The sequence below is a fragment of the Bartonella sp. AA83SXKL genome, from assembly GCF_042196965.1.
Classification (GTDB): domain Bacteria; phylum Pseudomonadota; class Alphaproteobacteria; order Rhizobiales; family Rhizobiaceae; genus Bartonella.
In genome coordinates, this window is record NZ_JBHIRG010000002.1 from 115,344 (window position 1) to 221,451 (window position 106,108).

Annotated in this window: 80 protein-coding genes, 1 tRNA gene and 3 pseudogenes (1 of these 84 running past the window's edge); 49 read left to right on the forward strand and 35 right to left on the reverse strand. The window is 37.4% G+C overall.

Annotated features, from left to right (window positions below):
* Nucleotides 1–473 carry the 3' portion of a uracil-DNA glycosylase gene (locus tag ACFINO_RS01735; RefSeq protein ID WP_375654983.1) on the forward strand. 196 nt of this gene lie to the left of the window's left edge, so only the last 473 of its 669 coding nucleotides appear in the window; the start codon falls outside the window, past its left edge; the stop codon is at nucleotides 471–473.
* A gap of 48 nt (nucleotides 474–521) precedes the next feature.
* On the opposite strand, the gene smpB is transcribed toward ACFINO_RS01735, so the two are convergent.
* Both smpB and dapA read right to left on the reverse strand, forming a co-directional pair.
* Complete coding sequence (gene smpB, locus ACFINO_RS01740) at nucleotides 522–998, reverse strand: SsrA-binding protein SmpB (protein ID WP_012231306.1); 477 nt, start codon at nucleotides 996–998, stop codon at nucleotides 522–524.
* 18 nt (nucleotides 999–1,016) lie between these two features.
* Nucleotides 1,017–1,901 (reverse strand): 4-hydroxy-tetrahydrodipicolinate synthase, encoded by an 885-nt coding sequence (gene dapA / locus ACFINO_RS01745; protein ID WP_375612952.1) that lies wholly within the window; start codon nucleotides 1,899–1,901, stop codon nucleotides 1,017–1,019.
* A gap of 251 nt (nucleotides 1,902–2,152) precedes the next feature.
* Here dapA and ACFINO_RS01750 point away from each other — a divergent pair, with 251 nt between their 5' ends.
* Nucleotides 2,153–4,243: a lytic transglycosylase domain-containing protein gene (locus tag ACFINO_RS01750; RefSeq protein WP_375654948.1), complete on the forward strand. Its 2,091-nt coding sequence runs from the start codon at nucleotides 2,153–2,155 to the stop codon at nucleotides 4,241–4,243.
* 976 nt (nucleotides 4,244–5,219) lie between these two features.
* Here the strand turns inward: ACFINO_RS01750 and ACFINO_RS01755 are convergent.
* Complete coding sequence (locus ACFINO_RS01755) at nucleotides 5,220–5,990, reverse strand: energy transducer TonB (RefSeq protein WP_375654949.1); 771 nt, start codon at nucleotides 5,988–5,990, stop codon at nucleotides 5,220–5,222.
* A 243-nt stretch (nucleotides 5,991–6,233) separates the two neighbouring features.
* Here ACFINO_RS01755 and ACFINO_RS01760 point away from each other — a divergent pair, with 243 nt between their 5' ends.
* The 5 genes from ACFINO_RS01760 to ACFINO_RS01780 all read left to right on the forward strand — a co-directional run bounded on the left by ACFINO_RS01760 (nucleotide 6,234) and on the right by ACFINO_RS01780 (nucleotide 12,572).
* Nucleotides 6,234–8,411, forward strand: a complete 2,178-nt coding sequence (locus ACFINO_RS01760; protein ID WP_375654950.1) for a TonB-dependent hemoglobin/transferrin/lactoferrin family receptor — start codon at nucleotides 6,234–6,236, stop codon at nucleotides 8,409–8,411.
* Between the two features lie 263 nt (nucleotides 8,412–8,674).
* A complete protein-coding gene (locus ACFINO_RS01765) occupies nucleotides 8,675–9,718 on the forward strand; it encodes a hemin-degrading factor (RefSeq protein WP_375654951.1) in 1,044 nt (347 codons plus the stop codon).
* An 18-nt stretch (nucleotides 9,719–9,736) separates the two neighbouring features.
* Entirely contained in the window at nucleotides 9,737–10,639 is a 903-nt protein-coding gene (locus tag ACFINO_RS01770) for a hemin ABC transporter substrate-binding protein (protein ID WP_375654952.1), read from the forward strand.
* Nucleotides 10,640–10,644: 5 nt separating this feature from the next.
* On the forward strand, nucleotides 10,645–11,742 hold the full coding sequence (locus ACFINO_RS01775) for a FecCD family ABC transporter permease (RefSeq protein WP_375617630.1): 1,098 nt from the start codon (nucleotides 10,645–10,647) through the stop codon (nucleotides 11,740–11,742).
* Nucleotides 11,739–12,572 carry a heme ABC transporter ATP-binding protein gene (locus ACFINO_RS01780; RefSeq protein ID WP_375634176.1) on the forward strand — a complete coding sequence of 278 codons (834 nt, stop codon included), beginning with the start codon at nucleotides 11,739–11,741 and terminating at the stop codon, nucleotides 12,570–12,572. The genes ACFINO_RS01775 and ACFINO_RS01780 overlap by 4 nt, the downstream gene beginning before the upstream one ends.
* A 1,153-nt stretch (nucleotides 12,573–13,725) precedes the next feature.
* On the opposite strand, the gene ACFINO_RS01785 is transcribed toward ACFINO_RS01780, so the two are convergent.
* Nucleotides 13,726–14,700: a tail fiber protein gene (locus ACFINO_RS01785; RefSeq protein WP_375611203.1), complete on the reverse strand. Its 975-nt coding sequence runs from the start codon at nucleotides 14,698–14,700 to the stop codon at nucleotides 13,726–13,728.
* A gap of 1,847 nt (nucleotides 14,701–16,547) precedes the next feature.
* Between ACFINO_RS01785 and thiC the strand changes: the two genes are divergently transcribed.
* The 9 genes from thiC to ACFINO_RS01830 all read left to right on the forward strand — a co-directional run bounded on the left by thiC (nucleotide 16,548) and on the right by ACFINO_RS01830 (nucleotide 28,256).
* Nucleotides 16,548–18,383: a phosphomethylpyrimidine synthase ThiC gene (thiC, locus tag ACFINO_RS01790; protein ID WP_375654953.1), complete on the forward strand. Its 1,836-nt coding sequence runs from the start codon at nucleotides 16,548–16,550 to the stop codon at nucleotides 18,381–18,383.
* Nucleotides 18,380–19,330 (forward strand): FAD-dependent oxidoreductase, encoded by a 951-nt coding sequence (locus tag ACFINO_RS01795; protein ID WP_375642831.1) that lies wholly within the window; start codon nucleotides 18,380–18,382, stop codon nucleotides 19,328–19,330. Before thiC ends, ACFINO_RS01795 begins: the two co-directional genes overlap by 4 nt.
* 3 nt (nucleotides 19,331–19,333) lie before the next feature.
* Nucleotides 19,334–19,531 carry a sulfur carrier protein ThiS gene (gene thiS, locus ACFINO_RS01800; protein ID WP_273791115.1) on the forward strand — a complete coding sequence of 66 codons (198 nt, stop codon included), beginning with the start codon at nucleotides 19,334–19,336 and terminating at the stop codon, nucleotides 19,529–19,531.
* A gap of 4 nt (nucleotides 19,532–19,535) precedes the next feature.
* Complete coding sequence (locus ACFINO_RS01805) at nucleotides 19,536–20,309, forward strand: thiazole synthase (protein ID WP_375654954.1); 774 nt, start codon at nucleotides 19,536–19,538, stop codon at nucleotides 20,307–20,309.
* Nucleotides 20,306–20,911: a thiamine phosphate synthase gene (locus tag ACFINO_RS01810; protein WP_375634178.1), complete on the forward strand. Its 606-nt coding sequence runs from the start codon at nucleotides 20,306–20,308 to the stop codon at nucleotides 20,909–20,911. The genes ACFINO_RS01805 and ACFINO_RS01810 overlap by 4 nt, the downstream gene beginning before the upstream one ends.
* A complete protein-coding gene (locus ACFINO_RS01815) occupies nucleotides 20,902–21,660 on the forward strand; it encodes a hydroxymethylpyrimidine/phosphomethylpyrimidine kinase (protein WP_375636251.1) in 759 nt (252 codons plus the stop codon). Before ACFINO_RS01810 ends, ACFINO_RS01815 begins: the two co-directional genes overlap by 10 nt.
* Before the next feature lie 448 nt (nucleotides 21,661–22,108).
* On the forward strand, nucleotides 22,109–22,948 hold the full coding sequence (locus tag ACFINO_RS01820) for a uracil-DNA glycosylase family protein (RefSeq protein WP_375654955.1): 840 nt from the start codon (nucleotides 22,109–22,111) through the stop codon (nucleotides 22,946–22,948).
* Between the two features lie 73 nt (nucleotides 22,949–23,021).
* Nucleotides 23,022–25,649 carry an aminopeptidase N gene (gene pepN / locus ACFINO_RS01825; RefSeq protein ID WP_375634185.1) on the forward strand — a complete coding sequence of 876 codons (2,628 nt, stop codon included), beginning with the start codon at nucleotides 23,022–23,024 and terminating at the stop codon, nucleotides 25,647–25,649.
* 285 nt (nucleotides 25,650–25,934) lie between these two features.
* Nucleotides 25,935–28,256, forward strand: coding sequence for an ATP-binding protein (locus ACFINO_RS01830; protein ID WP_375654956.1), 2,322 nt, complete (start codon nucleotides 25,935–25,937; stop codon nucleotides 28,254–28,256).
* Here the strand turns inward: ACFINO_RS01830 and ACFINO_RS01835 are convergent.
* Nucleotides 28,253–28,774 (reverse strand): methylated-DNA--[protein]-cysteine S-methyltransferase, encoded by a 522-nt coding sequence (locus ACFINO_RS01835; protein ID WP_375654957.1) that lies wholly within the window; start codon nucleotides 28,772–28,774, stop codon nucleotides 28,253–28,255. The two genes, ACFINO_RS01830 and ACFINO_RS01835, sit on opposite strands and share 4 nt — an antisense overlap.
* Before the next feature lie 454 nt (nucleotides 28,775–29,228).
* Here ACFINO_RS01835 and ACFINO_RS01840 point away from each other — a divergent pair, with 454 nt between their 5' ends.
* The 4 genes from ACFINO_RS01840 (at nucleotide 29,229) to ACFINO_RS01855 (ending at nucleotide 35,063) form a co-directional block, all read left to right on the forward strand.
* Nucleotides 29,229–29,429 carry a hypothetical protein gene (locus ACFINO_RS01840; protein WP_375654985.1) on the forward strand — a complete coding sequence of 67 codons (201 nt, stop codon included), beginning with the start codon at nucleotides 29,229–29,231 and terminating at the stop codon, nucleotides 29,427–29,429.
* Between the two features lie 167 nt (nucleotides 29,430–29,596).
* A complete protein-coding gene (gene carB, locus ACFINO_RS01845; protein WP_375636246.1) occupies nucleotides 29,597–33,082 on the forward strand; it encodes a carbamoyl-phosphate synthase large subunit in 3,486 nt (1,161 codons plus the stop codon).
* A gap of 247 nt (nucleotides 33,083–33,329) precedes the next feature.
* Nucleotides 33,330–33,539, forward strand: a complete 210-nt coding sequence (locus ACFINO_RS01850; RefSeq protein ID WP_012754908.1) for a cold-shock protein — start codon at nucleotides 33,330–33,332, stop codon at nucleotides 33,537–33,539.
* A 321-nt stretch (nucleotides 33,540–33,860) separates the two neighbouring features.
* On the forward strand, nucleotides 33,861–35,063 hold the full coding sequence (locus ACFINO_RS01855) for a pyridoxal phosphate-dependent aminotransferase (protein WP_375634192.1): 1,203 nt from the start codon (nucleotides 33,861–33,863) through the stop codon (nucleotides 35,061–35,063).
* A 1,061-nt stretch (nucleotides 35,064–36,124) separates the two neighbouring features.
* Here the strand turns inward: ACFINO_RS01855 and ACFINO_RS01860 are convergent.
* Together ACFINO_RS01860 and trxB are read right to left on the reverse strand one after the other, a co-directional pair.
* On the reverse strand, nucleotides 36,125–37,030 hold the full coding sequence (locus tag ACFINO_RS01860; RefSeq protein WP_273791217.1) for a LysR family transcriptional regulator: 906 nt from the start codon (nucleotides 37,028–37,030) through the stop codon (nucleotides 36,125–36,127).
* A 42-nt stretch (nucleotides 37,031–37,072) separates the two neighbouring features.
* A complete protein-coding gene (gene trxB / locus ACFINO_RS01865) occupies nucleotides 37,073–38,029 on the reverse strand; it encodes a thioredoxin-disulfide reductase (protein ID WP_375636244.1) in 957 nt (318 codons plus the stop codon).
* A gap of 310 nt (nucleotides 38,030–38,339) precedes the next feature.
* On the opposite strand from trxB, the gene ACFINO_RS01870 reads away from it, so the two are divergent.
* Entirely contained in the window at nucleotides 38,340–39,734 is a 1,395-nt protein-coding gene (locus ACFINO_RS01870; RefSeq protein WP_375634194.1) for a TrkH family potassium uptake protein, read from the forward strand.
* Between the two features lie 1,202 nt (nucleotides 39,735–40,936).
* Here ACFINO_RS01870 and ACFINO_RS01875 read toward each other — a convergent pair.
* The gene (locus ACFINO_RS01875; RefSeq protein WP_375642832.1) at nucleotides 40,937–41,995 is read right to left on the reverse strand and encodes a glycosyltransferase family 4 protein; all 1,059 of its coding nucleotides are present in this window, start codon (nucleotides 41,993–41,995) and stop codon (nucleotides 40,937–40,939) included.
* 17 nt (nucleotides 41,996–42,012) lie between these two features.
* The gene (gene greA, locus ACFINO_RS01880) at nucleotides 42,013–42,486 is read right to left on the reverse strand and encodes a transcription elongation factor GreA (protein ID WP_007347010.1); all 474 of its coding nucleotides are present in this window, start codon (nucleotides 42,484–42,486) and stop codon (nucleotides 42,013–42,015) included.
* A 338-nt stretch (nucleotides 42,487–42,824) separates the two neighbouring features.
* On the opposite strand from greA, the gene ACFINO_RS01885 reads away from it, so the two are divergent.
* The 3 genes from ACFINO_RS01885 to ACFINO_RS01895 all read left to right on the forward strand — a co-directional run bounded on the left by ACFINO_RS01885 (nucleotide 42,825) and on the right by ACFINO_RS01895 (nucleotide 47,129).
* Entirely contained in the window at nucleotides 42,825–43,139 is a 315-nt protein-coding gene (locus ACFINO_RS01885) for an SH3 domain-containing protein (protein ID WP_375612971.1), read from the forward strand.
* Nucleotides 43,140–43,399: 260 nt separating this feature from the next.
* Entirely contained in the window at nucleotides 43,400–45,709 is a 2,310-nt protein-coding gene (gene uvrB / locus ACFINO_RS01890) for an excinuclease ABC subunit UvrB (RefSeq protein ID WP_375654958.1), read from the forward strand.
* A 628-nt stretch (nucleotides 45,710–46,337) separates the two neighbouring features.
* Complete coding sequence (locus tag ACFINO_RS01895; RefSeq protein WP_375610127.1) at nucleotides 46,338–47,129, forward strand: BA14K family protein; 792 nt, start codon at nucleotides 46,338–46,340, stop codon at nucleotides 47,127–47,129.
* 67 nt (nucleotides 47,130–47,196) lie between these two features.
* Here ACFINO_RS01895 and ACFINO_RS01900 read toward each other — a convergent pair.
* Nucleotides 47,197–47,508, reverse strand: a pseudogene (locus ACFINO_RS01900) (MBL fold metallo-hydrolase); the annotation flags it as partial.
* A 4-nt stretch (nucleotides 47,509–47,512) separates the two neighbouring features.
* On the opposite strand from ACFINO_RS01900, the pseudogene ACFINO_RS01905 reads away from it, so the two are divergent.
* Both ACFINO_RS01905 and ACFINO_RS01910 read left to right on the forward strand, forming a co-directional pair.
* Nucleotides 47,513–47,911, forward strand: a pseudogene (locus ACFINO_RS01905) (sensor histidine kinase); the annotation flags it as partial.
* A 482-nt stretch (nucleotides 47,912–48,393) separates the two neighbouring features.
* Complete coding sequence (locus ACFINO_RS01910; RefSeq protein ID WP_375654959.1) at nucleotides 48,394–49,017, forward strand: BA14K family protein; 624 nt, start codon at nucleotides 48,394–48,396, stop codon at nucleotides 49,015–49,017.
* 67 nt (nucleotides 49,018–49,084) lie between these two features.
* Here the strand turns inward: ACFINO_RS01910 and ACFINO_RS01915 are convergent, their stop codons facing one another.
* Nucleotides 49,085–49,735 carry an MBL fold metallo-hydrolase gene (locus ACFINO_RS01915; protein WP_375617610.1) on the reverse strand — a complete coding sequence of 217 codons (651 nt, stop codon included), beginning with the start codon at nucleotides 49,733–49,735 and terminating at the stop codon, nucleotides 49,085–49,087.
* A 144-nt stretch (nucleotides 49,736–49,879) separates the two neighbouring features.
* Between ACFINO_RS01915 and ACFINO_RS01920 the strand changes: the two genes are divergently transcribed.
* Nucleotides 49,880–50,584 carry a response regulator gene (locus tag ACFINO_RS01920; RefSeq protein WP_375612976.1) on the forward strand — a complete coding sequence of 235 codons (705 nt, stop codon included), beginning with the start codon at nucleotides 49,880–49,882 and terminating at the stop codon, nucleotides 50,582–50,584.
* A gap of 8 nt (nucleotides 50,585–50,592) precedes the next feature.
* Complete coding sequence (locus ACFINO_RS01925) at nucleotides 50,593–51,933, forward strand: ATP-binding protein (protein ID WP_375654960.1); 1,341 nt, start codon at nucleotides 50,593–50,595, stop codon at nucleotides 51,931–51,933.
* 45 nt (nucleotides 51,934–51,978) lie between these two features.
* Here the strand turns inward: ACFINO_RS01925 and ACFINO_RS01930 are convergent, their stop codons facing one another.
* The gene (locus ACFINO_RS01930; RefSeq protein WP_375642836.1) at nucleotides 51,979–52,479 is read right to left on the reverse strand and encodes a YbjN domain-containing protein; all 501 of its coding nucleotides are present in this window, start codon (nucleotides 52,477–52,479) and stop codon (nucleotides 51,979–51,981) included.
* A 403-nt stretch (nucleotides 52,480–52,882) separates the two neighbouring features.
* Nucleotides 52,883–53,128, reverse strand: a complete 246-nt coding sequence (locus ACFINO_RS01935) for an accessory factor UbiK family protein (RefSeq protein ID WP_273791228.1) — start codon at nucleotides 53,126–53,128, stop codon at nucleotides 52,883–52,885.
* 305 nt (nucleotides 53,129–53,433) lie between these two features.
* Here ACFINO_RS01935 and lgt point away from each other — a divergent pair, with 305 nt between their 5' ends.
* From lgt to ACFINO_RS01955, 4 genes are all read left to right on the forward strand, one after another.
* A complete protein-coding gene (lgt, locus tag ACFINO_RS01940; protein WP_375654961.1) occupies nucleotides 53,434–54,312 on the forward strand; it encodes a prolipoprotein diacylglyceryl transferase in 879 nt (292 codons plus the stop codon).
* Complete coding sequence (locus ACFINO_RS01945) at nucleotides 54,287–55,366, forward strand: class I SAM-dependent methyltransferase (RefSeq protein WP_375654962.1); 1,080 nt, start codon at nucleotides 54,287–54,289, stop codon at nucleotides 55,364–55,366. The genes lgt and ACFINO_RS01945 overlap by 26 nt, the downstream gene beginning before the upstream one ends.
* Nucleotides 55,367–55,468: 102 nt before the next feature.
* A complete protein-coding gene (pgeF, locus tag ACFINO_RS01950) occupies nucleotides 55,469–56,260 on the forward strand; it encodes a peptidoglycan editing factor PgeF (protein WP_375634212.1) in 792 nt (263 codons plus the stop codon).
* A gap of 474 nt (nucleotides 56,261–56,734) precedes the next feature.
* Nucleotides 56,735–57,667: a ribose-phosphate pyrophosphokinase gene (locus ACFINO_RS01955; RefSeq protein WP_375654963.1), complete on the forward strand. Its 933-nt coding sequence runs from the start codon at nucleotides 56,735–56,737 to the stop codon at nucleotides 57,665–57,667.
* On the opposite strand, the gene ACFINO_RS01960 is transcribed toward ACFINO_RS01955, so the two are convergent.
* Complete coding sequence (locus ACFINO_RS01960; RefSeq protein WP_375617602.1) at nucleotides 57,664–59,163, reverse strand: helicase HerA domain-containing protein; 1,500 nt, start codon at nucleotides 59,161–59,163, stop codon at nucleotides 57,664–57,666. The genes ACFINO_RS01955 and ACFINO_RS01960 overlap by 4 nt on opposite strands.
* Nucleotides 59,164–59,455: 292 nt before the next feature.
* Between ACFINO_RS01960 and ACFINO_RS01965 the strand changes: the two genes are divergently transcribed.
* Nucleotides 59,456–60,085, forward strand: coding sequence for a 50S ribosomal protein L25/general stress protein Ctc (locus tag ACFINO_RS01965; protein ID WP_375617601.1), 630 nt, complete (start codon nucleotides 59,456–59,458; stop codon nucleotides 60,083–60,085).
* 76 nt (nucleotides 60,086–60,161) lie between these two features.
* Entirely contained in the window at nucleotides 60,162–60,734 is a 573-nt protein-coding gene (pth, locus tag ACFINO_RS01970; protein ID WP_375654964.1) for an aminoacyl-tRNA hydrolase, read from the forward strand.
* A 237-nt stretch (nucleotides 60,735–60,971) separates the two neighbouring features.
* Here pth and ACFINO_RS01975 read toward each other — a convergent pair whose 3' ends face one another.
* Entirely contained in the window at nucleotides 60,972–61,715 is a 744-nt protein-coding gene (locus ACFINO_RS01975; RefSeq protein WP_375617599.1) for a L,D-transpeptidase, read from the reverse strand.
* Between the two features lie 265 nt (nucleotides 61,716–61,980).
* Between ACFINO_RS01975 and ychF the strand changes: the two genes are divergently transcribed.
* Nucleotides 61,981–63,084 (forward strand): redox-regulated ATPase YchF, encoded by a 1,104-nt coding sequence (gene ychF, locus ACFINO_RS01980; RefSeq protein ID WP_375654965.1) that lies wholly within the window; start codon nucleotides 61,981–61,983, stop codon nucleotides 63,082–63,084.
* A 159-nt stretch (nucleotides 63,085–63,243) separates the two neighbouring features.
* Here ychF and ACFINO_RS01985 read toward each other — a convergent pair whose 3' ends face one another.
* The 4 genes from ACFINO_RS01985 to petA form a co-directional block, all read right to left on the reverse strand.
* On the reverse strand, nucleotides 63,244–63,684 hold the full coding sequence (locus ACFINO_RS01985) for a PRC-barrel domain-containing protein (protein ID WP_375611176.1): 441 nt from the start codon (nucleotides 63,682–63,684) through the stop codon (nucleotides 63,244–63,246).
* A 110-nt stretch (nucleotides 63,685–63,794) separates the two neighbouring features.
* Nucleotides 63,795–64,691 (reverse strand): cytochrome c1, encoded by an 897-nt coding sequence (locus tag ACFINO_RS01990; RefSeq protein ID WP_375654966.1) that lies wholly within the window; start codon nucleotides 64,689–64,691, stop codon nucleotides 63,795–63,797.
* Nucleotides 64,685–65,941, reverse strand: coding sequence for a cytochrome bc complex cytochrome b subunit (locus ACFINO_RS01995; RefSeq protein WP_375654967.1), 1,257 nt, complete (start codon nucleotides 65,939–65,941; stop codon nucleotides 64,685–64,687). Before ACFINO_RS01995 ends, ACFINO_RS01990 begins: the two co-directional genes overlap by 7 nt.
* Before the next feature lie 4 nt (nucleotides 65,942–65,945).
* A complete protein-coding gene (petA, locus tag ACFINO_RS02000) occupies nucleotides 65,946–66,494 on the reverse strand; it encodes a ubiquinol-cytochrome c reductase iron-sulfur subunit (protein ID WP_375654968.1) in 549 nt (182 codons plus the stop codon).
* 726 nt (nucleotides 66,495–67,220) lie between these two features.
* Here petA and ACFINO_RS02005 point away from each other — a divergent pair.
* Nucleotides 67,221–67,697, forward strand: coding sequence for a tRNA (cytidine(34)-2'-O)-methyltransferase (locus tag ACFINO_RS02005; RefSeq protein ID WP_375634307.1), 477 nt, complete (start codon nucleotides 67,221–67,223; stop codon nucleotides 67,695–67,697).
* Nucleotides 67,698–68,180: 483 nt separating this feature from the next.
* Here ACFINO_RS02005 and ACFINO_RS02010 read toward each other — a convergent pair whose 3' ends face one another.
* Nucleotides 68,181–69,434 (reverse strand): CCA tRNA nucleotidyltransferase, encoded by a 1,254-nt coding sequence (locus ACFINO_RS02010; RefSeq protein WP_375654969.1) that lies wholly within the window; start codon nucleotides 69,432–69,434, stop codon nucleotides 68,181–68,183.
* Nucleotides 69,435–69,679: 245 nt separating this feature from the next.
* Here ACFINO_RS02010 and ACFINO_RS02015 point away from each other — a divergent pair, with 245 nt between their 5' ends.
* From ACFINO_RS02015 to ACFINO_RS02035, 5 genes are all read left to right on the forward strand, one after another.
* Complete coding sequence (locus tag ACFINO_RS02015; protein WP_375606357.1) at nucleotides 69,680–70,711, forward strand: AAA family ATPase; 1,032 nt, start codon at nucleotides 69,680–69,682, stop codon at nucleotides 70,709–70,711.
* A complete protein-coding gene (locus ACFINO_RS02020; RefSeq protein WP_375617591.1) occupies nucleotides 70,712–71,623 on the forward strand; it encodes a DUF58 domain-containing protein in 912 nt (303 codons plus the stop codon).
* On the forward strand, nucleotides 71,620–74,418 hold the full coding sequence (locus tag ACFINO_RS02025) for a DUF4159 domain-containing protein (RefSeq protein ID WP_375654970.1): 2,799 nt from the start codon (nucleotides 71,620–71,622) through the stop codon (nucleotides 74,416–74,418). Before ACFINO_RS02020 ends, ACFINO_RS02025 begins: the two co-directional genes overlap by 4 nt.
* Complete coding sequence (locus tag ACFINO_RS02030; protein WP_375654971.1) at nucleotides 74,415–76,511, forward strand: glutamine amidotransferase; 2,097 nt, start codon at nucleotides 74,415–74,417, stop codon at nucleotides 76,509–76,511. Before ACFINO_RS02025 ends, ACFINO_RS02030 begins: the two co-directional genes overlap by 4 nt.
* A 596-nt stretch (nucleotides 76,512–77,107) precedes the next feature.
* Nucleotides 77,108–77,992 carry a metallophosphoesterase family protein gene (locus ACFINO_RS02035; RefSeq protein ID WP_375617588.1) on the forward strand — a complete coding sequence of 295 codons (885 nt, stop codon included), beginning with the start codon at nucleotides 77,108–77,110 and terminating at the stop codon, nucleotides 77,990–77,992.
* A 905-nt stretch (nucleotides 77,993–78,897) separates the two neighbouring features.
* On the opposite strand, the gene ACFINO_RS02040 is transcribed toward ACFINO_RS02035, so the two are convergent.
* The 13 genes from ACFINO_RS02040 to ACFINO_RS02100 all read right to left on the reverse strand — a co-directional run bounded on the left by ACFINO_RS02040 (nucleotide 78,898) and on the right by ACFINO_RS02100 (nucleotide 93,838).
* The gene (locus tag ACFINO_RS02040) at nucleotides 78,898–79,023 is read right to left on the reverse strand and encodes a hypothetical protein (protein ID WP_375617587.1); all 126 of its coding nucleotides are present in this window, start codon (nucleotides 79,021–79,023) and stop codon (nucleotides 78,898–78,900) included.
* Nucleotides 79,024–79,369: 346 nt separating this feature from the next.
* Entirely contained in the window at nucleotides 79,370–80,194 is an 825-nt protein-coding gene (locus ACFINO_RS02045) for an outer membrane protein (protein ID WP_375640587.1), read from the reverse strand.
* 452 nt (nucleotides 80,195–80,646) lie between these two features.
* Nucleotides 80,647–83,592, reverse strand: coding sequence for a bifunctional [glutamine synthetase] adenylyltransferase/[glutamine synthetase]-adenylyl-L-tyrosine phosphorylase (locus ACFINO_RS02050; RefSeq protein WP_375654972.1), 2,946 nt, complete (start codon nucleotides 83,590–83,592; stop codon nucleotides 80,647–80,649).
* 77 nt (nucleotides 83,593–83,669) lie between these two features.
* The gene (locus tag ACFINO_RS02055) at nucleotides 83,670–85,052 is read right to left on the reverse strand and encodes an ATP-binding protein (RefSeq protein WP_375634245.1); all 1,383 of its coding nucleotides are present in this window, start codon (nucleotides 85,050–85,052) and stop codon (nucleotides 83,670–83,672) included.
* Nucleotides 85,049–85,735, reverse strand: coding sequence for a response regulator transcription factor (locus ACFINO_RS02060; RefSeq protein ID WP_273791552.1), 687 nt, complete (start codon nucleotides 85,733–85,735; stop codon nucleotides 85,049–85,051). The genes ACFINO_RS02055 and ACFINO_RS02060 overlap by 4 nt, the downstream gene beginning before the upstream one ends.
* A gap of 72 nt (nucleotides 85,736–85,807) precedes the next feature.
* Complete coding sequence (locus ACFINO_RS02065) at nucleotides 85,808–87,319, reverse strand: Do family serine endopeptidase (protein WP_375654973.1); 1,512 nt, start codon at nucleotides 87,317–87,319, stop codon at nucleotides 85,808–85,810.
* 216 nt (nucleotides 87,320–87,535) lie between these two features.
* On the reverse strand, nucleotides 87,536–87,946 hold the full coding sequence (locus ACFINO_RS02070; protein WP_375640592.1) for a cytochrome c-type biogenesis protein CcmH: 411 nt from the start codon (nucleotides 87,944–87,946) through the stop codon (nucleotides 87,536–87,538).
* A 1-nt stretch (nucleotide 87,947) separates the two neighbouring features.
* Nucleotides 87,948–89,927 (reverse strand): heme lyase CcmF/NrfE family subunit, encoded by a 1,980-nt coding sequence (locus tag ACFINO_RS02075; protein WP_375654974.1) that lies wholly within the window; start codon nucleotides 89,925–89,927, stop codon nucleotides 87,948–87,950.
* 7 nt (nucleotides 89,928–89,934) lie between these two features.
* Entirely contained in the window at nucleotides 89,935–90,414 is a 480-nt protein-coding gene (ccmE, locus tag ACFINO_RS02080) for a cytochrome c maturation protein CcmE (RefSeq protein ID WP_375634251.1), read from the reverse strand.
* A gap of 77 nt (nucleotides 90,415–90,491) precedes the next feature.
* A complete protein-coding gene (locus ACFINO_RS02085; RefSeq protein WP_375654984.1) occupies nucleotides 90,492–91,262 on the reverse strand; it encodes a tetratricopeptide repeat protein in 771 nt (256 codons plus the stop codon).
* A 234-nt stretch (nucleotides 91,263–91,496) separates the two neighbouring features.
* Entirely contained in the window at nucleotides 91,497–92,915 is a 1,419-nt protein-coding gene (locus ACFINO_RS02090) for an ATP-binding protein (RefSeq protein WP_375654975.1), read from the reverse strand.
* Nucleotides 92,915–93,580, reverse strand: coding sequence for a response regulator transcription factor (locus tag ACFINO_RS02095; RefSeq protein WP_375634257.1), 666 nt, complete (start codon nucleotides 93,578–93,580; stop codon nucleotides 92,915–92,917). The genes ACFINO_RS02090 and ACFINO_RS02095 overlap by 1 nt, the downstream gene beginning before the upstream one ends.
* Before the next feature lie 21 nt (nucleotides 93,581–93,601).
* Nucleotides 93,602–93,838, reverse strand: coding sequence for a hypothetical protein (locus ACFINO_RS02100; protein ID WP_375622279.1), 237 nt, complete (start codon nucleotides 93,836–93,838; stop codon nucleotides 93,602–93,604).
* Between the two features lie 346 nt (nucleotides 93,839–94,184).
* Here ACFINO_RS02100 and ACFINO_RS02105 point away from each other — a divergent pair, with 346 nt between their 5' ends.
* The 4 genes from ACFINO_RS02105 to ACFINO_RS02120 all read left to right on the forward strand — a co-directional run bounded on the left by ACFINO_RS02105 (nucleotide 94,185) and on the right by ACFINO_RS02120 (nucleotide 98,801).
* Nucleotides 94,185–96,338 carry a transglycosylase domain-containing protein gene (locus tag ACFINO_RS02105; protein ID WP_375654976.1) on the forward strand — a complete coding sequence of 718 codons (2,154 nt, stop codon included), beginning with the start codon at nucleotides 94,185–94,187 and terminating at the stop codon, nucleotides 96,336–96,338.
* 17 nt (nucleotides 96,339–96,355) lie between these two features.
* The gene (locus tag ACFINO_RS02110; protein WP_375654977.1) at nucleotides 96,356–96,952 is read left to right on the forward strand and encodes a DUF1214 domain-containing protein; all 597 of its coding nucleotides are present in this window, start codon (nucleotides 96,356–96,358) and stop codon (nucleotides 96,950–96,952) included.
* The gene (locus tag ACFINO_RS02115; protein WP_375654978.1) at nucleotides 96,945–97,484 is read left to right on the forward strand and encodes a hypothetical protein; all 540 of its coding nucleotides are present in this window, start codon (nucleotides 96,945–96,947) and stop codon (nucleotides 97,482–97,484) included. The genes ACFINO_RS02110 and ACFINO_RS02115 overlap by 8 nt, the downstream gene beginning before the upstream one ends.
* 531 nt (nucleotides 97,485–98,015) lie before the next feature.
* A complete protein-coding gene (locus tag ACFINO_RS02120) occupies nucleotides 98,016–98,801 on the forward strand; it encodes a DUF1499 domain-containing protein (RefSeq protein WP_375634266.1) in 786 nt (261 codons plus the stop codon).
* A 1,934-nt stretch (nucleotides 98,802–100,735) separates the two neighbouring features.
* Here the strand turns inward: ACFINO_RS02120 and ACFINO_RS02125 are convergent.
* Entirely contained in the window at nucleotides 100,736–101,377 is a 642-nt protein-coding gene (locus ACFINO_RS02125) for a hypothetical protein (protein WP_375654979.1), read from the reverse strand.
* A gap of 254 nt (nucleotides 101,378–101,631) precedes the next feature.
* Here ACFINO_RS02125 and ACFINO_RS02130 point away from each other — a divergent pair, with 254 nt between their 5' ends.
* Genes ACFINO_RS02130 through ACFINO_RS02140 form a run of 3 tightly spaced genes read left to right on the forward strand, consistent with a single transcriptional unit; the run spans nucleotide 101,632 to nucleotide 105,085 of the window.
* Nucleotides 101,632–103,299: a peptidase domain-containing ABC transporter gene (locus ACFINO_RS02130; RefSeq protein ID WP_375634270.1), complete on the forward strand. Its 1,668-nt coding sequence runs from the start codon at nucleotides 101,632–101,634 to the stop codon at nucleotides 103,297–103,299.
* Nucleotides 103,289–104,614 (forward strand): HlyD family type I secretion periplasmic adaptor subunit, encoded by a 1,326-nt coding sequence (locus tag ACFINO_RS02135; RefSeq protein ID WP_375654980.1) that lies wholly within the window; start codon nucleotides 103,289–103,291, stop codon nucleotides 104,612–104,614. The genes ACFINO_RS02130 and ACFINO_RS02135 overlap by 11 nt, the downstream gene beginning before the upstream one ends.
* A 6-nt stretch (nucleotides 104,615–104,620) precedes the next feature.
* Nucleotides 104,621–105,085, forward strand: coding sequence for a toxin-activating lysine-acyltransferase (locus ACFINO_RS02140; RefSeq protein WP_375634273.1), 465 nt, complete (start codon nucleotides 104,621–104,623; stop codon nucleotides 105,083–105,085).
* A 233-nt stretch (nucleotides 105,086–105,318) separates the two neighbouring features.
* Here ACFINO_RS02140 and ACFINO_RS02145 read toward each other — a convergent pair.
* Nucleotides 105,319–105,393, reverse strand: a tRNA-Gln gene (locus ACFINO_RS02145).
* Nucleotides 105,394–105,950: 557 nt separating this feature from the next.
* Here ACFINO_RS02145 and ACFINO_RS02150 point away from each other — a divergent pair.
* Nucleotides 105,951–106,108 (forward strand): annotated as a pseudogene (locus ACFINO_RS02150) (integrase); the annotation flags it as partial.

A 106,108-nucleotide genomic window follows, 5' to 3' on the forward strand; every position in this document is an offset into this window, starting at 1 on the left:
GAGCAAATCGAACTGGACGTCCATTTACTGGTGATTATGCTGGGCACTTACTTTATTCAACTCTAAAAAAGTTTGGTTTTGCCCAAGGAACCTTTGAAGAAAGAGCAGACGATACTCTTGAACTTATTGATGCAGCAATTGTTAACTCTGTTCGTTGTGTTCCACCAGAAAATAAACCCACCGGTGCAGAAATTAACACGTGCCGCTATTTCTTCTCACCTCTTTTAACAAATCTTCCCAAACTTAAAGCCGTTATTACCTTAGGCACCATTGCGCACCATTCAACGATACGTGCCCTTAATGCAAAAGTTTTAGCTCACCCTTTTGGACACGGCGAAATCAATAACATCGGCAGATTACGCATCTTTTCGAGCTATCACTGTTCTCGTTATAATACAAATACTGGACGTTTGACAGACGCCATGTTTCATCAAATCTTTCAAGCAGCAAAAACATACTTAGATCAATGCTAAAACTGTTTTAAACAGCGCTATGAATAAAGAATATCTAGATCGCATCCATTAGCCATACCTTTTTAAAAGTCTTGCTTTTTCACGTCCCCAATCGCGTTTTTTTTCCGTTTCGCGCTTATCATGAAGCTTTTTCCCTCGCGCTAGAGCGATCTCCAACTTAACGCGCCCTCGTTCATTAAAATAAAGTTTGAGAGGAACAAGTGTCATTCCTTCACGAGACGTTGCATTAAAAAAACGTGCCATCTCACGTTTTGAAAGTAATAATTTGCGCAAACGTCGTGGTTCATGATTAAAACGATTAGCCTGCGTATATTCAGGAATATAGCTGTTTACTAACCATAATTCCCCATTCTCAAAACTCGCATAGCTTTCAGCAATATTGGCATGATTAGAACGTAAGGACTTCACTTCCGCTCCCTGAAGGACAAGACCAGCCTCGAGATTATTAAGGATTTCAAAATTAAAACGTGCTTTACGATTGTCAGCAATTATTTTCCGTACGGGCGCGTTCTTTTTTTTATTCATGGCTTTGTCAATATCATTTTATGCTTTTAAAAGACCAGCATGACTGAGGGCTGCATCAATAATCTTCTTTGTTCTTTCTGTTAATGGAACAATAGGAGAACGCACAGTATCACCACAAAATCCTAATTTTGCAGCAGCATATTTAATACCTGCTGGACTAGGTTCAATAAATACAGCACGATTAAGAGGCATCAAGCGATCATTTAATTCTCGTGCTGTTTTATAATCACCACGAAAACAAGCGGCTTGAAGCTCTGCACAAAGCTTTGGAGCAACATTAGAGGAAACTGAAATACACCCCATACCTCCATGTGCATTAAAACCTAACGCCGTACAATCATCACCGGAAAGCTGCACAAAATCTTTTCCACACTTTTCACCTTGTTCACTAACGCGCTCAATTCTGCTCGTTGCATCCTTAACACCAATGATATTGTTAAAATCTTGATAAAGGTCTTTCATCGTTTCTACAGCCATATCGATAATAGAACGACCAGGAATATTATAAATTATAATTGGAATAGAAACAGCTTTGGCAATGGAAGAAAAGTGCTTGTATAAACCAGATTGATTTGGTCTATTATAATAGGGAGTGACAACCAAAACTGCATCTGCACCAGCTTTTTGCGCGTATTGTGCAAGCTCTACGGCCTCACTTGTGCTATTTGATCCCGCTCCAGCAACAACAGGAACACGCTTTGCAACCTGCTCAACACACAATTCTATAATCCGCTTATGTTCTTCATGACTTAACGTTGCTGATTCACCTGTTGTCCCAACAGGGCTTACACCGTTAATCCCTTGTGTGATCTGCCATTCAACAAAATCACAAAACGCCTTCTCATCAATCGCGCCCTTGTTATCAAACGGTGTGATAAGCGCAGTTATAGCTCCCTTGAGCATGATAAACTCCCTATAATGTTTGCTTTTATTTTTTTTATAATCGCCTTTTATAAATTTTAAATAGAGCATAATCTTGCTCTATCATTGAAGCAAGATGAATTTCAAAAAAAGCCCCCATAAGATGAAAATGTCCCTCCTTAAATGTTGAACATTTCTTTAAAATAAGCCGTCTATATTAACGCGTTTTTCATGCTTGTGTTCTATAAATCCTTAAGTTTTTACAAAAAGCAAGGTCTCAAGGTCTTTTCTCTATGCGTGTATTTTCCACCTCTCTTTTCGTATCAACCTTTACTGCACTTATACTGGCAATAAGAATTTTATTTTCAAGTGCATACGCGCAAACACCCCTTTTGCAAGGAAACGTACCAATCCCTTTGGTTCGCCCTACTCCCTTTACCGCAAAAGAAGCTCAAGAATCTCTTCAACAGATACACACGACATCACACAATACTGCTACACTTCAGCAACTAAAAGCTGGATTAGATGCACTAGCAAACAACAATATTGCAAAAACAATAAATCTTCGTAATTCAATGGAAAAACATAGCCTTGATCGTTATATTTTGACATGGGCGCTAGGACTATCAAAGCAAAATAATATACCAAGCTCTGAAATATCTAATGCAATTAACATGCTAAAAGGATGGCCTGGTATAGAAACGATGCAACGCAATGCTGAACGTGCTTTTCTTAACGAAACCAATATCACACACGCCATTATCCAAAAATTTTCTCATCATCCCCCCCTTACAGCACAAGGCATGGCTCTCTTTGCTAAAGCACTCATTGCAACGGGACAAATCACCCGTGCTCAACACATTATTGCACCATGGTGGCATAAAACACGGCTTAATGCACAAGAAGAAGTATTTGTTCTTAAAAATGCAAGTGCTGCCTTAAAACCTATTGATCATTTAAAACGCATGCAGTTTATGTTGTATGCACATCGTTTTGATTCAGCGGCACGCGTTGCAAAATTAGCCCATGCTCAATCTCTTTTTGATGCTTTTGTAGCCGTTGAAAAAAATGACCCTAGAGCTACACAAAAATTAAAAGCTGTAGAGAGATCATGGAAAAAAGATCCTCTCTTCCAGTTTGCTCGAATGCGCCATCTGCGGCGAACAGAACAATATGATGCAGCCGCAACACTCATGATGAAAACATCACAAGATGCATTCCATCTTATGAACCCTCAATCATTGTGGAAAGAGCAACGCGCCCTTTCTCGTGAAATGCTTGATTTAAACAAACCCCAAATAGCTTATCAACTCGTTGCAAGGCACACTGGTATGACATCTGCATTAGCCGTCGATGCTGAATTTCACGCAGGATGGTATGCACTACGGTTTCTTCATAACCCTAAGTTGGCAATGCAGCATTTTTCACGTATTCCTCAACTCTCTTCTTTACCTTTTTATGCATCACGTGGATATTACTGGATGGGACGAACAGCAGAAGCGCTAAAAGAACATCAAAATGCCCAGCAATACTTTCATCGCGCCGCTCATTTTGGCGCAACGTATTATGGTCAATTAGCCGCTGCGCGACTCAACCAAAAAAAAATTAATATCTCTTTTCCTAAACCAACAATCGCTGAGCGACAACATTTTAGTGCACGAAAAGCGATCAAAGCAATTCAACGTCTTGAAGAAGCTGGATATGCTGAGTTTGCTAAAGTTTTTTATAGAGAACTCGGAAAAAAAATAGAAAGCCCCGGTGAATTAGCTCTTCTGGCTGTTATGGCAGAAAAAAATGGTGACTATTATACCAGCCTCAGAATCGGAAAAATGGCTGCTTTCCTAGGAAAAAATGTCGGAGCACTCTCTCATCCTCTGGGAGCTATACCAGACTCTGCTCATATTTCTGTAGAAGAAAAATCGCTTATCTATGCCATTGCACACAAAGAAAGCGAATTTAATCCAACAGCCATATCACAAGCAGGTGCACAAGGGATACTCCAATTGCTTCCTACAACTGCAGAAGCACTAGCAAAAAAATACTCAATCGCATGGTCTCCTAAAAGATTTAGCAGTGATGCGCGTTATAATGTGACATTAGGCACCCATTTTCTCAATGAACAATTGGAACGTTTTAATGGATCCTATATACTAACTCTTATTGGCTATAATGCGGGTCCCCGTCGAGTCAATGAATGGATAAAACGTTATGGCGATCCTCGAGGTCAATCTCTCGATAACGTCATTGATTGGATTGAACGTATTCCTTATACAGAAACACGTAATTACGTGATGCGTGTCATGGAAAATTATGGTGTCTACAAAGCAAGACTCACTGGGAAAATAGATATAAAAACCGACTTGCTTTCTGGTCGACGGAAATAATATGCCTTAACTTCCCAAATAGCATTTGAAAGCGTTGATAAGAAGTGTTTTTATTCCTTTTTAAATAGTACCATACCCACTTTCTTAGGACGTATAAGAAAGTAATTTTAATTGATTCAGTATTAATAAATTCGAAATGATGAATTATCATTATAAATCAACAGGTAGTACAAATAATTCATTTCTTCTCAACATAGATGACAATATCATAGAGATTACAAATATAAGAGAAGAGTGAAACAAATAGCTCATCCTTTTACTGTTGCTTATTAGTCAATATTCAAATCTTGTGAAACAGCTTATTTTAAGACTATTTTTTCTGCTTACAATATTTCTATACCCAATAGGGGCGCATTATTGTGTATATCGTTTAGATTATCTCTGATAACAGAAAGAGAGACACATTGAGTTAGAAAGCCTTAAAGACAAACAATTCTCTTCTGCCCCTTCCCTTTTCATTCGGTTTTACGACTTTTAAATATGTCAATATCTTTTAATAATAAAGATGAATCTTTGCTTTTTTCTCATTTTTACATATAAGCTCACATCCTTTACACAAAACAGAGCATCCCCAAATAGTATGTTTTTCTTATTTATATTATTGTTTTATTTTAATGTTTCTAAGTCCATTTCACAACGGTGTATCTGAAAAGTACTTACGAAAATCCTCTCACGAATGGTATAAAAATCGATTAGACACGATTAACCTTTAATTAATAAAACCTATAGCTCTATCATCCCTTAACTCCCAATGTTGCAAAAGCCCTTTCATTTAGAGCACTCATAAGAAGTATATTCACTGCTTTTTAGAAGTTTTTTATTCATGCTCCTCCTCAACTTGTATCATAAGTAAGCAGATGGTTTTGATTGATTCAACATCAAAAAAATTCGAATAAATTATATTTGAACTTTCATTAAAATTATAAACAATCATTATAAATCAATATATTATAAGAAAAGCGCCCCGCATAAAAAATCAGCTAAATATTAGGGATACTCTAATTGTTTTATTCACTTTTGATGGTGGTGGTGGTGGAAAAGAACCAACGCGTTGAAGGGCTGCCATCGCTAATCGATCAAGTTCCGGATCACCAGCAGAGACTGCTACACGACTAGAAAAAATACTCCCCTGCTCATGCACCATAAATTCTAACTTCACCGTTCCTTTTGTACGATTGGTGCGCTGTCCCACAATATAATTTTTTTGCCTTTCTAATTGTGACTGTACCTTTGCTAACCACTCCATTAACAACATATCTTCAAGCCCTGCTGTACCACCGCCCTTGTTGATGGAAGAAGAACGTACCGCCTTTGCATTGGAGCGCTTTACTACAGCCTTTGGCATCGGTATTGTTTTTTTGATAAACGCTTTATGATCCACTTTTTGAGGTAGGGGTTCTTCCAAAGGCTTTAAGTCATCTTGTTCTACTATATGCTGAGGTTCTTCCGATTGAACTTCATCCACGGATTCCAATCCTTCTGACTCCTGCTCTAGGAGATCAGACTGTAATACTTCTTGCTCTGTATTAATATCCGACTCTCTATGAATATCTGGCAAATCTGTATCAACATCCGGATATACAGTTTCTTGCACAAAATTCAGCATAATCTCCGACGAGAGCAAACCATTACTTATACCAGTACTTTGAAAATAAAACTGTGCTGCTAATAATACATGCAAAAAGAAAGCCCCAATAAATGCACCAATCCAAAGAGTTAATAATTGTTTCGTATTTGCAAAATTCATCGTTTCTTCTGCCACTATTTTAAGCTTAATATTGGTGTTCAATCTCATTAAAACAGGCTATTTTGAAATTGCAACTTTTTTCTTGACTGATTTTGTCATGTTTAATATGGTCTTCTAATGATTTTGTGCCGTTGTCAAAATCATTCCTACTTGGCTGGCAAGTTTTAATCAGTGAGTCCAGCCTTTTTGTATTAAAAAAATTTCAAAACAGAGAGGGGATGGTTAAAAGGGTTATGATGTGTTATGCAAATAAGACGAAAAAATATCTATAAAAGCTGTGTAATTTTAAGTGCATTATCGGTCTGTATACCTTCATTTGTTTTTGCACAAAATAAAGATGGAAGTGCTGTCACTGAACTTAAACCAATCCTTATTAAAGGAAAAAAAATAGAAGATGCTTCAAATTCAATAACCATTCTGACTGATCGTAAGACCAACAAGAATATTGATGAAAGACAAATAACTGATGTTTATGATGTGAGTCGTCTTAATCCTTCCGTATCCTATAACTCAGAAAATAACAGTTTCGTTATTCGGGGTTTAGATGCAAACCGTGTTCTTACGACAATGGATGGTATTTCTCTTCCATGGTTTAATGATATATTCCGTGGTGGAGGTGGAAACACAACTTTTGATTTCAATGCTCTTTCTACGTTTGATACTATTCAAGGATCAGATTCTAGTCTTTATGGTTCTGGCGCCTTAGGGGGAATCATTGCGTTGCGTACTCTTGATCCTGAAGACCTGATCGTGGAAGAAAAGAATTGGGGAAGCCTTATAAAAGGTGGTTATAATTCTGTTGATAACAGCTGGCGCATCGATCAAACTTTTGCTGTGCGTAATTACCGGACATTTTTACTTTTTCAAGGATCTTATGTAGAAGGTCATGAGCGCAAAAATATGGGAACAGTAGAAGGGTATGAAGAACGCACGCGCAAAAACCCTTCTCACTTTGATAAAAATAACTTGCTTTTTAAAATTCATCAATATTTGAGTGATAATCACCGCCTTGGTTTTACCGCAGAGCGTTTTGGTCATAATAGTAACACACATGAATTAAATTCGTCTAAAAGATACGCTCCAGGTTCGGTTTATGAGCAGGATAATAAACTTCGTGAGCGCTTTTCTCTTTCTTATAATTATAATGGTAATGGTGATGCAGTTCTTGATGCGTTTAATGGGCAGCTTTATTGGCAAAGGCAATCAAGTCGTTACGTTATGACAGGCGTTCGTGTTTCAGCCCCCAAAGGAGATTATTTGAGAGATAATTTCTTGCGTAATATCAATTATGGTTTCAATGCTGATGCCCTTAAAAAAGTGGATTTTGGCACTATAAACCATACGTTAAAGTTTGTAATAAATGTTTCGTCATCTAAATTTCATCACTATTTGTTAGGTAAAGACAATTGTCATATAAAAGAATACGCTCGGGGATGTCTTTTTGTTCCTGCTAATCGATCAGATTCACCAGACACAAATGGTTACAATTTAGGTTTTGTTTTTGAAGATGAAATTGGGTTGGTTGATGATCGTTTTCGTGTAACACCGGGAATCCGGTATGATTGGTACAAATATGTTCCTCAGAAAACACCTTCTTATGAGAAAGCACTGATTTCTGATAAATTCCCTCCAGAAAGAAGTGGCTCACGCTTTTCTCCTAAATTACGCGTGGAGTGGGATGTTCGTAATCAAGTAACGCTCTATGCTCAGTGGGCACAGGCTTTTCGTGCACCACGTATTTCAGAACTTTACGTCTCTTATATCAAACCTTCTGCTTATTATGTGAAAGGGAATCCTGATCTTCAACCAGAAACAAGCAATGGGTATGATGTTGGTCTACGGTATGGAAATGTAAATTTCGGTGGTTCCTTCAATGCCTTTTTCAATCAATATAAGAATTTCATAGATACTGAGGATAGAGGTCCATCAGAGGAATTTAGATTTGCGCGTCGGCATTACATGAATCGTTTTCACGTGCAAATTTTTGGTGTTGAGACAAAAGCCCATTTAGTTCTTAAAAATGGTTTTCATAGCAATGTTGCTCTTGCTTATTCACAAGGAAAAGATCTTGATAAAAAGGAGTATCTTAACTCAATTCCTCCTTTGAAAGCAGTTATCGGATTAGGATATGCAAAAGAGGTTTGGGGAAGCGATATTATCCTTACTTTGGCAGCTAAACGTGACAAAGTAGCCGGAGAATCTGATTACCAAAAAATTCCAGGATATCATATCGTTGATATGACAGGGTGGTGGAAACCATTCGGTGAAACGGGACCTATTCTAAGAGCCGGTGTTTATAATCTTTTCAATACAAAATATTGGAATGTATCTGAACTTCCTTCAGGTAAAAGTTCAACACCAAAAGATTATTATAGCCAGCCTGGTCGTAACTTTAAGGTGTCGTTTGTACAAAAGTTTTAGTCACTTCTGTTAATTATTCGGTCAATAAAATCGTATTGATAAAAGGATTAATTATTGTGTTTCTATTTTCAACATCTTTTAAATTACAAAGATTTGGTAGAAAAGTTTTAATTCTTTCTGTTTTATCGTTTTTTGATTGCTCAGCTGTTGGCGATAGAGTGTTATTTTGTGATAGATTGAACTCTTAAAAGAATTTAATTTATTGCCTTGGAATTGTAAAATTTGAAAGTTAGTTTTTGAGTTAAGTAACATAAGGTAAATTCATGGCACATACAGCTGAAATGATTCTTCGTTTGCGTGAAGAAAAAAAAGAAATGCGAAACCGCGATTTTGCGGTTTCGATTGGTATATCTGAAGCAGAGCTTATTGCGGCTTATTGTACCATTGGAAAAGCAAAAAGGCTACAAACTGATGTTGCTACTCTCTTGGAAAATGCACCTCGACTTGGAACCGTCATGGTCTTAACTCGCAATGAATATGCTGTTCACGAAATAACGGGACGTTTTGAAAAAATTGTTCAAAACGAACATATTCCTATCACACTTGGTGAAATTGATTTGCGTATTTTTACAAAACAATGGAAGTTCGGTTTTGAATATGATGTCGTTATTCTTGGAAAACCTACAAAAAGTCTGCAATTCTTTGATCAACATGGCGTTGCTATTTTAAAGGTCTATTCTAAAGATATGACAAATATCGAAGAGTGGAATAAACTTGTTGAAAAGCTCCTTCTTGAAGATCAGTCTCCTGTTCTTAACATTCTTCCCGTTTCTCTTCCAGCCCAATGTGACATAACAGAATTGGATATTGAGAGTTTTCGGGATCGTTGGCGGAAAATGACAGATGTACACCAACTTCACAAAATTATTTCCGAATTTAAAATTAATCGACATCATGCTGTAAAATATGTTGGTAATGAATTTTCCGATGAATTACAGGTAAATGCTGTTGAAATAATGCTTACCCAAGTCGCACAACAAGAACTGCCAATCATGTGTTTTGTTGGGAATAAAGGGTGTATTCAAATTTTTAGTGGGACTGTAAAAAATATTAAGCAAATGGGACCTTGGCTTAATATTCTTGATCCAAGATTTGACCTTCATTTACTCACGTCCGGAATTGCTAGAGTATGGCATGTTCGCAAACCTACCCGTGATGGTTATGTCAGTTCACTTGAAGTTTTCGATAAAGATGATGAGATGGTTATTCAATTCTTTGGCGTACGCAAGGAGGGTCAAAAAGAACGTGAAGATTGGCGTTCTTTATTGAATAGTTTGCCATCATGCCAAGAAAACAGCAGTAACTAAGATAAGATAAGGTTAGACATGTTCATATCTCTTTTACATAGGTTATCAAACCTTTTTCTTACGTTTTTACTGCTCTCTCTTACTTGTTTTTCTAAACAAGTAATTGCTGAACCTGCAACGCGTTTTCCTGAAAATGCTCGAATTGTTTCTATCGGCGGAGCACTTACAGAAATTGTCTATGCATTGGGAGCCCAAGATCAACTTGTCGCTCGTGATAGTACAAGCGTCTACCCACAAGAAGCGCTCAAGCTTCCTGTGCTTGGATATATGCGTGCTCTTTCACCTGAGGGTGTTTTATCACTTGCTCCAGAGGGTATATTGCTTGTTGAAGGAAGTGGTCCCGCTTCAACAATTGATATTCTCAAAAAAACATCGATACCTCTGGTGATTATACCAGAAGACTACTCTCGTGAAAATGTGATAGAAAAGATTCGCCTCGTTGGTCAAGCCATTCATCGGGAAGTGCAAGCCGCGGCGTTAATTGAGAAATTGAAGCGTAATTTTTTAGACAACGATGCGCTTTTGGCGAAAGTAACAACACCAAAGCGTGTTCTTTTTGTTTTCTCTGTGCAAAATGGACGCGTCATGGCATCTGGAACAGGTACTGCAGCTGATAGTATGATCAAACTTTCAGGCGCTATCAATGCTATCACCGATTATAAAGGATATAAACTTCTCAACGGCGAAGCATTATTGAAATCAGATCCTGATGTTATTTTGCTTGTAAAACATAGTGCAAGATCAACCAGCATTGATAAGATTTTAGCCATACCGGCAGTTCAAGCAACAACTGCAGCGAAAAATCATGCCATAAAACAGATGGATGCTATGTATTTTTTGGGATTTGGTCCACGTACTGCAGACGCATCAAGAGAGCTTATTGAGATACTTTATGGTGCACATCAAAACGGTAAGAGCTGATAAAAATGGTAGACGGTACATCCAGGATGCATTTACCTAAAGAAAAAGAAGGTAAAAAAATAAACCGTTCAAAACAGGGGAAGATTTTATTATTAAGCTTAATAATATTCCTTATTTTCAGTATTTTTGGTGGGCTCTTGAATGGTGCAGCAAAGGTTTCTTTCGTTGATCTCCTCCATGTGATGCTTACACAAGATTTTTCGGTAAGTAGTAAAACGCGTGATTACCTCGTGCTCATCGACATAAGGCTTCCCCGTGTTATCTTGGGATTATTGATTGGAGCAGCTTTAGCTGTCTCCGGTGTTCTTATGCAAGGGCTTTTTCGTAATCCTCTTGCAGATCCCGGAATTGTAGGTGTATCAGCAGGTGCTGGACTTGGAGCAGTCTTAGCAATTGTTGTCGGCATTGCTTTTCCTGTTTCTTTTGCACCTTTTCTAGAGCCTTATAAAGTTATCATAGGTGCTTTTTTTGGTGGACTTTTATCAACGATTATTCTCTACATAATAGCAACGCATAACAGCTTTACCTCTATTGCAACCATGCTGCTTGCTGGTATTGCTCTTGGTGCATTAAGCAGTGCTGTTGTCGGAACATTGATTTTTGTCGCAAATGATCAACAACTGCGTGATATCACTTTTTGGAGTCTGGGCTCTCTTGCGGGCGCTACATGGTTGAAAGTATGGCTCGTTCTCCCTTTTATCGTTATTGGTCTTCTTTTCTCTCCCTTTTTATCACGAGCACTTAATGCCCTTGCTCTTGGAGAAGCTGTTGCTGGCCATATTGGTTTCCATATTCAACGCGTCAAAAATATTGCTATTCCTCTTGTTGCTCTTATGTGCGGCAGTGCTGTTGCTGTCAGTGGTGGTATTGGTTTTATTGGTATTATTGTTCCTCATATTTTACGTCAGCTCATTGGTCCTGATCATCGCTATCTCATTCCTTGCTCTGCTCTCTTGGGAGCAGCATTACTTATTTTTGCTGATATGTTTGCACGCTTAATTGTTGCCCCCGCAGAATTGCCGATTGGGATTGTAACAGCACTTTTTGGTGCACCTTTCTTTCTATGGATCCTTATATGCAAACGAGGAACAGACTTTTCATGATTGAAGCGACAAATATTTGTGTTCAGCGCGGAAAGAAGCAGATTCTTAAACACATTAATCTTCAAGCTAAAAGTGGTGCTTTTACCATTATTATTGGTCCTAATGGATCAGGAAAAAGTACTTTTATCAAAGCTCTGAGTGGTGAAATTCCTTACAGTGGAAAAATAACCTTAAATGGTTATAATGTATGCCAAACAAAAACTCATGTAATGGCAAAAATGCGCGCTGTACTACCACAATCAACAACGCTCGTATTTCCATTCTTAGTCCATGAAGTTGTAGGGCTTGGCCTTTCTGTAAACCAATTTAGCATTGCCAAAGCCGAATTGCAAAATCTTATCCAGAAAGCTTTAGAGTGCGTTGACCTTTCTGATTATGGCAACCTGTATTATCACCAATTATCAGGCGGAGAACAAGCTAGAGTGCAACTTGCCCGTGTACTTTGCCAAGTCTGGAAACCTGTTCATAATGGGATTCCTCGCTGGATGATATTAGATGAACCTATTGCTAGCCTCGATATTCAACATCAAATCATCGTTATGGATATTGCTAAACAATTTGCTCATTCTGGTGGCGGCGTTCTTGCTGTTCTTCATGACCTCAATCTCGCGGCACATTATGCAGATAACATGATCTTGCTCAAGGAAGGTAAGATTTATTGCGAAGGAAATGCAACTAATGTTTTGACAACACAAAATCTCCGCAATGTTTATCATTGTTCTTTAAACGTTTCTGAATTACCTAAAGAAGATATCCCTTTTATACTCCCTCAAACGACATCCTCCTATGAAATTAGATCTCTAAGCTATCGGCTTCAATCTAAAAACTAAAGTCCATAGCAAAATAAAACACGCAAATATTCAAGAATCTTTTTTATTTTTATATGAACTCCTTTTTGTCATCTATCATTAAAAAAGAAGACCAAGCACCCTAAAGATATTTTTTGAAAAAACTACCAGTTTAAAATCTTTCAAGATTTTACGTAACTAAAAACATGTGAAGTTTTGTTTTGCTATCAAACTGTTAGATAATACGAATTTATCCAACATAAATATGCGTTTTCCCACTCTTTCTATCACTTTTATCTTTATAAAAATGATTCAAGAAATACATACAAATGCCTTTGTTATAATAACGGGTGTATTATTTATATCTTCTAAGGACTATATAGAAATCAAGTACCTTTCTCCCCTCCATAAAAGATTTATTTGTAGCTTTAATGGTAATGTTTTCTTTATAACACATATACTTTAGCTTTTTTTATAAATAAATATTGATTTACAATGATATTTTTACTTTTCTCTCTCTATTAAAAAATTGTTTATTGGCATATCATAAAGAATTAACCTATTGAATAAAAACTTTAAAATAAACTCAATAACGCTTCTTGTAAGCCCCCTAATGCAAAAACAATACGGAATATAGGGATGAGGAGAGAGTATAGAAATAGCGTTGCTCTGCTGCTTCACAAGCATAACGATGATTCCACTCAAAGGGGTACACTATCATTTACAGATAAAGCCTCCTACCATGGCAATGCAAAGAAATGAAATCGACAACAAGGTGAAAAATATCTTTATAAGATGAATTAACTCATACAGGGGTATGCTATTTTTGCACAAAAAACGCTAAAAATATTGTACTTTTTTATGCCTCAGGTTGAATAATTTTATTACCTTCCCCTATCAAAACACCTTATGAAAAAATATATCTCCAGATCTCTTCACGGCACAGTTTAAATGATTTTTACACATTTTCCCTATGTTATCGTACAATTATAAAAAAGTTATGATTTTCTTTTTTTTATAATAAATTATATCCTTAACTCTTTCTTTCAATCATTTTAAAATTGTTTTTTGACTCTCTCAAGTATCCTATTAACAATATAGATTTCCTTTTCATATGCATAGAAAATAACGCGGAATTGCTCCGCGTTAACAAAATTATCAAGGTGTATAGATTATTATTATTACTTAAACATACTCATGATTTTATAGCATAGACAACGGTTGTATTAACAGGGCGCGTTTCTGCCTCACCCGTATGGGAAAGAGTTACCTTGTGTGTATGTGCACCAGCAGAAGCTGTTCTCCCTTTCAGGGTCGCATTATAAGTATAATGATTCGGGAGTCTCCCAATATCACCAACGGGCCATCCTACCCCTTGATACTCAAAATTATGCGCATGCTCGCCTGCGTTTTCAATACTCCCAATATGCGTATGTGATTTTATGCTATCTTGTTGTTCATCTGCAAACTTTCTACCACCATCTAAACCCCGACCATTATCAAAGCCGCGTAAAAACATACCTCTAAAATCAGGAACTTTAAAAGTTTTATTGCTGTCTTTTCCCCATTTATCACCTATTGCCTCGAATAACTGCGGATAATCTTCACGCTTATAGGCCTTACCATCACATAAAAGCCAACCATTTGGCACATTTTGCATAGCAAATGTTGCAATGAATCCAGAGGGGAAACTTTCTATCTTTGGTGGTGTAGGGTTTAATAAATACCAACCCTCATGCTCTTTTATTAAAACACCATTATTGTATACCATTTCATAAATGCCATCTGTTTGAAATTCTCCACCTTCTAATGGTATAACCCCCGTATCAGTGGCTTTATAGATAAGCTTTTCTCCTATATTATTAACAGTTATTGTTGTCACGCCAATATTTACACCACAAGCTTTAAAACGTATGACGATATCATTGTTGTATTTTTTTATAGGCGAAACTGTCTTTAAGGTAATTAATGTTGTTTTATCTTCCAAATTTACTATAAAGCTTGAATTAATAGATCCACCATTATCTGCAAGATATTCGCGCACGCGCTGCATCATCGCCCGTGCACTATCATTAACAGAACTAGGCGGCTGTCCTTCTGCCCAATTAATGATACTATCTGAATAAGCATTTTCATCAGCCTTTAGAGACCAATCGTAAATATTAGACATTTTAAATCCCCCATTATTTTCATAGTTTTTCTAACAACTTCTCGTTCTGTGCACTAAAATGTGCTGCCGCTGTTGACTGGTACATCATAACCACTGCACCATCCTTATTTACGTATTTTATCTCTCTTCACTCCTTCCAATTTTATAACCTAAATTCACCAGACGCTTTTCATAACATTAGTATTAATGCTTTCTCTTCTAATGTATAATCTAACTACCTCATCTGATGTTACTTAATATCTTGTTTTGTTGCTTTGCTGTTGTTATATAATTATTTTTTAAATCTTGCATCTTGTTGCAAAATTTATAAATACTATTCAAATTTTTCCTTATTATGGATTTCATATAACCATTACTGAATGTAATAACTTATCATCCACATAGAAAGTTTCTGACTTAAACATTATCTTTTTTTATTTTTTTCAATAGTTTAAATCTATCTCGTCGATATTTTATACCATATATTTTAAACAAAGAAATTCTATCTTTTGGCTATCATTTGTATTAAAACTTTAAAAATTAGCTTCAAATTTTTTGCATGCTTCATTATGTTTTTATTCACATGCAGATAGTTTGTTCTATTTTATTCAATTGATTTCTGAAATTGTGTCACAAGATTAGCACCAATGTTTTTTTTGAATAAGCTTTTGTTCAATCTAAATGTATCACAGAGAATATATTCAATATGGACATTTGCTCCACACTTTCATTAAACTGGAAATAAAATACTTTGAAATATTAAATATCACACACCTTCACAAAATTTGAAGGTTGTATCCGATCCGGAAAAAATTAAAAAGCATAACCTAGCCTCTCCCCCAATTTTTATGAACAATATCCTTGTTTTTTAAACGCCCCATAACCAACTTTTCCCCTCCCACAGTTAACACATCTACCTCTATATATTATTATATGTATATTTTTTTTGCAAGAACAATAAATCATTCTAAACAACATCTTGCAATTATTGGTGTTCTTCTTAATTCAAGGCAATATTATTTTTATAATAAAGATTAGGTATTGTTTCACGCTTTTGTTTATCGCATTCTTAATGGGAACATCCCCCTCATAAAGAATAAAGTACCCCAAACAAAATATAATGATATTGCATATTACGCACTTTTTAAGAAATATTGCTCAAAATATACTCCTTTTATTTTATGACAGCGCACGTCAATGATACAATAGCAAGCCATTATAGATCATCAGCTTTAAGCTTTTGAAGATACAAGTGGAATCCATCATACATTTTGTTGTCCCCCACGTTTTGACAGCCTCACATCTTAGAATGTTCATTAAATATCATTTGGCTTCCTTTCTTCAAGTGTTTTGCCCCATACGCTCCCACTTATGACGTGCAAGGAAGTGTTTTTATATGAAAAGATATATGATGAGAGGATCTTATGGTATTCTGAGTTATTATTTTAATATGAAAAAAATCTCAATCAGAGCCATAAACTATCTACTTTTCCCTGATAATCCGTTTTTAACTTTATTCTGGTTTATAAAAGCTTCAATATCATAGTTTATCACTTCATAATATCTATTTTCACTCTTAAAAACACACCAAAATCGTTTAAAATATATTTTTATGATTGACAATATAGATATTTAAGCCAACCATATTCGTATTAACAAAAATACTTCAAGTGGGAGGAGGCATGCAAATATTAGAATAGATATTGTATCAGTTTTTCAAAATAACTTTTCTTGAGCTGTATTGGGTTTTCTTTGCTACAAAGCAATACTATCCCTATTCATCTGAATGCTCGTGATTGATAATTTGAATACATCTCCATTAACATCGTAACCTATTTTTGAACTCCGTGTCTATAAGGAAAAAGTTTGTGCAGAAAAATACTCCATCAATCAGTTGTAGCCCCTTTCCCGCTTCACGCAAAATTTATCAACAGAGCCTTCTCTTTTCTGATGTGCGCGTACCATTGCGTGAAATTTCACTGGCTGATGGCAGTGGTGAAAAACCTTTAAACGTCTACGATACTTCTGGCCCCTACACAGATAAAGATATGATCATTGATATTACAAAAGGACTGCCAGCAATTAGCTTGCCTTGGCTCTCTAAGCGGGATGATACTGAAACTTATCCTGCACGATTAGTTAAACCTGAAGATAATGGATTGACTTCTGATAAAAACCTTACACCAGCCTTTAAGCAAAAACGTTCTATTTTACGAGCAAAAAATGGCAAAGCAATTACACAAATAGCTTACGCACGCGCAGGCATTATTACCGAAGAAATGGAATATGTAGCTATACGAGAAAATGAAGGATTAGTAGTAAAAGAACGGCAGAATGTACCATCAAATGAAACATTTGCTGGATCAATACCAGAAATTTATACTGCGGAATTTGTTCGCAATGAAATTGCTTGTGGACGCGCCATTATTCCACAAAACATTAATCATCCAGAGTGCGAACCCATGATTATTGGGCGTAATTTCCGTGTTAAAATTAATGCCAATATTGGCAATTCAGCAGTAACGTCATCTATGGAAGAAGAAGTTGATAAAATGGTTTGGGCCATTCGCTGGGGAGCAGATACAGTTATGGATCTTTCTACAGGACGAAATATTCACAATATTCGTGAATGGATTATCCGAAATTCTCCTGTGCCCATCGGAACAGTTCCTCTTTATCAAGCACTCGAAAAAGTACAGGGTATTGCCGAAAATTTAACATGGGATATTTTCCGTGATACCCTTATTGAGCAAGCAGAGCAAGGTGTTGATTATTTTACCATTCATGCAGGATTAAGATTATCATTTATTCCTATGACCATTGATCGTGTAACAGGTATTGTTTCACGAGGCGGTTCTATTATGGCAAAATGGTGTCTCCATCATCACAAAGAAAGCTTTCTCTATGAACATTTTGATGAAATTTGTGATATTGCAAAAACATATGATATCTCTCTTTCATTAGGAGATGGATTACGCCCTGGCTCTATTGCCGATGCCAATGATGAAGCCCAATTTGCAGAGCTTAAAACTTTGGGAGAATTGACAAAAATTGCTTGGAAAAAAGCTGTACAGGTTATGATTGAAGGTCCTGGGCATGTCCCAATGCATAAAATTAAAGAAAATATGGAGCAACAATTAGATCTTTGTCATGAGGCGCCTTTTTATACTTTGGGGCCTCTTACAACGGACATTGCTCCTGGTTATGACCATATTACATCAGCAATTGGTGCCGCTATGATTGGATGGTTTGGAACTGCTATGTTGTGTTATGTAACACCTAAAGAACACCTAGGACTCCCCGATAGGAATGACGTAAAAACTGGTGTGATCACTTATAAAATTGCTGCTCATGCCGCTGACCTCGCTAAAGGTTTACCTAGAGCACAATTGCGCGATAATGCTCTTTCGCGTGCACGATTTGATTTTAGATGGCATGATCAATTTAACCTTTCTCTTGATCCAGAAACAGCCTGTGCCTTTCATGATGAGACAATGCCTAAAGAAGCCCATAAATTGGTGCATTTTTGTTCCATGTGTGGACCAAAATTCTGTTCTATGCGTATTTCCCATGATATTCGTGAGGCAGCAGCAATAAGAAAAACAAAAGGGGAAGGTATGATCGCCATGGCCGAAAAATATCAGAAAAATGGTGACCTTTATATGGAAATTGTTCCTCCTCAAAAAAAGAAAGTAAATAGTTGAAGAACATTCTTATCAAAGGTGCAGGTGTAGGCGGCTTAACAGCTGCCTTTATGTTAAAGCAAAAAGGTGCTTCTGTTACTGTATCAGCCCCCCCTCATTCACCTATAGGAAGTGCTAGTTGGTATGCAGGAGGAATGCTCGCACCTTACTGTGAAAGAGAAAGTGCAGAACAAATTGTTGAAGATCTTGGTGTACAAGCTATACAATGGTGGCGTAAAACGCTCCCCAACCTTGTCATACAAAAAGGCACTTTAGTGGTTGCACCTACACGAGATAGAGGAGAGCTTGAACGATTTTCTGTGCGTACGCATAATCACAAAACCATAGATAATACAGAAATAGCTCATCTTGAACCAGATCTTGCTGAACGTTTTAACTGTGCACTCTTTTATGAAAATGAAGCCCATATTGACCCTCGCAAAGCACTTATGGCTTTAAAAGAAAAGCTTCTCAACAATGGAGCCTGTTTTGTTGATGTAGAGAAGGCTGAAAAAAATTTTGATATTGTTATTGATGCGACAGGAATAGCACGTTTAGGAAAAGATAAAAATATACGGGGCGTACGTGGTGAAATGCTTCTCGTGCGCTGCACCGATATTAAAATTTCGCGTCCAATTCGTCTTCTTCACCCACGGTTTCCTCTTTACATTGTACCTCGACAAGATAATATTTTTATGATTGGTGCAACGATGATTGAAAGTGACTTTGATGGTGCAATCTCTGTAAGATCAATGATGGAACTGCTCAACGCGGCTTATACTTTACATCCTGCTTTTGCTGAAGCAGAAATTATTGAATCTGGCGTTGGTGTTCGTCCATGTTATCCTAATAACTTCCCTTCTGTGCATAAAGATGGTAACTTTATTTCTATTAATGGATTTTATAGACATGGTTTTCTGTTGTCTCCAGAAATGGCAAAACGAGCAATGAAATTGGCATTGGAATAAAGCATGCAAATATTTGTTAATGGTGAAACAGTCCAAACAGAAGTTATGACTCTCGGTCTCTTGCTTGAAGAATTGGGGTATGAAGGGAATTGGCTTGCAACTGCTGTTAACGCTGAAGTTGTTCCTATAGATGCACGAAGCCAATTTGTCTTGCATGAAGGAGATAAAATTGAAATTTTAAGCCCAATGCAAGGAGGCTAAAATTATGCTGAATCTTTATGGACGACAATTCTCTTCCCGTCTTCTATTAGGTACAGCGCAATATCCTTCACCAGCAATCCTTCGTGATGCTATTCATAAATCGAATACGGAAATTGTAACTGTTTCCTTGCGCCGTGAAACTGCAGGAGGAAAACAAGGCGGACAATTTTGGCAATTTCTTCAAGATCTTGGGGTAACAGTGCTTCCTAATACTGCTGGTTGTTATACTGTTAAAGAAGCCGTAACCACAGCGCAATTAGCAAGAGATCTTTTTAAAACAGCTTGGATTAAACTCGAAATTATCGGTAATTCAGACACCTTACAGCCAAATATTTTTTCCTTAATCGAAGCTGCTCAAATTTTAAACAATGAAGGTTTCAAAATTTTTGCCTATACAACGGATGATCTCATTGTTGCTGAAAAACTTTTCGACATTGGTTGCCGTGTTATTATGCCTTGGTGTGCTCCTATTGGTTCTGCCAAAGGACCTCATAATAATGATGGATTGCGTTCTATCCGTGCTTACCTTCCTGATGCTACTCTTGTTATTGATGCCGGCATTGGACGCCCATCACATGCCGCCATTGCGATGGAACTAGGTTATGATGCAGTACTGCTTAATACCGCAGTTGCTAAAGCAGCTGATCCTGTCTTAATGGCTGAAGCATTTTCTAAAGCTGTTCAAGCAGGACGTATGGGATATAAAGCTGGCATGATCGAAGCACGCAATGTAGCAGTCCCTTCAACACCAATCATTGGAAAAGCGGTATTTTCATGAAACTGGATCCATTTTACCTCATCGTTGATAACGCTGATTGGATTGAACGTTTGCTTCCTCTTGGTATCAAGCTCGTACAATTGCGTATGAAACATGAAAATCAACAAATAATCCGTCAACATATTAAGCGTGCAAAAAACATATGCAATAAATTGGGAGCACAATTAATTATTAATGATCATTGGGAAATAGCAATTGATGAAAAGTGTAATTTTATTCATCTGGGACAAGAAGACCTGAGCAATGCTGATCTTCACGCAATTCGTAAAAGTGGTATAAAAGTTGGTCTTAGTACACATGATGAATATGAATTGGATACCGCACTCTCTGCTAATCCTGAGTATATTGCACTTGGTCCTATTTATCCGACAATCTTAAAAAAAATGAAATGGATGCCGCAAGGACTAGAGAAAATCAAACAATGGAGAAAGCGGATTGGTGCTTTACCTTTGGTGGGTATTGGTGGTTTAACACCAGAACGCGCAGTTGGTGTTTTAAAAGCAGGAGCAAATAGTGCTGCTGTTGTGACTGATATTATCCTCCATAAAAAACCTGAAGAACGTGTACAGCAGTGGATAAAAGTGACACAAACATGGCGTTGATACCTTCCATTCTTATTGTTGCGGGCACTGATCCAACAGGAGGTGCTGGTATTGTTCGTGATATAGAAACCACTGCGCATTTTCAAATAAAAGCAAATTTAGCAATTACTTGTGTTAACGTACAAGATGATAATCGCGTTGTCGAAATCATTCCAATGCGTGGAGACCTCGTCGCTGCGCAAATGCGTGCTGCCCTAGAAGCAAATCCAATAAGCGCAATAAAAATCGGTATGACGGGGACAAAAGCAATTATAGCAGCAATCTGTAACGTACTCAAAGACTATCCCCATGTTCCAGTTATTTTGGACCCTGTACTTGTCGCTTCATCAGGAGGAAAACTAATAACGGAAACAATCATCGACACTATGATCGATAAACTGCTTCCTCATGTTGATCTTTTAACACCGAATAGAGAAGAACTCGCTCTTCTTAGCCAAAGTCCATTGGCATCTCATGATAAGCAAGCAATACAACAAGCAAAAAAACTTTTGTCATTGGGAGCTCGCTCTATTTTAGTAAAAGGGGGACATGCAGAAGGTCCTCTTGCAATTGATAGCTTCATTGACAAAACTGAAGTCATAAATATCTCTACTCCACGTTTAAAAGGAACAATGCGAGGAACAGGTTGCATTCTCTCAAGCGCTATTGCAGCGCATTTAGCATTAAATGAACCTCTCATTTCAGCTGTAAAAAAAGCAAAAGCATATATCCACACATTGCTTTTAACCCATTGTAAAAATAGTTTATAACGTCTTAGTATTTTCTTATATAAAAGTAATATTTATATATTTCAATTAATATATTTAATATTTTTAATAAAAGTTATTAAAAAAATATAATAATATAAAATTTATACTTAATTTTATAAATAAAATACTACAAAATTCACTTTCATTAAGTATTGAATATAGAATATAATGATAAAAAATATTATCACACCACTTGCATTCAGTAAAAAATTCTTTTACTATGAGTGAGTTTAGTCTGTTTAAAAAGTTAAAATAGCGCAATTTAAACAAATTATACATTTAAAGATGCATATAATCGCGAACACTCGCATTTTACGATTTGCCTTTTTTGTGAAAAGAGAGAAGCCTATCAGCGTTCTTATACATTAATGGCTAGCGAATACATTTAATAAAACTTGAAGGATAATTTTGTTTGATCTATAATCGCTAGATCATTAGAAAAAGTAAAATGTTAAATCAAACGCCTTGCTCAATTTCCTATGAAGAACTCTTAAACTTTTATAAAGAAAGTGGTGCGGATGCCGTTCTGACAGATTTTCCTATTGATCGTTTTAAGCAGTCTGCTTGTTCAGAGAGAAAATTAACGCCTGTTGTTAACATTTCTCATAATCAACAAGCATCTCCCAAAACATCTCCAACCGTAAAATTAGATCATCATCAGCTGCATAACTCTAGGACTATACAAAATGAATCCACAGCTATAGAGAGTGCAAAAAGTGCAAAGACACTTGATGAATTAAAATCTGCTCTCCTTGCATTTAATGGCTGTTCATTAAAATTGACAGCAAAAAATACCTGTTTTTCAGATGGAACAGCAGGAAGCCCCCTGATGCTTATAGGCGAAGCACCAGGACGAGACGAGGATATACAAGGAATTCCTTTTGTGGGAAAAGCTGGGATGTTGCTTAATAAAATCCTCGCATCAATTGGCTTAACAAGAAATAATGTTTACATTGCCAACACTATTCCTTGGCGTCCACCAGGAAATCGTACACCAACACCAAAAGAAGTTGCCTTGTGCCGCCCTTTTATTGAACGGCACATTTATTTAGCGCGTCCTCGTGTTCTTATAGCACTGGGAGGCGTTGCTGCACAGTTTCTTACTGGATCTCAAAATGGGATTATCCGAACAAGAGGGAAATGGCATATCTATGAAAGCGAGGATAATATAAAAATACCTGTTATGCCAACTTTCCACCCAGCTTACCTTCTTAGAACCCCTAGTCAAAAGAAGCTTACATGGATAGACTTCTTAGAAGTAAAAAATCGCCTCGACAGCCTTTTGTAATTCTTTAATCCTATATTGCTTCTAAAATTAACACACCCTTCTTTAACTCTTAAAATACAAATGGGAAAAAACTATGAAACAGCCAATAACATCTATTTATCGTTTGGAAGACTACCAACCAACCCCTTACGTTATCCCTAAAACACAACTTTCTTTCCAATTAGCACCGACAAAAACCTATGTTACAGCCATATTGTCTATTGAATCCCGTCACGATACAAAAGAATTAGCACCTCTTGTTCTTTCTGGTGATGATCTTACTTTAATTTCTGTTTCTATTAATGATGAGATATTAGCCCCAAACACTTATAAAGTGACGCCTTCACGTTTAGAAATTACAACGCCACCAACGGCTCCTTTTACATTGAAATTGGTTACGGAACTGAATCCTGAAAGCAACCGCCAACTTATGGGGCTTTATCTTTCAAATGGTGTTTATTGCTCACAATGCGAATCGGAAGGTTTTCGTCGTATTACTTATTTTTACGACCGCCCAGATGTTCTTTCTACCTATAGAGTGAAAATTGAAGCAGATACCCAAACAATCCCAATCTTGCTTTCAAATGGTAATCTGGTGGAAACAGGAACTTTAGAGAATAATCGCCATTTTGCCATTTGGGAAGATCCTTATCCCAAACCATCTTATCTCTTTGCTTTAGTAGGTGGAGATCTTGATAAGTTAGAAGACCATTTTACAACTGTATCTGGACGACGTATCGAGCTTGGTATCTATGTAGAAAAAGGAAAAACCGAACGCGCAACCTATGCAATGGATGCTCTTAAACGTTCCATGCGTTGGGATGAACAATGTTTCGGACGCGAATATGATCTTGATGTTTTCAATATTGTTGCTGTGTCCGACTTTAACATGGGAGCAATGGAAAACAAAGGCCTTAACGTTTTTAATGATAAATATGTTCTTGTCGATCCTGAAACAGCAACCGATCAGGATTATAGAAATGTTGAACGTGTCATTGCACATGAATATTTCCATAATTGGAGCGGTAATCGTGTTACCTGTCGCGATTGGTTTCAACTCTGTTTAAAAGAAGGATTCACTGTTTATCGTGATCAGGAATTTTCATCAGATCAAAATGTACGCAGCCTACAGCGAATTGAAAATGTAAAAGCATTAAAAGCGACGCAATTTGCAGAAGACGCAGGACCTCTTGCGCATCCTGTACGTCCTCGTCAATATAGCCAAATTAATAATTTTTACACCACAACTGTTTATGAAAAAGGTGCTGAAGTTGTTCGCATGATACGAACTATTTTAGGTCCTACTCTGTTTCGTAAAGGCACTGATCTTTATTTTCAACGTCATGATGGACAAGCTTGTACAATTGAAGATTTTATTACCTGTTTTGCTGAAGTGTCTGGTCAAGACTTCTCCCAATTCATGCTATGGTATGAACAAGCAGGAACACCCAATGTAGAAATCGATAGTCATTATAGCGATGGTGTTTTAACAATTCATACAAAGCAACATATTCCCGCAACCCCACAACAAAATACAAAAAAGCCTATGCTTATCCCTATCGTATTTGGCTTGTTAGGATCTAACGGAGAAAACCTCACCTATGAAGCAGATACAGATATTCAATCAAATGTTATGCTTTTATCCAAGGAAAGCCAAACGTTTACATTAAAGGGACTGCATGAAAAACCCGTTTTATCACTGCTGCGAGACTTTTCAGCACCAATCATTCTACACACTCCATTCAATGAAAGAGAACTTATTTTTCTTGCACAACATGATGACAATCACATCAATCGCTGGCAATCTCTTAATCATTTAATGACGCAAGCTTTGATTCACAGCATTCAAGATAAAACACAAGAAAAAGCAACACTCCCTTCTGCTTTGCTAAAGCTGATTGAAACGATCATAACAGATGAAACCTTAGAGCCTGAATTTCGTGCCTTCTGTTTAAATTTACCTAGTGAAGTTGAGCTTGCTCATACAATCGGTAAAAATATTGATCCAGATCGTATTCATTATGTCCGCCATCAGTTTTTAGCTTCACTTGCACAAACTCATCAAGAGCTCTTAACAAAATTCTATGGACAAATGCAAACCCAAGAGCCCTATTCACCAAACACAGCACAAGCTGGAAAGCGAGCATTAAAGAATATCATACTGGATTACCTTTCCATTGCTGAAGCCAATCCAAATCGAGCTGCTATACAGTATGCAACAGCTGATAATATGACTGACCGTATGGCGAGTATCGCTGTTCTCGTGAAGCGTTTTAATGAAAGTGAGCAGGCACAAAATGCCTTAAATGATTTTGAAAACCGCTATCAGCATGACCCTTTGGTCATGGATAAATGGTTTTCTATTCAAGCAATGGTTGCTGGCACATCAACACTCGAGAATGTTCAAAAGCTCATGCAACATCCGCTTTTTTCACAAGATAATCCTAATCGTGTACGTTCCCTAATCGGTGTTTTTGCCTCTAACAATCTCACGGGCTTTAATAGGATGGATGGAGCGTCTTATCATTTTCTTTGCCAAGTCATTTTGGAAATTGACAAAAAAAATCCACAGCTTGCTTCACGATTATTAACAATGATGCGCTCTTGGCGACAATTAGAACCTATTCGACAACAAAAACTTGAAACTGAATTAAAAATGATTGCTGCTGCGCCAAAATTATCAAGCGATGTTGCTGATATCATCAACCGTCTGCTCACTTGAAACAAAAAAATATTTTAAATCAATATGCTATAATATTTTTTAAAATAAATTCTATAAACTATTCGATCATCATTAAATCTATAAACAGGCAATCTAAGCCTGTTTATAGATCACGTTTAAAGTACTTTTTTCTTTTCATATTCCAAAATCATAAAAGTAAAATTATTTTTTAAAAAAAAAGACTGGACAGAAGACTCCTGTTTTGATTCATTGCACTCGATGGGGTTACTATGAATATCGAAGCAGTTTTTAAATCACATTATTCCAGAATTAAAGGAACGCGAGATGGCTAAATTGGACGCATATAATGCGCCAAGGGAGGTGTATGCTGATTCAAAATCAAGCGCTCAAAGTCGCAAGAAGCGGACAGAGCGTACCAATCTATTTTCTGGTTCTGCCTATAAAAAACTTCTTTTTATTGAACCTTGGCTGCGACGTGCACTCCCATTTGTAATTCTTGCATTTCTTGTTATACTAGCAGCAATCCGTTTCCTATCAATCTATGATTGGCGCAACACAATTGATAAAAACACGCATTCTACCATCACTCTCTTAGCTTCTCATATTACCAATACAATCGACCGTGACTTACTTGCCGCCACTCGACAAGGAAAAGCTGCTGCTCTTTCTCATAATCATTTACAAAATATCCTAACCAATTTTCGTAACAAAGGTTTTATAAAAACCAGCGCTGTTATTGCTATTGTCGATCAAAAAGGCAATGTCCTAGCTTCATCAAGTTCCGAGATTGTCTTAGGAAAACCCTTACAGGATTTTACCTCTGAAAGCATTACTTTACAAGCTCTAGGAAAACATGCTGGAATCATGAAAATTACAATAGGAAAAGATATTCCTGCTCTTGCTTCCTTTCAGCAAACAGAAAATGGACAATATGGGGTATTCATCAGTAAAAAAATGCAACATATTTACATGGAATGGCGGAAAGCTCTCTCGTTAAATATAACCATGTTCATTGGAACTAGTGGCGTTATCCTCGCTCTTCTTTATGCTTATTATAACCAAATTGTACGAGCACGCAAAACAGATCTTGTTTCAGAAAAAATTCAAAACCGTATTGATATGGCAATGATGCGTGGACGCTGTGGACTATGGGATTGGAATATGGCAAGTGGACGCGTCTACTGGTCACGAGCAATGTACGAAATGCTCGGCTATGTCCCTCAAGATGCATTGCTCTCAATTTCCCAAATTAGCGCCATTATCAATCCAAATGATGCGAATTTTTTTGACCTTGCTCAGGAATTAATGAGCGGTAAAAAAAAGCATATCGATATTAACGTTCCTATGCGTCATGCTGATGGTCATTATGTATGGATGCGCATTCGTGCCGAAGTGACTGAAGAAGAAGAACCCCATTTGGTTGGTATTTCCTTCGATATTAGTGAACAGCAACAATTGGCTGAACAAACGGCGCAAGCCGACCTTCGTATCCGTGATGCGATTGAAAACATTTCAGAATCTTTCGTCTTGTGGGATGCTGAAGGACGTTTAGTCATGTCCAACAGCAAATTTTGCGAATATGCCGCTATTCCTAAACAAATTCTACAATCAGGTATCCAACGTGCAACCGTCGAAGCCATGGCACGCCCTGCACTCAGTGAATATCCCCTTAAAGATGATGGTACTGGTAACTTAACCAGTATTCGCCAAACGGCAGATGGTTGTTGGCTCAAAATTAACGAACGACGAACCCAAGATGGAGGATTGGTTTGTATTGGTACTGACATTTCTGAGCTTAAACAACAACAGGAAAAATTTGAAGACAGTGAAAGGCGTCTTTTTTCTTTCATTCAAGAACTCAAGCGCGCGCGAGGGAGTGCTCAACAACGCGCAACAGAAGTTGAAAAACTTAATAAAAGTTTGAAAGCAGAAAAAGAACGCGCCGAAAGTGCTAATAAGGCTAAATCAGAATTTTTAGCCAATATGTCTCATGAATTGCGCACGCCTCTGAATGCTATTCTTGGTTTTTCAGACATCATGTTGCAATCAACTTTTGGTCCTCTTGGTTCACAACGCTATAAGGAATATATGCATGATATTTACAATTCAGGAACCCATCTTCTAACCCTTATCAATGACATCCTTGATATGTCAAAAATCGAAGCAGGAAGATTTACGCTTGATTGTAAAAATACCGATCTTGAGCCCATCATTAGTGAAGCAGTACGAACATTAACGCCTCAAGCTCAAGAAAAAAATATTGTTGTTACAACAAACATTACCCCAGAACTTCATGCTGAAGTTGATGGTCGTGCAATGAAACAGATTTTCCTTAATCTCATCTCTAATGCCGTTAAATTTACGCCGTCTGGTGGAAATATTGATGTCTGCGCTTTCAAGAAAAAAAATAATCTTATTTTTAAAATTACAGATACAGGTGTTGGTATTCCCCAATCAGCAATTAAAAAACTTGGGCAACCTTTTGAACAAGTTGAAAATCAGCTTACTAAATCTCATACGGGCTCAGGTCTTGGCTTAGCCATTTCACGCTCCTTGCTAGAACTCCATAAAGGAAAACTTGAAATTACTTCAAAAGAAATGAAAGGAACAACTGTAACGATTATAATGCCCATCACACAAAGTTAATTTTCTCCATTTTGTTCTCGTTGTAGTAAAATCTGTTTCCGTTTGTCCCCCCAACGATACCCTGAAATAAAACCATTTTTACGCACAACACGATGACAAGGAATGATAACAGCCAATTCGTTACGTGCACAGGCATTAGCAACGGCACGAAAAGCTTTCGGCATACCAATACGGCACGCTAAGATCTCATAGGAAATTGTTTCACCACATGGTATATCACATAATACTGCCCATACTTGTCGTTGAAAAACTGTACCATTTATATCTAAGGGAAAATTATATTTTTTTACCAGCTTAGGTGTTTCTATCATGGCTATAATATGGGCAACTTCTCTCTTAAATGTATTGTCACCTACAACTTGTTGTGCATCACCAAAGCGTATCGTAAACTCCTGTAATAATTGCTCTATAGTGTCTCCTAACGCTATATGACAAATCCCTTTTTGAGACCTAGCCACCAAAAGCTTTCCTATTGATACATCTTTCAAACAGAATCTCGTTTGGGAAATGTTCAGCATTTTAGCCTTCTTTATATTTTAAATAAGTCTTGAACATCATCAATAAAGTAAAAGGAGAGTATTCACTATCTTTTAAAAACAAACAAAATCATTCTGAAATTATATCCTTAGCCATTGTATTAAAATACACTCTCACCCTTTTATGAAATGGAAAGATACATAGATTGACTGTCTTCCTACCCTAAAACGGAAACTTCGACCAGAGCCGATCTATCAACAATCTTGCTTTTTATATAACAGATTCCAACTGAAACCATTTTATATGGTTTATTTCATAAGCTCTCTACAGACAAATCCTGTCCTGAATTCTATCATACACTCTAACAAAAAACACCTTAATGTGGTAAATTTTCATACCTTATATCACAGCTCTAAACGGCAGTATTTTACGGAACAACACGATAAGCTTCCTATTTCATTTTACGAAATCCCATCGAACCATAAATAATGGCTTATGGCTTATGTCTTACAAGCAACAGAAAAAGCGCGTGCTCTCTTAGGCAAAAAACGTCATAAAACACAAAATATGCAGGCAATGGATTGGAAAGATGTTCTGGCTTTTTATGCTCCACGTATGCTTGAATATTCTAATTTGTTGGAGCACTGTTATTATTTTTTTATCAAAGGTCATACTTTTGATAGACTGATGAGATGACTCAACTCAAAAAAGAAATTTATCTTCAATTTTATGAAAAAAAGCATGGAAAAGGTATTTTAATGCTTACTTTCTTTGTCACTTAACTTATAAAATGATTGTAGCCTCAGAACTGAAATATTTTGCCCGCAACAATCGCACATAGATATTTGTCATAGGAAAAAGTCATGCCCAAACGCACAGATATAAAATCTATTCTTATCATCGGAGCAGGACCTATTATCATTGGTCAGGCATGTGAATTTGATTATTCAGGCACTCAAGCCTGTAAAGCATTAAAAGAAGAAGGTTACCGAATTATTTTGGTAAATTCTAATCCTGCCACGATTATGACAGATCCAGATCTAGCTGATGCAACTTATATAGAGCCCATTACTCCTGAAATAGTTGCCAAAATTATTGCCCACGAGCGTCCCGATGCCCTTTTACCCACTATGGGAGGACAAACAGCCCTCAATACTGCTTTATCATTAAAGCGTATGGGCATTTTAGACCGCTATCATGTTGAAATGATAGGAGCCAATGCTGATGCTATTGATAAAGCTGAAGATCGTGCTTTATTCCGCCAAGCGATGGCAAAAATCGGTTTGGAAACGCCACGCTCTATGTTAGCCAATGCAACAGAACTGAAAGAAGAAAATCGCCAACAACACGCAAAAACGTGTGCTGAACTTAAAGCAAAGCTTTCTGGTGCTGCGCTTGACAAAGCACTCGAAGAACTTGAGCGCAACTGGCGACATACCGAAGCTGATCGCAAACAACATTATATCGCCCATGCAACAGCAAAAGCAGTTCAAGCTCTTGATGTTGTCGGGCTTCCAGCTATTATTCGTCCTTCATTTACCCTTGGTGGAACTGGTGGTGGAATTGCTTATAACCGCTCTGAATTCTATGAAATTATTGAACGTGGGCTTGAAGCTTCACCAACAACAGAAGTATTAATTGAAGAAAGTGTTTTAGGGTGGAAAGAATATGAGATGGAAGTTGTTCGTGATAAGAACGACAATTGTATCATCGTTTGTTCTATTGAAAACATTGATCCGATGGGGATTCATACCGGTGATTCGATCACTGTAGCACCTGCTCTCACCTTAACCGATAAAGAATATCAATGTATGCGTAATGCTTCGATTGCTGTTTTGCGTGAAATTGGTGTTGAAACGGGGGGATCCAATGTACAGTTTGCTGTCAATCCTGAAAATGGGCGCCTCATTGTTATTGAAATGAATCCGCGTGTTTCTCGCTCTTCAGCGCTTGCCTCAAAAGCAACGGGGTTTCCCATTGCTAAAGTAGCGGCTAAACTGGCTGTTGGTTATACACTTGATGAATTAAAAAATGATATCACGGGTGGTGCAACACCAGCATCATTTGAGCCTTCTATTGACTATATTGTGACAAAAATTCCTCGTTTTGCGTTCGAAAAATTTCCCGGTTCATCACCTGTCCTCACAACTGCGATGAAATCTGTAGGAGAAGTCATGGCAATTGGACGCACTTTTCAAGAATCGTTACAAAAAGCACTCCGTGGACTTGAAACAGGGCTTACGGGGCTTGATGAAATTGTGATTCCAGAGCATGCTGAAGGTGATGAAAAAAGTTCTATACGCTCCGCCATTGCCATACCAAGCCCTGATCGTCTACGCTATATTGCTCAAGCCATGCGCACAGGCTTACCCTTAAATGAGATTCACCAAATTAGCAAAATTGATCCGTGGTTTTTAGAACAAATAGCCTCCATCATTGAAATGGAGCAGCGTATCCGCATTCATGGATTACCCCAAGACGCAGATAACTTACGTATGTTAAAAGCTATGGGCTTTTCAGATGCGCGATTAGCCTCCCTTACAGGGAAAGAACCCGATTATATCGCAGCTTTACGCAAATCACTGAATGTTAAACACGTCTTCAAACGGATTGATACTTGTGCCGCTGAATTTTCTTCTCCTACAGCCTATATGTATTCAACATATGAAGTTCCCTTTGCAGGTGTAGAGCACTCGGAAGCACACGTTTCTGAACGCAAAAAAATTGCTATTTTAGGCGGTGGACCAAACCGCATTGGGCAAGGTATTGAATTTGATTACTGTTGCTGCCACGCTGCTTTTGCACTGCGTGATGCAGGATTTGAAGCGATTATGATTAACTGTAATCCTGAAACAGTTTCAACCGACTATGATACCTCTGATCGCCTTTACTTTGAATCTTTAACAACAGAAGACGTTATCGCTATTTTAGAAGCAGAACAGGAAAAAGGAGATTTGGTTGGAGTCATCGTCCAATTTGGCGGACAAACACCCTTGAAATTGGCAAGCGCTCTAGAAAAACACAACATCCCCATCCTAGGTACTTCACCTGACGCTATCGACTTAGCAGAAGATAGAGATCGCTTTCAAAAACTGTTATTTAAACTTAATTTAACACAACCTAAAAATGGTATTGCCCACTCCATTGAACAGGCACGCCTCATTGCCCACGAACTAGGCTTCCCCTTGGTTGTACGTCCCTCTTATGTTTTAGGAGGACGTGCTATGCAAATTATCCGTGATGAACGTAGCTTACAAAATTATTTACTTGAGAGTGTCCCCGAATTAATTTCAGAAGATATCAAAGTCCGTTATCCTAACGACACAACAGGACAAATCAATATATTGCTTGGTAAAAATCCGCTTCTCTTTGATACCTATTTAACAGAAGCAATTGAAGTAGACGTCGATTGTCTATGTGATGGCAAAGAAACACTAATCGTTGGTATTATGGAACACATTGAAGAAGCTGGTATCCACTCTGGTGATTCAGCATGTTCTTTACCAGTCCATACGCTCTCAAATAAAATAGTTACTGAATTAGAGCGCCAAACCAAAGCATTAGCACAAGCACTTCATGTTCGCGGCTTAATGAATGTACAATATGCTATAAAAGATGACACCATTTATGTCTTAGAAGTCAATCCCCGTGCTTCACGTACTGTCCCATTTGTTGCAAAAACGATTGGTCGCCCTATTGCTAAAATGGCTGCACGTATTATGGCAGGAGAAACGCTTCATGATGCTCTTCAAGCTTATGGTGGATTACCTTCTTTGCAGAAAAAACAACATATTGCTGTCAAGGAAGCAGTGTTTCCTTTTGCTCGTTTTTCAGGTGTTGATACACTTCTTGGTCCAGAAATGCGCTCAACCGGTGAAGTTATGGGTCTTGACTATGAATTTTCGCTTGCTTTTGCTAAAGCCCAACTTGGAGCTGGTGTAAAACTCCCTAAAGAGGGAACTTTGTTCGTTTCTGTAAGGGATGAAGATAAAAAACGCATCTTAAATCCTGTAAAACGTTTAACTGAGCTTGGCTTTTCTGTTGTCGCCACAAGTGGAACACAAAAATTTCTCACCGAACACCACGTTGAAGCAAAAAAAATCAACAAAGTTCTAGAGGGACACCCCCATATTGAAGATGCTATTCGTAATCGCCAAATTCAATTGATTTTTAATACAACTAGCACTGCCAGTGCCATCTCAGACTCAAAATCATTACGTTATGCAGCACTCATGCAAAATGTTCCCTATTATACAACAATATCTGGAGCCGAAGCCGTCGTAGAAGCGATCAAAGCACTCAAAAAAAGGCACCTTGAGGTACGTTCACTACAAAGTTATTTTAGTTGAATTTTTTTCTACTTAGCAAAATGTACACTGTTTTCTTATTTTTTCTTTATATAAAAATTGATTAAGACTTGCTTTTTGTTCTAAAAACTTTTATAGAGGTTTCATCGAATTTTCGGTTACGTGACTTTCTTTCCTGTGCAATCTGCACTTTCGACGAAACTTCTCCCACCTAATTTCGATCTACAACCGTATTGAAGGAATAAAAGCTTCAATGCTCAATATAATTATATATTCTAAGGAGTTTCCTATGTCTACAGGAACAGTTAAGTGGTTTAATACAACAAAAGGTTTCGGATTCATTCAGCCTAGTGATGGTAGTGCAGATGTATTTGTACACATTTCTGCCGTCGAGCGTTCAGGTCTAAACAGTCTTAATGAAGGGCAAAAAATCTCTTATGATGTTCTTCAAGATCGTCGTTCAGGAAAATTTGCCGCTGGTAACCTTGCAGCACTTTAAAGTTTAAATTCTGCAATATTTTATTTAGAAATCTTCGTCTGTAGAGACGAAGATTTCTTATTTTGTATAAAGCATTATTTTACCTTGTTAAAATAAAAGACTGTTTATCTCCTTTGCACAATTCATCAAACCTCTTTTATACTTCCTCAAAAACTTTCATAAAATCTACGAAGAGATTATCTTGTAAAATATCTCAAAAAAGAAGAATATAAAGCCCGTGTAAGAGTATTTTGGAAGTTTTTTATTGCATACAATATAATCTCTTATAGAATATCCTTAAAGCAATAACCATTTGTTGATATAATATAAGGATTTAAAATTATGGCTTTTATTGCCGACAAACTGTCTCGTATCAAACCTTCTGCAACAATTGCTGCTTCTCAAAAGGCCCGTCATTTAAAAGCATTAGGGCGCAATGTTATTGCTTTAAGTGCTGGAGAGCCAGACTTTGATACCCCAGACAACATCAAAAACGCGGCTATTGAAGCTATTCGAAGGGGAAAAACAAAATACCCTCCCATATCTGGAATTCCAGAATTGCGCCAAGCAATTTCTGCAAAGTTTAAAAGAGAAAATAACCTTCTTTATCAACCAGAACAAATTATTGTTGGTACTGGTGGAAAACAAATTCTCTTTAATGCATTCATGGCAACTTTGAATAAAGGAGATGAGGTCATCATTCCATCCCCTTATTGGGTTAGTTATCCAGAAATGGTCGCACTCAACGATGGTACGCCTGTCTTTTTAGAAACAAAAGCCGAATTTTCTTATAAACTCCAACCACAAGAGCTAGAAGCTGCCATTACCCCCAAAACCAAATGGTTCATCTTTAACTCTCCTTCAAATCCATCAGGTGCCGCTTATACACATAATGAATTGAAAAAACTCACAGATGTTTTAGTAAAATATCCTCATGTTTATATCCTTTCCGATGATATATATGAACATCTCACATATGAGGGTTTTACCTTTGTGACTCCAGCTCAAGTAGAACCAGCGCTTTATGAGCGTACACTCACAATGAATGGTGTTTCTAAAGCCTATGCGATGACGGGATGGAGAATCGGTTATGCAGGCGGACCACAAGAATTAATTAAAGCCATGGATACCATTCAAGGACAGCAAACATCTGGAACAAGTGTCATTTCACAATGGGCTGCGGTTGAAGCACTCAACGGGCCACAAGACTTTATTGCTAAAAATAAAAATATTTTTCAAGCACGCCGTGATCTCGTTGTCTCCATGCTAAATCAAGCTCCTGGCATTCACTGTCCAACGCCTGAGGGTGCTTTTTATGTTTATCCTTCTTGCACCGGACTTATTGGAAAGAAAACACCCAATGGTCAACGTATTACGAATGATGAAGACTTTGCCATAGCGCTTCTAGAAACAGAAGCTGTTGCTGTCGTCCAAGGATCTGCTTTTGGACTTGGATCAGCTTTTCGTATTTCTTATGCAACATCAGAAGAATTACTTGAAAAAGCTTGTATACGTATACAGCGTTTTTGCAACAGTTTAATTTAAAATTTTTAATATCATCTCTTGTGATTGTTTTTTGCCGAATGTTAGTATATCCGAGAAAATATCTGAAACTGTGTCATGGTCTAAATCTATCGATTCAGCAAAAATATCTATGAATAAACACAAAAATAGATGCTGTAGATAAAGATCAAAAAAATTTAGCTATCAAATAAATGAATCGGTCTATTATCATAAGAGATGACAAGCCTATTCTACTTTCTCCATTCAATTTATAACTCTAAAAAAGACCGAGCACTTTTAAACACAATTGCCCTTATAATCAAAGGCCCTTACAATAAAATCTCTTCTATTTCTCAGCTTCTTCTTCGTCCTAAAACGAAGAAGAAGCCACCTCCCATCGTTGTGTAAACAATCCAGTTTCCTTTAAGTTCTATTTAATAACTACTTGATTTACTTCATAGGCTTTATGAACAAGACCTGCCTTAAATATTCACCTCACATTCTAATAAAAAGCACTTCATGTATAAGGTTTTAAATATTTTATATCACGCCCCTAAAAGACAGACTTTTACAGTACAATAGAATACCCCCTCTCAAACTCCTCATTGAATTTTAGTATTCTTAAAAAATTGTTGGATATCCACCAGTTTCGAAATTTTTTCTTTATCATCTTCCCATATATTGCAATTTCTAGGGACTCTTTCAAAAATTAAAAAAAAAGCCGGACATATGTCCGGCAAATTTGGAAAATCCTCAGAGATAAAATCAATCTGATAGATCTTCGTAAGGGAACACTCAAGAAAACGAAACTGGGAGGCAACATAATCAAGAGATAATATTCTATGTCATTTTATAAGGAAAAGCACAACAAAGACTTAAGCGTATCTGCTATGCAATAAACACATAGCTTTAAATTTGTCTCCATCATGTACCACTCTCTTTAATTAAATAGTAAAAATGTTAACTACACCATCACACGATTGTCCATTTTTCAATATATAATAACCCTCATGGTTGCTAGTATTCATAAAAAACATTTATCCCTCTTTTCAAAAATATTTACCCGCACAGCTAATTATTCCTTATAAATTAAGATATTAATATTAAAAAGACCACTGGCGAGCTTTTAAAAAAATATAATCTCGAAAAGCATTTAACCTTGCCAAATTCTTTAAATTATAAGGATAACAAAAAAAAGTATCAAAAGAAGGAATATCAACCATATCAGGAAAAAGACGCACTAAATGCTCATCATTATTGACGATATAATCAGGAAGCACAGCAATCCCAAGATCACGCATAAGCGCATTCTTTATTGAGATGATATTGTTGATTTGTAAAACTGAAACGCGCAATGATCCATCACTTCTACCAGCCTTTTCCAACCAATTTAAACCAGACAAATAAGGTGGAACAGGTTCACCGAACGAAATAATACGATGCTCATCGAGATCAGACAATTTTTCCGGCTTTCCATAATTTGCAATATACTTTTCCGAAGCATAAACATGCATATGAATTGTAAAGAGTTTTCTTTGTATAAGATCAGGTTGTTTGGGTTGATGCAAGCGAACAGCACAGTCCGCATGACACATTGTCAAATCAAGCTCTTCATCGGAAAGCAAAAGCTGAACCTGCATATCAGGATAAAGACTAAGAAATTCTGGCATACGCTCTGCAATCCACCCTGCCCCCATTCCAAAGGTCGAGGTCACACGCAAGTGCCCCGTTGGTTTTGCATAGCTTTCACTTAATTGCAAACGCACACTTTCAAGCTTCATCAAAACATCATGAGCTGTACGATAAAGAGTTTCTCCCTGTTCTGTAAGAATCAAACCACGCGCATGACGTTGAAATAAGGATACCCCAACCTCTTGTTCTAAAGCCGAAACCTGTCGTGAAACGGCTGATTGAGATAAATGAAGTTTTTGAGCAGCATGCGTAAAAGATCCCGCTTCTGCTGCAGCGTGAAAAACCCTTAACTTATCCCAATCCAACGGTGGCGCCACAATTAATTCTACCTCTATATTCTCTATGTTCTCAATGAGTGACTAACGCTTGGGTATATCCAAAAACCGTTCTGCTTCCAACGCTGCCATACATCCTCTTCCCGCAGCTGTTACAGCTTGGCGGAATGTTTCATCTGTCACATCCCCAGCAGCAAAAACACCAGCAATGCTTGTTGCTGTTGAGTCCGGTGCTGTCCATAAATAGCCGCCTCGTTTTTGTTTCAGCTGTCCTTCAAACAGAGAAACAGCAGGATCATGCCCAATGGCAATAAATATGCCCTCTGCATTCACTTTCATCTCGTGACCTGTCTTAACATTTTTCAGACGTGCCCCTGTTACAACAGCGCCCATTGAATCTTGAGCTGGCAGCCCCACAATTTCTTCAACCACATGATCCCAAAGAACACGTACATTATTACAAGCCAGCAACCTATCTTGCAAAATTTTTTCTGCCCGAAACTGCCCCCGCCTGTGAACCACGCTTACACTTTTAGCCAAATGCGATAAATAAAGTGCTTCTTCAACAGCCGTATTTCCTCCTCCCACGACAATAACGTCCTTATCACGATAAAAAAAGCCATCACATGTAGCACAAGCAGAAACACCTCCGCCCATAAAGGTCTGTTCACTTTCTAAACCAAGCCAGCGCGCTTGAGCTCCTGTTGCAATAATCAGTGCATCACAAGAATATTGTGTTCCTGAATCCCCATATAAGACAAAAGGATACTTCAACAAATCAGCCTTTATAATTGTATCATAGACAATTTTTGTCCCCATATTCTCAGCTTGTTTCGCCATTTGTTCCATCAACCATGGTCCTTGAATGGGATCTGCAAAACCTGGATAATTCTCAACATCAGTTGTAATTGTCAATTGTCCCCCCTGCTGCAAGCCCGTCACCAAAACAGGCTTAAGCATTGCTCTTGCTGCATAGATCGCCGCTGTATAACCAGCCGGACCTGAGCCAATAATCAGCAGACGAATATGCGATTGTACCATTAAATCCCCTTCACTTTATTATAACTTAATTATTCTATAAATGATAACGGAATGCAGCCTTTTAAAAAAATATTTTTCAAGAGCCCTAATTATGTTATGTATACTTCTTTTCAAGTTTTATGAAAAGGTCTGATTACTAATTCATCAAGGCACGCTAATGTTAAGAATTAATCCTTATCCTATAAAGAGAAAAATGTAACTTCTTATGAGCACAAAACCATAATAAAAAGAGATACAAAGATAGGGAACGATCATTTTTCAATTTATTATCAATGTCTGTGCACGTTTTGCCTTAATCATGGGAGGAGCAATGCTTTTGCCAATTTTTGTGGATTTGCACGACAACAATCGTAATTGGATAAGCTTTCTCTATTCTTGTGCCATAACCACCATGTTAGCAACGCTGATTCTTCTAGCAACTAAGGGAGCTACTTGTCGTTTTTCAGCACGACTTGGCTTTATGCTCACTGTTTGTCTTTGGCTTACAGGAAGCATCGTAGGTGCCTTACCTCTTTATCTTTCTCCTCTTCCCATTTCTCTAGCAGGAGCCATTTTTGAATCTGTTTCTGGAATTACAACAACAGGCTCCACAGTCCTTTCTGATCTTGATAATTTATCGCGAAGTATTTTATTATGGCGTTCTCTTATATGCTGGATTGGGGGCATTGGTTTTATCGGTTTAGCCCTCTTAATTTTGCCTTCACTGCGTGTGGGTGGCGTGCGGCTTTTTCATATGGAATCATCTGATAAATCTGAAAAAATATTGCCTCGCATCAACCAAATTGCTAACGGAATTATCATCGCTTATGTTGGGTTAACATTGGCTTGTATGCTTTCTTATTTTGCTGCAGGCATGAATTTATTTGATGCCATTAACCATGCAATGAGTACAGTAGCAACAGCTGGTTTTTCAACGCATGATGCTTCTTTTGGCTATTTTTCTGATACACCAGCCATCTTAATTATTTCAACAATCTTCATGTTGCTTTCTGCTTTACCCTTCGTACTTTATGTTAAATTAGTCCTTCCTGGACACTCCAAACGCTTCCTTGACCCACAAGTGATTGTTTTTCTCCATATCGTTCTCCTTTTCAGCTTTGCTTTAGCGGCATGGCTACGGTTTTATGATCATCGCGCGTTCTACTTGATTTTTCTTGATGTCATTTTTCACCTTTCATCCATTATTAGCACCACCGGTTACAGCGCTGAAGATTATCAACTTTGGGGAGCGTTTGCGCTTGGAATTTTCTTTATTGTTTCTTTTACAGGCGGATGTGCTGGTTCTACTTCTGGTGGCATGAAAATCAATCGCCTCATTATTCTTTGGCGTATTACACAAACAAATATAGAAAAACTTCTTTCTCCTAATGTCGTTGTAAAAGCGCGCTACGATCACTCAAATATATCAAATGATGTTGCTCAAGCCGTTTTGTTTTTTGTCTGTCTTTATATGTTTTGCCTTGTTATCGGCACTGCACTTTTGCTTACAACCGGTCTTGACTTTACCTCTGCCTTTACGGGGGTCTTAACCGCACTTTCAAATGTTGGTCCAGGCTTTGGAGATATTATTGGCCCTACTGGTAATTTCTCTACAATCAACGATCATGCTTTATGGATTTTAAGTTTTCTAATGTTAGCTGGACGCCTTGAAATCATAACAATATTCGTCCTTTTTATTCCCGCTTTCTGGCGTGAACAATTCTAATGTATAGAGTATTTTATGCTACCATGATAAAAAATTGACAAGATAAAAAGGCGAGAACAGTATGCGTCATAATATTCACTCCTCACCCAATCTACTGAAGATTTCCTAAAATTTCATACAAAACATCATATCAATGATATAAAAATAATTCAACAAAAACAATCAAATACCGATATTCTCAAAGCCATAACATATAAAACTTCACTTTATTGATCTTCTTTATCAAATAAAGTGGACGCATAGAACATTCTTTTTTACGAATAATCTCTCATGCAAAAATATGAACATTTGCTGATAAAAGTGTTTTTCTTTTTAATAGAGTTACACCCTTATAGAAAATAAAATGCTATTATATTACGAACTCACAAGCTTGTAAAAAACATCTCACAATACTCATCACCCCCATTTCACGACAGCCCTTATGAAAGATATAAAATGGGCACCATCATTTTTACTTAAATAATAATAAGGTGCAAGTCGCTACTACAAAATAAGATATAAATTAGTACCACCATATTATTTTCTTTCTGCTAATATCGTAACAGCCTGCATTTCAGACAATTTATAAGAAATCTCTTTACACCCTGTCTTCAATAGTTTTTATCCACCACATGCCTTCTTCCAATTGTGATGTGCAAGAAGATAGCTCTCATTAATTTAATATCAACAGATTTTACATGAGAAAATCTTACGGTACTCAAAGCTCTTATTCAAATTGAAAAGGTAAATTATCTATAAAAATCATATATATTGATCTTAAATCCATCTTATTATGAATTTATTGAAAATATGTACGACTATTTTATTCATGGAGATACCATCATTATCTTTTTAAGACAAGAAAACGTTTTTTTGCTATCTATTTAAGTCTTACAAAACGAACAATATCAGTACGACACCGTATAAGATAGTGCATAAATCCCCAGACTTGAGTTAAAGCATTATTTTCTTATTATAAAATATCAATGAATAAAAGTAGCTTTCCTCTCTCCTAGTATGCTTTATCATAAACTACATCGCTCTCAAGCGTATACATTTTTAATCTTTTATCCAAAATTTTGAGAACTTCTTATAGCATTCTACTAAAGACATATAAATTTTGTAAAATAACATTTATATCATTGAGCTGTTTTCTTGATGACTATGAAAAACCTTTAAGAAAAATACTTTTATCATCCCTCAAGAAGATTTTTGATATCATATCAAAGTGTTTTTTCTGCAAACAGTTCTTTGTAGACACGCCCAATCTCCGCTGTCTCCTTTTCCAAAGGAAAGTGCGTACGAACATGGGTTAAAGCTTTCTTTCCGGCTGCCAATGTTTTTTCTACATCAGCAAAATAAGGTTCAATTGCTGCCGTTAAAGCCGCTCCATCTCCTGCTTTTACAACTGTTCCTGTCGCTTCTACAACCAATTCTTTATAAGCTCCTGCATCACTCGTTACAACCGCAACCTGTGATGCCATTGCTTCTAATGGTGTTAAACCGAAACCTTCTGTACGAGAGGGTGCAACATAAAGTGTTAAACGACGGTACCATAAAGGGATGTCCAGAATCTCACCAAGAAAAATAATGCGATCATCCAGACCAGCCTTAGCAATCTTTTGGCGTAATTCTTTTTCAAAATGATAATATTGCTCTGTCGTACGACCAGCGATAAGTGCTGTCCATTCAGGATAGTCAGGCAATAATGCTATCATGGCATCAACAAATAAATCTGTTCCCTTTGAGTAGCGCAGACGCCCAAAACATCCTACCGCATATTTTCCTGGAAATCCTGTCGAAGAAAAGCAATCATCAAGAGTGTGTGGTGGAGTAAAACGCCTCACATCCACCCCATGCATAATAACCTTATGAGGCACTTCTAAATAGACGCCCGTACGTGTACTGGTAGCGATAACCCTATCCATACAGCGAATCAACCATTTGGTAAAAGGCTTATGATGACGTTGTGAAGCCGATGTGAAGATAAGTTTCAGCTTCATTCGCAAAACATCGCGCAAAAAGATCCCGCAAAGCATCTCAATATTGCGTCGTGCATGCCAAATACGAAATGGCTTCCCTTTCGGACTTTTCCAAAGTCCGAAAAGGTCCCTAAAGGCAAGAGTTGGCAAAGTTCGTGGTAAACCAAACCCCAAAGTGGATATACGCACACCTTGTTCGCGTTGCAATGGAATAAGCTGAATAATCGTAGATGTTACTCCCGATAAACGCCTTTTCAAGTGAGGCGCAATAATCTCAGTTTCGTCCAAAGATACACGCATAATAATCCATATGTTATTTAGATGTACTGAACCTTAATGATCTCGTAATTATGCGCACCACCTGGTGCATTCACCTCAATCACATCACCTTCTTGCTTGCCAATAAGTGCACGTGCGATAGGCGAAGAAATAGAGATTTTACCAACCTTTACATCAGCTTCTTGATCTCCTACGATCTGATACACTTTTTTTTCTTCAGTGTCCTCATCCAAGAGTTTAATGGTTGCGCCAAATTTTATTTTGTCACCTGAAAGACGCGAGACATCTATAACTTCTGCTCGTGCGATATAATCTTCAAGCTCATTTATACGCCCCTCATTATGACTTTGCGCTTCTTTAGCTGCATGATACTCAGCATTTTCAGATAAATCACCATGCGCACGCGCCTCAGAAATTGCTTCAATAATTCGCGGACGCTCCTGTTGTTGACGCCAACGCAACTCTTCTTTAAGACTCTCAAAACCAGCTGTAGTCATCGGAACTTTTTCCATAATCCGTCCCTTTCTATTACACGGAAGGTTTAATAAAAATACAAAAAACGGCTTCCAAAATTACTTTTGGAATCCGAAAACTACGATCTTTTTTATTATATAGTACAGTATCGCTGTTTTCCATACAAAAATAAATAAAGGAAACAAAACATGCACAAATAGTGATTAAAACATCTCATTTTGGTGTTTAAAACGTTAAACTTCACTCTTCTCTTTAAAGTATCCTAAAGAAGAAAGAATTGTATTTTTTTCTGTTTTATCATAATCTAGTAAAAGAAATTATATGGAATATGAAGAGAGAAGGATAGAAAATCTCTAAAGAAATTCTTTACAGAAAAATGAAAAAAATCGTCATTTTTTTTATGTTTGGCTCTTTCTTTTTAGCCACAACAATATCAGAGGCAGCAGATGCTTTTGTTACGAGAAATCTTAATTTTAGAACAGGTCCCAGCACTCAGTATGCACTTTGCGGCTTAATCTCTGCTGGAGAATTAGTTTTTGTTAAAAACTGTGAAGGAAATTGGTGCCATATCCGATATAACACTCAAATAGGTTGGGTGTCATCTCGTTATCTTTCATTTAAAGATGGAAATGATCTTTATCACACATATACAATGTCTTTAATGCCCAAACGTACCGATTATTCTCCATAACAGCCATAATAACTTATGCCCTCTTGAATATCATCATGGTAAAAATGCAATAGTGTTCACGAACAACCACAAATATGCTCCCTCCAAAGAAATACTTCGAAGAATTTGTCTCATAGAAAAAACTTGATTAATATCCTAATGAAGGCTTCAATAAACCAAAACAAATCTGTTCAATAACGTTTTGCTGTTGTCGTAATGAAATTGTAAAAATTAGTATTTTCTTTAAAATCACCAGCACTTTTCTATCAAAGGATACAACAATGAAAAATGGTGTTACTGCAACAGTAGAAGCTCTTTCTGCTCTTATTGCTTCAGGTAATCCTCTTTTTAAGAATGGTGCATTATGGACACCTCACCGCCCTATTCGTCCCGAAAAATCTGAAGGTGGTATTCCATTTCAACTCGAAACATCTTTTAAACCAGCGGGGGATCAACCTCAAGCCATTAAAACTCTGGTTGAGGGAATTCAAAAAAATGAACGTACACAAGTGCTTTTGGGTGTTACCGGCTCAGGAAAAACCTATACAATGGCCAATATCATTGAAAAAACACAGCGTCCAGCTTTAATATTAGCTCCCAATAAAACTCTAGCAGCGCAGCTTTATGGGGAATTTAAAAGTTTTTTCCCCCATAATGCCGTCGAATATTTTGTTTCCTATTATGACTATTATCAGCCAGAAGCCTACGTTGCACGCTCTGATACCTATATTGAAAAAGAATCCTCAATTAATGAACAAATCGACCGTATGCGCCATGCTGCAACACGTGCTGTCTTAGAGCGTGATGACGTCATTATTGTCGCATCTGTATCCTGTATCTACGGGATTGGTTCAGTAGAAACTTATACTGCTATGACCTTCCAAATAGCAAAAGGGGACAAACTCAATCAACGAAAACTCTTGGCTGATTTAGTCTCTCAACAGTATTATCGACAAGATATCAATTTCATTCGTGGTTCCTTTCGTGTTCGAGGGGATACAATCGAAATTTTCCCTGCCCACCTCGAAGATCGTGCTTGGCGTATTTCGCTCTTTGGCGATGAAGTAGAAACAATTACGGAATTTGATCCTCTAACGGGTCAAAAAACAGGTGATCTTCAATCGATTAAAATTTATGCCAACTCACACTACGTAACACCACGCCCAACACTTAACCAAGCGATGAAATCGATCAAAATGGAACTCGTTCAACGCCTCGATGAATTAAATGCGGCTGGACGTCTTTTAGAAGCACAACGTTTAGAACAACGTACAATTTTTGATTTAGAAATGTTGGAAACTACCGGCTCATGCTCTGGAATCGAGAATTATTCACGCTATTTAACGGGACGAAAACCCGGAGAACCACCACCAACCTTGTTCGAATACATTCCAAATAATGCTCTTGTTTTTATCGATGAAAGCCACGTAACCATTCCCCAAATTGGTGGCATGTACCGAGGTGACTTTCGTAGAAAAGCAACCTTAGCAGAATATGGTTTTCGCCTCCCTTCTTGTATGGATAACCGTCCTTTGCGCTTTGAAGAATGGGATGCTATGCGCCCACAAACGATTGCTGTCTCCGCAACACCTGGACGGTGGGAAATAGAACAATCTCACGGCACTTTTGCAGAACAAGTTATTCGCCCCACAGGGCTTGTTGACCCACCAACAGAGGTTCGTCCAGCCAAAAATCAAGTCGATGATGTTGTGAATGAAATTCGTAAAACAATTCAAAAAGGCTACCGTACATTGGTGACAGTTCTCACAAAGCGTATGGCCGAAGACTTAACTGAATATCTCCACGAACAAGACATTCGTGTACGCTATATGCATTCTGACATTGATACATTAGAGCGCATTGAAATTCTACGCGATCTTCGGCTTGGCACCTTTGATGTCCTCATCGGTATTAACTTGCTCCGAGAAGGCTTAGATATTCCAGAATGTGGTTTTGTTGCCATTCTAGATGCCGATAAAGAGGGCTTTTTGCGCTCTGAAACTTCCCTCATACAAACAATCGGACGTGCTGCACGTAACGTAGATGGCCGTGTTGTCCTCTATGCAGATACGATCACTGGTTCCATAGAACGAGCCTTACTGGAAACACAAAGACGTCGACAAAAACAAATAGCCTATAATGAAGAACACCATATCACACCGAAAAGTATCAAAAAAAATATCGGAGATATTCTTAATTCAGGCTATGAAAACAACCATATTCATACAAATATCCCTGATGTCATCGAGAAAAAAAATATGGTTGGCAACAATTTAGCATCTCATATTAAACACCTCGAAAAATTAATGCATGAAGCAGCTGCTGATCTTAATTTTGAAGAAGCAGCACGCCTTCGCGATGAAATCAAACAATTACAAAAGATAGAACTAGAACTCGCGGAAAATCCCTTAACACATCATAGCGAACAATCCACCCATGAGCGCGTATTACAACCAAGTCTTTTCTCCAAACCAGACCTTGCACACATGGGACCAACCATGGACACTGGTATTTTGGAAAATCAAAAAGGAAAATCTCGTAAAAACAACCCTAATCAAGCAACAATAAAACGAAAAAAACGCAATCAATGAAGGAGCAAAAAATTTCAAACCGCATAAAATAATCTTCAGCTCTTCTAAAAAAAGACGAAAGCTCAAAAGCAAACAGCGTTATCCGAAAAATAGACAACCTCCAACATCAAGGGTGCTCCAATTTGTCTAAGACAACATGAGAAAGAACATTTTACAAAAAAATCCTAAAATATATTATCTTATACAGTTATACTCTGATATCTAACTCAATATTATTTGTCCTTACAAGAAAATATTCAAATAAGACACTGTTCTATAATACAAATAAAGTAAAACAAGACTTTATCATAGCACCATAAGCCTATGATAAAAAATGATAACTTTTATTCATACATCTATTGTTCAATTCATATTGTACCAAACAATAAAAAAGTACCCATAAATAAAGAGTTTATATCCCATAGTAAAAATCTGGTACTATCAATACAAACTTATTATTTAACCTCAAGCAGAGTACATTAATTGAAATCAAAATTCTGTTATTATTTCATTTTACTGTCTCCGCGATAGATTTAACTAAATAAATTTTTATTTTTTTTGTCACAATAAAGTCCCAAATTGTTCAGGCTCTATTCAGTTTGAAACGTGTAGGGTGTGAAAAATACGAATTAACACAAGGAGCATCATTATGAAAAAAGTGATCAGGTTAGCGGTATTATCAGCAATGTCAACTGTGACCATTTTGATGCCGCTAAATGCAACGCTTGCGGATATGGCATGGAATCGTAGTGACTCTATCTCGAGAGAAATAGATGATATGATGAGGAAGATGCGTAAAGAAAGAGATGATGCGATAAGGGAAATAAGGAAGAGAGCTGATATTCTGCCTTGCGGTTTTTCTCACTCCCATTGTTCTGATAAAAAACGTGGTTTTTTTTCTGATGATTTCCAAAAGTTTGTTGATGATTTCCACAAGAGTTCTGATGACAACAAGAGAAGATTTAAAGCCAAACATGAAAGGTCTGTAGCCAAACATAGTAAGACGGAACAACAACAACAACAACACCATCATCACCACCACCACCATTATCATCATGTTGAAAACAAAACATATCATTACGTCGAGCGCAAAAAGACAAAACACAGTAATATTCATATAGACAACTCAGGAGATGCTTTAGCGGTGGGCATTCTTGGTCTTGCAACAGGTACAATTCTTGGTACAATTTTAAAAAAACCAGAACAGCCACAAGTGGTTTATCAAATAGTACCACAAAGTCAGGTAATTTATCAAAAAGTTCCGCAAAATCAAAGGGTTTATCAAGTGCAGCAAACGGTGGCATATGAGCCATTCCAGCAATCATTAGAATCTGATTGGCTTAACTATTGCAAGAAAAAATACCGTTCCTTTAACCCTAAAACAGGGACCTTTCGAGACCGTAATGGTTTGGAACACATTTGTTATGCCCCAATAAATTAACTTCTGTTCCGTCCTACTAAAAAAGTTTTAAATGGCAAAAAAACGCTTCAAAGCGTTTTTTATTTGCTCATATATTAAAATCTTGAAGAAAAGGATTATTTTGTCGCTCATAGCCTATGCTACTTTTGGGACCATGCCCACAGATAAAACAAACATCATCGCCTAAAGGTAAAACTTTTTCTCGAAGGGATTGCATCAATTTTTCATAAGAACAGAAGGGGAAGTCCGTACGTCCAATAGAACCACGAAAGAGAACAACACCCAAGAAGGCTAAGCGCTATTTCTCATTGAAATAAATAACATGACCAAGGGAATGCCCCAGTGTATGCAAAACCCTAAACTCATGTCCAGCAAAATACACACACTCACCATCTTCTAACTATATCGAACAACGCCCCATGATGCTTGCGGATGTAAGCCATGATTTAAGAACCATTCTCACCCGTTTTAAACTTCAGCTAACATTAGCAAATACTGACTTTGATATCAAGCCGCTTGAGCAAAATGTGAGCGACATGCAAAACATGTTAGACGATTACCTTTCTTTTGCCCGTAGTGAAGAAAGTGAGTGTGTTAAAACTTTTGATTTAAATGCTCTTATGCAAAAATTCTCTACCGATGCACATCTTCACAAACGTCAATTTTCCTACACCATTGAAAGACCTACACAAATACAGGCACGCCCACGTGCCTTCACGCGTCTCATCAGCAATCTTGTGTCAAATGCATTTTGTCATGCCAATACTGTCAAACTAACAGCCATATCCCAACAAGAATGTTTCCCATATATCAAAAAAAGTTCCCGCAATATATTATATTTATACAGTTATAATATGATATCGAACTCAATATTTAGCCTCACAAGAGAGTAGTGAAACAGGACTGTATTCAATCACACAAATAAGGTGAAATAAGGTTCTATCTTAGCACCATAAGCCTATAATAAAAAACGATAACTTTTATTCATACACCTATTGTTCAATTCATATTGTATCAAGCAATAAAAAAGTACTCATCAATAAATAATTTATAACCAATAGTAAAAAATCTGGTGCTCTAAATACAAGCTGCTTAATTAAGCTTAAGAAGAGTACATTAATTGAAATCAAAATTCTGTCATGATTTTATTTTATTGTATTGATAATAGTTTTAACTAAATGAATTTTTATTTTTTTGTCACAATAAAGTCCAAAATTGTTCAGTCTCTATTCAGTTTGAAACGTGTAGGATGTGAAAAATACAAATTTACACAAGGAGCATCATTATGAAAAAAGTGATCAGATTAGCGGTATTATCAGCAATGTCTACTGTAACCGTTTTGATGCCATTAGATCCAACGCTTGCGGATATGGCATGGTATCATAACTATGACATGAGAAAGGAGGCTGGTTTACCGTCTCACAATTTTAGCTCCCATTTTTCTCATAGTGAACATCACTCTTTTGATAATCCCCACAAGCGTCATTATGTTAGCCATAAATGGGGAGCACAACAACACCATCATGTTGAACACAAGACATATCATTATGTCGAGCGCAAAAAGACAAAACACAGTAGTATTAATATAAATAACTCAGGAGAAGCTTTAGCAATGGGCATTCTTGCTCTTGCAGCAGGTGCACTTCTCGGCAAAATTTTTAAAAAATCAGAACAGCCACAAGTTGTTTATCAAACCGCACCACAGCATCAAATTGTATATCAACAGGTTCCACAAGAACAGATAATTTATGAAGCTCCGCAAACGGTGGAATATGAGCCAGTACAACAATCATTAGAATCTGATTGGCTTCAATATTGCAAGAAAAAATACCGTTCTTTCAACCCTAAAACAGGGACCTTTCGAGACCGTAATGGTTTGGAACACATTTGTTATGCCCCAATAAATTAACTTCTGTTCCGTCCTACTAAAAAAGTTTTAAATGGCAAAAAAACGCTTCAAAGCGTTTTTTATTTGCTCATATATTAAAATCTTGAAGAAAAGGATTATTTTGTCGCTCATAGCCTATGCTACTTTTGGGACCATGCCCACAGATAAAACAAACATCATCGCCTAAAGGTAAAACTTTTTCTCGAAGGGATTGCATCAATTTTTCATAAGAACAGAAGGGGAAGTCCGTACGTCCAATAGAACCACGAAAGAGAACATCACCCAAGAGGGCTAAGCGCTCTTTTTCATTGAAATAAATAACATGACCAGGGGAATGTCCTGGGGTGTGAAAAACCTTAAACACATGTCCAGCAAAATGAACGCACTCACCATCTTCTAACCATTGATCAGGAATACAGATGCAAGCATCAGTGATACCATAATTTTTTGCGCTTTCGCTCACGGCATCCATCACAGGCTTATCATCGCGATGTGAACCAATAATTTTTACATTAAGCGCTTCTTTCACTTGCATTGCTGCTCCTACATGATCAAAATGACCATGTGTTATCCAAATAGCCTCAACGATAACACCATTCTTTTCGATTACGTCTTGAATCCGCGGCCAATCACCACCAGGATCAACGAGAACCCCCGTTTTACATTCACTATCAAAAAGCAAAGTACAATTTTGTTGGAATGTTGTAACTGGAATAATATGTATATTAAGACTACCCATAATATCCTTTTCAAAAATAACTTTTTTAAATTTATAAATAAAACTTTCTCTCTTTTAAGGTAAAGGTGCTGCTCGACAGCTTTATACAACTTATGTAAACTTGCATTTTGTGTAAACTAAATTTTTATCAAGGTTTTTTTAAGAATGAGCAATCACGTTCAAGTTTTGTGTGACGATGCCCCTCACCTTCTTGTGATTGATGACGATACACGTATTCGCAATCTTTTATTTCAGTTTCTCATTAAAAATGGATTTCGTGTTTCAGTTTCAGCCAATGCGAATGAAGCAAGACGACTGTTGGCAAGTTTAGATTTTGATCTTCTTATTGTTGATGTCATGATGCCTGGCGAAAACGGTATTGATCTCACTCATTCACTCCGCCAAACAAAAGATGTCCCTATCTTCATGTTAACAGCTTTATCAGAAATAGACAATCGTATCCGTGGATTAGAAGCAGGGGCAGATGATTATCTGGCTAAGCCGTTTGACCCTCGTGAACTTCTCCTTCGCATCAACGCCATTTTACGACGTGGTTTTCCCCCTCACCAACCCAAAATTGAGCAAATAGTTTTTGGTCCTTATATATTTTCAATTTCACGACGCGAACTCAAAAAAGGAGGAGAAATTATTAAATTAACAGATAAAGAACAAGAAATGATGGTCATGTTTGCCGAAAATGCAGGCGATACAATTCCGCGCCATAAATTCGCGACCGATGACAGCAATATAAGTGAACGTGCCATTGATGTGCAGATCAACCGCCTTCGTCGTAAAATCGAAAAAAACCCAGCACTGCCTATATGGCTCCAAACCGTGCGAGGAATAGGGTATAAACTCTCTATTGAATAGGCACAAGAATGATCAAACCTTTAAGATTTTTTCTTCGATGGTTAACGAAAAAAATGCCTAAACGGCTTTATGCTCGCTCTTTGATCATTATCATCGCTCCCATGGTGCTTCTGCAAACGGTCATTGCTTATGTCTTTATGGAACGACATTGGCAAATGGTAACCGAGCGTCTTTCAACGGCTGTCGTGCATGATATTTCAGCCATTATTGATATTCTTGAAACATATCCCCAACAAGATAACTATGAAGATATCAAGCGTATTGCACAACAACGTATGGGATTAAATATTTCTATTCTATCTCCTACCTCCTTACCCCCTCCAGGACCTAAGCCATTTTTTGCAATTCTTGACTATTTTTTAAGTGAAGAAATCACCCGCCAAATTAACCGTCCCTTCTGGATTGATACCGTAGGAGATTCTGATCTTGTTGAAATCCGTATCCACCTTTGTCACAACATCTTACGCGTCTTTGCTCCACGCAGCCAAGCCTATGCTTCCAATACTGCTATTTTTTTAAGCTGGATGGTAGGAACAGCTCTTGTTTTATTGCTGATAGCAATTTACTTTTTACGCAATCAAATCAAACCGATTCAACAATTGGCTGAAGCAGCAGAAAGCTTTGGACGCGGTCGTCCTTTACCAAAAGGATTTCAACCACAAGGAGCTGATGAAGTCCGTCGTGCAGGCATCGCTTTTTTACGTATGCGAGAACGTATTGAACGCCAAATCGAACAACGCACCATGATGCTCTCAGGAGTAAGTCATGATTTAAGAACCATTCTTACACGTTTTAAACTTCAGCTAGCATTAGCAAATACTGGCTTTGATATTAAACCGCTTGAGCAAGATGTAAGTGACATGCAAAATATGTTAGAAGATTATCTTGCTTTTGCTCGTGGTGAAGGAAGTGAAAGTGTCAAGACTTTTGATTTAAATGCTCTTATGAAAAAATTCTCCGCCGATGCTCATCTTCACAAACGTCAATTTTCTTACACTATTGAAGGTCCTACAGAAATACAAGTACGTCCCCGTGCTTTTACACGCTTGGTCAGCAATCTTGTATCAAATGCATTTTGTTACGGCACGACCGTTAAACTAACCGCTAACTCTCAACAAGAATCTTTTATATTGATAATCGATGATAATGGACCTGGAATTCATAAAAATATGCGCACAGAAGTTTTTAAGCCATTCTTTCGACTTGATAAAGCGCGAAATCAAGATGCAAGTGGAACAGGGCTTGGTCTTTCTATTGCTCAAGACATAGCACGCAGCCATGGTGGCAATATACAATTAGATGAGAGCCCACTCGGGGGATTGCGCGCTATTCTTGATATCCCCCTATGAGCAATATTTCAGCAAACCGTCTGTAAAAATAACAAACTGTATATTTTAGGCATTCCCTACAGTTTCAAACAAAGTGTACTGCAGTGCCTTGTAAGCACTTTCTCCCGACAAAGCAACCATCTGAAATGCAACATAATGGCTTTCACAGGCTTTAAGTGCATGTATCAATAATGTTTCAACCTGTATATGAGATGGATGCATCCCACCAGCCAAAAGAAGACCTTGTCGATAAATAACTGAATTATTCCTTTGCCAGTAATCAAAATGTCCCAACAACAACTTTTCATTAATTGCTAGCAATAAGCGCTGTATTTCAGCTGTTCGAGCATTTTTAATAGAAAGATCAAACGAACAAGCTAAATGAAGTGCTTCATGCTCTTCCATCCATGAAAAAGCAAGACGATAGTTTGCGCGTTTTCCTTCCACACAAACGCTAATTTCATCTTCTGCATCCCGCTCAAACGACCAATCATATTCACAGGCAATCTGTTCGATAAAGTCGACAGGGTGCTCTTTTCTTTCTGTGGCGCAAAATGCAAGCCTCATCACAATCCTCAATCATCTTAAAACATTGTCAACAGAATATAAACCGTCTAAACTGTAACAACATTTTGCTACAATCAGAACCTTTACACCAAACAAATACACATAAAAACATCGACAGTACACAAACACCCAGAACACAATCGCGCTGTTTAGGGCAACCTGATAGTCATAAAACGAATCATCAAGTCTTTTCAGTGTATTGATACAATTTCATAGCGCCAGCCCCCCTGATTCAAAAAAATGTATTTTACCCCCAAAAAAAATCAAAAATAAACAAATGCTCCGCTCTAACAGACTCAAGATTAAGCATTTTTTAGTTTCACGCATCATATTGAAAAATTGGGGATATTTTTTTGAAGATTCTTTTTTTTAAACTATTTTACTTTTTTGTGTCTGCGTTTTTTTAATCATCTTTTTTTAAATCATCAAGGCGTCTTTTCAAATCAGCGTTATCAGCATGGATTTTCAGCACCATCTCCTTAAAAGTCTCAAACTCTTCGCGAGAAACAAGATCAAGTTTGTTTGCTATCTTTTCAGCCTGCACACGAAAAGCTGTTCCAGCTTCACGTCGTATGCCTTGCGCAACGTCAGCAGCATCCGTTGCTAATTTTGCTAATTCATCAAGAATACGATTTGATCCATTACGCATAACCTTTTTCCTTAAATTTTAATTATTGACGCACGCATTATAGCGTATTCTCATAACATTTAGATACTGTAATTTGTTCCTTTTACTCTATATTTTACATACTGTGCAGATTTTTCATAATGATTTTGTTTAAGATTTTTTAATATTCCTTTTATCACCATATTTTTTACCGCGATAAATCAGTGGAAATCTCCCCCCCTTTCTGACTAGCCTCCCTACTGACTTGACCATTGTGTATTCATCTGTCATTTCTGATCATCAGAGTCACTTCATATTCATCTCGTATAATGTAAGATGCTTAACTCATGAACAATTTGTCTTGTCCAGCCATTGCTTTTCCGTCTTTTCTTGATCCTGTTATTATCCAGCTAGGTCCCATAACACTTCATTGGTATGGACTTGGTTACGTGCTGGGTATTCTTTTTGCTTGGTGGTATGCGCAAAAATTATTAAAAGAAACATCTCTATGGTATAGAAACTATCCTCCTATGGATAAAGAAAAGATCGGAGATTTTGTTGTCTGGTCTGCCATAAGTGTTGTTGTCGGAGGGCGTTTAGGACAAGTTCTTGTATGGAATCCCATTTACTATTTTAATCATCCAAGTGCTATTATTGCCGTATGGGATGGGGGAATGTCCTTTCATGGCGGACTTATTGGTATTATCATTGCTATGATCTGGTTTGCCCGTAAAAATCATATTAACATACGAGCCATGTTTGATATCATTGCTGCAGGTGCTCCTCTTGGTATCGGCATTGTACGAATCTGCAACTTCATTAACCAAGAATTATGGGGTAATATTACTACACGTCCTTGGGCTGTTTGTTTTCCTCTCGATCCTTACTATTTACCGCGCCATCCAAGCCAGCTTTACGAAGCATTTATGGAAGGATTTCTTCTCTTCATCATCCTGTGTCTTCTTATTTTTGGGTTCAAAGCATTAAAACGTCCCGGTACTGTATCAGGAACATTTATTATAGGCTACGCAGTAACACGCAGCATTTCTGAAATTTACCGTGCGCCTCAAGAAGATCCAGAATGGTTTTCGACTCTTTTCCATTCTACTGGTTTTACCTATGGCATGGCTTTATCTCTTCCCATGCTTCTTGTAGGGTTTTATCTTCTTCTCCACGCCTTTAAATATAAACCGACAGAAAATGGCCAATCTCAAAGAAAAAATTAAAGAAATTATTGTCCTTAATGGACCAATCACTGTTAGCCAATATATGACGTTGGCACTTACAGATCCTCAATTTGGTTATTATCAAACACAAACACCTTTCGGACGTGCTGGTGATTTCATTACAGCACCTGAAATAAGCCAATTATTTGGAGAAATGATTGGCATTTGGACTCTTGCAAGCTGGAAAGCTCAAGGTTATCCTCATCCTTTTATCCTCGCTGAGATAGGTCCAGGACGTGGAACTTTGATGGATGACATTTTGCGAACTATCCAAAAGCTTTCTACAAGAGCATTTAATGCTGCTGAAATTTTTCTGATCGAAATAAGCAAAAAACTTGCAAAAGAACAAAAAAAGCGCCTTTGCTCTTATCAAAAACAAATCCATAGCATTGAAAATTTTAATCAAATTCCTTCAAAACCTCTCTTTCTCATTGCTAATGAATTTCTCGATACACTCCCTATCAACCAATATATTAAAATCAATGGAGAATGGAAAGAGCGCCGCATTACAGTCAATCAAAATGGAGATTTCATCTTTATTGCTGCCCCGCATAAACTTCCCTCTTCTTGTCTACAAACCTATTGTTCTAAAGTGCCTGACGAAACAATTTTTGAACATGCCCCCTTACGGCATCAATTCATGCAACAAATCAGCCACCATTTAGTGCAAGTGACGGGTTCTGCTTTACTTATCGACTATGGTGCTTGTGAGCTTGCCTTTGGCGATACCTTGCAAGCACTCTCAAAACATAGATTTCGTGATGTTTTTGATGCCCCTGGTGAACATGATTTAACATCCCATGTTGATTTTTCTTTTTTAAAAAACATAGCTCTTGAACAGGGCTGTTTTGCTGAAATCTTAGAGCAAGGAGAATTTCTTTTTAAAATGGGGCTACTGGAGCGCGCAAACCAGCTTGGAGTTGGCAAAAGTGCTCCTTTGCAAGACAAAATCCGCCAAGACATCGAACGGCTCGCTGGTCCAGATCAGATGGGAAAATTATTTAAAGTTTTACATTTCAGTGATAAAAATATCTCCATACCTCCCCAATTTTAGTGATCGGCGCTTTTGTCAATAAACACATCATTATCTGAAATATTCATTGACAAATATGAACATCTCCATCCTCACTTTAAATAATCTCCATAAGGAACTTTTATGAAATCTATCCCTCATCCCATTCTTGCAAAAAATCTTTCTACTTTACACACCCATGGAATAAAACATGGATTTTTTACACGTCAAGGTGGTGTTTCAAAAAATCTTTATCATAGTCTTAATGTTGGGAAAGGTTCAAATGATCAACTTGAATATATTGTACAGAATCGTCTTTTGATTGCCAATTATTTTTCTATTGAAGCACAAAATTTAGTCACAGTTAATCAAATACATTCCTGTAACGTTGTCGTAGCTCATCAAGCAACTATCGGTGCACCTCCTCAAGCTGATGCTCTGGTTACAACCACCCCAGAACTCGTTATTGGGGTTCTTACAGCAGATTGCGGACCCATTCTGTTTGCTGATCCACAAGCTAGAGTCATCGCTGCAACTCATGCTGGCTGGCGTGGAAGCTTAAATGGAATTATCGAGAAAACAATTGCTGTTATGGAAAAACAAGGAGCCAAAAGACAATCAATAACAGCAGTCCTGGGACCTTGTATTGGCCCTTATCACTATGAAGTAACAAATGAATTTTACGACCAATTTATTGATTACCACAGCAAATACCAAAAATATTTTTTAAAAACAAACAAAATAAATCGCTTTTATTTTAATCTATGGGCATTTATTATAAATCAACTCAAAGAAGCAGGTGTTAATGCTTCTTGTGTAGAGCTTTGTACCTATCAAGATGAACAGCGTTTTTTCTCCTATCGCCGTGCAATACACCGCAACGAACCCGATTACGGACGGCAAATTTCTGCTATTATGCTGAAAAACAAAAGATGAGCCCCTTTTATGCTTGAGAACAATACCAAAACTGCAAAACTAAACTTTTTACCCAAATGGAAAAATAAATCCCATTGTACTTTGCTTTTTTCACGAAATTATCTACCAGCCCATAAAATATGATAGCCTTCGCTATGATCATTTTCAATGTTTGGTTATAATGATTGAAGGCAAGATGATACTTCTTTTTATTACTCCCCTTCATTCATCTTAAATATGAAACATTCCCCATATTGAAAGTATTTTTATAAAGTAATAACTAAAAAGCTTAATCAATATGTATTTCTTTGCCGCATGGAGAAAAAACTTTGCTCTAAAAGTAACAAACTTTTGGAAAAAGAGAAAACATACTGCATAGCTCTTTAATAATAATCAATAAAATTGTAAGGCTTTTGTAATTGTTCTCTTGCAATTTAATAAAAAGAAATTAAAAACCGTGTCGCATTCCCACCATGATGATTCAGAGGTTCTACTATGAAACTTTTCTGCGGAAATTCTAATCCACGCCTAGCTGAAGATGTTGCAAATTATTTGAACATCCCCTTAGGCAAAGCAACTGTAAAGCGCTTTGCTGATCAAGAAATTTTCGTAGAACTGCATGAAAATGTACGTGGACAAGATGTTTTTGTTTTGCAATCTACATCCTATCCCGCAAATGATCATTTGATGGAATTACTCATCATGATTGATGCCCTTCGTCGTTCTTCTGCGCGTCGTATTACAGCTGTTATCCCCTATTTTGGCTATGCCCGCCAAGATAGAAAACCAGGACCACGGACTCCTATTTCTGCAAAACTTGTTGCCAACCTAATTACGGAAGCAGGGGCCCATCGTGTTTTAACATTGGACCTTCATGCAGGACAAATTCAAGGTTTTTTTGATATCCCTACGGATAATCTCTATGCTGTTCCTGTCATTTCTCGCGATGTCAAAGTGCATTATTCTCTTGAAAATGTTATCGTTGTTTCACCTGATGTGGGTGGTGTGGTGCGTGCGCGCGCACTCGCCAAGCGCTTGAACAGTTTGCTCGCTATTGTGGATAAACGTCGCGAAAACCCCGGTGAATCAGAAGTTATGAATATCATTGGAGATGTATCGGGAAAAGATTGCCTTTTGCTTGATGATATTGTTGATTCAGGTGGAACTTTATGCAATGCAGCAAGTGCTCTGCTTAAACATGGTGCCAATAGTGTCACGGCTTATATCACGCACGGTGTTCTTTCTGGTAATGCAATCGAGCGAATTGCCAATTCAGAGATGAAAGAATTGGTTATTACAGATTCAATTATGCCAACACAAACTATTGAGAAAACCCATAATATTCGTGTTTTGCCCATTGCCGACCTTATGGGAGAAGCAATAGCAAGGACAGCAGCAGAACAATCGGTTTCCAGCTTATTTGGTTAAAGTGGTTCCCTGGGGTCTCCTGGTGCTGTTTCAACACCAAGATCAGGAAATGCAACAATACGTTGACCACTAAAATGCGTGTGAATAACAATAAGTCCACGCTCTTCAAAGTAGGTTAAAAGTCGGCGTGCACGGCTTAAAGAATGAGTCCCATAAAGCCGTGCTAAAAATGCATCAGATGGACATGGCTTTCCCCCTAATGCGGCCTGTGCCACGTTCAAGAAGACTCCTTGAACATCTTCTTCCAAACTTTCTGATATCTGCAAAATATGTTTCCAATGTTCACTGACAGCCGTTTGTTCATCAACAAAAGCCTGAGCAATAGCCAATTTACGCCGAAATTGTGAAAGATTAAAAGGAACCTTTGACATACCATGGATACGACAACGAACTGAAAAATCTTGATAAAGCACCGCTGTTGAACGATAAAAAGCTTCAGAATCCTCAAGAATTTCCCGAATAATATGTTCTGCTTGCCCGTCACGCTCAACATCAGAAAGTTCAGGAAATAAACTTGGATTTTCTTCCAACAACTCTTGTTTTTTATGCACTACCTCCTCTAACATCTCGTGCATTGACTTTTCCCTCATCGGCTCTCGTGTTTGTTTAAATGGCGTTAAAATTTCCTCTGGTGAAGCAGTAAAAACGAGCTCTTGCACATCATCCCGCTCTGTTGGAAGTGGCATTAATTTAGGGCTAGAAGAGCGTGCCAAAGTTTCAACAGAACCGATAATGATTGGTAAGGGACGTCGTGATAAAGCAGGTCCTAAAGCTATAAAATTTCCCCGTTCAAGATCTCTAAACATTTCCGCTTGACGACGCTCCATTCCCAAGAGATCAGCAGCGCGCACCATATCAATATCTAAAAAAGTCCGCCCTATTAAAAAGTTTGAAGCTTCCGCAGCAACATTTTTGGCAAGCTTAGCCAAACGTTGTGTTGCAATAACACCAGCAAGACCACGTTTACGTCCTCGACACATAAGATTGGTCATAGCGCTCAAAGAAATTTTACGCGCTTCATCAGAAACTTCTCCTGCTGCAGTTGGAGCAAACAATTGTGCTTCATCGACAACGACAAGCATAGGATACCAATAATCACGTTCTACATCAAACAGTGCCCCAAGGAAAGCCCCTACAGCACGCATCTGTTGTTCAGTATCCAAGCCTTCAAGATTAAATACCACTGAAACTCGATGTTGTCGAATGCGATGGGCAATACGAGTCAATTCTAATTCACTACGTTGAGCCTCTACAATAACATGACCAAATTTATCTGCCAAAGTTACAAAATCGCCTTCTGGATCAATTACACAATGCTGCACCCACTTAGCACTTTGCTCCAAAAGACGGCGTAAAAGATGTGATTTTCCTGAACCGGAATTACCTTGTACAAGAAGACGTGTCGCCAATAATTCTTCCAAGTCAAGAAGTGCTGGCATCGATTTATGCAAAGCACGACTCTCTGACATCTCACCCAAGGCAATCTCAACCTTCATAACATCTCCAGTGTTTGATTTTGAACATATCAGCGCCAGCACATATTGGTTGATTCTCCATCTACACCGTAATTTGTAACATTTCCTCCTTTTTAACGGTAGAAATCATCGATTTTTCCCACAACTCTTGCATCTATGAATAGTTTGAACTATAGAACAAACTTCTGCGTAGACACCCTTGGAGGCAACGCAGAATGGAGTGATCGCTGTTGGTTAGCGCATATCTTCATATCCATGCAAAAACTATTACTGTTTTTGAAGGATCTCCAATCATGTAAAAAGGACTTAAATTATGAGCAAAAGCTACACTCTTAAGGCCGAAAAACGCGAGCGGGTTGGTAAGGGGTCCTCCCGTGAACTTCGCCGCAACGGTCTTATTCCTGCTGTCATTTATGGTGAAAAACAACCACCCTTGGCAATAACAGTTCCCTATAAAGAAATTTTCTACAAAATTCATGCCGGTGGCTTTCGTACCACCATTGCAACGATTATTCTTGACAAGCAAAAAATTATGGTTTTGCCAAAAGATTATCAATTAGATCCCGTGCGTGACTTTCCCCTCCATGTAGACTTTTTGCGCATCTCAGAAAAATCCGTTGTAGAAGTGAATATTCCTGTCCACTTCCTCAATGAAGATACGGCACCTGGACTTAAAAAGGGTGGTGTCCTCAATATTGTTCGGCACGAAATTGAATGTACAGCTCCAGCAAGTGCTATTCCTGAAGCTATTGAAATTGATCTCTCCAGCTACTCTATTGGTGATTCTATTCACATTTCAGCAGTGCAACTGCCAAAAGATGTGACTCCCATCATCCAAGATCGAGACTTTACCATTGCAACCATTGCAGCTCCTGCTGGCATGGATGTCAGCGATGAAACTTCTGAACAAGAAAATGATGAAGAAGACACGGAAACTTCATAAAACTCAAAAGGCGGGAATTTTTTCCGCCTTAATTTATGAGACATTACCCTTACTCATACTTTGACTGAAGATACACATGTGGCTTATTGCTGGTCTTGGCAATCCTGGTTTACAATATCAAAATAACCGCCATAATATCGGTTTTATGGCTGTTGATGCCATTTATCAGTCCTTCTTTTTTTCTCCATGGTCAAAGAAGTTTCAAGCAGAAATCTCCAATGGTTTCATAAATAATGAGAAAATTTTTCTTATAAAACCACAAACTTTCATGAATCTTTCTGGTCAAGCTATCGGTGAAGCTTTGCGATTTTATAAATTAGATTTAAAGAATTTGATCATCATTTATGATGAGCTAGACCTGTCACCGGGGAAAGTTCGTATAAAAATTGGTGGAGGAAATAATGGGCATAATGGCATTAAGTCTATTGATGCCCATTGTGGTACTGACTATTGTCGTATACGCATAGGAATTGGTCATCCTGGAAGCAAAGAACTTGTTCATCAGCATGTCCTGGGAAATTTTACCAAATCTGATCAAGAATGGTTATCCCCTCTTTTAGAGACAATCGCAAAAAATATCGCTCTCCTTATAAAAGATGATAAATCCCTCTTTATGAATGAAGTTTCACAAACGATAAAAAACAATTAGAACCATTGGCTTGCATGTCCCAGTCGCGTGAAGAATATGAATAAGAACTCTTAAAAAAATCCTCTTATAAACTTAAGGCAAAATCTGTTGGCAACGTGAGAAGCTAAAAAATAGAACAGAATACAAGCTTGTATACACCTTTGAAAAAGAAAGGCTTTTATTCTCTTTTGAGAGAAAGAGAAGATTGAACAGCAAACCAAAATACTCAAACGGCTCTCTCCAATCTTCTCCCCTAAATTAAAAAAAATCATTTGGCTGAATGGTCGACTGTAGCGGATCGTAACCATTTGATTGTTGACTATAAACTGTAGGAATACTCCTATTGTTTTGCAATACCACAACACGCGAACCAACGGAAACACGATCATAAAGATCAATAATATCTTGATTAAGCAAACGGATACACCCACTTGAAATAGCACGCCCAATTGACCACGATTCGTGTGAACCATGAATACGGAAAAGTGTATCTTTCCCATTTTTGAACAAATAAAGTGCCCGCGCACCTAATGGATTATCGGGCCCTGGTGGCATTCCTTTCCCAAGATGACCATAACGTTCTGGTTCTCGAGCCATCATAGCTGCAGTAGGAGCCCAATTTGGCCACCGACGCTTGCGCTGTATAACCCCCTCACCTTCAAATGCTAGGCCTTCTTTACCGACACCAATCCCATAACGCAAAGCTTTTCCATTTTCACCAATAAGGTAAAGAAAACACTCTTGCGTATCGATAACCAATGTTCCAGGCGCATAAGATGTATAATAAATCACCTCTTGTCGCCAATATTTTGGATCAATTGTCGCAAGATCAACAGCAGGTAACGAATAGGTCTCATTCGTTACAGGACCATACAAAGCCTGTATTTCTGGTGGAATGTATCGAACTTGTTGAAAAGGTACCGATGACATATCTGACTGACGTGTAGCACATCCAGCCAAAGCCAAAAGTGCTGCAATTAAAAAGGCACAACGAGATAACACTCTTCTATTTTCTCCGATTAATTATTTATGCAGATTTGCATACCATGAAAAACTTAGCACAATATTAACATTAATTCGAAGTTTTCTTATCCTTGTAACTAAGGAGAACAATAAGGTAAGAAGAACTAAGGTAAAAAAGTAGATACCTACTACTTTAGACTTTTTTCTCACTTATCGCAAGACAAGGACTATAACTCTTCTGAAAATATGCTATAAAAAGGAAGCTTTATCTTGACCATAAAATCAATAGAAAAGAAAGACTCTCATGGGCTTTAAATGCGGTATTGTCGGATTACCTAATGTCGGGAAATCAACTCTTTTTAATGCATTAACAAAAACAGCCACTGCACAGGCTGCCAATTATCCTTTTTGTACCATTGAACCCAATACCGGTGAAGTTGCTGTTCCAGATTTACGAATGGAAAAAATTGCATCAATCGCTGGTTCAAAAGAAATGATTCCTACACGCATTAACTTCGTCGATATTGCGGGGCTTGTGCGAGGAGCTTCAAAAGGTGAAGGTTTAGGAAACAAGTTTTTAGCCAATATTCGCGAAGTCGATGCCATTGTCCACGTTTTACGCTGTTTTCAAAATGAAGATATTACCCATGTAGAAGGACGTATTGATCCTGTTTGTGATGCGACAACGGTTGAAACCGAACTCATGCTTGCGGATCTTGAAAGTCTTGAGAGACGAATCATACAAATCCGTAAACGAGCAACCGGAAAAGACAAAGAAGCTCTCACAATTTTACCTATTATGGAAAAAGCATTAAACATACTGCAACAGGGAAACCCTGTCCGGTTATTACTCAAAGATATTTCTTCCGATGAACACCACATTCTTAAGAGTTTGAATCTTTTAACCTCCAAGCCTGTACTTTATGTTTTTAATGTAAGCGAAAATGACGCCGCTCATGGAAATAGCTTTACCCAAACAGTTGAAAAAATGGCAACAGAGCAAAATGCGCAAAGCATTATCATCTCTGCTTCTATCGAAGCGGAAATTACACAACTGAGTGATGCTGAAGCATCAGAATATCTCAATGCTCTAGGACTCTTTGAACCGAGTCTCAATCGCCTCATTCGCGCTGGTTACCATTTACTTGATCTCATTACTTACTTCACCTGTGGGCCTAAGGAAACACGAGCATGGACAATTACGCGTGGTACAAAAGCTCCCCAAGCAGCTGGTGTTATTCATTCAGATTTTGAGCGCGGTTTCATTCGTGCCCAAACCATCAGCTATAATGACTATATTGCTTTGGGTGGAGAAAGCGGTGCAAAGGAAGCAGGAAAAGCCCGCGATGAAGGAAAGGAATACATTGTGCAAGATGGCGATATCATGTTATTTAAACATAATACTTAAATCTTCACTCTGTCTTAATAGTTTATCTTGAAAACTTTGGTAATAGCTCCTTGGAATCTTGTCGCAAAAATTCTCAAGAGTTTTTAGAACAAAAAAACTGTTGCTAGCATATGATTGTGATAGCAACAGCTTGATCCATTAAAGAATAGAAATATAAAATTAGCGTGTCCAACGCCCTTCGTATTTAAATGTTGGAGCGTTCTTTAAAGAATCTTTTGTCGCATTTGTAATGAGTTTCCATTTACCATAATCATTTGTCATCTGGATTGTTTCTGGAGAAACGACCACATAACTCTCGCCTATGCCAAGAAAACCACCAACAGCAATAACAAATCCTGCAATATTATTTTCACGTAAAATAATATCTTTTACTTCACCAATATTTTCATCTTCTATATTATATACATTGGCGCCTATAAGACTGGAAGCAACAAAATCCGTTGCTAAAGGTGTCACATAACGCACAGACTTATCTATCCCTACCTGTACAATACCCGTCGAAGAGATCATTTCAGGTTTTGAAGGCACTTCAAAAGACTGAGCATAAGTACTAGAAACCATCAAAATTGACATAAGAGTAGTACATGCAATTTTTTTCATTTTAACATCTCCATTTTTACTTTGCTTTTACTTTATAAAACCTCAATGCATCATAAAAAGATTTGTTCCTTATGCTCTTTATACTCTATACTCTTTTGAGCCTTGTCGCTTTACCCTTTTCTCTTTATTTCGTCTTTTATTTCTTTCTCTAATTCTTCTTCTAAACCACACCAAATACGATTTTTTAAAATATAAACAAACCCTGCAAAAATGATTAAAAATAAAATAACACGAAAACCGGTTTTTTTACGAATTTCCATATGAGGATCGGCAGCCCACATCAAAAAAGCAGAAACATCGCGCGCATAATGTTCAATGATTTCTGGGGTCCCATCTTCATAAGAAACCATACCATCACTCAAAGGAGGAGCCATAGTTAAAGAATTACCGGCAATAAAATAAGGATTATACCAATAACCATTCGCAATTTTTATCTCCTTCGGTGCCTTCTGATATCCTGTTAAAAGAGCCGTAATATAATCTGGACCAGCTGTATCATAATGAGTCAATACATCAGTAATTAAAGCAGGAAACGGCAAAGATACCCCACGTGCACGTGCCATCAATGTCAAATCTGGAGGATAAGCACTATTCAAAATAAATCTTGCTTCTTCTTCATGTGAAAAGGGAGAAGGAAAATAATCCGTTGCAATCCCAGCACGTTTAAAAAATTTTCCTTCTCGATTAGGACCATCGCGCACTTCATATTGCTCCGCCAAAGCTTTGATCTGTTCTTGATCATACCCAAGATCTTTTAAATTGTGAAAAGCCACATATTTTAGCCCATGGCAGCTGGAACAAACTTGTCTATAAACCTTTAATCCGCGCCTCAATTGCGCCTTATTATAAAGCCCAAATGGACCTGAAAAACTCCATTCTTGTTTTTTAGGAACCTGTAAAGGAAAAGAAATAAATCCCTCTTCCTGATCAGAGGCATCACTCGCTAAACTCTGAGCAGAAAAACTCATAGCAACAATAACAACCAACCCGACAAAGACATTTACCATAGTCTCTTTTTTTTCTGTTTTAAATCTTGCATAATTGAAGAAGGAAGAGAACAATTTTTTTCAAACGCTGGCAAAATCGGCAAAATAACCAAAAAAAATATAAAATAATAAACCGTAGCCAATTGTGTCCATAAAAGAATTTTGTCACTTATTTCTCTTGACCCCAACCAACCAAGAAAAATGACATCAATAACCAACGCCCAAAAGAAAATTTTATAAACAGGTCGATATCTTGCTGAACATATTTTAGAGCGGTCTAACCATGGCACAAAAATTAAAATGCAAATCGAACTGACGAATAAAACAAAACCAACAAAGTTTGAAGAGAAAATACCAATATCAAAAGTTATAGCACGAAGCATCGCATAAAAAGGCAAAAAATACCATTCTGGAACCACACGAAGAGGTGCCTTTAAAGGATCTGCCACACTATAATTTTCAGCCTGCCCCATATAATCGGGCATATAAAACAAAAACCAGGCAAAGAAGATGAGAAAAACAGTAATAGCAAAAATATCTTTGATAAGCGCATAAGGCGAAAATGGAACTGTTTCCTTATCTGATTGTATAGCAAGACCTGTTGGATTGCCTTGCCCAACACAATGAATTGCCCAAATATGCAGCCCCACAAAAAGAAGCAAAATAAATGATAAAACATAATGGAAAACATAAAAACGATTCAACGTTGGTTGTCCTACGACATAACCACCCAGAAGTGTCTCATGCAACCATATCCCCACCAAAGGTATCGTTTTTAAAAGCCCTGCAATCACTGAAGCCGCTGAAATAGACATCATCCCCCAAACAAGCACAGAACCAAAAAATGCTATTGCCATCATGATGATATAAATAAAAATACCTGTAACCCATACCATTTCTCGCATATTTTTATAAGAACCATAATAAAGTCCACGTGCCAAATGGATATAAACAGCAATAAAAAAAAACGAAGAGCCTACACAATGCCATGGACGAAAAAGCCAACCAAACTGCCCTTCACGCCGAAATCGTTCACTAGTTTCAAAAGCCAAATGAATATCCGGAACATAATGCATAGCCAAGACAATACCAGTCAAGAGCTGTGATAAAAGCATAATGGTTAAAATACCGCCAAATGTGTAAAAGTAATTAAGATTACGTGGAACAGGAAAAATCACAAATGCATTATAAAAAAAACGAGGAAGAGGAAAACGCTTATCAAACCAACGGACAAGAGCACTTTTAGGACAATAAGGAGGAAACCTTATCATGACTTTATCCTATTTTGAGCAAAGTATCAGAAAGAAATTGGTAAGGTGGAATAGTCAAATTATAGTTAGCTGGACCTGACCGCACTCTTCCAGCAGTATCATAAACAGACCCATGACAGGGACACAACCATCCTCCAAATTTACCCGATTGCCCAAGTGTTACACAGCCTAGATGCGTACAAAGATTAATAACAATAAGCCAATTTTCACGTCCTTTACCTGCTGAACGCGCAAAATCTGTTGCTTCCTTTTCACCTTCAAGATTAGGATTGCGCGCTTGACGATCTTTTAGAAGTCTCAATTCAGTAGCGCGCGCATCAGCAATTTCTTTTGCCGTACGATTTCGAATAACAACAGGCTGTCCTCGCCATTTTACCGTTACCGACATCCCCTCTTCAATACCAGAAAGATCAACCTCAACAGAGGAAGATGCCAAAACAGCTTCATCTGGACGCAACTGACGGATAAAAGGCCACACAACCGCTCCCATTCCAACTGTCCCTGCAACAGCTGTTACCAAAAACAGAAAATCCCGCCTCGTTTGCTCACCCATGGACTTAACTTAAAGAGACACTTTGCTAAAACATTCTTTTACCATACCCTCTCCCATTATACAATGCTTGATCACTCCGTTACCTCAACCATAAAAACATCCCCGTAAAAAACTCCTGCCATTTGTATGGTTTATACAAAAAACTGTTTTATAATGATAACTCATCGTTTTACGGAGTGAATGAAATCCCTAAACACCGTAAGGTTTTTTCATTTCAAACCTATTCATATTAATCAATCAAAATTACTCCCCCGCCCGTGAAAATCAGAGATAGCATGTAAATAAACACTTCTAAAGAAAGAAACATAGTCTTGTTATGACCATATCTCAGTAAACAAGTTGAGCTTATCGGTTATTTCTTTAACACATTTACAGCATCTCTCCCTCCCTCAATTCCAACTGGTTGCATGAGTATTTTTTTCGCTTCTGTTTTTGCATAAAAAGCATATTTTGTTGATTTTAATTAAAATTGATGATCTAACCTTATTAAATATCCCATTTTTCAACATAATGAGCCAATTCATTTCATGGATTGCTCAATAAAATGAAGCCCCTAATAGGGAGCTTCTCTCTGATCCCAAACAGACCTGTATACATAACTTTTTCCCTGAAATTTAAAGGGAATAAAAATGAACCGTAAAAAACATGTATTTCTCAAAGCATATTTTTCGAATAAATTGTGGTGCTTCTTTACAAAGTCGAAAGAAAAATCATATTACAGAGAACATGACACTTCATATAGCTCTTTTCCAACCTGATATTGCTGGTAATACTGGAACGATTTTACGTCTTAGCGCTTGCTTTGGTTTACATGTGCACATTATTGAACCTGCAGGCTTTAATCTGTCGGATCGTAATCTCAAACGCGCAGGATTGGATTATCTCGAATATGCTTCCTTAGAACGACACATTGATTGGCAACATTTTATAAGCTCCATGAAACACTTTAAACGCCGCCTGTTGCTTTTAAGTACAAAAGCAAAAACATGCTATACGCAGATATGCTATCAAAGAAATGATGTTTTACTTTTTGGTCGTGAAACAGCTGGCGTTCCCGATTATGTTCATGAAGCGGCCGATTACACATTGAAAATTCCCATGCAACCACAGGCACGCTCTCTAAATCTCGCCATGAGCGTAGCCATAACAACAGGAGAAGCATTACGCCAAATTGGTTATCATGAAAGAAACTGTAACCTATAAAAACATAAATTATCACGAAAAACAATAATACAACATATAAAGAACAGTTAGAGCGTATAATGCCTATCATTTTCCAACAATTAAGTGTTGGTAAAATAAACATTTCTTAGTGCCCATCACATCCATTTCATATCACCTCATATCACCACCTATGAATGATTAAATACTCCTCATAGTAAAAATCCATTGGACATCCACCTCTTTATGCTCATACAAAGTGCAAACCGCTATTACTATCCTCTATTCGTTCTCATTTTCGAGAATCCTTATCTTTGAGATGGTTCATAAGAGACATTTTTCCTCTCTGTAATCATTTTTCCTCACTTGTGGCGTGTAAGGCAATAACTTTGATTGATGTAATATGAACAGGTTTGAAATAACCTTACAATATTGTGAACTCTTATTTCACATGAATAATGATTATTATAAATTAATATGTTGACTTAAAAAATATAAACAACAGTGAGTTTATAAACAGAAATATTATAAATCAATTTTTTCTAATAGTGCATGACGATCCATTAAAAATCCGCTTTCAATCCATATCATTTCTAGCTCTTTAAGCTTTTTTCCTAAAAGTACACCTTTCGTAAAACCTTTCTTTATTAAATCGTTACCATTAATGGGAAAAGTTGGAATTTGCCATTTTTTGGCAAGTTGATAAAGCTTGACATAACCATCTGCTTTTTGCAAAGCATCACTTTTTTCCAGATGATCAAGATGTGATGCAGCGACAGACAACGATAATTGATCTAAAACTGGCTGTCGTCCATGAAAATAAATCAGTTTTTGCACAAAATGATCAGAACAGTTTTGGTTTATTATTTCTAACTCTGCCCATTCTTTTAATCGCGTTGTTTCCTTAAGAGAAAAACGCAAGCGCTGTGCCATTTCATGAAGACGTATGGGATCAGGAGGAAGAAGGCTTTCTAGCCGTAACAATGGATCAACTTTCCAACCAAGATCCTGTTCTGTCTTCACCAATGCGTGAATTGCATCAATACCCCATCGTTCTGTTTCAGGAAAAATGAGTGCCAAAATTCTGCTTTGTCGCATCCATAAAAGAGCACGCGTTGGATCAAACGCCGCAAGAAGCTTTTTCATTTCTGCCCAAATACGTTCAGAAGAAAGTTTTTTTAAACCGTGTTTTAAACGAACACATGCCTTCAATCCTTGCACATCAGGTCGCCCTGCTCCATACCACGCAAAAAAGCGAAAAAACCGTAAAATACGCAAATAATCTTCGCCAATACGATCTTCTGCAACCCCAATAAAACGAACTGTTCGGCTAGCAATATCACTCAAACCTCCCACATCATCATAAAGGTTGCCAGCAGCATCACAATAAAGCGCATTTATCGTAAAATCTCGCCGTTCAGCATCTTTTTTCCAATCACGACCAAATGCCACTTTTGCATGACGACCATCTGTTTCAATATCGCAGCGAAGCGTTGTAACCTCATAAGAACATGAATGAGCAACTACTGTTATTGTACCAAAAGCAATCCCTGTAGGAATAGCTTTAAATCCTGCTTCTTCTACACGTGCAATAACCTGTTGCGGCAAACAGGTTGTTGCAATATCAATATCACTAATAGGCTGCCCTAGCAGTTGATTGCGCACTGCTCCCCCTACAATACGCGCCTCTTCCCCCTCCACAGACAAAACACGAAGAAGTGTTTGGATATCACTTTGTTGTAACCACGCAACCTGTTTGAAGTTCTGTCTTATATTCACCCTTTAACCTTTCAAAAAAGTTGTCTTCATTGCTTTAAAAAACTCTCTTCATAAAACAAATTTTTTAAGACATCCCTTATAAAGCACGTCTATTCTTCCAAAGAAACTTTTCTCTTCTATACGAATATGAAAAAAAACGGCATATGATACTTCATTTCTTCTCATTTTCTGTTACAAACAATAAGATATCCATTATCATGCAGAGAAAATTACCATTTTTGCGACAAACGCCTTAAGGAAGAAATATGAGTCAACATGATCCATCATCCAATTCTATAAAAAAGGTCAATATCAATCATGAAGCTCAAGTCATTATTGATGATATTGATACGGCACACAAAGAATTGGATATTTTACAAAAAGAAATTGACAAAGTTATTTTTGGGCAAAATCAGGTAATCGAATATGCTTTAATCGCTATTTTTGCTGGTGGTCACGCCCTTCTTGTCGGTGCTCCAGGACTTGCAAAAACACGTCTTGTTGAAACATTGGGAACAGTCTTAGGACTTGATGAAAAACGCATCCAATTCACTCCTGACTTAATGCCATCGGATATTATTGGTTCTGAAATTATGGATTCCGATAAAGACGGTAAACGTTCTTTTCGATACATTCAAGGTCCTATTTTTACGCAACTTCTCATGGCCGATGAAATCAATCGTGCTTCCCCACGGACACAGTCAGCCCTTTTACAAGCTATGCAAGAATATCATGTTACTGTTGCAGGTACCCGTTATGATTTGCCACAACCTTTTCATGTTCTCGCAACGCAAAATCCTCTCGAACAAGAAGGGACATATCCACTTCCTGAAGCACAACTGGATCGCTTTTTGATGCAAATCGATATTGACTATCCTGACCTCACAACAGAGCGACGGATTATTTTAGAAACAACAAAAGAAAAAAAGTCAAATGCAAAACCAATTTTATCCGGCAAAAAATTGCAAAAAATTCAAAATATCGTTCGCAAAATGCCTCTTTCAGAAAATGTGATTGAAGCTATTTTAAAAATTGTCCGCTCATCTCGCCCTCATAAAGACAATAGCCTTGCTAATACTTATGTTTCTTGGGGACCTGGTCCACGGGCATCACAAGCCCTTTCACTTTGTGTTCGCGCCCGTGCTCTTTATTATGGACGCTTAGCCCCTTCACTTGATGATGTTGAAGCATTGGCCTATCCCGTATTACAACACCGCATGGCTCTTAATTTTTCTGCCCGTGCTGAAGATATAACCGTAAAAGATATTATCAATAACCTTGTGAAAGATGCTCTTTGAATGGCACTTGGCAAAAAAGTTTTACAAAAGCCTCCATTGTCGCTGGCAAATGAACTGCATAAGGATACTGGCAAAATGCCATATTTCCTTTTACAAGCGCGTCATATCGCTAATACATTGATCACCGGGTGGCATAGACAACGTAAAAGCGGTAATGGGGAAAACTTTTGGCAATTTCGTCCCTATATGGAAGGAGAATCCATTACCCGCATTGATTGGCGTCGCTCAGCGCGTGATGAAAATACGTATCTCCGTGAACACGAATGGCAAACGACACAAACCGTTTGGCTTTGTCCTGATCAGAGCGCATCAATGCATTACTGTTCGCGCTTTTCTAAAATCTCTAAAGGTAATCATGCCACTATTCTTACCCTTACCTTGGCATCCCTTCTTGCACGCAGTGGCGAACATATTGCTATTCCCAACTTAATGTCCCCCACAATGACATCCAATGTCGTAGAACGAATAGCCTTTGCTTTAGAAAATCATTCAGATGAAAATTTATTTCCGGATTTTTCAACGATTACACGCTTTTCACATGTCATTATAATGAGTGATTTTCTCGACTATCCTGAAAAAATCATCCAACATTTAACCGTTTTAACTACAAAACAGGTGACAGCTCATTTAATTGAAATTTCTGATCCCGCAGAAGAAAGCTTTCCCTACACAGGTCACACAGAATTTTTGGATCCTGAAACGAAAGAGAAACATGTTTCCACTAAAGCAGAAGATCTTCGTAAGAACTATTGTAAACTATATCACGCAAGGCGACAAGAATTGGTAAATTTTTGCGCACGCCAAGGATGGTCTTATCACGTTAGTACAACAGATCAACCTTTAACAGAGACCATTTTTCATCTTGCAAATACAATGAGCGACTCTCCATTGCAAAAAAGGAGGGCACTTTGAGTTTTGCTGCTCCCTTTCTGTTACTAGGGCTTTTGTTCCTACCGGTCATTTGGTGGCTGTTGCGGATAACTCCTCCATCTCCGCGTAAAGAGCTTTTTCCCCCTTTTCGCTTCTTACCCAAACCAACTCATCAACAAGAAACAGCAAAACATACACCTTGGTGGTTGCTCTTGTTGCGTTTAACCATAGCGGCACTTGTTATCATAGCTCTAGCACGCCCCACTTGGAATCAAAAACCAATAAGCTTTTCCGGGTCTCAACCCCTTGCACTCATTATTGATAATGGTTGGGTTTCTGTAAAAGAATGGAAACAGCGCATCTCTATCGCTGAAATGCTCCTTGCACAGGCAGAAAAACAGCAAAAAAATATTTATCTTGTTGCAACGGCTGAAAATAATATCTCCAATATAGAGCCCCAACCAGCCAAGATTATAAAACAGCATTTAATGCATTTGCAACCGCGTCCTTGGCCTGTCAACCGCGTGCATGCCTTCAAAAAACTCAGCAAAATAACCAAAGGAAAACCTCTTGATATTGCTTATTTAAGTGATGGATTACAAACAAATGAAGATGAGCAAGCTTTTGCTCTTCTTGAAGAATTAAAACCTAGAAACTTCTTGTGGTATTTGACTGATATTTCCGATTTAACCGGCATAACATCCATAGAAAATAACAATGGAAACATGGGCGCGCGTATTATCCGCTCAACAACACACAGTAACACTCCCGCTATACTCAGCCTCTACGATTCAAATAATCAACTTCTCGGACAATTTACGAACAATTTCTCTGAAGGAGAAACAACAGCACTTGTTCCTTTTAATGTACCACTTGAACTACGCAATGATATCGCTTGGATAAAAATAAACAATCAAAACCATGCTGCTGCAACCTTCTTGGTAGACAGCCATAACAGGATAAGCCGTGTTGCTCTTCTCTCACCCGATACCAATGAAATGGCACAGCCTTTACTTGCTCCATTTTATTACATTATCAAAGCCTTACAAGGTCATACACAGCTTATAACAGCCGGTGGAAGAGAACTTTCAACGGATATTGATCATTTGCTTAAACAAAATCCATCTGTTTTGATTATGGGTGACATTGTTAACATACCCCCAAAAGCAGAAAAAAAACTTTCTGATTTTGTGAATAAAGGGGGAACACTCATCCGCTTTGCAGGAGAAAAACTCAGTAGCGCAGAACATTACGATAACCTTCTTCCGATACCACTACACCCAGGTCAACGTTCCCTTGGAAGTATTATGTCTTGGACAAAACCACAAAAGCTTGCCCCTTTTGCAAAAAATAGCTTTTTCTTTGGTCTTCCCTTTCCAGGAGATGTTACTGTCTCGCGCCAAATCCTCGCAGAACCAACCCCAGATCTTTTTGAAAAAACGTGGCTTAGCCTTTCGGATGGAACTCCTCTTATTACCGCAGCAAAACGTGATAAAGGAACCCTCATTCTCATTCATGTTGCTCCTGACCCAACATGGTCTAACCTTCCTCTTTCTGGCTTTTTTGCACAAATGCTGCAAAAATTAATCACATTAGGTTCTAACGAAAACACAAACCTAACACACAGAGAAAAAAGAACAGTGGTACAAAACCCTTGGCGAACTATAGCCGTTGACGGACAATTACAAGTACCACCCTCTGATGTTGTTCCTTTGATCTTTGACTCTCAAAATCCACCCCATCCTTCCTACCATACTCCCCCAGGACTTTATGGTGTCAAAAACGATTTTTATGCACTCAATCTCTTAACTCATTCGTCGCACTTGATGAAACAATCATCATTGCCAACATCTCTTAATAAAAGCCCTTTATCTTACGATACAAAAGAAAAAAATCTTATCGGCCCACTTTTAGGATTAGCCATCTTATTATTCGCCTTTGACAATTTTCTCATTTTATGGATAGGAGATATTTTTTCTTTCATGAAACGGCGTAATATGTTTCTCCTCCCCTTTATAAGTCTTATTGCCTTGTTTTCATATGATCCAACTCTTCATGCACAAACGAAAGAAAATCAATATGATAGTGTACAAGCTGCTGGTGCAACACATCTTGCCTATGTTATAACCAATAATCATGAAATTGATACAACGAGTAAAAGTGGTCTAGAAGCATTAAGTCAATTTATCGCAGAGCGCACAATGCTTACCCTCGGCTCTGTTACAGCACTTGATCTCGATAAAGATGAACTCTCTTTTTATCCTCTTATTTACTGGCCAATTGATGTTAAGAGTCCTATACCAACCCCCAAAAGCCTTGAAAAAATAAATAACTTTATGAAACATGGGGGAACAATTTTATTTGACACGCGCGATCAGATAAAGAGCAATCTTAATCTTGAAGGAGATGCTACTCCAGAAACGCAAAGATTACGAGATATCTTAAAAGAGTTAAATATTCCATCCATTGAGCCAGCATCAACGGATCATGTTGTTGCACGTTCTTTTTATATTATGCCAGATTTTCCTGGTCTCTACCGTGGTTCACCTTTATGGATTGAATCCTCATCAACAAACAAAAAAAATAAAAATTCCCTTGCCAGCGGCGATAATGTAAGTTCTCTTCTCATTACTGCCAATAACTTTGCTGGTGCTTGGGCACTCGATAAAAAAGGGTCATGGAAATATCCCCTTGTTCCCAATGATCCAATGCAACGTCTATGGGCATTTCGTGCAGGTTTAAATATTGTCCTTTATGTTCTTACAGGAAACTATAAAGCGGATCAAGTTCATGTTCCAGCACTCTTGGAACGCTTTAAAAGAGAAAGAAGGCAATGATATCATTTTTCACTTTTCAGCCTTTTTTACCACTCATTTGGATTCTGTTCTTAAGTGGAATATCGATTCTTTTTGTCGTTGTTGGTCTTGTTACGCAACGGCAAGGTTCTTTATTTCGTCTGATGGCATTAAGCGCCCTCATCCTTGCTTTGCTCAATCCAATGATCATAAAAGAACAGCGTGAACCACTGAAAAGCACAGTAGGAATTGTTATTGACCGCAGCAAAAGCCAAACATTTGGAACACGTACAAACGACAGTGATGAAGCGCTCGCGCAATTAACTCAAGCATTGGCGCATTATCCACAATTTGAACCACGCTTTATTGAAGCTGGAAAACTTGCTGATAATCAGTATGCGCCCTCAACGAATTTGTTTGAGGCTTTAACACAAGCAGTATCTGATGTACCGCTCTCTCGTTATGCAGGAACCATTTTTATCACCGATGGACAAGTGCATGACATTCCTGACCTATCAGACCTTCATCATGAAGCACCTCTCAATGCCCTGATTACAGGGCACTCAGATGAATTTGATCGCCAAATCAAGTTTATTTCTCCTCCACGCTTTGCCCTTGTCAACAAACCACAAACGCTCTCCATTTTGGTAGAAGATAAAGGCCCTGCCAAAAAAACAATACCACAGAAAGCAAATATTACACTAAGCGTCAATGGACAAGACATTGGCCATTATTCTGTGACTCCTGGCGTGATTTTTCAAACTGAAATTAGCCTTCCTCATGCTGAAAAAAATATTATCCAAGTTATAACTGATCCACACAAAGGTGAACTAAGCTTTAAAAACAACCGCGCCATAACAATTATTGAAGGAATCAGAGAAAATTTACGCGTTCTTCTTATTTCAGGTGCTCCTTATAATGGAGAACGGACATGGCGAGACCTTTTGAAAGGTGACTCTAATATTGATCTTGTTCACTTTACTATTTTGCGTCCCCCCACCAAAGCAGATAATACGCCCTCAAGCCAATTATCCTTAGTGGTCTTTCCCACAAGAAAACTCTTTGTTGAAGAAATTAATAACTTTGATCTCATCATCCTTGATGGCTACCAGCACTCTACTGTTCTCCCCTTAATCTATTATGATTATATCGCCCAATATGTACAAAAGGGGGGTGCATTGCTGATGGTAACAGGACCTGAATTTACCCAAAAAAACTCACTTGCGAAAACACCTTTAATAAGCATTTTACCGGCATTGCCCAATGGAACTATTATTGAAAAACCTTTTCGCCCCACATTAACCAAAGAAGGTGAGCGCCATCCTGTCACAAGGGGTCTTGCAACACTTAACCTTCCCGCTTCTCAATGGGGGCAGTGGTTGCGACAAATTGCTATTCAAAACATAAATAACGGAATCGCCCTCATGAAAGGAGCCGATGAACAACCACTTTTACTTCTCTCGCATGTTGATAAAGGACGTGTAGGCATGTTGCTCTCTGATGAAAGTTGGCTTTGGGCACGAGGTTTCGAAGGCGGTGGTCCTTATGCTGCTCTTTATCGTCGTATTGCCCATTGGCTCATGAAAGAACCAGAACTTGAGGAAGAAAAATTAAGTGCGACCAGCAGCCATCATCATTTAACAATTCGCCGCCAAACTCTAAAAAACCATCCAGAACCCGCTGAAATAATCTTTCCCTCTGGAAAAAAAGAAAATATTACTCTGACCAAAGAGCAAGAAGGCCTTTTTACTGCAACTGTGACCACTGATGAGACAGGAATTTTTACCATTAAAAATGGCGGTTTAACAATACTTTCTTCTGTAGGGATGCTCGATAATCTTGAGTTGTTTGACTTGATTTCAACACAAAAAAAACTAGCCCCCATTATTAAGCACACTGGTGGCTACATCGGACGTTTACACCCTGAAGGAAAAGAAAACATTCATCTTCCTCCATTTAAGCTGATTCAATCAAAAACAAGTCCGTCCTCTTCCCCAGCACATTCAATTGTTCTGAAAGAAGCAACAGAAACCCGTTTAATCAATACCTTTTACTTTTCGGTATTTTCTGGTTTTTTTGCACTGCTTGCTTGCCTTTTACTGTTGAACAGCATGTGGTATTATGAAGGCCGTTAAAAAGTCTGAGATTTCGTATAATAGTTTTAAAATTCAGCTTATCTTTTTACGTATCTACTTGTCTTTTGTAATTAGATAACGTATTGATTTATAACTCAAAATACAGTGGAATTCTCCTTATTTCTAATATCCTCATATTAAAACAATAAAAAACATTCTCTTGCGTATTATTAGAAGAGATGCTGTATGGATAGAAACCATTGAAGAAAAGAGTGAAATACCTCTTAATGAATCCTCTTAAAGCAAAGCAAGGATTTTCATAAAATTGGGGGAAAATAGTATGATGTTTTTTATTTGCACCTTGTATAAATGTAGAGATGGTAGTGTACAGTAAGCCCTATATAGTTCACAGAAGCTTTCCATTATAATATCGAGTACCGTCGTGAAGTTAGCTCAAACGCATTGAGAAATGTTTTTTTACAAATATGTGAATCTACAACACAATGATATTTTATTAGGGATATTCTATTTGGAACATTCCGCTTGAGACGTTCTTTTTTGCAAGCTAATTTTCATTTTACAATCTTTCTTGCCTTTAAGCACTAACTTATCTTATGTTTATTCTTTAAATCGTTTTTAATCCTCTACGAGCTTTTATGTTTTATCTTGCCCATATATCGGATGTACATCTTTCCCCTCTCCCGCAACCTTCCCTTTTTGAACTTTCTGGGAAGCGTCTTACCGGTTATCTGAACTGGCAAAAAAAACGTAAGAGTCAGATGGCAACAGATGTCCTAGAAACTGTAATAGATGCCTTGAACAAAAAAAAACCTGATCACCTTGTGATCTCTGGTGATCTTGTAAATCTTGCTCTCGATAAAGAATTTGTACAAGCTCATCGTTGGCTACTTAACCTAGGAAAACCTCAAGATATTTCTTTAACATTTGGAAATCACGATGCCTATGTCCGCGGCGCTTTACAAAAAGCATGCACTCTTTTTAAACCTTGGATTACAGGTGACATCCCTCAAAAAAGCGTCTTTCCTTATATGCGCATTCGCAAAGATGTTGCCATCATAGCAGCTTCTTCAGCCATTGCGACATTGCCTTTTCAAGCTTCTGGCTATTTTGGTAAAATGCAAGCGCAAACTTTACCGCTCTTTTTAAAGGAAGCAGCACAGCGCAACCTTTTTCGTGTCGTCATGATTCACCACCCCCCCTTTCCAAAGGCGACGTCTTGGCATAAAAAACTACGGGATATAAAACGTTTTCTAGACGTTATAAAATATCACGGTTGTGAGCTTATTCTTCACGGACATACTCATTTACCCACATTGAATTACATTGAAGGACCAATTAAAAAAATTCCTATTGTTGGTGTTCCTTCCGCATCACAAGCTTTTGGTGATAAAAAACCACCCGCAGGCTTTAATTTATTTTCCATTGAACGCTTACAAAATCAATGGCATTGCCAATTACAACGTTATAGCATTATCAATCCTCAAAACGAGATTGCATGTACTGAAACAATTAATCTTTAAACACCTTCATAGTTGCCAAAACAACAAAAAACGAAAATATTTTTATTTCATATTCCTTTGAAAATCATAATTCTTATTTCCCTTTTTCTCCTTAAAAGACAAAGTTTCACCTTCTCTGTCAATAGATTAATTTTTCTCAGACAGTTCCATCTGCTGCCCCACTTATGTGACTAGCTTTTTACAAACTTATCGGTTTTCTTCCTTCCCGCCCTAAAGAACGAAAATTCTACCACATCTGATTTATAAATAATCCGGATTCTTGTCTCACGGGTTCCAGCTGCTAATTGCGCATGTGATTTACTTCACAAAGCTCTACACATAAACCCTGCTTTGAATTTCATCATACACTCCTCTAAAAGCATCTAATGCGTAAAATCCTTATATTATTACAATGATGATATTTTATAGAATAATAGAGAAGCTCATTCAGCATCTATACCTGAAAATCAATGCCTAAAAAAGCCAAATAATAACTAAAGTATATAATTTCAATAACCCAACCTACTTGTGATTCATAAACAAATGATGTTGATTGATTTATCGTAAATAGATTTGAAATGATCCATTACTATCTCACTCGACATTTATTATCGTACATTAAAAAAGTTATAAAAAATAGTAGATTATATTTCGATAACAGACATAGGTAATAATGTTTTTTATGTCTCAATAAATTCCTAATTTTCTCTCTATTTTTTCCTATAAATCACTTTATAATACTCTTTATAATTATTTTATTATTGAGTTACATTGCGGATGTAATTTTACGTGCTTTAGAATTTTTTTGCGATCTTTTTGTTATTAAATAAAATATTTTACGATACCGCAAAACAGAAAAGTTGATTGTATGAGAGATCTTTCAAATAAAATAAAATGCCATTAGCTTGCCAATTCACATGTTGGTTTTAAAAAGCATCTTTTAAAGCACCAAAACCCATTTCCCGACGGCACCTATGAATGATGTAATGATAAGTCCATTTAGCAACACCATCTTCACGTTTATGGAAAAGCAAGCTAGTATCAAATCTCATACTTTGCCACCCCCTAATGTAGCGACAGCCTTTAGCACTTAAGATAGTTCATAAGAAGCATTTTTATTCTTTCTTTAATGTTTTTATCTCACGACTCCCCCTCTTTTTGACGTGCAAAAGACATGGCTTTGATTGGTTCAATATAATATAGGTTTAAAATGAGAAAATCTTATGACACTCGGGGCTCTCACTTAACATGACAAAAAGTAATTTATATTTATAAATCAAAGTATTGTTCGAATAAAATAGTAGCTCTTTTGAGTAAAGGATATTTACTAGAACATACCTGAAAAATAAAAGCCTCATTCGAAAATGAGACTTTTGAAGTGTTTAATTCTGCAAAAAATTAAAATTTATAAGCTACACCCACGCGGAAATCATTTGTTTTGTAGCCCATTTCAAATTTATCCTGTATGAACTTCTTTTTGCCAAAATCTGAATAACGATATTCTGCACGCACAATAACATTATCAGTCATTGCAAAATCAATACCACCTCCAAGGGTATAACCAATCATGGTCTTTTTTTCATCATGCAACCAATCAGAAAAATCAACTTCTCCATTTTTGCTATCAGCTACTGCCGCAAAAATATTCTGAAGCTGCGTATAAGCAATCCCTCCGGAAACATAAGGCATCATACGCTCAATCGCAAAACCAACTCTCACCCGTGTAGCACCAGCCCATTTTTGTTTTAAAGTATGACGTACAGCTTTAATACGCCTTGTTGAATCATTCTCCTGCAAATCTCTTGTTAGACTTGTTTCTTCTATAGGTTTTGGTGTTTCTTCAGTTGGACCTTTTTTTGGTAGATTGACATCTTTAGAATCCTTTTTACCAGACCACATAATATCTGTATCAATACCTATAATAAAACTATTATCGATATCAATATTGGAACCCGCATAAACTCCCCCGATAAAACCAGAAAGTTTAGGTAAATTCTCCTTTCCAATTGGATTCCATATCCCTGTCTCATGTTTTAAATAACTTGCAGTTGTTTTACCTGAAAAGTTACCAATCTGTCCTCCAAGATAAAATCCTGTCCAAGACAAAGCAGGCGCTGGAATAACAGGAACAGGTTGTTCAGGAATAACGATATCCGACGCCTGTACTACAGAAATTGAAATTAAAGAAAATAGAGATGTTGAGGCTAAATACTTTGTAATCATAATTGCTCCCCTAAAAGCTAATGTGATACATAAATAATGGTAAATCGTTTCACAATTTTTTGAAAAAATCTATAGCAAAAATGACACAGTTAAAAAATTAAAATTAGTTTTAAATAAAGCTTAAATATTATTTATAATTTCCAGAAACTATTAATCTATAGCAGCTTTTATAGCTTCATATTGATCATCATTATATTCAATAATATAAATAATTATAATGTCAATTTTTTGAAAAAATGAGATAACGCTCATAAAAAATATGATTCACTAAATTAATCACTCATCGCTTTTTGTATAAAGAATGATACCTAGAATGGAGAATTTTTTCATCACACTTGAAAAAACAGTAGAGAACTTCACTCTAACCATCCCAAGCGTCTATGAAATGAAAGACAAAAAATTAATATATAAAAATGGAATTAATAATTTTTATTTATTCTTATAGAATTATTTTAATGTTTCATGATTTTTGTAAAAACTGAACAAACCAATTGCCCAGTTTCTGCAATTAATTTTTCAACACGAAGCAAATCAGGTTCCCCAACACTATTCAACAAAAGGTCACTTAATCCAGGTGGCATATCATTGGGATCAAGAGAATCATTTAAGCAAAGCCGTATAATTTGACTCAAATTTGTATAAAGACGATAGGCATAATGTAAATCAGCAATACATGACTGATTAAGAAAACTGTTTGGTAAGTGATCTAAAATATCCGCTGTCGTCGCTCCAATTTGAAACTCAATGACATGCGTAATAAGAGAAAATTGAGCAATAAACTCCAAATCCATAATGCCACCAGACATCGTTTTTAAATCCCATTGATTTTTTGGCGGCTTTTCTTTTGCAATCAAGGCACGCATTTCACATACTTCTTTTGCAACTTCCTTCTTATCACGAGAAATAGCAATAATTGCACATACTTCATTTTCTAGCTTTTGTAAAAAATCAGGGTCTCCTGCAATGCCTCGAGCCCTTGTTAAAGCAAGATATTCCCATATCCATGCTTCTTGGCGATAATACTTTTTTAAAAATGGAAAAGAAACAGCAATAGGTCCTTTATTGCCTAATGGCCGTAACCTTAAATCAACGACATAAAGAATACCTTGGCTTGTAAGAGTGGATAAAGCAGAAACGAGGCGCTGTGCTAAACGCGTATAATATTGAGAGATATAAAGAGGCTTTTCTCCATCAGATATTTCTGCATCATTATCGTGTTCATAAAGCAAAACGAGGTCAACATCGGAATCTGCTGTTAATTCGCGACTTCCAAGCTTCCCCATACCCAATATGCCAACACGCCCCCCTTTAATACGACCATGAAGACGAGAAAATTCCTCTTGAACGGTAGCAAATGTTTTTGTAATCATAAGATCAGCAAGCGCAGTAAAAGCAAAACCCGCTCTTTCTCCTGTAATTGTACCGTTTAAAATTCGAATACCAATCAAAAAACGTTGTTCATCTGCAAAAATCCTTAAATGGTCAAGAATTTTCTCATAAGAAAGAACATTTTCAAGAAAATATTCAAGCCGTTTTTCTAAGTACGTTTTGGTCGGTAATTCTGAAAGAATATTCGGATCTAACATTCCATCAAAAACATGGGACCTGCGTGCAATAATTTCTGCAAGACGTGGAGCAGCCCCCATAATAAGGACAAGCATATCCAAAAGAGAAGGATTAGACTGCAAAAGACTAAAAAGCTGAATTCCTGAAGGTAAGCCCTGTAAAAAACCATCAAAACGCAACATCGCCTCATCAGCTCGTTTTGTCCCACCAAAAGCTTTCAAAAGAGCTGGTGTTAATTCCGTTAATCTCTCGCGTGCTTCGGCTGATTGCGTTGCTTTATAACGACCAAAATGGAGCGTGCGCATAATACGACAAATATCACTTGCTCTTTCGAAACCTAAACGGCTTAACGTTATTAATGTCTCTGGATCATCTTCTTCACCTGTAAAAACTAAATTACCAATTTCTAAACCAAGTTCTTGCTCATTCTCAAAAAGTGCAGCATAATGTTTTTCAACAACCTGAAGTGTTTTTAATAAATCACGGATAAAACTGTTACTGTCTTGATAACCCATTAAATAGGCAACACTCGTGAATTGAGCAGTATCATTTGGAAGAAGATGTGTTTGTTCATCGAAAAGCATTTGAATACGATGTTCTACATTTCGAAGAATAGCATAACTTTTTATAAGGCTATTTCTCGTTTTCTCACTGATCCAACCAAGCGTGTGAAGTTCTGCTAACATTGCAACTGTCTGACGTCCACGTAATTGAGGAAAACGTCCACCAGCAATGAGCTGCTGTGTCTGAACAAAAAACTCAATCTCACGAATACCACCACGACCTAACTTTATATTATGCCCATAAGCTGCAATTTGACCATAATTTTTATGCGCATGAATTTGACGTTTGATCGAATGAATATCAGCAATAGCAGCGTAATCTAAATATTTCCGCCACACATAGGGAAAAAGCTCTTTGAGAAAGTTAAAACCTGCCCTCTTATCACCAGCAACTGGACGTGCTTTAATCATGGCTGCTCGTTCCCAATTTTGCCCACGCCCTTCGTAATAACGCAATGCAGTCCTTACTGGTAAGGCCAAAGGGGTTGATCCTGGATCTGGACGAAGACGAAAATCAAGACGAAAAACATATCCTTCCGCAGTGCGTTCTTGAATGATACGGATTAATCGGCGTACCATTTTAGAAAATATGTCAACACTTTCAGAAAGATTACCAATATGAGGTGATGTTTCATCAATGAAAACAATAAGATCAATATCAGAAGAATAATTAAGTTCCCCTGCTCCTAACTTTCCCATCCCTAAAATAATTAAACCACAGTCTTTTTCTGGATTCTCACGGCTTAATAAATTGATCTTACCATGATCATGCGCTTCTCTTAATAGAAAACGTAGTGCTACACTTAATGCTGCTTCGCCCAAACGTGTCAACCAAGCACATGAAACTTCGTAAGTAAAAACACCACCCAAATCAGCTAAAGCAATAAGAACATGCGCTTCTCGTTTTTTGCGCCTTAAAGCAGCCATCAATGAAGTTTCATTTATAGCTTCATCCTTATCAATAGCTGTAATATCATCTATAATTTCGCTCAGCCTTGTTTCTATATCAACATTTAATAAAGCACTAAGATATGATGGGTTGGCAATTAAAACCTCACGCAAAAAAGGAGATAAGGTCATAACCGAACTGATAAAATCAATCTGCGTTCCACTCTCTGAAATGATGGAAACAAGCGATTCTAAACCTTCTTTCCTTGCTTGTTCTTCCATGTCTTTTAACCATTGGGAACCACTTTTATCGAGAGGACATAAAGGGAGAAGCTGTGTTTTAAAAAAAGCTTGTTTCGTCTGCGCTCCCTTGAAAAGCATTTTTCTTTCCTTTCTATTGCTTTATACTTTTAAAATAGTTGTTACGTATGAAAAGAGAAAAGTGAAGAAAAATATCTTTAAGGAAATAACAAAATAGCCCTAAGCCCTGGATTTGCATTTTCAAGTAACAATTCACCCCCATGAAGCTTCATAACCGCTTTTGCTATACTTAAACCAATCCCAAACCCAGGTTGTGTGCGGCTTTCTTCAAGACGAACAAATCGTTCTGTCACTTTTTCACGTTTATCCTCTGCTATTCCTGGTCCATTATCGCTCACAACAACTAATAAATGTTCATCACGATATTCCATTGATAAGCAAACCTTCGCTTGCCTTCCACCTTTAGGCGCATATTTAATTGCATTATCTATAAGATTAAAAATTGATTGTGCAACAAGCTCACGATTCAATTTTAGCTCTTTATCAAATATATCTCCCAACTGAAGTAAAACACCTGACTCCTCAGCAAAAGGTTCGTAAAGCTCAACAGCATCCTCAATGATCAATTTCATATTCATCATTTCAAGATGTTCAATTGCACTGCTGGCCTCAATACGTGAAATCATTAAAATCGCATTGAACGTACAAATAAGTTGATCTGACTCTGCAATAACCCTATCAAGGACCTGACGATATTCAAGCTTTGTCTTATTTCCTGAAAGTGCCTCTTCAGCGCGATTTCTAAGACGCGTTAACGGCGTTTTCAGATCATGAGCAATATTATCTGATACTTGACGTAAACCAATATTTAACTCTTCAATGCGGTCTAACATAACATTAAGATTGGTTGACAATCGATCAAACTCATCCCCTACTCCAGAAACAGGTAAACGCCCACTGAAATCACCATCCATCAAGCGCTGTGATGCAGCCGTTACATGATCAATCCTTTGTAAAGCTCTCCTGCCAACAAAAAACCATATGAGTAAAGCGCCTCCAACCATTGCAGCAAGTGCAATGATCACAGCTTTGCGAATAACAACAGCAAAACGTTCTGGCTCATCCAAATCACGTCCTATAAGAATCTTCATAGCATTAGGCAAATCAACAATAACCGCCAAAGCGCGATGTTCACTTGTTTTGCCATGTTCTCCAAAACGGGAATACAAAAAAGAGGTAGAAATAAAACCACTCTGATTCAAAAGACCTAATTCAATACGTGCTACATTTCCTGCTAAAATACGCCCCATAGAATCTGTAACAAGATAAAGAAATGCTCCTGGTTGTCTTGAACGATAATCAATAGTGCGCATTAATAAGGATAATCCCCCATAATTATAAGCATTTTCAATATACTTTAATTCTTCATGTAAAGCCTGTTCAGTTTGCTCTGTTAACAATGAAGCAGAAAATGCCGTCATATAAATAGAAAGTCCTGTTGCTACCAATCCAAACAATAAAATGTAAAGTGCTGAAAGCCTTAGCGCCGTCGTGCGCATTATATTAATCAAACGATTCATGCTTTGTTATCTGGTACTTTCAGCATATATCCAGCTCCACGCACTGTATGGAGAAGGGGAACATCAAAATCTTTTTCAATTTTGGCTCTCAAACGAGAGATATGGACATCAATAACATTCGTTTGTGGATCAAAATGGTAATTCCAAACGTTTTCCAAAAGCATAGTGCGTGTAACAACCTGCCCCGCATAACGCATCAAATATTCAAGTAAACGAAACTCTCGTGGTTGCAATAGAATGTTTCTATCACCTCGTTTTACCGTATGTGCTAACCGATCAAGCTCAAGATTACCTACACAGTAAACAGTTTCTGCTTCTTTAGGATTTTTCCGCCGTTGTAAAACTTCAACACGCGCAAGAAGTTCAGAAAAAGCATAAGGCTTTGTCAAATAATCATCTCCCCCTGCACGCAGCCCCGTTACACGATCATTAACTTGCCCTAAAGCAGACAGAATAAGAACCGGTGTTTCATTGCCTTTAGCGCGCAATTCAGCAATAATAGAAAGACCATCACGATGCAAAAGCATTCGGTCAACAACCATAACGTCATAATTTTCCGTGGTTGCTAAAGCATATCCCGTATCCCCATCATAAGCAACATCAACAGAATGCCCTACTTCCAAAAATGCTTTTTCGAGATAATGCCCCGTCTCATGATCATCTTCAATAACGAGTATCTTCATAAAACGTATCTCCATTATTTTATTATGTTGTAGGACAAATATTTAATAAACATTTGTCCTACAACTAAAGCCTTATTTTTTGAAAATTGGAAGAGCAACAAAACGATTTTGATCATTTGTTCGCACTTGTAAGAGTATAGCCTTTCGTCCTAACTGCTGAGCATTTTTGATTGTGTTAATAATATCAGAGACTCGTTTAACCGGTTTATTATTTACTGTCACAATGATATCACCAGGGCGTATCCCTTTATCTGCAGCATCTGAATCGGTATCGACATCCGTTACGACAACCCCTACACCATCATCAGAAGGCATAACAATCAAACCATAATCTTCCAATGTTTCATCTAAATCACTCTGTCCATTTGAATATTTTGAAGTCTCTTTCTTACTTTCATCTTCAGACATTGAAGCGAGTTTAACCTTTATACTCTCCTCCTTACCTGATCTCCAAATCCCTATGGTTACCATTTCTCCTGGTTTAATATTTGCAATACGTTTCGCCAACTCACGCGCATCAGCAACTTTTTCATTATTCACTGAAATAATTACATCACCCGCTTTAATACCAGCCTTTTCTGCCGGTCCTTTTAACGGATCAGTAACCAAAGCACCTTTGGCTTCTTTCAATCCTATTGAATCGGAAATCTCCTTTGTTACCGGCTGAATCTGAACACCTAACCAACCACGTTGAACTGAACCTTTTTCAATAAGTTGTTGTACAACCTGTTTTACAGTCGCTGCTGGAATAGCAAAAGCAATCCCAACATTTCCTCCAGAAGGAGAAAAAATTGCTGTATTAACCCCAACAACCTTTCCATTAAGATCAAACGTTGGACCACCAGAGTTTCCTCTATTAACAGCAGCATCAATCTGAATAAAATCATCGTATACACCAGTGCCAATATCACGTCCACGTGCAGAAACAATACCTGCTGTCACAGTTCCACCAAGACCAAATGGATTCCCAATAGCAACAACCCAATCCCCAACACGAAGCTTTGAATCATCACCAAAATCAACATAAGAAAATTTTCTTTTATCATTCACTTTTAATACGGCAAGGTCGGTTTTTGGGTCTTTCCCAATGAGCTTTGCATTCAATTCTGTACCATCATCAAGAACAACAGTATAACTTGTTCCATCAGAAATCACATGATCATTGGTCACAATGTAACCATCAGATGAAATAAAAAAACCCGATCCAAAAGCAACAGGACGGAGTCTCTGCGATTGGTGCGGAAATTTATTTTTAGGTTTATCAAAATCATAAAAATCTTTAAAAAATCTTTTTAAAGGATGCTGATCTGGTAATTGATCAAGTCCTGGACCACTAAAAAAGTTGCTAAAGAACCTATCTTCTTTCTTTTTATTACTCTTTACTTGTACTGCTACAACGGCTGGTTTCACTTGAGCAACAATATCGGCAAATCCCTGTTGTTGCATTAACGAAGTAAATACAGAACTTGCATGAGCCTTTGTCATCCACAAGCTTGATGTACATCCACTAAAAAACAGTCCACTTTCCAATATCGCAGAAAAACTCACTGCGACAAATGTTTTAAAGAAAGCCTTTTTAACCATTTATTCTATGCTCCTATTCAATCATACCTTTATTCCAATTCCGATCACTTATAAAATACCACACCTTACCGTTTTCTGTCTAAATTATTAAAGTTTTGTAAGGTTTCAGTATTCCCTAATATAATTACAATAAGATTGTCTGCTTATTGCAGATGATCTGATTTTTTCTTTTATGTAACATTTTTTTAATGCAATGACATTTTTGACTGTTCTTTTTCATTCACATAACGCATGATTATTTCGTTTGAAATGGAAAAATATGATACTTACGCCAATGATAATAATGATCAAAGGCGAGAACCATAAAAACCAAGTTATCTTATTCAATGGTGGTTTCAAGAGAATAAATTCACCATATCGCTCAACAAGAAAGTCAGTGATTTGCTGATTACTATAGCCCATTTTTAGCCTTTCCCGAATTAAAAGCCGTAAATCACGTGCTAAAGCAGCATCTGAATCATCAATTGATTGATTTTGACAAACCGGACAACGTAAATGCGATGAAATATGGCGTGCTCGCGCTTCAAGAATCTTATCCTTTAAAATCTCATCCGGCTCTACTGCTATTGCTAATCGAAAAGGAAACGTTGCAATTAAAAAAAATACAATCCAAAGAATTTTTTTCATCTCAATATCTTTTCCCAAAATTTAAAGCAAGCACTACCTTATTGTACATGCCAATGCGAAACCAATACCCCAAAAGAGAAAGACATCCCCCCATAGCCATCATGAATGCCCCTAACCAAATACATATTACATAAGGCTTCCACCATACGTGCACAACGAGACCCCGATTATCGATATGTCCCGGTACAATATATAGCTGTGATAAGCCATGATTTTTAAGACCAACTTCTGTTGTTGATGTATTTTGGCTTGAATAAAATCGCTTTGAGGCTGTTACATGACCTACAATGTTTTTATTTTCATATATTTTAAAATAAAACTCCATTGTCGAATAATTCGAACCAACACCATCATACACTGCATCAAAATGAAGCGTTTTATCCGCTATCGTCACCCTATCCCCTACGTTCATGATTAAAATACGTTCTTGCCCAAAACTTGCCACGCAAACAATACCAAATAATGTAACGCCTAATCCCATATGTGCTATTGCTGCACCAAAAGTAGACCATGGCAATCCAAGAAATCTCTTAACGCGTACTGAAAAAGCTCTCTTGCCATATCCACTCTTTCCCCATAGATCCGCTAAACTGCCTAAAAAAACAAACGCTGAAAGCCCAATCCCTAAAACTGCAAAAATATCACGCACAGATGTCGCATAAAATATTATAAAACAGACGATACCAACCAATACAAAAACAAACCACAACCGTTCAAAAACTGCAAGAAAATCACCGCGTTTCCATGCCATCATTGTCCCAAACGGAACAAACAACAACAGCAAAACCATTAGCGGTCCACAGGTAAGGTTAAAAAAAGCAGCCCCTACAGAAATTTTTTGCCCTGTTAATATCTCAATAAAATAAGGATAAAGCGTACCAATCAATACTGTTGCTGTTATTGTTGTCAGTAACAAGTTATTTAAAACAATAAACCCTTCACGTGAAATTGGTTGAAAAAATCTTTCTGTTTTTAAAATAGGGATACGCAAAGCAAAAAGAAGAAAAGCAGCTCCCGTAAAAAAAAATAAAAGAGCAAGAATTGCTTGCCCGCGTGCTGGATCAACAGCAAAACTATGAACAGAAACTAAAAGCCCAGAACGCACAAGAAAAGTTCCCATCAGAGAAAGGGAAAAAGTAAGCAGCGCTAAAAACAGAGTCCAACTTTTCAATATTTCTCGTTTTTCGAGAACAAGAGCAGAATGTAAAAGAGCCGTTCCTGAAAGCCAAGGCATAAACGAAACATTTTCAACAGGATCCCAAAACCAATAGCCTCCCCATCCTAGCTCATAATAAGCCCAATAAGAGCCAACCATAATACCCAATGTCAAAAAACACCAAGCAAGTAAAAGCCACGGACGAATCCCACGCGCCCAAATTCTATCAACATGTCCCATAATCAATGCCGCAACGGCAAAAGAAAAACAAAGTGAAAAACCGACATAACCTAAATAAAGTAGCGGTGGATGAATTGCTAATGCGATATCTTGTAAAAGAGGATTGAGACCACTTCCCTGCAATGCTGGTGGATTTACGCGTAAAAATGGATTGGATACAAAAAGAATAAATAAAAGAAAAGCAGTTGTAATCCAACTTTGGCAAATTAAAACAAGCGTCTTAAAATCTTCTGGCAAATGTTGGCTAAAAAAAGCCATCAATGCACTAAAAAAAGCAAGACTTAAAACCCACAACAACATAGAGCCTTCGTGGTTGCCCCAAACACCTGTAATTTTATAGAGCATCGGTTTTTCTGAATGAGAATTCTCAACAACGTTCAAAACAGAAAAATCAGATACAACATAAGCATAAATTATCACTAAAAAAGATAAAAGCAGTAATGTAAAAGTAATATATGTTAGAGGAACAACTGTTTGCATTAACAAACGCTCTCTCCACCAAAAACCTAAAGCAGGTAAAAATGCCCCTAATAAGCTTACTGAAAATGCTGCAGCTAAAAAAATATGACCCAGTTCGACAAGCACAATCGAATTATTTCTCCATAATGTAATGTTTTTTCAAACGATCAGCTGTTTCTTTAGGCATATAAGTTTCATCATGTTTTGCTAAAATACGCATCCCTATAAAAAATCCCTGTTTATCGAAATGCCCTTCTACGATCACCCCCTGACCTTCACGAAAAAGATCCGGTAAGGCACCATTGAAAACTACTTTTTCATGTTTTTTGTTATCCGTTACAAAAAAAACAACGCCTCTCTCTCCAACATATTGAACAGTTCCCTTTTCAACAAAGCCACCCAAACGCAAAGGGCGCTCCGTTAAAATATCTTCTCTTGTAATTTCAGAGGGCATTCTAAAAAAACTGACCGCATGACGCATTGCATACACTATGAGACTTGCTGCAATTGTTATAACCAAACAACATAATAATATGATCAGTAAGCGCTTTTTTTTTCGCTGCTCTAAAATAACCTTCCATGAGGTAGAATTCTTTAAAGATTGACTGTTCATAGACACTCTGCGAAAAAATTTTAAATACGTTATAACTAAGTATCAATATTTTATTTTTTAAGAGCTTTGCACATCTTCTACATAGGTGCAAGATTTCTTTTCTTTGTATGATCACTCGATAAATCATGTAACTGAATCATCATTTTTTTAACACGTGATTGTCCTGAAAAATTTTCAGGCATTGTATCAAGAAAGCTTTGTAAAAATTGCACTGCCTGCGCAGTTTTTCCTGCTTGATGCAATGCATCTGCCAACAATAAACGTGGATAAAAATCTGTTGGCGCTAAATCTGCTGCTTTTTGAAAAGCATTTTGCGCTTCTTGCGTTATCACTCCCCCTTCATAACCAACCAATGCTAAACCGTATCCTACAAGCCTTGGAGCTGTTTCTCCATTCAAACGAAGTGCATCTAAATAAGTATTCACTGCTTCTTGAAAAAGGCTTTCTTCGAGATACCCTACCGCTAACGCATCTGCTAGCTTGCCATCATGAGGTGCACGGAAAAAAAGCACTTGTAAACGAATAAGCTTTTCTTGCTTACTAAGAGTTTGAGGATTTTTATCCATTAATTCGCTAAAAAAATAACTTTTCACTTCTGGATTGCCTGTCAGCCCATAAATATTCCATGTCATAAGGAGAACAAACAAGATACTTAAAGCCTTAAGAATATTTCTTTTTTTATAATGCATATAAAGCTTGTTAAACTCAATCATACGCTTATGGCTTCTGTAACCATCCACGGTTTGAACTTTCCATTCTTTTTTTATCTCATCGTCAAAACGTAGTGAAAGAAAAAGAACACTTGCCAGAAAAATCAGAAAAAATGCTGCAAAAATTAATAAGAGCATATCGTTTTTTTCCAATACGAACAGAGAATAACTCACTTACATTTTATCCTCTTCATGAGAAAAATGATGTGAATTAATTAAAATTCATTTTTTCATGGAGAATATTATAAAATCTATTATATACATCAATTAAACAAAGAAACTAAAAACAATGTTTCCCTACTCTTTGATGTATTGTCTGAAAATACTGCTTTAAAAACTTTATAGACATTTCTTGCTTAAGGAGAAAATATGTTATTCTCCCATCTTAGGTAATAAAACTTTTGCATACAATCCACCCAAATCAGAACGTGATAAAAAGAGATTGCCACCATATTCACTGACCATATCTGAAACAATTGCTAACCCTAAGCCTGACCCTAGTTTACTTTCATTAAACCGCCGCCCTCTTTTTAATGCTTCATCAATTTTGTCTTCTGTTAAACCAGGACCATCATCTTCTACAAAGATACTAAAATATTCTGTTTCTTCAGCATTTTCTTCTAAACAACAAGAGATCAAAACCTTTGCGCGAGACCACTGAGTAGCATTTTCAATCAAATTCCCTATAATTTCTTCTAAATCTTCCTTCTCTCCAGAAAAAACAATATCATCAACATCCATAATAAATTGAATTTGTTTTTCAGGATTAAGCTTTTTCATAACCCGCACCAAGCGTTCAAGCACACTGCGAACAGACGTATGATAGACAACACTATCGCATTGTGCTGCAATCCGCGCACGCTGAAGATAATGATTGATTTGAGCTTGCATTATTTGCGTTTGCTCTCTCAACAAACTAGCCTTTTCTCCGCGCATCTTATCTGTCTCATTCATAATCACGGATAGAGGCGTCTTCAATGAATGCGCGAGATTACCAACCTGTGTGCGAAATCGCTCAATAATACGCTGATTATTATTAATGAGAGTATTCATCTCTTGTACAAGCGGCATCACTTCGCTTACTAAATCCGTATTCACATAATGAACTCTTCCTTCGCGAATATCATTCAATGCACGTCGAATAAGCTTCAACGGTTGAAAACTAAAGAAAATAATAGCAATATTAATAAGAACACTCCCGATACCGAAACTCCAAAGAAAAATTTGCAAAGTTCGCTTAAATTCCTTTACCTGGGCATGAGCTTCATCGATATTCCCAACAAGCCGAAAACGTGCAATATGATTTTTATTATCAAGAACAACATCACTCTCAATCACTTGTAGCTTTTGACCATTGTTCCCCGTTATCCGATAAGAGCGAAAGAATTTATTGTTAAAAGGTATATCAACATCACTTGGTGTAAATATCTCGCCTGTTCCCAATGAGGGGGATGTCAATCTTCCTTTTAAATTATGGGATATCGCAACAACTTCCCAATACCATCCTGTTGTTGGATCAGAATAACGAATATCATCAATCCCAGCCCCTCCTCTTAAAGTACCTTCTGATGACACCGTCACTGTTGCAATAAGACTGTAGAGTTGAGCAGAAAGGATACGCTCTAGGCTTTGTTCAGTCGAACGCTTATAAAATAAAATACTTACTGCAGAAATCGATAAAAGAGAAATAACAACCCATAATGTTGATAAGATCATAACACGTAAACTGAGAGATCGAGTAATTACAAAAAAGAACCTCCTATACCAATTATTCTCTTCAAAAACATTCATTAATCACCTCGCGTTCTCACGCGATATCCCATTCCTCGAATAGTTTCAATCAAATCCACTCCAAGCTTTTTCCGTAACCGACCTACAAAGACTTCCACTGTATTCGAGTCCTTATCAAAATCCTGATCATAAAGATGTTCAGTAAGCTCTGTTCTTGAAATGACCCTGTCACAATGATGCATGAGATACGAAAGCAGTCTGAATTCATAAGATGTTAGTTTAATCAATTGACCATCCACAAAAACACGAGACGTCTTTGTATCCAATAAAACATTTCCGCAACATAATGCACTCGTCGCATGTCCCGTAGTGCGACGAATTAATGCTCGCAAGCGCGCCATCACTTCCTCCAAATGAAATGGCTTCACAACATAATCGTCAGCTCCAGCATCAATACCGTGCACCTTATCAGACCAACGGTCTCGCGCTGTTAGCATTAAAACAGGCATGGAGATCCCTTCTTGACGCCACTTTTCAACAACACTAATACCATCAATCTGCGGTAAACCTATATCAAGTATCACCGCGTCGTAAGACTCTGTGCTCCCTAAAAAATAAGCCTCTTCACCATCGAAGGCACTATCGGAAACATATCCTGCACGTCTTACAGCTTCTGCTAATTGATGGTGAAGATTCCGATCATCTTCAACAATTAAGATACGCATCACAACACCATCTGCTAAAGACTAATCAGCAGGAACAAAAAACTCAACACGACGTAACTTTTCACCATTACGGGCTGGTACAACAACCACAATTGCACACATGTCCTTTCCATCCTGAACAACCGGTTTTGAACGGACGAGAACCCCGCTCTCTTGCGCGGCAGCCTTCTTACCTACTTCAGCACACCCAGAAGCTAGAACAGAATCTGCTTCTAAAAAAGCTGCTATTATTACGAACAAGAATTTTTTTTTCATCATAAATATTTCAATAACCCATCTCTTCTCTTCCTTGATAAAGGATAAAAGAAATAATGGTTTTTTTTGGTCGATTAAAAAATCACAAATGAAAACAATCTATCCTCTATCTTACAGAAGAACATATTAACATTACTCCAAATTTTTAAAAAATCAAAAAAATATTTTTAATAATGAGAATAAAATTTATTCAATAAAATAATAAAATATTAATATACTATCTTACAAAAAATGAATAATTCTAAAACAAATTCTTTCTCTGTTAGAACTATAGAAAAAAAATACTTCTACTCCATATAATTATTGTAGATTTGTTTGGTTGTATTGCTTTGCCATAGGCTCTCTTTAAATGTTTGATTTTTTTAAAAAAAAGAAAGGGCAGCACCGTAAGCCATTTCATAGTCCTGCTCTCATTGAATTAGACGCACGATTAGACACAGCGCTTTATCACATTCGTTCTGCTAACAGTTTTTTCTGGAAAAAGGCAAAAATCGTCTCACAAAATTTTCATCTTCAAGGATGGAAACGTTTTATCGTTGAAGTTCTCGATGAAATACTGACATTAGGGTTGATGGGATTTACTCTTTTCACTATTTTGGGCATTTCTGTTTTTGAACTGACTAAAACAGATTGGTCTTCTCCTAAAAACTTTTCCATTCTTTTTCTAGATCGCTATGGAAATTCCATTGGGCACCGTGGTGCACTGCCGGCAATCTCTGTCCCCGTTGAAGAAATGCCTGACACTGTCATTAAAGCGGTTCTCGCTACAGAAGACCGTCGTTTTTTTGATCATTGGGGTATTGATTTTCAAGGACTTACACGGGCAATTTCACAAAATATGCAAGCTAAAGGTGTGGTGCAAGGTGGTTCAACTCTCACACAACAATTGGCTAAAAATTTATTTTTAACAAACGAAAGAACCATAACACGTAAAATCAAAGAAGCTTATCTTGCTCTTTGGCTAGAAGCAAATTTTAGCAAAAAGCAGATTTTACAACTTTACCTTGACCGAGCCTATATGGGAGGAAACAATTTTGGTATTGCCGCAGCGGCAAAATTTTATTTTGGAAAAAACATACGTCATGTCTCTTTAAGTGAATCTGCTATGTTAGCAGGACTCTTTAAAGCTCCAACAAAATATGCTCCTCATAGTCATCTCTTTGCAGCTCAAACACGTGCCAATGTCGTCCTTTCTAATCTTGTTAATAGTGGCTTTATGACGAAGAGCCAAATTATCAATGCGCATCGCCACCCTGCTAAGGCACTTCCCCAAAGAGAAAATAATCAGCCAGATTATTTTCTTGATTGGGCATTCGAGGAAGTCAAAAAAATGCGTAATCAACTTCCAAGCCATAGTTTAATTATTCAAACGACCCTTGATCCGAATATTCAAAAAGCAGCAGAAGAATCAATTGCATATCATTTACATCAGTATGGTCAACAATATCGCGTAACACAAGCAGCCACCGTTATACTCGATAATAACGGTGCCGTATGCGCAATTGTTGGAGGACAAGATTATAAAAAGAGTCAATTTAACAGAGCAACACAAGGCGGACGGCAAACTGGTTCTTCATTCAAACCTTATGTTTACGCAACCGCACTGGAACACGGACTGTCTCCCTCGACAATCGTTTTAGATGCTCCTATCAATTGGGGAGGTTGGACACCCAAAAATAATTCTGGTCGTTATTTGGGAAAAATTGATTTAGCAACAGCTTTAGCTTTTTCTATTAATACAGTCCCTGTGTATCTCACCTATCAATATCTTAACCGTGATACCCAACCCATCATAGATCTCATCAAGAATATGGGGATTAACGCGCATATTTTATCACACAAAACAATGGTTCTTGGCACTTCCAATATGACCCCCATGGATCAAGCTACAGGCTTTAATGTCTTTGCCAATGGAGGAATAGCGGGTAATCGTCATGGGTTTACGCAAATCAAAACAATTGATGGTCGTGTCGTGTGGGATTTCGAACATAACGGAAATAAGTTACACCGAGTTCTCAGCAGACAATCAACAGCTTATATGAACCAAATGATGGTGGGTGTCACGACACGAGGATCTGGTAAGCGTGCTGTTCTGCCCATGACTCTCGTCGCAGGGAAAACTGGAACATCACAATCTTATCGTGATGCTTGGTTTGTTGGCTTTACAGGCAATTATACGGGAGCCGTATGGATGGGAAATGATAACTTTTCACCGATGAATCGTGCTTTTGGGGGTGGCGTTCCTGCCATGATATGGCATCGCATCATGCTTGCTGCACATCAAAATATCATGCTCAAACAGCTCTATGGTGTTCAAGATTCTCTCCTTCCTCCTTATCAGCCCCCAGTACTTTCTTCCCATGCAGATTCTGAAGTTCCTCCTCCAATACCCTCTACGCTTTCTCCTGAAACATTGAATATTGTGCGATTGATTAACAAAGATCTGAAAAAAACATCTGCAATTTCTTTGAAAATGAAAACAACTGGAGATTCAACATTTTGAATTCAAGATATTCACTGATGTTTTTTAATATCACCATTTTCTTTTTTATCTTCGCTTTTTCCATTTTATGTGGAAAACTGAGTGTCGATTATGTGCTCAATTCCTTTCCTCATTTTGGACTCTTTAGAATTGGAAAATGGAGTGCTTATCCACAAATGGGAACAGCCAATATGGATCCTTATACCCGTGCCCGCACCGCTAAACAAGGCATTGTTTCACTCGGACGAACTGAAGGTATTCAATTCCAGATTTGGCAAGATAACCAAGGGCGTCCACTTCATCATCACTGTCATTATTTACTCAAAGGCACCATCCCTGAAACCCGTCTTTTTACCCTTTATACAGCTGACAAATCCCTAAAACCCTATACTTCATCCAAAGAAATACCTTTTGAACTCCACACTGACAATATTATCTATGAGCATGATGGCTCATTGCGCATTAATATTTCACCCACACCGCAAACCGGCAATTGGCTTGCAACAGTTAGTCAAAAAGAATTCGGGCTTATTCTTACTTTATACGATACCCCAATCATCTCAGCAACGGCATTACAAACGCTTACAATGCCATCAATAGAACAAATCCCATCAGGACAAATAAATTGTGACTAGATTTATTTATATCGCACTTCTTGCAATCATTGGCGCTATTATTGTTCATATTTGCGTTCTCTTTCTGATCCCCACCTGGGCACAAGATAATATATGGACAGCACTAAAAAAATCTGGAACCTCTTATCAATTTGTCGATTTTACGCCCAATAATCCTATTCAGCAATCTGCTGATCCACTCTTTCTTCTTAAAGTCTGCAGATTTAATCTTGAAAATGGACCTGTTCATTTAAAAGCTTTGAAAACACGACAATTTTGGTCATTAGCAGCCTACACACACAACGGAATTATTTTCTATAGCCTTAATGACCGAACAGCCCCTGATGCGACACTCGATCTTATCATTGGAAAACCAATACAAATCATAGAACTCAAAAAATCAAAACCTAAAAAAAATGCCAATTCAGTTTTGGTTGCTAAAAATTTGAATGAAGGGTTTGTTATTTTACGTATTTTTGTCCCTTCTTCCCTTGCAAAAAAAGAAAGTGAAGCTTTTCTTTCATCTGCAACCTGCCGCATATTTTATGAATAAAAACGGACTAAACTCTCATTTGTACAACACCTTCCTTTCTATAAAATACATGAAGCCTATCAAAATGGTTATCTTTTTTCTCTATTAATCAAATATTCGAATTCAGATTTATCTGATTGTAGATCCCTAAATTTTTTATTGAGATAGAATGAAATCTCTATTGCACATCATCATATCCTATTTGATACGCATTATCTGACAGAAAAAACTCCCCGCCATTAGAAGAGAAAAATCAAGAGTAAAGTTCTAAAAATATATGCTGCTAACAACCGTAGAACTTGTTATTTGAGTTTATTTCTTTTTATTTACAAACATTCCCATAAAATTCGCATCAATAACATGATAAACTATAGAAGAAATACTGATTACCTTCAATGAAGTGCTAAAATAACCACTGGAAACTTATAAGACATTATGCATCCTTGACCTCAAAAATAAGTGCTTTATTTTTGGTTTATGAGCAGAAGCTTTTTGTAAGATAGCACTCTGAAAAAACTTGGCTTATAGTTTACAATCGAGGGGAAAAACTTCATGAAGAAGAGATATGTTCGGTTCGTTTCAAGAGCAGCAGTATGGTCCCCTCGATTTGGTGGATTGTCGTTCTTTATTTTATTATTTTCAGTCATTTTACAACGTTTTTCCGTCATTAACGTAACTGACTTCATAATTTTGATCGGAATCTCTACTGGCTGTGTAATTATTTCTCTTTTTCTGGCTATTAAAGCACTTCATAGTTTGTGGGTCTATGGTGCTCTAGGGGGAATGAAAGCTTTAAAAGGGATCATTTATTCGTTGATAACAGCCACACCATTGATGCTCTTTTTTGGACTTTGGTTTACCTTACCGGCTCTTTACGATATTTCTACCGATACACAAAGCCCGCCGGCTTTTTTTCGCACAATACGTCCCAGCGATGCTTTACCGCTCAAAAGTGTTTTGACTGAACAAGCAGCAATACAGATGTCACAATGGCCAGAAATATCGGGGCGCCGTTATGATGGCTCACCTGACCGTATTCGCGAATCCGTTCTTAATGTTTTAGCAGCCTATGATTGGCCTGTTGTGGCTCAACGAGAGTTTAAAGGTGAAGAAAATGCGCTTTATATTGAAACAATGGCAAAAACTTTTTACCTTGGTTTTATTTCAGACATTGTTATACGCTTAACCAATGAAGGGGATACAACTTTTGTTGATATGCGTTCTGCTTCTCGTTATTTGCTAAGAGATTTGGGAACGAATGCTGCTTTTATTATCGATTTTATGGATGCCCTTGATACAGAAATCGCCTCACTTCCTCTCTCACAAGACGATGAATAACAATCTAAGAGAAATAAGGCATTTTATTTCATAAAAGTTGCCTATTTTTCAATAAATCATGATACATAAGCAAACAATCACTTTTCAAAAACTATAAATTGATAATCCTTATACAAAAGATAATAATCTCAAAACAACCCATGCTTGAAATAATGAAAAAGATTAAAAAAATAGGAAATAAAAAACAGAAATATTGATAATAATATTAAAGTCTCTGTCTAACTGTAATCAGTAAATATTTTTTAAAGTTTAATATTATATAAAAATAATAACTTATTTTTTATAAATAACTCTACAAATAACACCTTATAATTATATTTTTAAAATAATATAACAACTTGATTTTATATTATTTTAAAATTCCCATATATTCAATTAATAAATTTGCAGCATAATATAATATAAAAAACCTAATTGTTGTTAATATTGTCCTTTTTATACTCCAGTTCTTACCTTTAAATCTATTGTAAAAAAACATGCAAAGTCCAAATCCAATTGCTGTCATTAAGGAGCTAGTAAAAGTATGCATAACAAAAAATCCAGACTGAAATTTCATCTACTTTATGAATGATTTAAGAGAGAGAGCAATAGAGTATAATTCAAATAATAAACTTAACTTAATTAAATATAATTTTATATATAAACAATCTTTATAAAATTCCCATATATTTAACTAATAAAATTCCAAAATAATATAATATAAAAAACATAATTGTTGATAATATTTTCCTTTTTATACTCCAGTTCTTACCTTTAGATCTATTGTAAAAAAAATTGAAAATCCATATATAAACGTTACCAATAAGGCGCCAGTAAAATTATTCATAACAAAAAAATCCAAAATAAAATATCTATTGTCTTAAACAAAAATATTCCTGAAATCAATTACCATAGCTTTAAAGTATGTTTACAATATCACTGATCTCAGAAATATCTTTATCGTTATTTTCTAAATAAATTAGAAACAGTGTTCTTCCACTTTACGGATGGCATTGATTGTACTTATCTATCAAACCGATAGCAGCTCCTAATAATCCGCCTCCTACTACTCTAGGTAGACCAGCTACTGCACCCAGCCCCTCCTCCTAATAAGGCTCCCACGAGACCGCCTGTGCCTACTGTTTGAGCATAAGAGCCTGCGCTACAATCATCTTCTTCTGGAAAAAGAAAACTTTTTGGATGTGAGTTACTAATTGAATCATGTGATGAGCATGCTATTTAGCAAAAAAATCAAATATAATTCGTAAAATGTATAAATTATGATAAATAATAAAATGCTGATAATAACGTAATTCTATATTATTTTAAAATTCCCGTATATTCAATTAATAAATTTGCAGCATAATATAGTATAAAAAACCTAATTGTTGATAATATTTCCATTTTTATACTCCAGTTCTTACCTTTAAATCTATTGTAAAAAAACATGCAAAGTCCAAATCCAATTGCTGTCATTAAGGAGCTAGTAAAAGTATACATAACAAAAAATCCAGACTGAAATTTCATCCACTTTATGAATGATTTAATAGAGAGAGAGCAATAGAGTATAATTCAAATAATAAACTTAACTCAAATAATTATAATTTTATATATAAATAATTTTTATAAAATTCCCATATATTTAACTAATAAACTTCCAGAATAATATATTATAAAAAATATAATTGTTGATAATATTATCCTTTTTATACTCCAGTTCTCACCTTTAAATCTATTGAAAAAAAACATGAAAAATCCAAATGCAATTGCTGTCACTAAGGAACTAATAAAAGTATACATGACAAAGAATCCAAAATAAAATATCTATTATCATACACAAAAATATCCCTGAAATCAGTTTAGCCATAGCTTTAAAGTATGTTTACAATATCACTGATCTCAGAAATATCTTTATCGTTATTTTCTAAATAAATTAGAAACAGTGTCCCTCCACTTTACGGATGGCATTGATTGTATTTATCTATAAAACCGGTAGCAGCTCCTGTTAGTCCGCCGCCTACTGCTCCACCGAGCGCACCAACAGGACCTCCAGAAGCTCCTGCTATTCCACCTCCTATTGCTCCTATCCCTCCCTTTATGGCAGCTGATTCAACGTAATCGCCTACTTGACAACTCGGATTTGGATGACATTGATTATACTTATCTAAAAAACCGTTAGCTGCTCCTGTTAGTCCGCCGCCTACTGCTCCAGTGAACGTACCAACAGGACCTGCCACTGAACCACCTAATGCTCCTCCTAGTGCTCCTATCCCTCCCTTTATGGCCGATGCTTCAACGTAATCGCCTACTTCACAGCTCGAATTCGGATGAAATTGATTGTACTTATCTACCAAGGCATCACCAGCTCCTCCTATTCCGCCGCTTACTGCTCCACCGAGTAAGCCAGAACTGACACCTCCCGGTCCAGAAAAAAGACCTCCAACTGCACCAGCAATACCTCCTATTACGTCTCCTATGATGCCGCCTGCACCTGCTGCTTGGGCATGAGCGCCTGTACTATAATCATCTTCTGGAAAAAGCCAACTTTTTGGATGTGAGTTACTACTTGAATCATTTGATGAGCTTGAACTACCCATTTAAATCCTCCTTTTATTATTAAAAATAACTGTATCACAACGATACAGTGGAAAATTCATTATTGTTCATTTTATAATAAGTCAAATATAATTTGTATAAATAACAATAAAAATACTGTATAAACAATAAATACATTATGTTTATATTATATTAACACAAAATGTATATTTTGTGTTAATATAATACTATTTACAATACTGTTTAAATATGCGACATCAATCGCTCTTTCTCTTAAACAAAATCATAAATTCAAATGAGTCATTCACAAGAAAAACCAGTATCATTCTCTTGGTTTACAAGAACAACAAAGAAATATATCTATTATGTCATCGAACTCAGTTGCGTTGCTGTTGTTTTGCGTTTGCTGGGCTTGGTGAATCCTTTTATTTTTCAAGCGATTATCGACCGTATTCTCCCTTTTCAGCGTATTGAAAGTCTCTATGCTATCGTTGTCTTGATGGTTGCTATCATGCTGTTTAGCACAGCTCTTAGCACTCTATCTGGCTACTTAGGTGCCTATTTAGCCAATCGGCTTACGCTAGAATTTGGACGGCGCATTTACACCCATCTTTTAAGTCTCTCCTTGCCCACTTTACGCCGTTGGCAAGTAGGAGAATTGTTTTCACGTATTGGAGAAGTTGATACAATTCGCGGTTTTTTAACAGGAACCATCGCCACAACCGTACTGAATGTTCTGTTTGCCATTATTTATATTGCTGCACTCTTTTCCATTAGTCCGAAACTGACCTTTATTGTCCTTATCATTTTACCTTTACAAATGGGTTCTTTAGCGCTGGTCGGTCCCTTCTTGCGCCGCCAATTACGCCGTGCTTTCACTCTGCAAGCTGTCCATAAATCGCGCCTTATTGAAAGTTTTACCAATCTTGAAGCCATTAAAGCACACGTAAAAGAAGCTGCTCATACAATACGCATGCAAGAAACTTTAGCCCGTAGTTTAGATCAAAGCCTTACAACCAGTAAATTACATCTTCTCAATGGAGCCATGAGCCATATTTTTGGTGATCTTTTCACTATTTTTATTATCTTTTTTGGTGCTCAGGCAGTTCTTCAAAACCAGATTACACTAGGGCAACTTATTGCCTTTCATCTCCTCGCTGGAAATGTTTCTGGTCCTATCTTAAGCCTTGCATCCCTATGGGAAGAATGGCAGCATTTGAAAATCTCTCGTCTTCGTTTGGGCGATATTCTTAACTCCCCTTCAGAATGGGAAGAAGAAAAGCCGCCTCTTCAACTCAGCGCTCCTCCTCATCTTGAAGCCAACGATCTCTGTTTTTCTTATGGAGATAAGTCCATTATCAATCATCTTGATGTCTGTTTACAACCTGGGCAACCAATTATGTTACTTGGTCCTTCAGGGTGCGGAAAAACAACCTTGGCGAAGCTCCTTTGTGGACTCTACCCCCCAACAAGCGGAAAGATATTGATTAACGCCCAACCTTTACAGAATTTTGATGTCCGTAGCGTGCGTGACACAATCGCGTATTTTCCTCAAAATCCTTGCCTTTTTTCCGGAACCATTCTTGAGAATATGCTTCTTGCTAAACCAGATGCCACTAAAGATGAAATCGATGCTGCACTATATGTTAGTGCTTGCCATGATTTGATCACTCAATTACCTCTAGGACTCCATACTCAAGTAGGAGAGCAAGGTGGTTTTTTATCAGGTGGTCAGCGCCAACGCTTGGCTTTGGCTTGTTTTTTTCTGATAAATCCAAGCCTTCTTATTTTGGATGAACCTACTTCCGCATTGGATGACACTGTCAGTGCACAAATTGTTGAGCATTTATATAAACTTTCGCAAGAACGTATTGTTCTTGTTATTACCCACAAAAGTGACCTCTTTCCTCAGCATGCAACCGTCTTAAACTTTACTGATTTGGAGGCAAAAAATGGCAGATAAAGCTCCTTATTTGCGCCCTTTGTCACCAACGCTTCATATGGTGGTTGCTGTTTTGATTGCTTTATTTCTCTTTATTGTGATCGGCAGCTTTATCGCAAAAACAGAGATTGTTGCACGGGGGCAAGGAAGTGTTATTCCCACCACCTATGTTCAGCTTGTCCAAGCGCAAAATACAGGACGCATTGAAAAAATCCTTGTAAAAGAAGGGCAATTTGTTCATCAAGGGGATCTCCTTATTCAATTAGATCCTCGTGAAGCCCTCAATGAGTGCGCACGTGTTCAAGCAGATATCGCGCAACAAACTCTTCAAGCACAAATCGCAACAGCTATTTTAACAGCTTTGCATGAAAGTGATCCTTTGGATAAAGATTTTGTGACCAAAGGGCTTGCCTATCTGCCAGCTCCTCCTTCTGGCAACACGACTGCAAGAATAGAAGGTGAAAAACTCATTAGCGCAGCCCTTCAATCTCTCCAAGATAAATTAAGAGCGCTAAAAGCACAAGCGGATCGCGTCGAGCGCAGCGGTGCAACACAACATGCGCAATTAGATAGGTTGGAAGATGATCGTCAATTAAGCCAAGGGAAATTAAAGGCTGCAAAAAGCCTAATGGAAACAAAAGTCATTAGCCAAGCCGTTTATTTAGAGCGTTTACATGATTTTAAAAATGTCGAGCATGAAATTTTAACCAATCAAAGACGTTTGGAAGAAAATGCCGCCGAAATAAACACCCTCCGCCAACAACGGAAAAGTCTCATTTCCGATGAAATCGCCCGCTATCGGCAACTTTCGCGTGAAACAGAACTGAATCTTCAAGGATTAAAAGCAAAGCTTGATAGCACTCAATACCATCTTGACCACTTATCACTTTATGCACCTGTTGATGGACGTATCGATGATTTAAGTATCCATACTTTGGGCGGCTTTGTAGAAGCTGGTAAAACGCTTATGCGTATTGTCCCTGATGCAGGTGGTCTCATTGTTGAAGCGTTTTTTGATAATCGAGATATTGGTTTTTTAGAAAAGTGTCAACGTGCTTACATCAAGTTTTCTGCCTTTCCACCTGAACGTTTCGGTGTTATCCACGGTACAGTCGTTAATGTAGGCGCTACAGCGCGCTATAATAAAGAAATTAATGGTGTCTACGCTGTTTTAATCAAAATTGACCAAGATCATATCACTTTGAATAACAAACATCTTAAATTTATCCCTGGCATGACTGTGACAACGGATGTCATTACCTCAAAACGACGTCTCATTTCTTATTTCTTTGAACCTATCACCAAAATTTTAGAACAATCTCTAAAGGAAAGATAAAGATTAATGTGTGTGCATGAAAATCCTTCATCATCATTCATAGACCCTCTTACAGCGTTAGGAGCTATGATGGTTTTAATGCTTACATCTCCCTTATACCGCCGCTGGCGAATTTGGGATATCGAACGCAACATAGGACCCGCCTTACAGACTGGGCAATATAAACTCTATAAAAATGAACGTGGAGAATTTTGTGCCTTTATCACTTGGGCTTTTTTAGATGAGAAAAATCATCAATCTATGCTTAAAAAGGGAGAATTTTTACCCGATGTCAATTGGCAGAATGGAAAATACGTATGGTTTATTGATTGTGTAGCACCCTATGGCCATACTGCTCATATTGTACGCGATATGCAACGAAATATATTTCCTGATCAGCGTTATTGTTATGCTGTACGACGTAATGAAGATGGTGGAATACGAAAAATTGCACGCTGGTGTTGCTATAGAGCGCAAAATCCAGCCAAATAGTTTTTCTAAAGCAAGTGCGCATAAATCATTTATTCCCCTCTTATAAAAAATAAGCTTTTAAAAGAGTTCTTTAAGCGATAGCTATATTAAAAGAAAACTTTACCATTATTTAGAGCTGCCCCGCTACAAATAGATGTTTTTCAACTTACCAGACTTTCCATGAATAGCAATAGATGGTTAAGGGGGCTAATTCACTCTCAAGCTGAACTTTGATTAACTAATTTCACTAAAATTGGCTGGGGTACCTGGATTCGAACCAGGGAATGCCGGTACCAAAAACCGGTGCCTTACCGCTTGGCTATACCCCAAAAAAAACACGCTTTATAGCAACTCTTGCACTTTATAGCGATTCCTGTGATTGGACGCAATATCTGAAAATCAAAGACTTTACTTTTTTATCATAAAATTTCTGAGTTTTGTATGGCATTGCCATCGATACAAATTCGTAGCAGAAACTGATATACAGTTGTGATTTTAACATAAGAAAAAACCATTTATCCATCAATTATTTTGCTCTTTGTATTGATTTTCTAGGAACAGAAGAAAATCTTGCAGTTTACTCATGTATCTAATAAATTTGCATATGATTTACTTTTCTTGATATATTAAAATCCCATCTTGCTCAATTTAAGAAAAAAGCTGTCACCACATTGGCAATCGGTAAGTGTATAATAGTGCTGCTGTGCTCTGTCAACACATTGATTTATAATAATAAATCATCCTTTTTCAACTTGAATCATAACTCCGAATATAGTAAGATTTTCTCATCACAAACCCTCTCAGATTGAATCAATTAATATCACTTGCTTGCACGTCAAAAGCGGGGCTAGCGTGTGGGTAAAAATTGTACAAGAAAGGAGTAAAAATGGTTCTTATGAATCGTCTTAATGCAAGGGCTGTCGCAACATTGGGGGCTGGCAAATATAATGATGGTGCCGGCTTGCTTCTTCATAAGCGTAAAGATGGAGGTGCTCAATGGCTTTATCGCTATACCATTCACGGGCGCCGCCGCGAAATGGGCTT

Excerpts from the sequence above, each read along its gene's own strand:
- smpB (WP_012231306.1), bottom strand. The coding sequence starts at position 998 with ATGAATAAAAAAAAGAACGCGCCCGTACGGAAAATAATTGCTGACAAT.
- dapA (WP_375612952.1), bottom strand. The coding sequence starts at position 1,901 with ATGCTCAAGGGAGCTATAACTGCGCTTATCACACCGTTTGATAACAAG.
- ACFINO_RS01750 (WP_375654948.1), top strand. The coding sequence starts at position 2,153 with ATGCGTGTATTTTCCACCTCTCTTTTCGTATCAACCTTTACTGCACTT.
- ACFINO_RS01755 (WP_375654949.1), bottom strand. The coding sequence starts at position 5,990 with ATGAATTTTGCAAATACGAAACAATTATTAACTCTTTGGATTGGTGCA.
- ACFINO_RS01760 (WP_375654950.1), top strand. The coding sequence starts at position 6,234 with ATGCAAATAAGACGAAAAAATATCTATAAAAGCTGTGTAATTTTAAGT.
- ACFINO_RS01765 (WP_375654951.1), top strand. The coding sequence starts at position 8,675 with ATGGCACATACAGCTGAAATGATTCTTCGTTTGCGTGAAGAAAAAAAA.
- ACFINO_RS01770 (WP_375654952.1), top strand. The coding sequence starts at position 9,737 with ATGTTCATATCTCTTTTACATAGGTTATCAAACCTTTTTCTTACGTTT.
- ACFINO_RS01775 (WP_375617630.1), top strand. The coding sequence starts at position 10,645 with ATGGTAGACGGTACATCCAGGATGCATTTACCTAAAGAAAAAGAAGGT.
- ACFINO_RS01780 (WP_375634176.1), top strand. The coding sequence starts at position 11,739 with ATGATTGAAGCGACAAATATTTGTGTTCAGCGCGGAAAGAAGCAGATT.
- ACFINO_RS01785 (WP_375611203.1), bottom strand. The coding sequence starts at position 14,700 with ATGTCTAATATTTACGATTGGTCTCTAAAGGCTGATGAAAATGCTTAT.
- thiS (WP_273791115.1), top strand. The coding sequence starts at position 19,334 with ATGCAAATATTTGTTAATGGTGAAACAGTCCAAACAGAAGTTATGACT.
- ACFINO_RS01805 (WP_375654954.1), top strand. The coding sequence starts at position 19,536 with ATGCTGAATCTTTATGGACGACAATTCTCTTCCCGTCTTCTATTAGGT.
- ACFINO_RS01810 (WP_375634178.1), top strand. The coding sequence starts at position 20,306 with ATGAAACTGGATCCATTTTACCTCATCGTTGATAACGCTGATTGGATT.
- ACFINO_RS01815 (WP_375636251.1), top strand. The coding sequence starts at position 20,902 with ATGGCGTTGATACCTTCCATTCTTATTGTTGCGGGCACTGATCCAACA.
- ACFINO_RS01820 (WP_375654955.1), top strand. The coding sequence starts at position 22,109 with ATGTTAAATCAAACGCCTTGCTCAATTTCCTATGAAGAACTCTTAAAC.
- pepN (WP_375634185.1), top strand. The coding sequence starts at position 23,022 with ATGAAACAGCCAATAACATCTATTTATCGTTTGGAAGACTACCAACCA.
- ACFINO_RS01830 (WP_375654956.1), top strand. The coding sequence starts at position 25,935 with ATGGCTAAATTGGACGCATATAATGCGCCAAGGGAGGTGTATGCTGAT.
- ACFINO_RS01835 (WP_375654957.1), bottom strand. The coding sequence starts at position 28,774 with ATGCTGAACATTTCCCAAACGAGATTCTGTTTGAAAGATGTATCAATA.
- ACFINO_RS01840 (WP_375654985.1), top strand. The coding sequence starts at position 29,229 with ATGGCTTATGTCTTACAAGCAACAGAAAAAGCGCGTGCTCTCTTAGGC.
- carB (WP_375636246.1), top strand. The coding sequence starts at position 29,597 with ATGCCCAAACGCACAGATATAAAATCTATTCTTATCATCGGAGCAGGA.
- ACFINO_RS01850 (WP_012754908.1), top strand. The coding sequence starts at position 33,330 with ATGTCTACAGGAACAGTTAAGTGGTTTAATACAACAAAAGGTTTCGGA.
- ACFINO_RS01855 (WP_375634192.1), top strand. The coding sequence starts at position 33,861 with ATGGCTTTTATTGCCGACAAACTGTCTCGTATCAAACCTTCTGCAACA.
- trxB (WP_375636244.1), bottom strand. The coding sequence starts at position 38,029 with ATGGTACAATCGCATATTCGTCTGCTGATTATTGGCTCAGGTCCGGCT.
- ACFINO_RS01870 (WP_375634194.1), top strand. The coding sequence starts at position 38,340 with ATGCTTTTGCCAATTTTTGTGGATTTGCACGACAACAATCGTAATTGG.
- ACFINO_RS01875 (WP_375642832.1), bottom strand. The coding sequence starts at position 41,995 with ATGCGTGTATCTTTGGACGAAACTGAGATTATTGCGCCTCACTTGAAA.
- greA (WP_007347010.1), bottom strand. The coding sequence starts at position 42,486 with ATGGAAAAAGTTCCGATGACTACAGCTGGTTTTGAGAGTCTTAAAGAA.
- ACFINO_RS01885 (WP_375612971.1), top strand. The coding sequence starts at position 42,825 with ATGAAAAAAATCGTCATTTTTTTTATGTTTGGCTCTTTCTTTTTAGCC.
- uvrB (WP_375654958.1), top strand. The coding sequence starts at position 43,400 with ATGAAAAATGGTGTTACTGCAACAGTAGAAGCTCTTTCTGCTCTTATT.
- ACFINO_RS01895 (WP_375610127.1), top strand. The coding sequence starts at position 46,338 with ATGAAAAAAGTGATCAGGTTAGCGGTATTATCAGCAATGTCAACTGTG.
- ACFINO_RS01910 (WP_375654959.1), top strand. The coding sequence starts at position 48,394 with ATGAAAAAAGTGATCAGATTAGCGGTATTATCAGCAATGTCTACTGTA.
- ACFINO_RS01915 (WP_375617610.1), bottom strand. The coding sequence starts at position 49,735 with ATGGGTAGTCTTAATATACATATTATTCCAGTTACAACATTCCAACAA.
- ACFINO_RS01920 (WP_375612976.1), top strand. The coding sequence starts at position 49,880 with ATGAGCAATCACGTTCAAGTTTTGTGTGACGATGCCCCTCACCTTCTT.
- ACFINO_RS01925 (WP_375654960.1), top strand. The coding sequence starts at position 50,593 with ATGATCAAACCTTTAAGATTTTTTCTTCGATGGTTAACGAAAAAAATG.
- ACFINO_RS01930 (WP_375642836.1), bottom strand. The coding sequence starts at position 52,479 with ATGAGGCTTGCATTTTGCGCCACAGAAAGAAAAGAGCACCCTGTCGAC.
- ACFINO_RS01935 (WP_273791228.1), bottom strand. The coding sequence starts at position 53,128 with ATGCGTAATGGATCAAATCGTATTCTTGATGAATTAGCAAAATTAGCA.
- lgt (WP_375654961.1), top strand. The coding sequence starts at position 53,434 with ATGAACAATTTGTCTTGTCCAGCCATTGCTTTTCCGTCTTTTCTTGAT.
- ACFINO_RS01945 (WP_375654962.1), top strand. The coding sequence starts at position 54,287 with ATGGCCAATCTCAAAGAAAAAATTAAAGAAATTATTGTCCTTAATGGA.
- pgeF (WP_375634212.1), top strand. The coding sequence starts at position 55,469 with ATGAAATCTATCCCTCATCCCATTCTTGCAAAAAATCTTTCTACTTTA.
- ACFINO_RS01955 (WP_375654963.1), top strand. The coding sequence starts at position 56,735 with ATGAAACTTTTCTGCGGAAATTCTAATCCACGCCTAGCTGAAGATGTT.
- ACFINO_RS01960 (WP_375617602.1), bottom strand. The coding sequence starts at position 59,163 with ATGAAGGTTGAGATTGCCTTGGGTGAGATGTCAGAGAGTCGTGCTTTG.
- ACFINO_RS01965 (WP_375617601.1), top strand. The coding sequence starts at position 59,456 with ATGAGCAAAAGCTACACTCTTAAGGCCGAAAAACGCGAGCGGGTTGGT.
- pth (WP_375654964.1), top strand. The coding sequence starts at position 60,162 with ATGTGGCTTATTGCTGGTCTTGGCAATCCTGGTTTACAATATCAAAAT.
- ychF (WP_375654965.1), top strand. The coding sequence starts at position 61,981 with ATGGGCTTTAAATGCGGTATTGTCGGATTACCTAATGTCGGGAAATCA.
- ACFINO_RS01985 (WP_375611176.1), bottom strand. The coding sequence starts at position 63,684 with ATGAAAAAAATTGCATGTACTACTCTTATGTCAATTTTGATGGTTTCT.
- ACFINO_RS01990 (WP_375654966.1), bottom strand. The coding sequence starts at position 64,691 with ATGGTAAATGTCTTTGTCGGGTTGGTTGTTATTGTTGCTATGAGTTTT.
- ACFINO_RS01995 (WP_375654967.1), bottom strand. The coding sequence starts at position 65,941 with ATGATAAGGTTTCCTCCTTATTGTCCTAAAAGTGCTCTTGTCCGTTGG.
- petA (WP_375654968.1), bottom strand. The coding sequence starts at position 66,494 with ATGGGTGAGCAAACGAGGCGGGATTTTCTGTTTTTGGTAACAGCTGTT.
- ACFINO_RS02005 (WP_375634307.1), top strand. The coding sequence starts at position 67,221 with ATGACACTTCATATAGCTCTTTTCCAACCTGATATTGCTGGTAATACT.
- ACFINO_RS02015 (WP_375606357.1), top strand. The coding sequence starts at position 69,680 with ATGAGTCAACATGATCCATCATCCAATTCTATAAAAAAGGTCAATATC.
- ACFINO_RS02020 (WP_375617591.1), top strand. The coding sequence starts at position 70,712 with ATGGCACTTGGCAAAAAAGTTTTACAAAAGCCTCCATTGTCGCTGGCA.
- ACFINO_RS02030 (WP_375654971.1), top strand. The coding sequence starts at position 74,415 with ATGATATCATTTTTCACTTTTCAGCCTTTTTTACCACTCATTTGGATT.
- ACFINO_RS02035 (WP_375617588.1), top strand. The coding sequence starts at position 77,108 with ATGTTTTATCTTGCCCATATATCGGATGTACATCTTTCCCCTCTCCCG.
- ACFINO_RS02040 (WP_375617587.1), bottom strand. The coding sequence starts at position 79,023 with ATGAGATTTGATACTAGCTTGCTTTTCCATAAACGTGAAGATGGTGTT.
- ACFINO_RS02045 (WP_375640587.1), bottom strand. The coding sequence starts at position 80,194 with ATGATTACAAAGTATTTAGCCTCAACATCTCTATTTTCTTTAATTTCA.
- ACFINO_RS02050 (WP_375654972.1), bottom strand. The coding sequence starts at position 83,592 with ATGCTTTTCAAGGGAGCGCAGACGAAACAAGCTTTTTTTAAAACACAG.
- ACFINO_RS02055 (WP_375634245.1), bottom strand. The coding sequence starts at position 85,052 with ATGAATCGTTTGATTAATATAATGCGCACGACGGCGCTAAGGCTTTCA.
- ACFINO_RS02060 (WP_273791552.1), bottom strand. The coding sequence starts at position 85,735 with ATGAAGATACTCGTTATTGAAGATGATCATGAGACGGGGCATTATCTC.
- ACFINO_RS02065 (WP_375654973.1), bottom strand. The coding sequence starts at position 87,319 with ATGGTTAAAAAGGCTTTCTTTAAAACATTTGTCGCAGTGAGTTTTTCT.
- ACFINO_RS02070 (WP_375640592.1), bottom strand. The coding sequence starts at position 87,946 with ATGAAAAAAATTCTTTGGATTGTATTTTTTTTAATTGCAACGTTTCCT.
- ccmE (WP_375634251.1), bottom strand. The coding sequence starts at position 90,414 with ATGAACAGTCAATCTTTAAAGAATTCTACCTCATGGAAGGTTATTTTA.
- ACFINO_RS02085 (WP_375654984.1), bottom strand. The coding sequence starts at position 91,262 with ATGCTCTTATTAATTTTTGCAGCATTTTTTCTGATTTTTCTGGCAAGT.
- ACFINO_RS02090 (WP_375654975.1), bottom strand. The coding sequence starts at position 92,915 with ATGAATGTTTTTGAAGAGAATAATTGGTATAGGAGGTTCTTTTTTGTA.
- ACFINO_RS02095 (WP_375634257.1), bottom strand. The coding sequence starts at position 93,580 with ATGCGTATCTTAATTGTTGAAGATGATCGGAATCTTCACCATCAATTA.
- ACFINO_RS02100 (WP_375622279.1), bottom strand. The coding sequence starts at position 93,838 with ATGATGAAAAAAAAATTCTTGTTCGTAATAATAGCAGCTTTTTTAGAA.
- ACFINO_RS02105 (WP_375654976.1), top strand. The coding sequence starts at position 94,185 with ATGTTTGATTTTTTTAAAAAAAAGAAAGGGCAGCACCGTAAGCCATTT.
- ACFINO_RS02110 (WP_375654977.1), top strand. The coding sequence starts at position 96,356 with ATGTTTTTTAATATCACCATTTTCTTTTTTATCTTCGCTTTTTCCATT.
- ACFINO_RS02120 (WP_375634266.1), top strand. The coding sequence starts at position 98,016 with ATGAAGAAGAGATATGTTCGGTTCGTTTCAAGAGCAGCAGTATGGTCC.
- ACFINO_RS02125 (WP_375654979.1), bottom strand. The coding sequence starts at position 101,377 with ATGGGTAGTTCAAGCTCATCAAATGATTCAAGTAGTAACTCACATCCA.
- ACFINO_RS02130 (WP_375634270.1), top strand. The coding sequence starts at position 101,632 with ATGAGTCATTCACAAGAAAAACCAGTATCATTCTCTTGGTTTACAAGA.
- ACFINO_RS02135 (WP_375654980.1), top strand. The coding sequence starts at position 103,289 with ATGGCAGATAAAGCTCCTTATTTGCGCCCTTTGTCACCAACGCTTCAT.
- ACFINO_RS02140 (WP_375634273.1), top strand. The coding sequence starts at position 104,621 with ATGTGTGTGCATGAAAATCCTTCATCATCATTCATAGACCCTCTTACA.